We start from the raw sequence: 115,343 nt of genomic DNA on the forward strand, positions 1-115,343 counted from the left end.
CCAAAAAGTTTGGATAAAATAGAAAGATAGCTAAATGGGAATAACCTATTTTATGGTAAATAAGACTCATTATTGTTAAATACGATATGTGGCGAAATCCGGCATTATGGGAGAATAGCACCGAGTTCATTTAAATTTTTCCTGTTAATTCAACAACAACGCCGTCTTTGTCTTTATTAACCCATTTAGGCACCCAAGCATCATGACGGTCATTTAACCAACGTTCAACCAACCGATATTGTGGTAAATTGAATGCTCTGCAGATTTGCCGTAATTCCTGTGGCGTGATTTCTAAGCCATCAGGCGTATAGAGCAAGCCGTTATAGATTCTAAAATCCTCCCAGCCAATTGAGCATGGCATAAAACCAGCCTGAACAACATCAAGCAATCTCTTAGCATGCACAGGAACTTGATCACGCTGCCACCAATCGCGTGCAGTGCGTGGCGGAATACCGAAGAACTCGCCGAGCTCTTTAGCATTAGCGAAATAATTACGAAGAAATTTACCGTTGAAATCAGGGAACCGTTGAGAATTTCTCATAGGGAACGCCTCCTATAAAACGTGACCCAAATCACAAAAAATGAAATATACGAAAAATAATTTATGTACTTTTTAGCTGAAAAGTACGGATTTCTAATTCTTGGGAAAATGAGCCTTAGAAAGGTTAAAACACAATTAACTAACGAGCGGGTAAGAATACAGCCCCGAACCCTTGTAAACTGTGGCCTCGATCATGCGGCAAGATAATTATTCGTAACCTATTGATTTATAAGGATTCACAAATAATCAATTTAACATAATATACATTATGCGAAATTGCATTTTTGAGGATTTGGAGTGTTATGTTTTCGGCGAGTTCAAAGTTTAGAATCTCTTTAGCTTTCAAAATGTTGCCTCTCATAAATTGGGATACCTAATTTCAATTTATGTGATCTATATCACAATTTATTTGAGGTTAAATTATGCCTAAAAGAAACAGAAAGTATAAACCCGGAGCTAAACGCTATGACATTTTCAGAGAGATGATGAAATGTAACTACGGCGGTTTACTAAATGAAGTCACCGATATGATGCTCAAGAATTTATTTGATTCGATGGATGAAGCCGCCCAATATTTTGGTGTGAATAAATCCACGTTGCATCGTTGGCGAACCACTGGCAAGTGGCCGGTAATGGCTCTGCGGTTATTGCTCATTATGCACCGTGGCTATTTACCAACATCCAATGATTGGGCGCGCTGTGTTATCCGCAAAGAACGCGGCACCAATCCCAAACGCGAACCCATCCATTTATTGTATATTCCCGGATTTACTACAGGTTTTCGCCCTGAAGATGTCCGCTGGCACATTATGCTTAAATCGCACTATGAACGATTAGTTGAAGCTGAAAAACAGGCTCTACAAGCCCAAAAAGAAGCTCAGGAACGGCGCGGCAAATTTAACGTGATTCAAGGTGGTAAACTTTGGAAAAAAATAGATTAGCTTAAGACTTCCGATACACCCGGGTGGCTAACTGGGTGTATCTTTCCAAACAATTTTCAACCGACTGATTTGTTTACTACTATAAAAATAGTACTAATGTTCTTTAAGGAAAGGAATAGACATGAATCTACAAAGGAATTTAATCTGTTTATCGTTGGTCATCGGTTTATCAGCTTGTGCCAGTTATCAGGAAAAACCCTATACTCCTGTAATGAGAGACTTTGCAATATCAAGCTCTCCAGCTAAAGCCTACGATAAGGCTGTTGATTGTGCAACTCGCGTGATTTCAGTTCCATCCGTCGGTCAATTTTTTCAATATGAATCAAGTCAAAATCAGCGTTTTATCGTAAATTATAATTTTGATTTTAGCGGCCCTTGGGGTTTAACGTCATATAAAGGCCGGGCTAATTTTCGTGTGAATGTCGATGGCAATCATCTACATTCAGAAATTACAAATCCGCAATATTATATCCCTTCATCTAATCATCCAGAGCAACTTCGCGCTAGCTGGATGATTGATAATGTCACTAAAACATCGACTGAAATGCTTGATATGTTTGGATCTTGTTTTAATAAATAAAAAAGGCCGAACCGGCCTTTTAAAATAGATTTAATAGCTTGCGTTCGGCGCGTTTCGCTTTGCGCTTAAACACTGATAAAGTGCTGGCTTTGCGCTTTTTGGCGGTAGTACGTGATTTCACGATTCTGCCGCCTTTGGCGTACCGATAACCGGGTTTTAATTTCCCTTTGTTTTTGCCACTTTGATAAGTGCCCTGCTTTTTACTTGCCATGCTCAGCCTCTCTGAGTTTGTCTTTAATTTCCAGACGGGTTAACCGCTTGTCCATTTTTGTCGATAGACGCCAGTTCGCCGCGAACAGTGCCATCATAATGACGTCCTGCGGCGTGAATCCGAGCGCGCCTAATGTCCTTAAAATCTCGTCCATGTTGTTAACCCTTAATGACTTTGCCTAACACCAGAACCGCAATGGCCCCAATCACGGCCAAAATAATGAGTTTTGAACCCACATCAATGACCAGGCGAAAGGGTTTGTCAGGGTCAAACGCAATGGTGCTACTGGTGCCTAACATAAGCCCTATTTCCCTTTACTAGCGCCCTGCTCTTTGGCTGCATCCGGTTCGTTGACTTGCGGTTTCGCGGTTTTGTTTTCATCGCGAAACGCATCAAATAAGCCGATGCCAGCCGTCACGATACTTGGAACAAGTGATAAAACGTGGCCGCCTGCCGCAATGGCTGCCGCTGGTGCACCTAAGACACTGGCCGCAGTAAGTGCCAGACCGCGCCAAGTTGACCACTGGTTTAATAGTTCATTGGGTTTGATATTCATCGTTAAACAACTCCTAAAGTTTTGCCTAATGCCAGCGTGATTAAGCCGCTCAGCACTGACAGGATTAATTGAAAAATCATGCGAGTTTCGCTCCTTGCTCAGCCATGGCTAAGCCGTAATAGTCCGCGCCTTGTTCATATTGAGCCATGGCCCAGAGAACGCGCGGCAAGTAATCAACGGCATCATCTGCCGGGCTGATTTGCGCTTTGTCCGCGACAAATTCAATGTATTGGGTTGTCGGGTTTTCACTCGGCGGTGCCCATTCGGTGATCACTTCTTGTAAGGTAATCACGCCGCGTTGGTGATACGCGCCTTTGATAATCCGAGCCGCCGCCCGGAACCCATAAAGCGGCGTCACGAACGTGTTAAAACTGCTATCCAGTTGCACCGGGGCCAAGCCGTTCCAGCTTTGGCCCTTGCGAATATTCAGCGGGTTATTGTTGCGAACCCCGCGCGGTAAACTGCTATAAAGAACAGCGGTTCCCATGGTTAACACTCCCAACCAAAATAATGGTTTCATTAGCTTAAGACCGGGGTCACAACCAACTCAGCGTTCAAGATGGTGGGTTTATCCGTACTATTGACGTAATTCAGCAAGACAAAGCCGGTGCAGTTGTAATTATTTAAATCCGCCGCATTGCTGCCATCGGGCGCGCGGCCTTGTAAATCGGTTTTGTAGTCATTCAATATGCCGGTGAAACTGGCCGTTTCGTTGCTGTTGTTATTGGATAAATCACCGCTGCTGCTCATGGTGAATTGCTCAATCACATTAAATTGGATCATGTCGTCCCGCAGCGTATCCAATCGACCGCTAAACGTGGCATGAATATTCATCGGGTATGAGTCAAATGTGGCGGGTTGGCTTTCCACCGCGGCAAAGTTCGGAGCACCACTCGTTGCCGTTGGCATCGGATAGGTTTCTGTTGGGGTATCATCTTCTTCACCGGGAATAACCATCGTTGGATTAGCAATAATCAGATTATCGAGATAATCCGCCAGATATTCGATTTTGTTTCGGCTGCTGCCACTGGGTAGCATTACATGTTGTCGGCTCATGCGCTGACATCCTCTAAACAATAAATTTTGTCACCATCGGTGCCGGTAAACGAGAGCGCACCGGTGCTGCTTAACGTGATCACTTCGCCTTTGGATAATGGGTAATCGTCCAGTAATACATCGGCGCTATTGCTGGCATCCGCTTTTAAGATCACTTTGCTGCGCTGGGTGTTCTTTTCTAAGGTGCCAGCCCCGTTGGCTAACGTGATCACCGTGCTCAGGTGGTCGCTATTGTCATTGCTCACACTCACCACAAAATCACCGGATTGCTTCACCGCTTGCACGCTTTTCCAGTTGGCAATGCTCACGGTTTGTGAACTGGGCCAATTGGCAATTTTGACCGGTTCATACTGGGTGACTTGTTGAATCGCGGGCCAGTTACCCACAACAACCTGATGGCCACTATTGGAGGGTGAAAACGAGCCATAACCAATTTCAATCACAACCGGGTTCAGTTGGTTACTGGTGTTTTCAACCACCAAGGTTTTCATCGAGTCGCTTTTAATTTGGTCGTACTGGGCCAAGGTAATGGGCAACGCCCCGTCAATCTGCACCTGAATCGGCGCGGAGGCCGTATGCAGATAGACAAATTGCCCCTGCACATTAAATTCTGTGCGTTGGTTGGGCTGTAACGTTTCATAAATTCGCATTGGTTACCCCTTGCGCCATGCCACAACCACTACGGCCACACCAATGACCGCGGCAATGACCATGACCATCTGTTTAATGCTGCTCAATAGTTCGGTGGCACCGCCGCTGCTTTCAGAGCTGGCAAGCTGTGACAAAATTTGCATCTGTTGTGCATTGGTATTGGTTTGCTTGGCCTGCAATGCGCTTAAGGTTTGCAAGTTACTGTTGTAGCCACTGGAAACGGCATTTAACGCCGCGTTCCCAAAATCAAGCGCGCTATCGGTCGCATCTTCGGAGTTATCCAGCGCGGCTTGCGCCAACTGCATGGATTTAGACACGGCATCATGGTCGGTATAGGTCACCGTGTTACCACTGCCCGATACCATCACGCCGTTGTTGTCACCGTCTGCGCCTTGATTGTAGGTATTGGTGGTTTGATTGTTAGTGGTGCTGCTATGGCTACTGCCGCCAAATAATCCCATGCTAGCCCCCTACCCAATTGACAAGCCAATACCCGGCAAGCGCCAGTAATACGGCAGCAATTAACCACCAACCGCTCATGCCTTGGTTGCCAAAGGTTAAGCCGCCCACACTGGTGCCACCGCCATAGATAGCCCCCGAGGTCGTCGGGCCGGTACTGCCGCCCATGGTGCCGGAGTTCGTCAGGCTTTTTAGCGCGGATAATGCACTCATGCGATCACCTTCTGATAAACAAAGAACGCCAATACCCCAATCACAACCAGCCACATGAGCGCATGCGCGAGACTGTCCGCCGTATCACCGGCAAACAGGCCGCCAAAGAATCCAGCAACACCGCCAGAACCCAACATGACTAATGGAATGAGTAATGGCATATCAAAGCACCTTCACGAGAATGACCAAAATCACCAGAATGAATAACGCAATCGCGCCCCACATCAGGTAAGTGGTGGTCGTACTGGATAGAATCGGGGTGCCGTCCGGTTGTTGGGCCGCTGTGGTGCTAGTGCTGTAGTCATCCGGGTTGGCCGAATTTTTTAACCCGGCCCCGGTGGCGTAGGCATCCGCAGCGGTATTGGCGACACTGGTCACTGAATCAATGACTTTGTCCCAAATGGATTCGCCGCTGTCATCAACGGCTGCTGTATTCGCCATGGTGCCCCCTTACGCAGTTGGCAATTGAACGACTTGCACTAGCTGCTGTAATACGGTGATTGGCCCGGCACTGGTTTTGGTCAGTTTAAAATCCAGTGAATTACTGGCGTTCGTGGATAGTTTGCCATCCGCGCCAAAGCCATATTCCAGAAAATCGACCGGGAAAAAGCCGTCCGGGGCTTCTTTCCCCAAGCGCGCCAAGTCAAAGGCGTTGTCATCGCGGTCGAGCTGAAATTCAATTTTGTTATCACGAATGATTTCAAGGCGGGTAATGTCATCGGCATCACAGCTCAACAGCATGCGGCGAATGAACAAATACGGACTGCGCTCTTTGTATTCGTGGGATAACTGGCCGCCCGTTGGGTGGCTCCATGTATCGGTTTTTAAGCGGGGCAAAAAGTAGCGCACCGGTTGTGCGTTGGTCATTTTAGCGCGAGCACTTAAGGTTGGAATATCTGCATCACCATCTTGTTTGCCGTCAAATTCCACATACAGAAACACAATATCGGATGCGGTGGTGACTAACGCACATTCAGCCACGCCAGTTTTAGTGCGCAGTGAAAAGTCAGCGAACGGCAACACCAGTCGGTTGTCTTCGGTGTAAATTTTACGGAGTTTATCCAGTGCATAAATCTGCGCCGGAGTGATGTTAATGATTTCTTCCCCGTTCAGGGTCATGGTCACGCGGCGAATACGTTTGACCGCATTCGATTTGAGCTCAATTTCCTGATAAACCGGGCCGCTGGTGAGCTGTAGGTTGGCTTTTGCGCCGTAGCCTACGCCGTTAAACGGGTTTAACTCCCGAGTTTTGGGGTTAAATAAAGCGGTAATTGTATTGGTAGTGGTTGCCATGGGTACGAGTTCCTTCAATCAGTGAGATAGAAAATCGGTAAAAAGCGCTTAGCCTTTTACAAGATCGCCTAAAGAATCGACGTGATTGACGGCGTAAATTGCAGCGAGTGCCACAACAAACGATAAACCGCCCACAATAGCCAGTGATTTGTAGTCCATGTTGGTTCCTTGTCAGAGTCCAGATAATAAAAAACGCTTGATGGGATGTACCCTAGCTCAAGCGTTTTGGAAACTGTCAAGGTTTTATTTGATATTTTAAGAAGGCTCGATTTCTTTTATTTTTTAAACAATGAGGCAATTTCTGATATAGCATATACAGCACCAACAGTTAAATACCCCAGAGCTAATATTTCGCTTAGTTGCTTCGCTGAAATTTTTCCTATAGCAACTTTAACCATTGTATCTGCTATAAACGAATCGCTATTGTAATAGTCCATGAATGATTGGTCATCAGGAACAGGAAAGCCGTTGTTATGTAGAACGCTGAACATAGCTACAAAAGCGGTGCGCTTATTTGCATCGACAAACGCGTGCCCTCTCGCTATCGCTTCCCCGTAATGCGCGGCAAGTTCAAACGCATTGTCAATTTGGCCGTATAATGTCTGATTATCAACACGACCAACAACGGCTTCTAATTTTTCGAAATGGACTCCAGCGAGGCCTGCGCCATTTGCAAGTATAGAATCATGAATTTCGATAAGATCATCGACATCTAAAAAATATAAGTCACTCATCGATTTTCAAGCTGCTTAAGTGTACCAGCGTGATTTTTCTGAATTAATTTAATACTTTCACGTAGCTTATCTTTGGGAACACGCTTAAATGTAGATTCTTGAGCCTTGCGAATTTCAATTGCTCTTTCTAAAAGTTTTCTAGGATCTTCACTCATGTTCAACCTCCCCTTATAACTAATTCCATTTTATACGAAATCAGCAAAGAATGTTAACAATATGCAACCCCATCAAACCGCCCTGCTCGATTAAATTTCATGGGTTTCCCATTACTGGCCCGGATAAAACGCGGGGTTCCGTCATCCCAAAGTTTTCCTTTGGCCCCTTTAAAGTCTACATGCCCACGAACGACTATTCCCCGATTGGCTGTCCATTGAAAAAACTTAAGCGGTTCGCGTGGGATCTCTTCCATGGGAACACCAAGTTTTTTGGCAATGTAATAGGCGTCATCATCCGTGCCATGTTGGGCTACATGGACAAAGTTAGCACTGTTTAACAAGGACTTGTCAACTTCTTGACCGCGTTGAACGGTTCCTACCACTAACGGGCCAAAGGCCATGGATTGATTAATCAATCGATTCCATGCGCCATCGGCTTTGCCTGCATTGGTTACGCTCGCCAGTTCTTCGCAAATAATCATGGCTTCTTTCTGGTGGTTCCAGTTAAACGCACAGTCACAAAAAAACAAGAAGTCGCTTTTCGAAATCCCCATATAGTTAATTTTTGCCGGGCCGGTTGCTGCTTTGAGCATGTCCAGCAGTTCGCGGCGAGTATTGGCTTGCTCGAACCCTAATTCAAGGTGATATTCGCCTTTAGGGTCGTACACAAGCACACGCGTCCATTTTTCTGAAATGCGTTTAACGGGTACTGATTTTCCTGACCGGGTAATGCCTAAAAATAGGGCCATGTTGCCATTGGTGCGAATACTGCTCATGCGGTTTGCTCCTGTTCGTGATTATCATCGTTGGCGGCGGGTTGTTGTTTCATGCTTTCACGTTGGCTGGCTTTGGCGGTTCGATAGGCAATGGCAAAGCTTGCGGTGGCGGTCACGGCTGCAATTTCAACTTTGTATTTTTCTAACAGGCCAAAAACGCCCATTTCTGGAAAATATTTCAACATTAAATCGGCGTAGGCATCCCCTAACCCATCAAAAACCGGTTCTGGTAGGGTGACTTTCCCCACCATTTGCGTGGCCGCTTTCATGGTGCGAGCAATCGCGGCTTTGGTCAGCAATCGTTTTTGCCCTTCGTCCATCATTGGTTCTGGTTGGTCTTCCAATGGTTCGGGGTCGAACTCGGGTTGCTCGGCTTGGGGTTCGGGTTCGGCGGGTGTCACTTTGTGTTCTTCTTCAATTCGTGCCCATTCACGAGCCACGGTTTCCTCGCTGGTGTCTACTTGGTTTCGCATGATTTCGCCTTTTTGAATACAGAGAATCGGATAACACCGGCTTTTTTAGCCCGTTGTGCCGGGGTTTCTAATGCGCTTGGGGTCGGTACTGGCGAACCGCCGTCATTGGCGGCTTCGCTCGGAAAACTACCGAGCAATTGTGAGAGGTATTTTTGCCCCCGATTGCTTTGCATCTTGTACACGCCCAAAGGCCCGGTCATATACAGCTTGCCCCGGCCATCTTTCCAGATTTGTGCGGGTTCGTGGGTGATTGGGTCTGCCACTTCCTTGAGTAAAACGCCCATGGTTTGCGCTCCTATTGTTCGGCCAGTTCAGCCAACTTTGCGGCCATCACTTCGGTGATTTGGTCTTGCACTTCGAGTAAATCCGAAATAATCCGAGCCATCGGCACAAAATTACTAAAATCACCCGATAACATCAGCCCGGCAATCCCCCCTGATGGCAGTTTGAAATTCGCTTTTAATCGTACAAGCTCGGCGGTTAAGGCGCGTTTTTTAGCTAATAGTTGCGGTAGTTGTTCCATTGTTCAGTCCTTGGTTAAGGTTGGTATGCGTAGTTTTCCCACGCGACCACATCGGCCATGGTTCCGGCATCTAAGGTGATCACTTCGTGGGTGGTATGAAACCAATGAAACCCGGCCCACTCATTGGCTTTGCGCCAGATACGCCGAGCGCGTTTGATCCATTCAATTTTGGCATCGCGGTCGAGGTGACTTTGATACGGGTTTTCAGGTTCAGTGGCACGCCAGCCTCGCCGGGCAATGGCCCACGAAATAAAATTGGTGATTCTGGCTTGCCCTTTCATGGTGATTTGATATTCATCCGCGCGCGCTTGGCGACTGCGAATTTTTTGATAGCCGCTTCTCATCGTTGTGGTGAGTTGTTCCAAGCGCGCTTTTAATTTTTCAGCGGTTTGGAAGCGTCTTTGCTTTTGCGCAATCATGTAAGCGCGTTTTTTCTGGGCGAGTTGGTCTTTCGCATCATGAATTTGTGCCCGAGTCGGGGCATCTTCCCAGCGCCATCGGTCGCGCAGTTCGTTGATGATGGCTGTCATATTGTCGGCGTAAAAGCTGGCGATACATTCCCATTTAGGGGCGCGAGCTGATTTGGATATGCTGTAACGATTGCCACGAATAACCCCTTGGTTATTCTTGCTGTTTTTGCCCTTGGCAATGTAGCCCAACGCTTTGATGAGATATCCAGCGGCGGCCTCGGCACTATGAATGCGTTTCAAATTCGCCATGCCTTGGCCCCATAATCGTTCGATGCGATACGCCCAGGAGTGAAAAAGATATTCGTCTACCGTCCAGCGCAATAAGACATGGCAATGCGGGTTAATCTCGCGTGTTTTCCCTTTGGGGCATTCTGCGCACCAGATGTAATCAAAATCATCTTTGTGGGCGGTTTCTTCTGGGAGGCACTCCGCGCCGTAAATGTCATAGCCATTTTTATGACCAATCACATCATGAGCCATAGCAAACCCGCGTTTATACATCTTTTTGGCATTATCAAAAAATCGCGAGACCTCTTTGCCAATGGTGGTATCACCGGATTGAATGCGCTCGCAAGCATCATTGTCAAACGTCAGGGTTAAAAACGTGGTAAATCCCCCGCGAACGGCTTGCACAAATGCGCCTGATTCCATAATTTTTCGCGCGCCTGCGCTGGAAAGTTCGGAGGTTTCCCGTTCGCCGCTGTTTTCTTCGGGCGGGATAGAAACAGAAGTTTGAGCTTCCACGCGAACCCGGTATTCATCCGACCAATTCCGGTAATACAACCGGGCACGAGCGCCAAGGCTAAATGAGCCAATCTCCCCGGTTTCCTCGTCTACGTTTCGGGGAATATCTCCACGGGCATCGAAATGGGGTGAAAAGGGCTGTGTCTGACTTTTGCGCCTCTGGACTAGCCTACTGTCCTCCGCCTTCGGCGGCGCTGCGCGGCTGTCCCGTTGTAGGCTTCCACGGATGAGCCGTTCCAGCTTCAATTGTTCTGCCCGGGCATCAAAAACCGGGCCTTTTGGTTCGGGAATTTTGGGTAATACTTCGGGGTGATACTCACCACCAAAAAAAGCCGGTTCAAGACCGGCAACTGCTTGGCTAAGGATATGAGGATCAATCATGACTGTCCCTCAGCTAACGAAGAAAACTGATGGGCAACTAACTCCAGTTCATTGATTGTGTTTCGCAATATCGGACGTAATTTGTCATTGAGGTTACTATCAGAGAGTTCATCCGCCTGAGTGTCTAACTCTCTCACTTCTTTTCGGATGACGTCTTCTAAAATAAGAGCACTGGAGCCACTAATTTCTAATATTAACTTAGGCATGGTTTCCCCCTTGAGAGGCCCAACCACCTAATGCGTGTAAATCTTCAAGAAGGCATAACCGGTGCTCAAGACGGGATTGGCTAGCGCGGCCTTCGCACAATTTTTGGCGAAGTGCGGCGCAGTGTTCTAAACCTTTGCGGCGTTGTTCATCGCTTAAGGTATGTTCGCCGGGCAGAATGCCCGACCATGTATGATCTTTTCTAGGAATAGGCGCTAAATTACTGTGCATTTTCATCGCCTCCAACTGCTACTTGAGAAAAGGCTTCAATTGCTTTGTCCAGTCGGTTACTGGCGGCTTTTATGCCGATGATTGCTAATTCAACGTCTTCAACTTCTGCAGCGTGTTCTGGTTGCGCGCGTAACTTTTCCATTTCTACTTTTAACGCTTCCGCTTGTTCTAACGTCTGTAACTGACAATTTGCCAATAAATCTATGAGATTACTTAGTACAGCGAATTGAGCGATTGTAATTTGTTCAGCCATGTTTCTATCCCCTGTTGTTAGTTGTGCGCTGTTAGTGTGCCGAAGCACTGCCGGGAACGGGTTGCGATTGGAGGATGCGACCGCGTCCCGGCCTAACAACAAATCAAGCATAGTCACCTTCAAGGGTGTGCACAACTAGTTAGGTGTTCGTTGTGTATTCAAAAAAACTCGCTAAACTGTCTTTGGAGGGTGCAAAAATGTCTACAACAATTGATTTACTCGAAGATTTAAAGTCAGAGCGGGACTTGGTTAGTGACTATAAAGTTGCTAAATATCTCGATGTTACTCAACAAACCGTCTCTAAGTGGCGAAATGGTGCATCTATGTCTGCTGACATGGCTTTTCGAATTGCAGAGGATCTTGGACTAGATATTGATGCTGTTTATCTGTCTTTGCTTATAGACAAAGCTAAAAGTGATAAAGAAAAAGACGTCCTAAAAAGACTTAGCGCATAAGTGGTTTTATACATGGAATCTTTAACAACAACAGACCTGTTAGATAGATTTAAAAACAGCTTAACGCCTTGTTCTGACTACCATGTGGCGAAATATTTAGGTATCACTCATCAAACTGTTTCTAAATGGCGAGGTGGCAAACAGATGTCTTTTAAATATGCATTACAAATAGCAGATGAACTAAAATTGGATGTCCCTTTTGTTTATATGTCACTGCTAATTGAACGAGCGAAAACAGACAGAGAACGCCAAATTTTAAAAAGTTTTTTGTCGGAGTAAAAATTTATTCCCTAAAAATTTACTCGATTTAGTGGGTTGCATTTTGCAACGTGGCTTAAAAGTCGATTAATCCATTATTTATCAATATGTTAAGGTGGATTTCCCCTATTGACATAAATATACATTATGCGAAATTGTATTTTACGCGATATAAGATAGAATGCTGAAAGCCTTGGTGTGTTATGAATTATCACATGCTGGTACTTCATTTTATGCTTATCGTTTTCTGTTAACTAACAATCGATTAATTCAGCTTCAATAATTGAATCATCGTCGACTTTGCCAGCGCTCGCTAATTCATCACTGAGTTGTTCAAGTTCAGAGTATTGAACTTGCGCTGGAACTTCACTTGATGTTGTACTTTCTTTCTAAACGTAAGAACTCGTGCTCAATGTTACTGATGACATTAGCCGTGCGATGATCGTCGTATTCTTCGATATTTTTTAGCATCGTAAATATCCGTGAGATAATTGCAAACATGACTAATACATCATCGTCTTCTAAATTGTCTGAATCAAGCTGTACAATGGCTTTATGTTTTAAGAACATCAGTTGATCTTTGAGTTGTTCATCCATAACGAAGCCTTGATTTCTCGAGCAATCTTGAACCAGTAAATTCACCCAATTCCCTTTTATAAGCTTAGATGAAAATTATAAGCTTAGATGAAAATCTTAACTTTTAGGGTTCGCTAACCAAAGAAAGACACAAACGAAATAAGCTTTCCAAAGCCAAACCACGTTGGCTAATAATGCAGATCTCATCTTGATATACTCTGCGAGCAGCAACATTATGTAACCAGCTATAGCGCTTAATTAGAAGATCAGCTCAATTGATAGAAATACCAATAAAATCATTAAGAAGTTTATGTGTACTATTTTAATATAAAAACCAAAATAACCTTGTTTTAACTATGGCTATTTAAATACAATTAGTTTACGTTTTTTAACGTTCGTTAGAAGAAATTTGATCACTAACCATTGGATTTATATTTATTGATAGTTTCTATTTATCAATAAATGGTTACGTACTTTAATAAAGTAAAACGACCTCATATTTTATAAAAACGAGATATTTATCACTGTTTTTATTTTTTAATGCGAAAACCGTCATGTACGGGATAAATAACTTTTTTTGGGCAGGTTTTCCTCAGAATAAAAATTATCTTTCTGTTGCTATTTCAACTGGTTATATTTTTGTTCCGTTTTATAATCGAATGAATCAATAGCTCTGTTCAAAATGGATAATATATTGTGTATTTTGAATACATTTCTTGCGAACCTGTTACTTTTTTTTAACTTTTAAAATACTTGCCTCCTCTATTGATTCTCATGTATTGTTCGAGCTCTAGTCGAAATGGGCTCATCTAAAGTTATAAGTAAAATACTTTTTTATCTATGAAAGTAATTTGAAAAATAGTAAACTTGATTTGAGTCAAAACGGATGGTCGAGTTGCTATGAGTGTTAACCACAGACATAACCGAATCCAAACTGGCGGATGTGAAATTCATTGTCAAGAATGCAGCATAGCCCAGTTATGTATCCCATATTCCCTCAATGAAACTGAGTTAGACCGCTTAGATCGAATTATCGAGCGTAAAAAGCCGATTCAAAAAGGTGAAGAGTTGTTCGCAGCTGGCGAACCGATGCGCTGTTTATATGCTATTCGCTCGGGAACAATTAAAACGTACACTATCACTGAGCAAGGTGATGAGCAGATTACTGGTTTTCAATTAGCTGGAGACTTGGTTGGATTTGATGCTATTAATCGCGGAATCCACCCAAGCTTTGCCCAAGCACTGGAAACTTCGATGGTTTGTGAAATTCCTTACGAAGTTTTAGATGACCTGTCATCAGCGATGCCGAAATTGCGCCATCAAATGATGCGCCTGATGAGTAATGAGATTTGCGGCGACCAAAATATGATCTTGCTGCTAAGTAAGAAAAATGCAGAAGAGCGCTTGGCTGCTTTTATTTTTGGTTTATCTAATCGCTTTGCTCAACGCGGATTCTCCCCTCGGGAATTTCGTTTAACCATGACCCGCGGTGATATTGGTAACTACTTAGGACTAACGGTTGAAACGATTAGTCGATTGTTAGGTCGTTTCCAAAAATCAGAATTGATTAACGTTAAAGGTAAATACATTACTATCGTTAATCATGATCAGCTCGCAGAGTTAGCTGGAGCGAAAAAGTAGTCATATTATTGACCTAGTTCTGTTCTTTGAGCTAGGTCGCTTTCATCCCCCCATGTTTTAGCTAACCTGAGAGTATCGTTCATTAAGCCCTTTAATAAGGAGCATATTATGATTCAATACAAAAATATCTTGGTCGTTATTGATCCTACTCAAGATGAACAAGCTGCACTTTCCAGAGCGATTTTCCTTTCTCAACAAAAACAGCAAGCCCCTATTAAAGCTCTTCTGACTATCTATGACTTTTCTTACGAGATGACTTCAATGCTCTCATCTAGCGAACGTGAAACAATGCGTTCAGCCGTGATTGCAGATAGAAAAGAATGGCTTGATAAACTGGTGGCACAATACCAGCACAACGGCATTGAAATCGAAACCAAAGTTCTTTGGAATAACCGCCTTTATGAAGCCATCATTAATGAAGCGAAAGAATTCGGTCATGATTTAATTGTTAAAAGTACTCATAGCCACCCTAAATTGCAGTCGGTTATCTTCACTCCTACTGACTGGCATTTACTGCGTAAAACCCCCTGCCCGTTATTGCTTGTCAAAAATAATAGCTGGCCATCTCATGGGCGAATCCTCGCAGCAGTTCATTTGGGTGCTGAAGATGAGTTGCATCTGAAACTCAATGATATGATCACTTGTTATAGTCGCGACTTAGCAAACTTGGTTGATGGTCAGTTGCATGCTATCAATGCCTACCCGCCGGCGCCTGCTAACATTGCCATTGAGCTGCCTGATTTTGATCCTGAACTATATAATCAGAGTGTTAAAGAGCAGCATGAAGAGTTAGTTAAAGAGTACGTAAAAAAATATGACCTGAATGAAAGCTTCGTGCATCTAGAAGAAGGTTTACCAGACGATGCGATTATCGATAAAGCGTATAATCTTGATGCAGCGGTTGTCGTATTAGGCACATGTGGGCGAAGCGGATTAAGTGGGGCTTTAATTGGCAATACTGCTGAACACGTGATTGATCAGCTCAACTGTGATTTGCTTGCATTACGACCTGAATCGCTTGATTCTAACCAATAAATAACTGAACTCAGTTATACTACTGCTTGCAGTCAGCTAGCGCGCCTTTATAATAGGCGCGCTTTTTATTTTAAAGTGGTCAAGGTCTATGTCTGTAAAACCCAAAACTATCTATAACGCCAATAAACTTCATAAACGTCTGCGCCGTCAAGTTGGCCAAGCCATTGCAGATTACAATATGATCGAAGCTGGTGACAAAGTCATGGTCTGCCTCTCCGGGGGAAAAGATAGCTATGGTCTATTGGCAATCCTGTTACATTTAAGAGCACATGCGCCAATTAACTTTGACATTGTTGCGGTCAACCTTGATCAAAAACAGCCAGGCTTTCCAGAGGATGTATTGCCTCGTTATCTTGATGAGTTAGGGGTCGATTACAAAATCGTTGAAGAAGATACCTATTCTATCGTCAAAGAAAAGATCCCTGAGGGTAAAACAACCTGTTCACTATGTTCAAGATTGCGCCGCGGAATTTTATATCGCACTGCCAAAGAGATTGGTGCTACTAAGATAGCGCTTGGACATCATCGAGATGACATTCTTGAAACTTTATTTTTGAATATGTTTCATGGTGGCAAACTAAAAGCAATGCCACCAAAATTAGTCAGTGACAATGGTGAACACGTTGTGATTCGACCATTAGCATATTGTAAAGAAGCTGACTTAGAGCGATTCGCTCAGATTAAAGAGTTTCCGATTATTCCGTGTAACCTTTGTGGTTCACAGGAAAATTTACAACGGCAAATGATTAAAGAGATGCTCAACGGTTGGGAAAATCGCTACCCTGGACGTATTGAATCGATGTTTAGAGCCATTCAAAATGTCGTCCCATCGCATCTGATGGATGGTGAATTGTTTGACTTTAAAAATGTCGATATCTCCAAAGGCGTGATTGATGGTGGTGATATTGCATTTGATAGGCCAGAACAAAGCGAGGCCAGCTCAGCTGAAATTGAAGAATTTGATGAGCAACGAATTGGCGATCGTCTGAATGTTCAATTTATAGATACTTCTGCAAATTAACTTCGTTTGAGCTAGCAAAAAAACACCATTTAAATGGTGTTTTTTTATTTTAATTTAGTTCAGTTTGAGGAGAATCGGGCCAACGATTTTTGTAGGTCTTCATCAGTGATGTTAACGAATCCACATAATCCATTCCACGAGCTGAATAATTAACTAATCCTTTAACCACCGCACGACCACTAATCTTTTTACCCTGCTGTCGAAGCTGATAACGAATATCCCTGAACTCACTGTAGGCTGGATTTGTGTTGAGGTTACGCATATAAGCAACAACTGATTTGGCAGGAGTTGTGAACTTTTTCACCTCATGCGTCGCATCATCGGCCCTGGCACTTGGTACAATCCCACAGCCTTGTGTGTAACACCACTGACCAAACAGGTTATTGCCTTGACGAGCAAATCGAGAGGTTCCCCAAGCTGATTCATTGGCAGCTTGAGCCAATACTAAGTTAGGAGGAATAACGTCAACTCGTCGCAATAACTGATTAAACACGTTGTCAGAAAGACTGTCTTCGTCATCAATAGGTACTTTATATTCCCGAGCTAAGCGTTTCACAAAATATTTAGCTGAGCGTGATAAAGCACCTTCTTCACGATACTGCGCATATGCCTTTTTAAGCAGCTCTCGTTTTTTTAAGATGACACTATTCATCTTCTTTACCATTGGCAGAAGATATTCAGTAAATTGCTTCTTTTTAGCTGTCGGTGCCTGATCTTTTGTCAGCTTAGGGAGACTTGTTGAAGGCAGCGACAAACTAGGCATTGCCCAGACGTTTCCTGAAGAGCGATAGTCACACCCTTGCAGTATCATCAGCATGAGTAATGCAGTTATATAAAAAAGCCAACGCAAGCGTATCTCCCTTTTCTTTAATCCAAGCGCCTATTTTAACAACTTCATTATATTTTAGCCAATCACCCTATAATTTGATGGCAAAATTCGGGCACAACTTTCGTCGCAGGACCATAGTATTTTTCATCAAATGAGCTTTCAACCTGCGAAGGTGCAAGGTTTAACTCAACTGTTTTAGCGCCCGAGAGCGATGCTTGTCTAACAAAACCCGCCGCTGGATAGACCACTCCAGATGTCCCAATAGCAACGAATAGATCCGCCTCACTGAGGCTTGCCATGATTTCATCCATATATAGAGGCATTTCACCAAACCAGACGACATGTGGACGCAAAGGATTCGCAGGAGTGCAGCAATGGCACGGCTCATCAACCGCGATGTTATGGTCACACGGATAGAGCTTACCTGTTTTAACGCATCGAACTTTCATCAGTTCGCCATGCATGTGGTAAATGTCTTTACTGCCAGCACGTTCATGAAGGTTGTCAATGTTCTGCGTAACTAACGTAAGTTCAACCTCTGGGCGCTCAGCCAATTCTGCTAATGCAATATGGGCTGCATTGGGTTTAATTTTGGGGTCAAGTAACTCTCTGCGTCGTTGATTATAGAATTCTTGCACTTGAGCTGGATTTCGTTGATACCCTTCAGGGGTACAGATATCTTCGACTCGATGGTCTGCCCATAGCCCCGTGTCACCACGAAAGGTTTGAATTCCCGACTCAGCAGAGATCCCTGCGCCTGTTAAAACAACGATTTTCACACCTACTCCTTTGTTACCTATGTACTGTTAACTTTAATAGTAACTCCTAACCCACTTAATTTGGATGAGTTTGAAAAAAATTAACTTCCTGATACAGCTTATTGATTATTCTATTTTTTTATAAAAATTAGATAAATATGTCAGTATGAGTTTTATGATTCTTAAAAAATGAGTTAAATATTTTACAAATGACAATATTTAATCAATAGTTAGAGCAGCTTAGTTGAAAAATAATTCTCGTAATTTGTAACATTGCCGAATATATTACTGTTTTTGCTACCAGAGTAGATAAAAATCTGGTTGACAGAATGGGATATTAAAGTTTAATTTGAAGAGGGCCTAATGGACAAGGCTGTCGAACACCGCTATTAGGCCACATGCAAAACACAATAAAAATGTACAGGGAAGATAATAATGTTCAAAAAGACCAAAGTGTGGACAACCGTTGCAGCGGCCACTCTCATGCTTTCTGCATACGCTAATGCAGATTCAACCCTCCAAAATGTTCAGAAAAAAGGCTATGTTCAATGTGGCGTTAGCGCAGGGCTGCCTGGATTTTCTAACCCTGATGCACAAGGTCATTGGCAAGGCTTAGACGTAGACGTTTGTCGCGCCGTTGCCGCAGCCGTTCTTGGCGATGCTAGCAAAGTTAAATACACTCCTCTGACTGCAAAAGAACGTTTCACTGCACTGCAGTCTGGTGAAATTGACATGCTATCTCGTAATACTACTTGGACCTTAAGTCGTGACGCTTCATTGGGCGTTAACTTTGCTGGTGTGAACTATTACGATGGCCAAGGCTTCTTGGTAAGCAAAAACTTGGGCGTAAAATCAGCCAAAGAACTTGATGGTGCAGCTGTTTGTGTTCAATCAGGTACGACTACTGAACTTAACCTTGCTGACTACTTCCGTAGCCACAATATGAAATACACTCCAGTTGTATTTGATACCTCAGATCAGAGTGTAAAAGGGTTCGAAGCTGGTCGTTGTGATGTTTTAACATCAGACCAATCACAGTTATATGCTCTGCGTATCAAACTGTCTAAACCTGAAAATGCGATTGTTCTGCCAGAAGTTATTTCAAAAGAACCTTTAGGACCTGTTGTTCGTCAGGGTGATGATGCATGGTTCAACGTTGTTAAGTGGTCTCTGTTTGCAATGCTTGATGCTGAAGAACTTGGCGTAAGCTCTCAGAATGTTGATGAAATGCTCAAATCAAACAACCCTTCAGTAAAACGTTTGCTGGGTGTTGATACTGATATGGGCAAAATGTTAGGCGTTAGTAACAAATGGGCTTATAACATCATTAAACAAGTTGGGAACTATGCCGAAGCATTTAAACGCGATGTAGGTGAAGATTCTCCACTTAAAATTAAACGAGGTTTGAATGCTCTGTGGACTGATGGCGGTATTCAATACGCTCCACCAGTACGTTAAGCTTCATTAACTTGATTTAATCTCTGTAGAGCTGGATGAATACCAGCTCTACTTGTAAGTGGACTTATGCTTTTTAGCGTTTAAATTGATTTGTAGGAGTTAATATATGGCTGAACGGCCTTCTCCTAAACCGAAGTTAACACTGCGTAACGTTTGGTTTGACCCAAATGTTCGTTCGTTAGTTTTTCAGGTTATTGTTGTTGCCTTCGTCGCTTGGTTTTTGCATGACATTATTTCAAATGCACTGACCAACTTGGATGAACGAGGCATTAATACCGGGTTTGGTTTTTTACATCAAAGAGCTGGATTCGGGATTATTCAATCTTTAATCCCTTACACCGAAGATAGCACTTATGGTGCGACCTTCGTTGTCGGTTTATTAAACACCTTATTGGTCTCTATTTTAGGGATTATTTTTGCAACCATTATCGGATTTATTGTCGGCATCGCTCGATTATCTGATAACTGGGTGATTTCTAAGTTATCGTCTGTATACGTTGAAATTCTGCGTAACACTCCGTTGTTACTGCAAATATTTTTCTGGTATAACGCGGTGTTAGCACCCCTTCCTCGCCCAAGACAGAGCATTCATATTGGTGAATGGTTCTTCTTAAATAGCCGAGGATTATATGTACCGAAGCCCGTATTCATGGCCGGTTCTGGACTTGTAGTCGCAGCAATTATTGTGGCAATTGTCGCTATCGTCATATTGCGTCATTGGGCCAAACGCCGTCATGTTCAAACAGGCCAAACCTTCCCGATATTTTTGACTTCTTTGGCGATTATTATTGTTCTACCAAGTTTGGGATATTTTGTCTCTGGAGGCCCGGTCTCTTTAGATTTTCCACATCTAGCTGGTTTTAATTTTAGAGGTGGCTGGACAATTATTCCCGAGTTAACGTCGCTGTTATTAGCTTTGGCTTTATACACCTCTGCGTTCATTGCAGAAATCGTGCGTTCTGGGATTGAAGCGGTTAATAAAGGACAAACAGAAGCGGCCCAATCGTTAGCTTTATCTAAATCGCAGACTCTGCGTTTGGTTATTATTCCGCAGGCGATGCGGGTTATTATTCCACCGCTCACCAGTGAATATCTGAACTTAACGAAAAACTCGTCGCTCGCTACTGCAATTGGGTATCCTGAACTCGTTTCTGTGTTCATGGGAACAACGCTCAACCAAACTGGTCAGGCGATTGAAGTCATCGCTATGACAATGGCTGTTTATCTGGTTATAAGTTTAAGTACATCTGTGTTGATGAACTTATATAACCGTAAAGTTGCGCTGGTTGAGAGGTAATTATGAGTGAATATAAATTTAAACCCGATCGCCCAGCCCCATCGATTCAAGTCGGTGTCATTGGCTGGATGCGCAAAAACTTATTCTCAACCTGGTATAACACGATTTTCACATTATTGGTGTTATACCTGTTTGTGCCTCCTATCTATCATTTTATTCAGTGGGCTTTTGTGGATGCTTCCTGGGTTGGCGATAGCCGGGATGCGTGTACCGTCGGCGGCGGTGCTTGTTGGGTCTTTGTGGAAAATCGTTTTACCCAGTTAATTTACGGCTTCTACCCTCAACCTGAACGTTGGCGTCCAGATTTAGTTTATGCCAGCTGTGCTGTTTTGGTTGGTTGGCTTGCTATCCCTAAACTTCCGAAAAAGGTTTGGGTAGGTGCATTTACTATCTTTATCTACCCTTTCATCGCAGTTATTTTACTAAGCGGTGGTCTATTTGGGCTTAAACATATCGAAACAAGCCTTTGGGGCGGATTGTTAGTCACATTGGTTCTGGCGGTTTCTGGCATTGTTATTTCTTTGCCATTTGGGACTGTTCTAGCTTTAGGGCGACGCTCTAAAATGCCTGTTATTCGAGCTGTAAGTACCATCTACATTGAATTCTGGCGAGCTGTTCCACTAATTACCGTGTTGTTTATGGCTTCGGTCATGTTGCCACTGTTCATGAGCTCAGAGGTCAACTTCGATAAATTGCTGCGCGCAATGATCGGTATCACTATGTTTTATTCTGCGTATATGGCAGAAGTGATTCGTGGTGGTCTGCAAGCTATTCCAAAAGGTCAATATGAAGCAGCAGAAGCTTTGGGCTTAAGCTATTGGAAATCGATGATCTTTGTCATTTTGCCTCAGGCATTGAAAATCACCATTCCTTCGATTGTAAATACCTTTATTTCGCTGTTTAAAGATACCAGTTTGGTATTGATTATCGGTATTTTCGATCTGTTGGCTATTGGTCAATCGGCGATGTCAGACCCGAAATGGCTAGGCTTCTCTATTGAGATGTATGTATTCATCGCGTTTGTCTTTTGGTTGTTTTGTTTTGGGATCTCTCGGTATTCCATCTATCTTGAAAACAAACTGCACACCGGCCATAAGAACTAATCAAAAAGGATTTAAGTATGACAGAACAATCTGTAGAGCTCACTAAGCAAGATACCGTGATTGAGCTTAATAAAATGAACAAATGGTACGGTGAATTTCATGTACTCAAAGACATCAATTTAAGTGTCTCTCGAGGTGAGCGAATCGTTATTTGTGGTCCTTCTGGTTCTGGTAAATCAACAATGATTCGCTGCATTAACCGCCTAGAAGAACACCAAGAAGGCGAGATTATCGTCAATGGCACCATACTTAACAATGATATTAAAAATATCGAATATGTACGCCGCGATGTCGGTATGTGTTTCCAACACTTTAATTTATTTCCTCACCTAACGGTGATGCAAAACTGCTGTTTGGCTCCTATTTGGGTTAAACATATGCCACAAAAAGAAGCAGAAGAAACAGCAATGAAATATTTGGAGCGCGTTAAAATTCCAGAACAAGCTAACAAATATCCTGGGCAGTTATCGGGTGGGCAACAGCAGCGTGTCGCAATTGCTCGCAGTTTATGTATGAACCCATCGATTATGCTTTTTGATGAACCAACTTCGGCATTAGACCCTGAAATGGTTCGCGAAGTGTTAGACGTGATGGTGGAACTTGCTGAAGAAGGTATGACGATGCTCTGTGTAACCCATGAAATGGGTTTTGCTAAGCAGGTAGCAGACCGGGTGATCTTTATGGACCGCGGTGAAATTATTGAGCAAAATACACCAAATGAATTCTTTGATTCACCACAATCGGACCGAACCAAATTATTCTTAAGTCAAATTCTTAATCACTAATCTGTTCCAATGGGATAGAGTTTATATCTTAAGATATGGGCTCTATCCCATTATTTTTCATTTCTCTCATCATTCAGTTAATTTCGCCGATAACCTCAAATACCCCAGCTATACTAATTTAAGCTAAATAGACAATGAGGTTGAACATATGAAATTATCGCTCCAAGGGAAACTGATTTCAGTAACCGTAGTCTTTCTGACGATAATTGCAATTTGCTTAGGTTATCTGGCTTATTCCCAGTTAGCAGACTCTCGAGAGCAAGCCATTTCGTCGCAGAGTGATGCTCAAGCACAGGCGTTTACGCAATACCTATCAAGTTGGGCAAAAGACCGCAAAGGGATGATGTCAGCTCTTGGAGGTGAATTAGACGCGCAACTTAAAGCTGACGGAAAACTTAATCACGAAGAAACATTAAAGTTTCTTAATCAGACCAAAAAAGGTGGCGATTTTGCTTTAACCTTTGTCGGCCTTGAAGATGGCACCATGTATCGACATGACCCAAGCCTTGACAAAGCGGGCTATGATCCACGTGTACGTGATTGGTATAAAACTGCCAAAGAACTTCGTGAACCCTACATAACCCTGCCCTATATTGCCTCGACAGGGAATAAATTGGCGATTACTTTTGTTCAGCCCATCATTATTGATGGTACATTTCGCGGGGCCATTGGCGGTCTTTACTATTTAGATGAAATTGTAAAAAGCGTATTAGCACTTAAAATTCAAGGCAATGGTTATGCCATGTTGCTGGATAAACGTGGTGCTATCGCAGCATTTCCGCAAAAAGATTTGATTCTAAAAGATCCGAAAACCTTAAGTAGCCAGTTAGACACGAGCAACTTAGTAGAGTTAGCAAGTAAGCCGTATGCTCATGATCTGTCAATTCAGGGTAAAGACACCCTGCTTTATCTCAATCCTATCCCCAATACCGACTGGATTTTAGGGTTTGTGATGAACAAAGATGTGCTTTACGCATCTATCTATCAGTTACTTACCAAAATTATCATTATTGTAATCGTGCTTTTAATCATCAGTATTATCGCCTCAACGATTATTATTCGCTGGTTGTTTAAAGACCTGCGTGAGGTATCTAAAGGGCTTTCCAATATCGCCAGCGGTGGTGGTGATTTAACAATGCGAATCAAGACCTCATCGCAAGATGAAATTGGTGAACTGGCCCGAAACTTCAATATCTTTATTGAATATCTGCATGGGATTATTTCTCGCCTCAAAGTTGTTGGCGACAATTTAGTATCTGAAGCATCCAACGCGAATCGTATTTCCGATGAAAGTGCTAAGCAAATACATAATCAGCAGCAAGAAGTCACGATGGTGGCAACTGCTGTTCATGAGATGACAGTGGCGACACAGGAAATTGCCAATAATGCAGCAAACACAGCTGCAACTTCAGATAATGCCGTTCATCTAAGCGAGCAAGGCTTGGTGGAAGTGAATAAAAGTCAGGACAGTATTAATCAGCTGGCTGATGAAATTCAAAATACCTCTAAAGCTATTGGTGAATTAGACCAACATGTGCAGGAAATTGGCTCCATTCTTTCGACTATTTCAGCTATCGCTGAGCAAACTAACTTGTTGGCGCTTAATGCAGCGATTGAAGCAGCTCGAGCTGGAGAACAAGGGCGAGGCTTTGCGGTAGTTGCGGACGAAGTTCGCTCGCTTTCTCAGCGAACCCACTCTTCTACCGAAGAGATCCGCAACATGATTAAAGTGTTGCAAGAAGCGACAGATAACGCTGTTACTCGAATGACTAGTAGCCACGCAACAGCACAACAAAGTGTCAACGACAGTGATTTGGCCAAACAAAGCTTTGTTGAAATTCGCTCAGCAATTGAAACGATTAATGAAATGGCAACTCAAATCGCAACTGCAGCTGAAGAACAAACGTCAGTCACAGCTGAGATTAATGAAAATACCAATAACATTAACCAAGTTTCAGAAGAGCTCAATAAGACCGCTCAAAGCAATGCGAAACAGGCAGAAAAATTGTCAGATATTAGTGAGAAAGTCCGAGCAGATATTGGGCAATTCAAACTATAAGCGTTGCTTAATATAATAAAGCTGAAGATGTTCATTCATATAAACCTGTTGATTATGTTCAACAGGTTTATCTTTATAATAAAGACCATAAGAAGTGGGAATAAATCCACGTTTAGCACATAACTGCTGCATTCCTTGGTAAGCTGGAGAGAGTGAAACTCCCATACCAATACGACGTTTACTGCGCAAAGCTTTAGGTTCAATGCGGCTCATTAATGCGGTCGCAACACCTTGGCGACGCATTTCAGGAAGGACAACTAAAGTCGTTATTTCAGGAATATTTGCTTCTTTAAAGACATGAAAGTCAGCGTCCCAGCTCATACAAATAAAACCAATGATTTTTTGATCGCGAAGAGCAATCCAGCTTTCACAGTTTTCAATTAACTGCTGGTGAAAATCATCTATATTGGCAGGCTCTGAAGGATAAAAGGCTGTTGAAAATCGGTCGTAAAGATGCCCGCACCACTCTTGTTCAAGGGGCCTGATACTACAGATCGTTTTACTGGCCGTTTGCAACATATACTAACTCACATCTTCGTTAAAACAATTTATACTAACTTACCGGGTTACATAATGAATTTCTAGTAGCATTACGGAATTAATATAAAGATTTAAGATGAAGCTAGCGTATTTAGCAAATTATTTGGCAAAATAATGGGAATTATGAGTAAAAAATAAAATAAATGGCTTCGCTGACTAGCAACGAAGCCACCTATTCACAATAAACTACATCTAATTTTACTCAGACTTTGGTTCAGCATTTTCAACTCGGCTTTTTAATTTCTGGCCTGGTCGAAAAGTAACAACTCGTCTCGCACTAATAGGAATGTCTTCCCCTGTTTTTGGATTTCGCCCCGGACGTTCATTTTTTTGCCGTAGATCGAAATTGCCAAATCCGGAAATCTTAACTTGTTCCCCAGATTCTAATGCCAGGCGAATTTCCTCGAAAAATGATTCCACTACATCTTTCGATTCTTTCTTACTAAACCCCAACCGATCAAAGAGATTCTCTGCTAGGTCAGCTTTAGTTAATGCCATATCTAATCCCTCAAGGATGCATCGAATTCGGATTTGAGAGCGGCGACAATATCATCAACAATTGCGACAATCTCAGCTTCATCCAAAGTATGGGTCTTATCCTGCAAAGTTAAACTAAGCGCAATGCTTTTTTTACCTTCAGGGACACCTTTACCTTGGTATACATCGAATAAGTTTACGCCAACTAATTGATTTGTGCCATTTTTCTGAACACATTTTATTAAATCTGCGGCATTTACGGAATTATTTACAACAATTGCCAGATCTCGACGGTTTGAAGGGAATTTTGAAACAGGTTCAATCTGTGGAATCTCACCTTCAATTAAAGCAGATTGCAGCAATTCAAACATAAAGACTCGACCACTGAGTGAATATGTTTTTTCTAATTGCGGATGAATAGCGCCTACCCAACCAACATGTTTCCCTGAGCGAAGTATTTGCGCGCTCTGCCCCGGATGAAGCGCTGGATTTTCGGCTTTTACAAACTCGAATTCATCTTCACATCCGCTTGCTGCAATTAATGCTTCAACGTCGCCTTTAATATCAAAAAAGTCGACTTCACGGTGCTCACCATTCCAACTTTCATCAGCAATTGGTCCAACAATAGCTCCGCTAATCATTGGTTCCTGACGCACTTTTAATTGTTCAGATTCCTCGGGAATAAAGCGAAGACCCGTTTCGAAAACACGAATTCTTGGCTGTTGTCGTTTCTGATTATATGAAATAGTATCAAGTAATCCAGTCCATAAACTTAAACGCATTTGCGACATATCTGACGCAATCGGATTAGGTAAATCCATCGCTTCTTGTTGAGGATGTAATTTTTGCTGTTTTTTCGGATCAACGAAACTATAAGTAACCGCTTCTTGATAATCGCGATTAATTAAAATATCTCGGAGTCGGCTCAAAGGTAATTTAGCTTCTGGTGTTAACGCCATTTTTAAATGAGCAATTGGAGCTTCATTAGGAATCTCGTTATAACCGTAGATACGAGCAACTTCTTCAATTAAGTCCTGCTCGATTTCAAGATCGAACCGATAACTTGGTGCAATAGCAGTCCATGTTTCGTCGTTTTGTTCAACCTTAAGGCCTAAACGAGTTAGAATTTCGCTCACTTGTTCCGTTGCAAATTTTTGCCCAACAAATTTTTCTAAGCGCCCGTGGCGCAATGTGATCGGCTGTGGTTTTGGCAATTTGTCGCGATTTTCAACAACCGTCACAGGACCTGCTTGGCCACCACAGATTTGTTGGATCAGAGCGCTTGCACGTTGCAAAGCTTTTTCTTGGAGTTGCCAATCAACACCGCGTTCATAACGGTGAGATGCATCAGTGTGCAGACCATATTGACGAGCCCGACCAGTAATAGCCAAAGGTGCAAAAAAGGCGCTTTCTAAAAAGATAGTCTTACTTTGTTTGGTAACACCACTGTGCAGGCCACCAAAAATCCCAGCAAGCGCAATCGGCCCTTTGTCATCAGCAATAACCAGTGTGTTGTCGCTTAATTTAACTTCTTGTTCATCAAGTGTTGTAAGCAATTCGCCATTATTAGCCATGCGGACATGGATTGAGCCATTAATTTTTTCAGCATCAAATGCATGCAATGGCTGACCCAGTTCAAGCATCACATAGTTAGTAACATCAACAATTGGATCGATAGAGCGAATGCCGCTACGACGGAGTTTTTCTTCCATCCAAATCGGCGTACTCGCGCTTAAGTCGACATTTTCAATGATACGGCCCAAATAACGAGGGCACTCATCTTGTGCTTCGACCGATACACTAAGTGTACGATTAGAATTTTGCGTAACTTCACCGATTTCAACAGGCGCTACATCTAATTGATTTAAAACACCAACTTCACGAGCAATCCCCGCAATGCTTAAACAATCAGCTCGGTTTGGCGTTAAATCAATATCAATCGATTGGTCATTTAAATTAAGATATTCGCGAAAATCCTGCCCTACTGGCGCATCATGAGGTAACTCCATAATGCCTTCGTGATCATCACTTAAAGCTAGTTCTTTAGCACTACACAACATCCCATTGGATGGCTGACCGCGCAATTTCGCTTTCTTAATTTTAAAATTTTCTGGTAAAACAGCGCCAACTGTTGCAACTGCAACTTTAAGCCCTTGACGACAGTTAGGTGCACCACAAACGATTTGCACAGGCTCAGATGCACCAATATTAACTTGAGTGACTCGCAATTTATCAGCATCTGGATGTTGCTGGCATTCCAGCACTTCACCCACAACCACACCTGAAAATTCGCCAGCAACAGGTTCTACTTCATCGACCTCTAAACCGGCCATGGTTACTTGTTCACATAAGGCATTTGAATCGATCTGCGGATTGACCCATTCGCGCAGCCAAGCTTCACTAAATTTCATTATCTACTTATCCCTTAATTGAATTGCTTGAGAAAACGCAGGTCATTTTCGAAAAAGGCCCGCAGGTCGTTCACGCCATAACGCAACATCGTTAAACGCTCAACGCCCATACCAAAAGCAAAACCAGTGTACTGTTCAGGGTCAATATTCACTGACTCGAGGACATTTGGATGCACCATGCCGCATCCAAGAACTTCTAGCCAACCATTTTTACCTAAAATATCAACTTCAGCAGATGTTTCAGTAAATGGAAAATATGAAGGTCGAAAACGAATTTTCAGATCGGTTTCAAAGAAGTTTTGCAAGAAATCATACAAAACACCTTTAAGCTCTGTGAAACTAACATCAGTATCGACCATTAATCCTTCGACCTGATGAAACATTGGGGTGTGAGTCTGATCGTAATCGTTACGATACACTCGCCCTGGAGAGATAATCCGAATCGGAGGTTTCTCGGTTTCCATGGTGCGAATTTGCACCCCGGAGGTCTGAGTACGCAGCACTAATTCTGGATTAAAATAAAACGTATCGTGATCAGCTCGAGCAGGATGGTGTTTCGGGATGTTTAGTGCATCAAAGTTATGAAAATCATCTTCAACTTCAGGCCCGGTGCGTGTGGTAAAACCTAATTGACTAAAATACTGCTCAATACGGCCAATGGTACGAGTGACGGGATGTAATCCTCCCAGAGAATTGGCTCGCCCTGGTAAACTAACGTCAATACTCTCACTGGCTAATTTAGCATTAAGAGCTGCCTGCTGAAGAGCTTCACGCTTGACGTTAATCGCCTGAGTAATAGCTTGTTTGGCCTGGTTAATCGCTTGACCAGCAGCAGGTCTCTCTTGCGGGCTCAGCTTTCCAAGAGTCTGCATCTGCTGAGTCATTAATCCTTTTTTACCTAAAAATTCGACGCGGACTGTGTCCAGCGCTGCCAGATCACCGGCTTCTTCCACTTGAGAAAGAGCTTGGCTTACCAGCGCTTCAAGTTGTTGCATGTGTTCCTCTATCCCGCTCTCAATGGGTTGTGCGAAAAAATATAAGAGCTAAATACTAATCGAAAGTCGCTAAAATGGCTAGGCAATCAGCCTAAAAGTGCCACATTATCAAGGAATTCAGATACGAAAAAGCCCGGCTATTGCCGGGCTCTTCCATATTGTCAAAAATTACAGTGCGCTTTTGGCTTTTTCAACCAAAGCAGCGAATGCAATTTTATCAAATACAGCGATGTCAGCTAAGATCTTACGATCAATTTCGACAGACGCTTTTTTCAGACCGTCGATGAAACGGCTGTATGACAGACCGTTCTGACGAGCAGCGGCGTTAATACGCGCAATCCACAGTTGACGGAATTGACGTTTACGCTGACGGCGGTCACGATAAGCATATTGACCAGCTTTAATTACTGCTTGGAACGCTACGCGATAAACACGTGAACGAGCTCCATAGTAACCTTTCGCCTGATTCAGGACTTTTTTATGACGCGCACGAGCTGTTACGCCACGTTTTACTCTAGCCATCTGTTATCTCCTTTAAACTTAAGCGTAAGGCAACATACGTGCGACGGATGCAAGATCAGATTTTGCAACCATGCTTTTAGCACGCAATTGACGTTTAACTTTCGTACGACGCTTAGTCAGGATATGACGCAGACCAGCTTGTTTACATTTAAAACCACCGGAACCGGTTTTTTTGAAGCGCTTCGCAGCACCTCGGTCAGTTTTCAATTTTGGCATTTACATGCACTCCGCATTGGGATTAGTAAATAGCAGCAAGGCGAACAAAGCCAGCTATTCATACAAATAGCTGGCAATAAGTTACTTGAAAGCCTTAACTACTTCTTCTTAGGAGCAAGTACCATAACAGCTTGACGGCCTTCCATTTTCGGAAATGCTTCAACAACAGCTAATTCTTCCAAGTCGTCTTTAATACGATTTAAAAGATCAAAGCCTAAACGTTGATGGGCCATTTCCCGTCCACGGAACCGCAAAGTTACCTTGGCTTTATTGCCCTCTTCAATGAAGCGAATCAGGTTGCGTAGTTTTACCTGATAGTCGCCTTCGTCAGTTCCAGGCCGGAATTTAACTTCCTTAACCTGAATCTGTTTTTGCTTCTTCTTCTGTTCTTTGGCAGATTTACTTTTTTCGTAGAGGAATTTCCCGTAGTCCATAATACGGCAAACAGGAGGCTCGGCATTTGGGCTAATCTCTACGAGATCAACACCTGCGTTGTGTGCTTTGTCTAAAGCATCCTCAATTGAAACAACCCCTATCTGCTCGCCTTCAGTACCAATTAAGCGGACTTCGGGAACTCGGATCTCACGGTTAATTTTATTTGGTCGAACAACTTTTTGCTGACCTCTTCTTCCACCTTTTATAACTTATTCCTCCGACATTGTTATCACACGGTTGTCGATTTCGGTACGCACTCGATTAATTAAATCAGCGACTTTCATTTTACCCAAATCGACGCCCTTACGAGTACGAACTGCAACTTCTTGCGCTTCTACTTCTTTGTCACCAACGACTAGTAAGTACGGCACTCGTTTTAGCGTATGTTCCCGGATTTTAAAGCCAATTTTTTCATTTCTAAAGTCTGCAGACGCACGAATTCCAGCTTCCTTAAGTGCGGCAACAGTCTGTTTGGCAAAATCAGCCTGATTATCCGTAATATTCATTACAACAACCTGAGTTGGTGCAAGCCATACCGGGAAGAAACCAACAAATTCTTCAGTTAAGATACCGAAGAAACGTTCTAGGGATCCCAATATAGCACGGTGAATCATCACCGGTACCTTACGTTCATTATTTTCAGCAACGTAAGATGCTCCTAAACGCCCAGGCATTGAGAAATCTAATTGAATTGTACCACACTGCCATGCCCTGTCCAAACAATCATATAGGGTAAATTCAATCTTAGGTCCGTAAAAAGCACCTTCTCCGGGTTGAACTTCATATTCAAGCTCATTATGCACTAATGAATCTTTTAGTGCATTCTCAGCTTTATCCCAGATTTCGTCACTACCAACTCGTTTTTCTGGACGGGTTGAAAGTTTAACAGCAATTTTTTCAAACCCAAAGGTACTGTACATGTCGTAAACCATTTTAATACATGATGATACTTCATCTTGTATTTGATCTTCGGTACAGAAAATATGGGCATCATCTTGGGTGAAACCGCGAACTCGCATCAACCCATGCAGAGCGCCTGATGGTTCATTACGGTGACAACTACCAAACTCTGCCATACGCAAAGGTAAATCACGATATGATTTAAGCCCTTGGTTAAAGATTTGAATATGACCTGGGCAGTTCATTGGTTTAACCGCATATTCACGGTTTTCTGAACTTGTGGTAAACATGTTTTCAGCATATTTATCCCAGTGTCCAGAACGTTCCCACAGCACCCGGTCCATGATCATCGGCGCTTTGACTTCCTGATAATCATATTGGCCTAGTTTTTCGCGAACAAATTTTTCCAGTTCACGGAAAATAGTCCAGCCATCGTTATGCCAAAACACCATGCCTGGTGCTTCTTCTTGCCAGTGGAATAGATCCAGAGCTTTACCAATTTTACGGTGATCTCGTTTAGCAGCTTCTTCAAGCTGAGTCAGATAAGCTTTAAGCTGTTTTTTATCTGCCCAAGCAGTACCGTAAATTCGCTGTAACATTTTATTGTTACTATCACCACGCCAGTATGCACCCGCAACTTTCATCAGTTTAAAGTTCTGACAAAAACGCATGTTTGGCACGTGTGGGCCACGGCACATATCCACATATTCCATGTGATGATACAAACCAGGGCGGTCGCTTGGGTCAATTCTATCAATGATATCTAGTTTATACGGCTCATTGCGTTCAGCAAAAACACGTTTTGCTTCATCGACCGAAACTTTTTCTTTGATCACATCGTAGTTGGTTTTAACCAACTCTTTCATGCGTTTTTCTAATGTTTCCAGATCTTCTTGCGTCAGCGAATGATCCATATCGACATCATAATAAAAACCTTTGTCGATAGTTGGTCCAATGGCCATTTTCACATCGGGCCACAGCTGTTTGATGGCGTGCCCTAAAAGGTGCGCGCATGAATGGCGGATAATTTCCAAGCCATCTTCATCTTTAGCTGTAATGATTTCGACTTTCGCATCTTCACTGACGACATCACAAGCATCAACCCGCTGGCCGTTTACGCGACCGGCAATACATGCTTTAGCTAAACCAGCACCAATACTAGATGCGATTTCGGCAATTGAGACGGGTTTATCGAACTGACGCTGGCTTCCATCAGGAAGTGTAATAACTGGCATAATGATTCCTTAATTCACAGTGGTGACGCCTACCAAACATCACATGCAAATATGAATTTATTTATAGGTTTGAAAAGTAATTTTTGTAAGCTTGTCCGTTACCATCGGACAATGAGGCTAATCGTAACGGAACCATCCCTTAAACTCAAATGGAAATGGTGGTTATTTAAGCAAAACAATTTCAGTTTTTAGCGTGCTCTATCAAAGCGTTAAAAACCATGGGCAAAACTTTAGTGAAGCCAAATATTTGAGCCAAACCAAACTGGGTAAATAAAGTCGTATTCTTAGGCAAAAGAAGGTACCCTCTGCTGATTCAAAAGGCCCAAGAAATTACACTATTACGTTGTTATGAAGCGTTTCTATAAAGAAGAAATAGCGCGTTTAGCTAAGCTCGCGTTCCCCACTTTAATTACCCAGCTTATTATGATGGGAATGAGCGTCGTTGATACGCTCATGGCCGGTCAAGTTAGCGCAACTGACTTAGCCGCTGTTGCTTTAGGAAGCAGCCTGGTAATGCCGCTGATATTCTTTTCTCAAGGAACGTTGCTTGCAGCCACCCCTATTATTGCCAACCACTACGGGGCTAAACGATATCGCCATATTCGCCGAACGCTGATGCAATCACTATGGCTAGCTTTGATTATGAGTGTCTTAGCGAAGCTTATTTCAACCCAGCTGTACCACTTAAGTGCACTGATGAGCCATGATCAGCAGTTAATTAACTTAGCCAATGAGTATATTCATTTTCTATCGTGGGGGATCTTTGGCGCTTGTTTTTATCAAGCATGGCGCGGTATTAATGAGGGCGTTGGCAATACACGCATCATTATGGTGTTTGGGGTCATAGGAATTTTACTAAATATTCCCATTAACTACATTTTTATCCATGGCTTATATGGCATGCCTAAATTAGGTGGCGCCGGTTGTGGCGTTGCAACGGCACTGGTTTTCACCTTTATGGCAATTGGATTGGCCAGTTATGTCTATTCTTGTAAGCGATATAAACCGCTAAGACTGTTACATATCCGAATGAAGCCTCGTAAAGACAGAATATTAGCAATCGCAAAACTGGGGATCCCAATTGCATTTTCAATTTTTTTTGAAACGAGTTTATTTTCAGTCATTACCATTCTGATGGCTCCTTTTGGCACCAATACCGTTGCGGCCCACCAAGTCGCTATCAACTTTGTCGGGGTGATCTTTATGGTGCCGTTAAGTATTGGCATGACGATGACTATCCGCATTGGCCATTTACTCGGAGAAAGAGAGTTAGAAAAAGCGCGAAGGGTCGGAATTTTAGGTATCGGTCTATGTCTATTAATAGCTCTTTGCACCGCAACACTGACGGCATTATTGCGCCCTCAAATTGTGGCACTTTATACCGAAAACATCGAAGTGAGAGATATTGCGATTCAACTATTATTGGTTGGAGCAGCATTTCAATTATCTGACGCGCTGCAAGTTGTCGCAGCGGGTGTGTTACGCGGATATCAAGATACCCGCAGTGTTTTATGGATCACACTCATTAGTTATTGGCCCATTGGGCTTGGTAGCGGCTGTATTTTGGGAATGACGGATTGGTTAACATCCAAACCATTAGGTGCCATCGGATTCTGGCTGGCATTTATGTTTGGGCTTAGTTGTGCTGCTGTAATGTTACTCATTCGGTTCTGGCGATTAAGTCACCATTATGAAAAATGGAACACACCTGTCAATGGTAAACTGGCGCGAAACTAACAATTGATACAAACTCTTAAAATAAAAAAACCTACCAAAATGGTAGGTTTTCTATTTTAACTGTAGCGGCGCCTTAGACGGCCCGCGCATACTGCTTTACACTGACAGGCTCAATGATGCGATCCCGCATCACTTTAATCACATCAAATTGATTCATTGATTTAGCACCACTAAGCCAAAGCTCTTTCTCTAAACACATGCACAATGCAGAGGTCGGCTCAGCTTCGAGCACCATAAACCAAGCCAAAGATTTCTGAGTTTGCAGTTGGATCATTTCACCAAATTGGCAGGGCTGCATTTCACTGCCCTGCGCAAAAAACCAACTCTGCGGCATCATGGGTTTATGATAATACTTCAACGTTAACGCATTGAGTGCGGTCTGAACTTTTACCGGATCAGGCCAGTCAACACCTTCTAAAACTTCTAACAAATAAAGATAGTGCTGAGTCTGCTCGCATGTAAACTCACCTGCTTGGGCAGCAGCCGGACTCATCTTGCGTCCCTCAAGCTCACTGACAAACTGCATCTGTTCTCCAAGCAGCAGAGTCATCCGCTGTATTTTGGAGTCAAATAACCAGTGCCAATTTTTATTCGGGTGCAGCAACATATCCCAACCTTTATTAATTGTATGCGTTAGGTATATTTCATTTTAGTTAAATATTCAACAAAAATTTATATAGCTTGGCAAATTTGATGAATTAATTCTGGCCCACGATAAATAAATCCACTATAAATTTGAACTAATTGAGCACCTGCATTTATTTTTTCTTTAGCAGCCATTGCTGAATCAATACCACCCACGCCAATAATTGGAATTTGGTTATTTAAATAACCGTGTAATTTCTTAATAATAACCGTAGAAGGCATTTGTAAAGGTCGGCCACTTAATCCACCTTGCTCATTGCTATAACGCATACCTTCAACCATACTACGGTCAATCGTGGTATTGGTTGCAATGACGCCGTCAATGTTGTGAGCAAGCAGGCTGTCAGCTATTTGCTCAAGCTCTTGATCGGTGAGATCAGGTGCGATCTTAACAACGATAGGTTTGCGTACTCCAGATTGTTTTGCTAATTCTTCACGTTTATTATCAAGACTCGTTAATAAATCATCTAAAGCTTCACCATATTGCAATGTGCGAAGCCCTGGAGTATTAGGACTTGAGATATTAATCGCAATATAAGAAGCATAAGGATAGGCTTTTTCTAAACAAATAAGGTAATCATCTTTACCTTGTTCGACAGGTGTAGTGAAATTTTTACCAATATTAATTCCCAGAACACCTTTATAATTTGATCTTTTGATCTGTTCGATCAAATGATCGATCCCTTTATTATTAAATCCCATTCGATTAATAATACCTTCGGCATCAACTAATCGAAATATACGTGGTTTATCATTACCATCTTGAGGTTTGGGCGTCACAGTCCCTACTTCTAAATGGCCAAATCCCATTGCAGCAAATGCGTCTAAACATTCACCGTTTTTATCAAGTCCAGCAGCAAGCCCGACTGGATTTGGAAAATCAATTCCCATTAAATGAATAGGCGCATGTTCAATCACCTGCCGATACAGATAACTCACAGGGGTACGCCCGGTGGCCTTAAACATAGCCAGAATGACATCATGTGCGCGTTCTGGATTGAGTTGAAATAGTAAACTTTTTGCCAGTGGATAATACATTGGAACTCCCTTAAGGTCATCCCCCGAAGTTGCGGGGCTTCGGGGGGCATAGTTTACCCTAAATCGGCGCAGTTTAAATTCAATAAATTGAGTTCACGCAATAATACTGAAAATTTTGCAAATTCATGGGTGTTAGATGTCTTAAAATCAGCCAACATATGTTGCCAACGCTCAATAAGTTGGGTATGTGCGCTCATCCAATCATCCACGCCGGGATCGGCTTCAAGCTGTTTTTGTTCAAGCCAGCGAATGGTATGTGTTGCCAAAACCCTTTGCTGCCAATCAAGCTCTTCACGAAATGATGCTCTGGCAAGTGCTTGCCAATGGTTGTCTACTGGCAATACTAGAATTTCATTTAAGAACCAATGCAGCCCCATTTTAGCCCCAAGGCTAAAATACAAATCAGCAACATAGAAATCCGAGCTTTGCACTTGTTCACTAATTTCAGCGATATCAAGGCATGCAAAGATGGAACTTAGCTCTGCAACGCGTCTTGCTATCTCTTCTGGAACTCCTTTTGCGTGCCAATCGCTAACAAAATCTTGAATCTCTTTCACCTCGTCTGGAACTAACGCATCATCCATTGATTCGAGCAATGTTTGGTGGACACTGCGATAGCGTGCAATTTGCTCGTTAATCGTTAATTTGCGATTACGTTGGCGCAAGAACCTCCGCACAGAGCGACGCATCAAGCGGCGCACACTGCCCATGAGTAAAAGTTGAAGTTTAGCATCGACCTTATTATCAAGCGCTTCAAGCGCGGCAAATAGTTCGCGAGTTTTAAAGATTTCGCGGCTCATGATGTAGCAAACACAAATCTCTACAGCGCTTGCCCCGGTATCATCTTGCAGCCTTGCGACAAAATTAAAACCCATATCATCGACTAGTTGATTGGCCAATCGCGTCGCTATAATTTCATTGCGCAGCGGATGACTTTCCATCTGAGAAGCGTATTTTTTACCAAGTAATGGTGGAAATGCTTCGATGAGAACTTTTGAAAAATACGGGTCGTCATTAAGCTCGGATGTATTAAGCTGCGCTTTGAGCACCATTTTGGAGTAAGCGACTAAGATGGCCATCTCAGGGCGAGTTAAGCCAACATTAGCCGCGATTCGCTCACTTAGCTCATCATCATTGGGCAGGTATTCTAGTTGGCGGTTCAGCCAGCCATGGCGCTCTAATTCATGAATAAAACGAATGTTTTCTTTGCTAATCCCCTGACCTAACGCATTGGTAATACTAATCGTCTGGCTCTGGCGATACGCATTTTTTAACACAATGCCGGCGACATCATCGGTCATTTTAACTAACATTGAGTTACGTTGTTTTTCGGTGAGATCGCCTTCATTAACCAAAGAGTTAAGCAGAATTTTAATGTTAACTTCATTGTCAGAGCAATCAACGCCGCCTACGTTATCAGTAAAGTCCGTATTAACTCGGCCCCCATTTAGTGCAAATTCGATGCGCCCTAATTGAGTCACCCCAAGGTTACCGCCCTCACCTATAATTTTTGCGCGAACATCTTTACCATTTATTCGCAGCGAATCATTGGTTCTATCGCCAACATCACTATTACTTTCTTTGCCAGATTTAATATAAGTTCCAATTCCGCCATTCCAAAGCAAGTCAACGGGAGCTGTTAAGATGGCTCTAATTAACTCGTTTGGTGTTAACTGTTTACTTTGACACCCGAGTGCCTTCTGTATTTGTGGAGTCAACGTAATAGATTTAGCTGAACGCAAAAATATCGCGCCACCTTTTGAAATTAAGCTGCGATCATAATCATCCCAACTTGAGCGCGGTAAATTAAAGAGTCTTTGGCGCTCAGCAAAGGAACTGGCTGAATCCGGATCAGGGTCGACAAAGATATGCATGTGGTTAAATGCTGCGATTAGTTTGGTTTGCTCAGATAACAACATACCGTTACCAAAAACATCCCCTGCCATATCGCCAATACCCACACAGGTAAATGGCTCATTTTGGCAATCTTTCCCCAACTCGCGAAAATGTCGTTGTACTGACTCCCATGCACCTCTGGCGGTTATTCCCATACCTTTGTGGTCATAACCGTTGCTCCCACCAGAGGCAAAAGCATCACCCATCCAGAAGTTATAACTTAAGCTAATTTCGTTAGCGATATCAGAAAATGTTGCGGTTCCTTTATCAGCTGCAACAACTAAGTATGGGTCTAACTCATCAAGACAGACCACATCTTGAGGGCGAACACTTTCACCAGAAACGATATTATCGGTAATATCTAATAAACCGCGGATAAATATTCGATAACAAGATTTACCTTCGGCAAGCCATGCGTCTCTATCAGAAATTTCTGGCAACTGTTTACAAACAAAACCACCTTTGGCGCCAACTGGGACAATAACCGTGTTTTTCACTTGTTGAGCTTTAACTAAACCTAGTACCTCAGTTCTGAAGTCTTCACGTCTATCGGACCAGCGCAGACCGCCGCGAGCCACCTTGCCGCCACGTAGATGCACACCTTCAACTTTGGGTGAATAAACAAATATCTCAAATTTTGGCCGAGGTTCCGGCATCTCGGTGATTTTATCTGGCAAGAATTTAAAGGAAATATATGGTTTTTGCTGATTATCTTGATAGTAGTTGGTGCGAATTGTCGCTTCAATCAGCTCAAGAAAACGGCGAATGATACGGTCATCATCCAAGTTATCAACTTGCTCTAATGCGCCGATAATCTGCTGATGTAACGTTTTTTCTGTTTCTGCATCAAGACTGTCAGGGCAAAAACGACTATGAAATAGATTAACCAGCATTGCGGCTATCTGTGAGTATCGACCTAGAGTTTCTTCTATATATTGTTGGCTGAAATTAGAGCCAATTTGGCGCATATATTTCGCATAAGTGCGCAATATTGCCACATTCCGACCAGTTAAGCCTGCGCTTAATACCAAGCGGTTAAAGCCATCATTTTCAATATCCCCTGACCAAACGTGTGATAGAGCATCTTGGAAATTATCTCGATATCGTTCTAAATCGAGCTCTTTTTGCCCTGGGTAAAACATTGTGAATTCTAAAATCCAGTAATCTTTATCATCGCTTGTCTGAATTTTATAAGGTGACTCACCAATAATTCGAAGCCCCATATTTTCTAACATTGGCAAAATATCGGATAAGAACAGCGGTGCACCATAATGAAATAATTTTAGGTTCAGTAAGCTACTACTGCGTTTTTGCTCCTGAGCCCGATATAAAATCATCCCCAGTTGCTGTTCCGATTTTAACTGCTCCAATTCAATAATATCGGCAACCGCTGAACCTGGCATCACGGACTCTTTATACGAGCGAGGAAATGCGGATTGATAACGATGAGCTAATCGCTGCGCGTCATCCTCTCCGAAATTAGCACTTAATGACTCAATTAATTTATCATCCCAACTGCGAGCGGCTTCAATCAAGTTTTGCTCCAACTCTGCTTTGTTTACATTTTCTCTTGGTTGCTCAACACGAACCAAGTAATGGGTTCTGGCAAGCGCCCCTTCGGTAAAATAGGTCGAAAATTCAACATCGCCTACACCATTAAAATAATCTTTTAAAATGCTTTGAGTTTTTTGGCGAAATGAGGTGTTAAAGCGATCTTTCGTGGTATACACCAGACACGAATAAAAGCGGCCGTAGATATCTCGACGTACAAAAAGTTTAACTTGGTCGCGTTCCTGGATCTGAAAGACCTCAATCCCTGTTTCAAGTAATTCATCTTCCGTTTCTTGAATAAGTTCATCACGCGGGTAAGTCTCAATAAAATTCACCAGAGCTTTATACGCATGGGAGCCTTGCGCCAGGCCCGATTGATCCATAATCCGAGCCACTTTTTGATTGATCAGCGGAATATCCATCACACTATGGTTGTATATAACCGAGGCATACAGGCCAATAAAGCGGTGTTCACCAATGACGTTGTGGTTTTTATCAAACGCTTTAATGCCAATATGATCAATATAAGCTGGGCGGTGAATACGCGATTTAAAGCGACTCTTATTTAATAGCAACGGATCGTTATTAAGTGCCAAAAATCGAGCTTCTTCAGGAACTGAAGATAAAGATAAAGTGCGAGTTTCTATCTCTCCTCTAAATATCCCATATTTTTCATCACCTGCTGGTTCGAGATGATAATCCCCTTTTACCGGTGTTAAAGAATAAAAACGATATCCAAGAAACGTAAAGTTGTCACGGCTCAGCCATTTTAGAAAATCAATTGGTTGAGTGAAATCGAGCTTTTGCTTTTTGCCCTCTGAGGCTAAGCTGTCACATACTTCTAATAGCTTTTTATGCATTGGCTGCCAATCATCAACGACCAGAGCTATTTCAGTTAATACCTGAGCTATTTCATCTTTAAGACAATTCAGTGCATCAGCAGAAGTTTGCCTATCAATCTCAATTAAAAATGCGGTTTGATGTGGAATATCTTTGCGCTGATGAGTTTTAGCAATTAAATCGATGTCACCAGATTTTTCACGTTCAATGGCCAATGGTTCATGTAAGAACAAATGAACACTTACGCCAAGACGGTTTAGTGCCATACGAATTGAATCGACTAAAAAAGGCCGGTCTTTAACGACAACTTCAATGACGGTGTGTGGTGATTGCCAGCCATGGCGAGATAATTCTGGGTTAAACACATAAATATGGGTTTTATCGACAGGCGTATCTTGTAGCGCATTCCACAGGCTAATGCCCATACCATACAAATCGCTATCGCTATGATGCACTAAATCTTGGGATGACAGCCCATCAAACATTCGAGCCATAAATTGCTGAGCGATCAGCGCTTCTCGCTCATCTAATTTTTGGCCAACGATACGATAAACTTTTTCAAGCAATACAGATGATACATGCATTCTGGTCATCAGAGTGATCCTTACTTCGGCATTCAAACGGCTTTATTAAATATAGAAGTAGATCCACAATATTCATTATGAAAAGCAAATAAAATTCGTAATTTAGGTGGCTGTCACTCAATTATGTAATACGCTCTAGTGACTGAAACTTATTGTTCTCATCCGTTATCAGGCGAAAATATCCTCGAATCCCTAATTGACTAACAAACGGTAAGAAATGACTAGCCTGAATTTTTATCATTAGACCTTCGTCTGTTTCTATCATTAGATAACGCGCACTGCCCTGATAAACTTGTAAAAAGTCTTCGTAACTAACGCTGATATTGAATCGGTAATGTTTCATACGTGTTGGTTGGGTCCATCGCGAAAAGTCAGAGCTACGACTTGGCACAAAAAAGCTTTATGGCTAGCCGAATACTTTGTATTGAGTTTAAAAAATAGCGGTGATGTTGTAACTACAAAATAGTTTTTTTATGAATCGCAATCACGAAAAAGGAGCCAAAGGCTCCTTTTAACATTTTGTATGAGACAATCGGATTAAGCGAACTGACTCAGTGCTTTGTCAATTTTCTCATATAGATCGCGACTAATATTATCAATCTTAGCCAGCGAGGTTAAAACCTCTTTAATTTTGCTTTGATGACTTTGATCCAAACGACCAAACTGGATCAATGGCGTTACTAATCGAGCCGCAACTTGCGGGTTGCTTTCGTTCAGTTTAAGCAAAATATCCCGCAGGAATTCATAACCACTACCATCTTCACGATGAAACGCAACAGGGTTGGCTTCGCAGAAACTTCCAACCAACGAACGGGTGCGGTTTGGATTGCTTAAGCTAAAGCTTGGATGATTTAACAGCGCTTTTACTCTCTGTAGTACGTCACTACCAGGATAGGTTCCTTGCAGCGTAAACCATTTATCCATCACTAAGCCGTCATGCTGCCATTTTTGCTCAAAATCACGCATCAGCTCATCACGACAAGCCAATTGAGCCTGATTCGCGCAGTTAAGATCGGCCAGTGTCATCGTCATAGTGCGAGCTTGTTGGTATTCACGCTCGATTAATGCTTCGTTGCGAAAAGCGGCATATTTGAGAAGTTGCGCTTTTAAACTGCGCCAGCCAATCTGTTCACTCTCTAACTCATCTTTGTCAATACCCGTAGCTTTGGTAATGAGCGCGCTAACTTCGTCTTCAAGCTGCTCAGCAAGATAACTTTGTAACCAGAAACGCACCGCTTCAATGGCATCGATGTCAGCGCAATCGAATAGTTCAATCAGCTCACGAGTACTTGGCAGGTTAAATAATAATGCGGTAAAGGCCGGATCTAACTCTGGGTCAAGAAGTGCCGCGCGCAGCACATCCACAAACGCTTCAGGAACGGTTAATTCCTTGCGCTCCTGATAAGCTACAACATTCAAGCGAACATATTTGTGAACAAGTTGCTGCAGTGCATCCCAACGACAAAATGAGTCAGTTGCCTTTTGGGTGATCAATAACAGTTGCTCATCACTGTAGTCATAAAACAATTTCACAGGTGCTGAGAACTGTTGTAACAGACAAGGTGTGGGTTCACTCGCTACCGATTCAAATACAAAGCTCTGTTCAGTATCCGTTAAATTTAGCACCGAACCATTACGTTGCGACTGTGCACCTTTAAGCTCGATAGGCTTACCATCTTGAGTAAGCAGTTCAATATCAACTGGAATATGCAGCGGTAGTTTTTCACTTTGATCGGCTGTTGCCGGTGTCATTTGAGCAAGTGTCAGTGTATAGCGCTGAGTTGATGCATCATAGCTATCTTTAACGCTCAGATGTGGCGTACCCGATTGTGAGTACCAGCGGCGAAATAACCCTAAATCGATACCGGAAGCATCTTCCATCGCTTGTACGAAGTCATCACAAGTTACCGCTTGGCCATCGTGACGTTCAAAATAAAGCGCCATCCCTGCTTGGAATTTTGCCTCACCCAGCAATGTATGCATCATTCGAATGACTTCAGCGCCTTTTTCATAAACTGTCAGCGTGTAGAAGTTATTCATCTCAATCACTTTTTCAGGGCGAATTGGATGAGCCATTGGGCCTGCGTCTTCGGCAAACTGATGGCTGCGCAGTATTCTGACATTGTTAATTCGTTCAACGGCTCGCGAGTTTAAATCAGAGCTAAATTCTTGATCGCGAAAAACGGTTAAACCTTCTTTAAGCGATAGTTGGAACCAATCGCGGCAGGTTACCCGGTCGCCGGTCCAGTTGTGGAAATATTCGTGTCCGATAACCGACTCAATTCCCATATAATCGCTGTCTGTTGCCGTATCTGGGCTTGCGAGTACATATTTGGAGTTGAAAACGTTTAAGCCTTTATTTTCCATCGCGCCCATATTGAAGAAATCAACGGCGACGACCATGTAAATATCAAGGTCATATTCAAGGCTAAAACGACTTTCGTCCCAAGCCATCGCTTTTTGCAGCGATTCCATCGCATGATGAGCGCGATGCAGATTGCCTTTATCAACAAAAATCTCTAGCGCTACATCGCGGCCGCTGCGAGTTTTGAAGCTGTCGCTAAGTTTGTCAAAATCACCCGCGACCAGAGCAAAGAGATAACTTGGTTTTGGAAATGGGTCTTGCCAGAGGACCCAGTGTCGATCGCCTTCAAGTTCGCCACTTTCTATTTTGTTCCCGTTAGAAAGCAAAAATGGATAATCAGCTTTAGGTGCTTCAACGCGGGTGGTAAATGTCGCTAAGACATCTGGACGGTCCTGATAAAAAGTGATCCGGCGAAAACCTTCAGCTTCACATTGGGTACAAAAAGCATCACCAGATTTATACAGCCCTTCGAGCGCTGTATTATTTTTCGGATCAATTTCGTTAACGATAGTGAGCTGACATGAACCAAGGCCGTTAATACTCAGCCCTTCATCATCACGGCTGTAATCGGTATAAGGTTCACCATCAACCAATAATTCAATCAGTTTTATTGATTTATCACCATCTAAATGAAGTGGCTCGTCTTGGCGAATCTGTTTAATATCAAGCACTGCGGTGACTTTAGTCTGATGGTCATCCAGCACCACATCTAAATCAATATGAGATGTAGTAAATCCAGGGGCAATATAATCTTTACGGTATTTTGCGACAGGGGTAGACATGGATCTTAATCCTTATCAAAAATTCATTCCCCTAGTGTAATAAAACTGCTTAGAGCAGCAACTAAAAATCAACAAAATATCCTACTTTGCTAATCATTCTTAGTTGATGAGACTAAAAAACCGGCATTGCGCCGGTTTTTTAAGCTAAGAGCGAACCGTTAGATAACGCCAATGGCGTTTAAGAACACTAACAAAATCGCAGCGGGTGATACATATTTAAGGCAAGCCACATACGATTTAAAGAAGCGGCGCATTTCAAAACTTTTTGCGGTGCGAAGAGATGGTTTAAGGCGCCATCCCACAAAAATAGCGGTAAATAACCCACCAACCGGCAACATAATATTAGCAGTAATGTAATCGATGATATTAAAGATGCCATCACCAATTGGCGTATGAAAACTTGCCCAACTGACTTTTGCCAGTGCACAAATAGACAATAAGCTCAGCAGCCAAATCAATACCCCGCATAAAATTGATGCTAATACCCGGCTCATCCCTTTGCGTTCAACAAAATAGGCAACTGGCGCTTCAAATAATGACAGTACCGAAGTAAATGCAGCAAAGGTCACCATGATAAAGAACAGCATTGAAATCAATGATCCAAACGGCATGTTACTAAATGCAATCGGTAGGGATTGGAATAACAACCCTGGTCCAGCCCCTGGCGCAATACCGTGAGCAAAAACCACTGGATAAATAGCCAATCCCGCACACAATGCAACGAGCGTATCGGCCAGCGCAACAATGATAGATGTTTTGGCGATTGATGTGCCTTCTGGCAAGTATGCGCCGTACATGATCATAATGCCGAGCGACAAACTTAAGGTAAAAAAGGCATGCCCTAATGCCATAATAAAGCCGTTGAAGGTCAACTTACTGAAATCTGGATAAAACATAAATTTCACAGCACCAGAAAAATCACCTGTTGCACATGAATACACCATTACAATCAGCAATAGAATAAATAAAGCTGGCATCATATAACGAATGGCGGTTTCTAAACCTCGTTTTACCCCTTTGGCTAAAAAGTAAACGGCAGCGACGATAATAATCGAAGTGAATAAAATCAGCTTATCAATGGATCCTAATAATCCTTTAAAAATTTCTTGGATCACTGCTGAATGGCCATCGGCAGCACCAATCGAACCCGTCGCTGAATAATAAATGTAAGCAACAGCCCAACCGGCAATCACAACATAAAAACTTAAAATTAGAAACCCAGCAATAACGCCTAATGCACCGTTATAGGCCCATTTTGGATTTAAGCCATGTTCTCTTGCGACTTTTTCCATCGCATGGGCCGGTGTCGCGCGCCCCTGTTTCCCGATATAAACTTCAGCCATCATAACTGGGATCCCGATAGCGAGAACGCAGAAAAGATAAACCAAAACGAATGCCCCACCACCATTCTCACCCATGATGTATGGAAACTTCCACAGATTACCCAAGCCAACTGCCGATCCTGTAGCGGCAAGAATATAGGTCAGTTTGCTAGACCAACGACTATTTACCGATGTTGTGTTACTCATGCTCTAAAAATATTTCCTATAATTAATATCATTATTATCGGCTATATTTAACCATAAAATGGCATATAATTACACAATCATGGCATCCAAGGTGCTTTATTTGAACGTTTCAACCAACTATATATTCTAAGACAGCATAAAAATTCAGAGATAAAAAAATGGCTAGTTTATCCTTCGATAAATTAGCCATGATGTAGAAAATCTATACAGATTTAATCGCAAAAATGAAATATAAAGTTAGTTAATTGCTCTTCTTATAGTGATTCATTCCAGCGGTTAGCCATTTCGTCTCATTTTCTTTCATGATATCAACAGCACTTTCATCTGAGTCAGAGCTACTCACTTGATTACTCATAATGACGAACGGTACAAGTTGGGCGTGTATTTTGACAAAACCAGCCAAATTAGAGACGCCGTTCATTGAACCAGTTTTGGCAATGACATTTGCTTTTAACGGAGCACTCATAACACTACTTCGATAGCGAAGTGTGCCATCAACCCCTGCAACAGGTAAATTTGCAATTAAAGGACGAAATTGAGAATTATCGCGCCATAACTTCAATACCTTATAAATCGTTTTTGGATAAATTAGGTTTTCTCGCGATAAACCGGAACCATCGTTTAAGACTTGGTTTTCCCGGTTGATGTGATGTTCAGCCAATACTTGCCAAATCACTTTGACGCCAGCTTTAAATGTACCACTTAAGCCAGTTTTTACATAAGCAAGTTGCTTGGTTAGACTATCAGCAATCACATTGTCTGAATGTTTCAACATATGATGCAAAAGCTTCGCAAGTGGTTTAGATGAATGGGTAAATGTATTGGAATATGGGGTAAGCACTTTGGCAAAGGCGATCTTATCTGACAAAGTCATTTTATCGTTCATGATGATTTTACTCACCAATGCTTCAACGTAGGAGCGAACATTTACCACTGAAAATGCCAAAGGCAATACTTTGCGATTTTTGCCAACGCAGCCATAGATACGAAAATGATTGTCGCTATTAACCGCATGCAGTGGCTCGCAATTGTCTTCGTTATTTGTTGTCACAGTCTGATTCGAAAAGCTAACGCCTGCAAAACTTGCGACAAACAAACGCCCGGGTTGACCGATTTGAGTCGGCTTTAAATTACCCAACACACAATTGTGATCAACAATCGCTGCACTGATAGGCGCAGCGAAACAGATCCCATGATCATTCCAAACCTGCCCTAATCCCCATTGATGGCCGCCATAACGGCTATCATCAATTTGAAAATGGCGGATTTTGGTGATCCCTTGGCGTTTAAGCCTACCGATTAACTCGATTAAATTATCTAGCTTTAAAGTCGGGTCGCCACTAAAAATCAATTGAACATCAGCTTGATGAGCCGCTACTTTTTTGAAATGTAATTGTGTTTTAAACACAAATTTTGGCCCAAGAGTCTGCCAGGCTGCAGTTGCGGTTAGCAATTTAGTAATGCTAGCGGGCTTTGCCAGATATTGCTGCTGAGCCTTTGCCTGCCAAGGGGCCATGGTTTGAACCAATGCACCTTGTGGTACATCCATCGCGTAACAGGCAAAAATACTAGATGATGTAATGAATAAAACAATGAGACGGCATATCCAATTCACGAGATTGACCTAGTCGAAAATGATTAGGTCGCTAGCTTAGCAAAGTCCATAAAAAAAGGCAGCCGAAGCTGCCTTTAAACCGAACTACAAATGATGACTATACGCGACGAATTCGCAATTTACGTTGTTTCACATACGCTTTGCCCAGGTCACGGAAGACCGTATCAGGCATGCCTTTTGGCAATTCAACTGTACTGTGATCATCAAACAACTCAATGCGGCCAATAAATTGGCTTTCAATGTTTGCTTCGTTAGCGATGGCACCGACAATATGTTTTGGCTGTGCACCATGATTGCGACCGACTTCCAGACGGAAACGTTCCATCGGCACATCAGCAGTTGGCTGACGGCGACGACTATTATGTCCCTGACTCTGCTGATTACCAGCACTCGGTTTGCGAACACGTGCTTTATCAGCATGAGCTCGTTTAGGCGGCTCAACCACTTTAAGTGGTCGATTGCCCTGTGCAACCATCAGTAATTGAGCGGCTAAATCTTCAAGTGAAGTTTGCTCATCCCCAATCAACTCATCAACTAATTTGCGATAATCCGCAAAGTCTTTTCTTTCTGCTTGTTTAGCCAGTTTTGTTTTAAACTGCTCTAAACGATGTTTTTCAAGCTCTTCGGCACTTGGTAAATCGATTTGATCAACTTTTTGCCGGGTTGCTCTTTCAATGGTATGTAACATGCGTCGTTCACGACGCGCTACAAACAAAACAGCTTCGCCTGAACGACCAGCACGACCAGTACGGCCGATACGGTGAACATACGCTTCACTGTCAAATGGAATATCATAGTTTACTACTAAACCAATCCGCTCAACATCAAGCCCACGGGCAGCAACATCGGTAGCAACAACAACATCAATTGTACCGTCTTTTAATTGCTCAACTGCCCTTTCACGTAAATTTTGGCTCATATCACCATTTAATGCTTGTGAGCGGAATCCACGTGACTCCATTGCACTGGCCAATTCAACAGTCGCCTGTTTGGTGCGTGCAAATACAATAGTTGCGTTATCCTGCATTTCCAGAATACGCGCTAAAGCTTCCTGTTTGCTGTAATGCTCTACTAACCAATACCCTTGTTTGATATTAGAGACCGTTGCAGTTTTCGCTGCAATTTTAATCTCTTTTGGATCATTCATATATTGGCGAGTTAGCTTTTTAATTGCCTGAGGCATAGTTGCCGAAAACAGAGCTGTTTGACGCGTTTTCGGCGTCTGAGCCATGATTTTTTCGACATCATCGATAAAGCCCATGCGTAACATCTCATCAGCTTCATCTAACACCAGTGCGTTAAGGTTCTCTAATTTAAGAGAACCACGCTCAATATGATCGATTACTCGCCCAGGAGTACCGACAATAATTTGAGCACCACGACGCAAACCACGTAATTGATGACCATAATCCTGACCGCCATACAGCGCCAGAATTTTAATCTGTTTTAGTCCTTTGGCATATGTTTCGATTGACTCGGCAACTTGGCCGGCCAATTCACGCGTTGGAGCTAATACCATCAACTGTGGATGTTTCTGCTCAGCATCAACACGAGCCAATAAAGGAAGAGAGAATGCGGCAGTCTTTCCGGTTCCTGTCTGGGCCATACCAAGTACGTCATGACCTTCTAGTAATAACGGAATAGTCTGCGCCTGAATTGGCGATGGCTCAGTATAACCTAGTTCGGCAACTGCCCTTTGGATCTCTGATGGAAGTGAAAATTGAGCAAAGCCTGAACTTTTGTCAGTCATACTTATACAACACCCTTGATTGTTTAAAAGGGGGGCACTATACGCGCTTTTATTACAAATGTCTCCCGATATTTACTATAAACATAAAAACATCGGGAGAACATAAATTATTCGTCTGCGACAGTGTCATCAGCCGGGTGATTTGCCGCAGCTTGCTTGATTAACGGTTGCAATTCGCCTTCGCGGAACATTTCCATAATGATGTCACAGCCACCGACAAGCTCACCTTCAACCCATAACTGTGGGAAGGTTGGCCAGTTAGCATATTTTGGCAATTCAGCGCGAATATCTGGGTTTTGCAAAATATCAACGTAGGCAAAACGTTCACCGCATTGCATTAAAGCTTGCACAGCCTGTGCAGAGAAGCCACAACTTGGAAATTTAGGCGAACCTTTCATGTACAGCAAAATATGATTTTCACTAATTTGCTGTTTAATTCTGTCAACAGTTTCCATTTATTTTCTCTCTTATTCGTTGCGAGCCATAAGTTACTGACTACGACTTAAAATTAATTGGGTATCTTTGCCTTGAAATTAACAAACATTGCACCCATGTTTTCTGGAGACTCAACGTCACCTATAATGAGACAATATTAACAAAAGTTACACGATGTTTCACCCTTGATCAGAATCAATGATTTTTTGTTAAATCTGTTGTAGGTCATCGCGATTTGTTGTTAAACTGAAACGCGAAATTAATCCAAATAACAATATAAGTTATTCATATTCACCTAGTTTGTGCCCGTGAATATCAATGACTTGTCAATCATGGAGATCACTATGGCTTTCGAATTACCTGCACTGCCGTATGCGAAAAACGCATTAGAACCACATATTTCTGCAGAAACACTAGAATATCACCACGGTAAACACCACCAGACCTATGTTACTAAACTGAACGGTTTGGTAGAAGGTACTGAGTTTGAAGGCAAATCTCTAGAAGAGATCGTAACCAGTTCAACTGGCGGTATCTTTAATAACGCAGCTCAGCACTGGAACCACTCTTTCTACTGGAACTGCCTGTCACCTAAAGGCGGCCAACCATCTGGTGCATTAGCTGATGCAATCAACGCTGAATTCGGCTCTTTCGACGCATTTAAAGAACAGTTCAACACTAGCGCTGCTGGTAACTTTGGTTCTGGTTGGACTTGGCTGGTTAAAGCTAAAGATGGCAAACTGGCGATTGTAAACACCAGCAATGCAGCTAACCCAATGACTGACGGTGCAACACCACTGTTAACTTGTGATGTTTGGGAACACGCTTATTACATCGATTACCGCAATTCTCGCCCTAACTACTTGAAAGGTTTCTGGGAATTGGTTAACTGGGATTTTGTTGGCGAAAACTTCGCTAAATAAGATATCTCTCAGAATGTTAAAGCCGCTATTATATAGCGGCTTTTTTATTGCTTGTTTTACCCAATGCTCACAATTATTCACTTTTCGCGGATTTACTATCGCTGTGGCCTAAATCGCGCTCTGGGTCAATGATATCGCGAACTCGCTGCTTAATTTCTTTGGCCTCGGGGAAACGCCCCTGCTCTTTGCGGCTCCAAATTAGCTGTTCATCCACATAGATATCGAAGCCACCTTTGAGCCCGGGACACAGTGCGACTTCAGCTAAGTCATCATCAAATGTAAACAAAAGTTCCTGCGCAAGCCATGAGGCACGCAAAACCCAGCGACATAAATTGCAGTAATGAATCGCGACTCGGGGTTTAGTTTGAATATCTTGACTCATCATAACTCCTTAGTAATTTGCTCAACACGCTGACAAACTCGCTTAGCTGATATGGGGATCGCCGTACCAAGTTGCTGAGCAAATAGACTCACTCGTAGCTCTTCAATCATCCAATGGATTTCACTGAGTATCTGCTCTTTTTCTGGATGATGAAGAAGTTTACTTGCAAGCCCCTGATAGGCATCAATTGCTGGCTTAAGTTGGATCATTGCCAAACGGTCTTTATTTGGATCGATTGGCAATTTTTCTAGGCGACGCTCAACCGCTTTCAAATAGCGCTGCAAATCAGCCATTTTACGCTCACCACTTTGGCAAACAAAGCCTCGATACACCAACGATTCAAGTTGTGATTTGATATCGTTGTAAGCCAGAACTTGATCCAGAGCGACTTTGCCCTTCATCTTTTTCGTAATGGCATAATGAGCCGAAAGCACTTTTTCAACTTCAGCGGCAATCTCTAATGTTGTATCTGCAAGTTCTGCTCTAACTCTTTCTTTGGCAGCAAAAAAATCTTGCTCAGAGCGAATCGAATCAGGTTCGACCAGTTTATCTACCGCAGCGCTAATGCAGTCGTCTAATAGATTTTCTATTTTACCAAACGGGTTAAAATACAATCCAAGTTTGGTTTTATTGGGTAACTTTTGCTGCAGATATTTAATGGGTGATGGCACATTCAGTAGCAATAATCGACGAACGCCCGCGCGATGATTCTGCAGGGCTCTTTCAGGGCGATCAAACATCTGAATATCAACGTGATCTTTTTGATCAACTAATGCGGGATAACTCTTAATCTTCAAGCCACCGAGTTCAGAGGTCACCTCTTTGGGTAGCGTTTTAGAAGGCCAATCTGTGAGACTTTTTTCTTCTAAATCAACTTGTTTGGCTCTTTGATTCAACTGCTTGGTTACTTGAGACTTAAGCTTCACTTTCAACTCGCTTAAATCCCGTCCTTGCTCTATAAGTTTGCCATTATCAGTAATTTTAAAATTCATTCTAAGATGAGCTGGTAGCTGACTTAAATCCCAACTATCAGGCTCCATTCGAACGCCAGTCATCCGTAGCAGTTGATGCGCTAAGGCTTTATGAAGTGGCTCATCGGTCATACTCGGCAATGCTTCAAGCGCAGCTTTGGCATAGTTGGGCGCTGGCACAAAATTACGCCGAAGTGTTTTTGGTAAAGATTTGATCATGGCTATTACCAACTCTTCGCGAAATGCCGGGATCTGCCAATCAAACCCTTTATCATCAACCTGATTAAGCATTGCCAGTGGAATGGTAACCGAAACGCCATCATCCACATGCCCAGGTTCAAATACATAACTTAGAGGTAAACTTAACGCCCCTTGTTGCCACGTATCTGGATATTGTTTTTGTGTGACTTGCTCTGCGTCGTGACGCATCAACATTTGTTTTTCAAAATCCAGCAGATGTGGATCTTTTTGACTTACTTTCTTCCACCAGCGGTTAAAATGACGAATTGAAACAATATCATCAGGCAATCTAGCCGCATAAAACTGATATAAGTCCTCATCGTCAACACGGACGTCCCGACGCCGACTTTTGTGCTCAAGCTCTTCAACTTCATCAAGTAGCGATTGATTTGCTTTTAGAAAATCCGGTTGCTGACGCCACTGCCCTTCAACTAAGGCGCCGCGAATGAAGATTTCACGAGATAGACGCTGATCAACTTGACCATACTGAGACAAGCGGCGCACGACAATTGGCACCCCAAATAAGGTTTTGCTCTGATAGGCTAATACGGCACCTTGTTTAGCGGACCAATGCGGCTCACTATAACTGACTTTCACTAAATGCTCACCAAGCTCTTCTAACCACTGCGGTTTAATCGTTGCTACATCGCGAGCAAACAACCGTGATGTTTCAACAAGTTCGGCGCTGACTATCCATTTAGGTGGCTTTTTCGCCAAAGCTGAACCTGGGAAAATAACAAATCGGGTATTACGCGCACCTAAGAACTCACGCTCTTTATCTCTAAAGCCTATCTGGCTGAGCAAACCACAAGTCATCGCCTGATGAATGTTGTCATAATCGGCTCGCTGCTGATTCACTTTCAGCCCTAATTCCGCGGCGACTTGCCGTAGCTGCTGGTAAATATCTTGCCACTCGCGAATGCGCAAATACGCTAAAAACTCTTTGCGACAGAGTTTGCGAAATTGGTTGTTAGTCAGATCTCGGATTTGCTCTCTAAGATAATCCCAAAGATTCAGATAACTGACAAAATCAGAGCTTTTATCAGCGAAACGTTGATGTTGCTGGTCAGCCGCTTGTTGGGCATCAAGCGGACGCTCGCGTGGGTCTTGTATAGACATAGCGGCACAAATCACCATCACTTCTCGAACGCAACCAAATTGACCACCAGCAATGACCATGCGCGCCATACGCGGATCAACTGGTAAACGTGCTAACTGTTGGCCCATTGACGTTAAAGACACCCGAGCATTATGACCACGCTGAGCTTTGACCGCGCCAAGCTCTTCTAAGAGGTTAATCCCATCATTGATACTGCGCTGCTCTGGTGGATCAATAAAAGGAAAGCTTTGAATGTCGCCAAGACGCAATGCAGCCATTTGCAAAATAACGGACGCTAAGTTAGTTCGGCGAATTTCAGGGTCAGTAAATTCAGGACGAGAGTTAAAATCTTCTTCACTATATAAGCGAATACAAATACCGTCACTGACACGACCACAACGCCCTTTACGTTGATTGGCACTGGCCTGTGAAATAGCCTCAATTGGCAACCGTTGTACTTTAGCGCGAGCACTATAACGGCTAATACGAGCCGTTCCTGGGTCAATCACATAACGAATACCCGGTACGGTCAAACTGGTTTCGGCAACGTTTGTTGCCAGCACAATACGCCGACCCGTATGTGGGGCAAAAATCTTATTTTGCTCAGCATTAGATAAACGCGCATAAAGTGGTAGCACTTCAGTATGTGGCAATTGCCGTCTTCTGAGCCAATCGGCCGTATCCCGAATTTCGCGCTCACCATTCATGAAAATAAGAATGTCACCACGTTTTTCGCGGTACAGCTCATCGACAGCATCATCAATCGCATCGATGAGATCTCTATCTTTACCACCATTGTTTACAGCTCGATAGCGCGTCTCAACAGGGTAAGTTCGCCCTTCGACTAACAACATTGGCGCATCATTGAAATGTTTGGAGAAACGCTCTGGGTCAATGGTTGCCGAGGTAATAATAACTTTTAAATCACGTCTTATAGCGAGGATATGTTTAAGATAGCCAAGGATAAAATCGATATTAAGGCTACGTTCATGCGCTTCGTCGATAATCAGCACTTCGTACTGACTTAAAAATCGATCGCTTTGCAGCTCCGCCAACAAAACCCCATCGGTCATTAATTTTACGAGTGTTTGCTCGCCGACTTGGTCGCTAAAACGGATTTTATAACCAACCTGCTCGCCTTGTTGGACTTTCATCTCATCGCAAAGCCTGGCACAAACGCTACGAGCGGCTAATCGCCGTGGCTGCGTATGGCCAATTAAGCCGCGCTGACCAAGCCCTAGCTCTAAGCAAATCTTGGGTAATTGGGTCGTTTTACCAGAACCGGTCTCACCAGCAACGATCACCACTTGATGGTTTGCGATAGCTTGCGCAATATCGTCTTTAGCACTAACGACGGGTAGCTCAGGTGGATATTCGAGTTCAGGGAAATGGGCGCGTCGCTCTTGCACCTTTGCTTTGGATGCTTCAATTTGCGCAGCTATTTTTTCCAGCGCAGTAACGGATGTAGATTGATTTTGGCGTGCTCTATTGAGCGCCTGAAAAAACCGGTGTCGGTCTTTACATAAGACTTCTGATAATTGATTTTGAAGCTGAGCAATTGACGGTTGCAAGTTCGCACCTCCCTAAGTTAGGCGCAAATGCTACCAATTCTCTACCATTAAACCAACTAGCTATGCATTGTTTAGACTACTTTTTATGAGTAAAACAACTGTCTAATTGAGCTGAAATGGCTTTGAGGACTTCCCGTCTGGTAATAATGCCGAGTAATTTGCCTTGCTCTACAACTGGGTACATTTTCGGTTTTTGACCCGTAATCATCTGCGCAAGTTCAACAATACTCATCTGCGGATCGACGGTGAGCACATCTTCTCGCATCACATCATCAACTAAAGAGACGGACTCACAGTGATAGGTGTCATCAAGCAGGCGACGTACGCAGTCTTGTTCAGATATCCAGCCAACGACATGCAACTGCTCATCACACACCGGCCCGCCAATCTGGTTATGTCGCATGAGTTCATGAACAACCTCAGTGAGAGGTTGATGAGGATGAAAAATAACCGGTTGGGGCAACATATAATCACGCACAAGTATAGATTCCATCATCATGCTCCAATTCAACGTACGTTAAAGTTAGTTTAGTTGGGGTTATAAAAAATGCCTAATATTGTCATCTTTAAAGACGTTTTTATCGTTTAGATAGCAATTTCAAATGAAAAATCTGCATAATGGGGAAAATTCCCTGTGCTTTCATTGACTCCTCAAGAAAATCTCTTACTATAAATAAGCGTTTAGTTACCTTTTTTGCTGTGCTTACAGCTGCTACGCTAAGTAATACCCGCTGCAGTTCTCCCAATTGCAGCGGGCTTTTTGCTTTTAGGGCAATAGGTGCTCAATCAACACAGTTCTGTTAGCATACAACTTTGACTTTTCTCTGCTGGCTACTGTTCATGACTGATACTTTTTTGTTCCATGACTATGAAACATTTGGAACTTCTCCGGCCTTCGATCGCCCTGCTCAATTTGCTGCCATTCGTACCGATAGTGATTTAAATCCGATTGGCGAGCCTATCGTGCTTTATTCGCAAATTGCCAATGATTATGTTCCCGACCCTCAAGCATGCCTCATCACCGCAATTACGCCTCAAATAACCGCGCAGAAGGGAATCTGTGAAGATCAGTTCATTGCCCAAATAAATGCCCATTTTAGCCAGCCACAAACCTGCGGCGTTGGCTATAACAGTATTCGTTTTGATGATGAAGTCACCCGTTATACGCTCTATCGAAATTTTTATGACCCATATTCAAGAGAGTGGCAAAATGGCAACTCACGTTGGGATTTAATTGATGTGACTCGCGCTTTTTATGCGCTACGTCCGCAAGGTATAAATTGGCCAACTGACGAACAAGGATTGCCCTCATTTCGACTAGAAAAACTCACTGCAGCTAACGGCGTTTCCCACGAGAACGCTCATGATGCTCTTAGCGATGTTGAAGCGACCATTGCCCTTGCCAAGCTATTAAAGCAAGCGCAGCCCAAGCTATTTGACTTTGCTCTCTCACTTAGAGATAAACGCCGAGTTGCAACCTTTATGGATTTTGTCAATCACAAGCCTTTGGTGCACGTCTCAGGCATGTTTGGGGCAAAACAAGGCTGCGTCTCATGGGTGTTACCGCTCGCTTGGCATCCAATTAATAAAAATGCCGTGATAGCCATCGATCTTAATAAAGATGTATCGCCGTTGTTAACTCTTAGTGCTGAAGAGATAAAAGAGCGCCTTTATACACCCAAAGCTGATTTAACCGATGAGCAATTACCTATCCCTGTCAAATTAATACATATTAATAAATGCCCGTTTGTCGCCCCGGCTGGCGCGCTTAGCGCAGCAAGAGCCGATGAACTAGGACTTGATAGAAAACAGTGTCGAGTCAGTTTAGAGCAATTAAAAAATGCGCAGCAAGTGCGCGATAAATTAGTGGAAATTTTCAGCCAAGAACGCTCTTTTGATAACGATCAAGACGTAGATGGCGCTCTTTACAGCGGTTTTATTGGTAAAGGTGATAAAGCCTTAATGGAGATGCTTCATAGCAGTGATCCAGCGGCAATCAGCAAAGAAGCTTTTGTATTTGAAGACAAGCGACTCAATCAGCTATTACTGCGATACAAAGCACGCAATTACCCCTATGCGCTAACCGATGCCGAGCAACAACAATGGATGGCTTATCGGCAAAATGCTCTACCACCACAAATTGAAAAACGACTGCTCGATATTGAAACATTAGCGCAAGTTCATCAACATGAACCGACTAAATTAAACATTCTAAAAGCGGTTTATCACTACATCGAAAATCTATAATGATCGGGATCATTATAGATTTGAAATTTTTTAAAATGTGACCCCTGATATAGACAAAAAGGGCATGCGCTATTGACTTATTACAGCTATAATGCAGCCCTATTTAATTGCATTCACTCAACTTAATTTAGACCTAACCTCATGTGGCTCATTCGCTTAGTTCGTGACCTTCTAATCATCTATGGATGTTTGATGGTCGGTCGCGGTATTGCACTGTTATTACCCTTTGAATTTCCTGCCAGTATTATTGGCTTGATTGTTCTGTTTATTCTGCTTTCGTTACGTATTATTCCAGCTCGTTGGGTTGAATTTGGCGCCGAAAAGATTCTTTCTGTTATTGCCCTATTTTTCATCCCACCAGGGGTTTCTGTTATCCAAGATATGGCTGACATTCGCCTGTTTGGATGGCAATTAGTGCTAGCAATGGCTATTGCTTGGCTATCCATGGCCTTAACTATTGTTTATCTTTTCCAATGGATGGAAAAAAAATGAGCCTATTATTTTTACCGCTGACACTAATTATTTATTACGCAGCTGTTCGGTTATACAAACGCTTCCCTCACCCGCTGCTTGCTCCTTTTCTGATTAGCCTCATTATTATTATCGCTATTTTGCTGATTACGGGAATTGGCTACTCAAGTTATCAAAAGGGCACTAAAGCGCTGACGTTTTTCCTAGACCCGGGGATCGTTGCGTTAGCTTACCCACTGTTTACATCGCTCAGTGAAGTCCGTCGCCAATTTATCCCTATTATTACCAGTGTGGTCGTCGGCGCTGTCGTTGGGATTATCGTCAGTATTAGTGTGTTATATCTACTCGGTGGAAATGCACAAATGTTGGCAACCATCGCACCGCGCGCAGTAACCACACCAATTGCAATGGAAGTTTCTCGAATGATTGCAGGTAAGCCAGGTTTGACGGCAAGTTTGGTTATTATTGCCGGGTTATTTGGCTCCGTTGGTGGTTTTAGCTTATTCAAACTGTTAAAAGTTCGCTCAGAAGCTGCGATGGGAATGGCGCTAGGCAGTGCCAGCCATGCTTTGGGTACAGCAAAAGCTGCTGAAATAAACCCAAAAATTGCAGCATTTAGTTCAATCGCTCTAATTTTAAGTGCGATCACTACCGCTTTACTCGCCCCTGTGATTCAATGGTTTATCCATTTATTGACACAGAGCTAAGCAAAATGACCAATCGTTCTCTTGATGCAATTGAACTGCCTTTAAAATTGAAACAAGCTTGGTTAGAAATTATTGGTAAATCAAGTGTCTCGCGGCTAAATAAGCAACAGGTATCAGCACTTAAAGATGCCCTTTGTGTCGATGAACTTGAACTAGCGCAGCAACTACTTCCCATGGCAAGTTCATTTGCCATTACGCCAATATCGGGATTCAATGTTGGCGCAATTTTAATTGATGCCAATGGGCAGATTTTTATGGGCGCAAATTATGAGATGCGCCAGTTACCGCTATCGGTCACTCTTCATGCGGAACAAGCTGCATTTTTTAATGCACTGAACCATGGCTGCGCACCATTAGTTCAGCTCGTCGTCAACGCAGCACCATGTGGCCACTGCCGACAATTTATTCGTGAATATCCACATTGCTTTAATTTAAAAGTTTTTTTCGATGGGCAAAACTTTACATTTGAGCAATTGCTGCCCCATTCATTTGGCCCCGATGACCTTCATGTTGATGTCTTGCTTGAATCTCAAAATGAAGCGTTTAGCAATATCCAAGATCTAGCGCAAAAAAGTTATAGTCCGTACAGTGGTTGTAAAACTGGATTAGTGGCTTATCAAGGCCAAAATGTTATCGCGAGCAGTTGGTATGTTGAGAATGCTGCGTTTAACCCTTCAGCATCACCCTTGAGCTTATTATTATCGCAAGTTGCGCTCAATGGTTACTCATTTGAAGATTTAACCGCGATTCAAGTATGGATTAATCAATCTTCAATCAACTTTAAAAAGCAAATCGATAATTTCTTAAGTTTGCACCCGCAAATCCATCTTATGGAAATTTCTAGTTTAGGAGAAGATTGCTAATCCTCTTGTTAAATTATGTAATTTAGTTGGTTATCGTATAAAAAAAGCAAGTTCAGTTACAATTATTGCTAAATGGGATGTATTATACAAATATGTATGATACACTAATAGGCAGCTGGGAAATCTTATCTCTGTCCCATCCTTGGCTTAATTGCTAGTTTAAATCTATTATTGAGTTAATCCTAGCGGCGATACGTCCAAACAAACAACGACAAATATTACCTTATGTATCAAAACATTGTTTTTTGTGGGCTTCTGTTTAGCCCATTGGTTATTTTTTTACCTGTGGCATTTGCCTTGACGGCTTTGACCCGTTTTATCTTGTTCCGGCTCAATCTACATCAGCGGATTTGGAAAGTAGCATGGTTCGAAGTATCCCTATTCGTTTGTTATCTGGCACTTATTGTATTTTTATCTCATGGAGCAACTAATTAAATGGCGAAGTCTCTACGTATCTCTATTACTGTTTTTTTTGTAGCTGTTGCAATCGCGGCCGGCTGGTGGATATGGAATGACTATATGTATTCGCCATGGACCCGTGATGGGCGCGTACGCGCTGATATCATCACCGTTGCTCCTGATGTATCAGGCTGGGTGACTAAATTAGATATTGCAAACGATCAAAGAGTAAGCAAAAACCAACCTTTGTTTAGCGTCGACAATAAACGTTATTTAGCTGCTGTAGCCCAAGCCAAAGCAACCATGGAAAATAAACAATATTCTTGGGAGCTAGCCAAACATAAATATGAACGCCGCAAAGAACTAACCGATAAAAAAGCAATTAGTGAAGAAGATTTAGAAACCTCGCGAATTAATACCGAGGTTGCTAAAGCAAACTTCGATCTGGCTAAAGCCGAGCTTGATACAGCTCAACTTAACTTAGACAGAACACAAGTCATCGCCCCTGAAGCCGGTGATATTGTAAATTTATCGTTGCATCAAGGTAATTATGTTAAGCAAGGCAGCGCAGTCTTAGCTATTGTCAAAGATCACTCATTTTATGTGACTGGCTATTTTGAAGAAACCAAAGTTCCCCTTATCCATGTAGGTCAAAAAGCAACGATTACGTTGATGAGTGGCGGCAAGCCATTTACTGGACATGTAGAAAGTATCGGAAGAGCGATTTCTAATTCCAATACCAGTGGCGATAGTCAGTTATTACCCCAAATCAACCAGACCTTTAACTGGGTTCGATTAGCGCAACGTATACCTGTTGATATCAAACTTGATCCACTTCCAAAAGATGTTCATTTAAGTGCGGGGATGACCGTCTCAATCGAACTTAAACAGAAGTAGGAGACAGATTTGGGTATAGTCTTGCAAACGATGTTAATGCCCCAAAAGCGTTCTGTTTTATTTGCGCTTAAGGGCGTTATTGCAATGGCGATGGCTCTGACCATCTCTATTTTTCTTCATCTTGACCGTCCATACTGGGCGGTTATTTCAGCCGTTTTTTTACAGATCCGCCCCGAGAGCGGTTTAGTGGCTGAGAAAGCGTTGTGTCAGATTGTTGGAACTATCATTGGGGGCTTAGTCGGGATTTTCATTTTAGCTCATTTTCTCGATTTTCCTTATCTAGGCCTTACCATTCTTGGGATTTGGCTGAGTGTTAACTCTGGTCTATCGGCTCTATTACGACGGACAAACTTTGTTTATGCCTTGGCCATTGCCAGTGTCACATCAGAAGTCATTATTGTTCTTTCAGTAGCCTCGCCATCAAGTGTTTCAAGCTCATATATTTTTAATGTTGCGCAAGCACGAATGAGCGAAATCATTATCGGAGCAATCTGTGCAGGGCTTGTCAGTCATCTGCTTTGGCCTGTGAAAGTAAAAAATATTCTTCAGCAGCAATCGAAAACAGCTATTAATCAAATGCTTCAGTATCTGGCAATCGAACTTGATCCAGAAGGGTCACATGAACAGCGTCATAAGCATATTGATCAGATCATGCAAACAGTTTCAGAGGTCAGTGACGATTCAAGCGCTGTTGCCTACGAAGGACCCGAGGGACCAGGGCGTTCTAGAGCTGCCAATCAAATCTGCCATAAGATTTTATCGTTATTGTCCGTTATCCAGATTTTTGGTCGTTTGCAACGGCGTAATCCGGAGTTAGTCACTCCGACTTTGGCTAATATTCTTAAACAGCAACACGATATATTTGTCGATATTGCCCAGTCGGAAAATTTCCAAGTCAGTTATCAGCGCATTAAAATATTTCGCCGAGAGCTCGCGCAATACCGGATGTCGCATTTTTCGCAAAATCCCCTAGAAGCGCGTCTGTTAAAAGTAGCCTTGGAAATGACTTCCGACCTGATGGTTCTATTACGAGCTTTTCGAGCGTTAGAAAATCGCGATACAACATTACTTCACGCGCCAAGTATGCAGCCTTATCGCGACCCATTAATCGGACTAACTCGCGGTTGTCGCTCAGCCATTATGTTTTTTATTGGCACTTTTATTTGGGTAGAAACTGCTTCATATGCGGCATTAATGATTATGATCTTACCTGTGATCTTTTCGATTATGTTGGATCGCCTGCCATTGATGTTGGTTAGTTTAGTCCTGCGACGAATGTTGGTAGGCGTTACGATTGCAATTCCGGTCTCGATTTTCTTCGCTATTAATCTGCTCGCCCAAAGCTCAGATGAACTTGGACAATTACTGCTGGTTTTAGCGGGCCCATTTTTTGTTGGACTTATTGCGTTGTCCAATCGACCAACCCTGCCCTACGGTTTAGGATTTTTAATCCCATTTACGATTCTGGTGCGTCCGAGTATGGGCTCAAACATGAGCAGAGCATTTCAAATTGATTATACGCTCAGTTCAGCCTTAGGCATTTTTGTCGGCATTACTATGCTTTACTGGCTCTTTCAGCTATTTGAAGGGCCCGGTGTGAAGCTCATGGTGACGAGGGTGTTTAAATCAACTTATCACGACCTTCTACAGCTTGGCCACCAGCATGATCCAACATCTTGGTATAACCGCAGGATGGCAGATCGCTTATTAAGACTGACAGCCTATGACCAACGCTCAAAAACTCGCGTTATTACCGACCTTGGCCTAACAGGATTAAACCTTGGTCATGTTGCTATTCGTTTTCACTCATTTTGTACCTCATTGGCAGGAGTTGAGCTCAAGCATTACGACAACTGGCACAAAGCTCTTGCTGATGCTTACTTATTAGCAACTCAGGGTAGATATTGTGAAAACTTCGATAAAGCATGCGAACTGCTCAATGATGAAATCGCACAACATGTTGATTCAATGTCTGATATTGAAATGGTTCAAGGGATGTTTCAACGCATGAGTATGACATTACAGCGCAGCGCCAAAGCGATGGAAGATACAATCGCCAACGCTAATTAAGCCATTGTGGCACTCGCTAGCTCCTTACGCTTATAATACAGACCATCAAGGTATATTCTTGATGGTTTTTTATTACCCCCATTCTATTTAGGAGCACTGGATACATGAAAATTGGTTCACCATTAACCCCTTCGGCAACCAAAGCATTATTGTTAGGTTCAGGCGAGCTCGGCAAGGAAGTCGCCATCGAATTTCAGCGTTATGGTGTAGAAGTGATTGCGGTTGACCGCTATGCCAATGCCCCAGCAATGCATGTTGCACAGCGTCATTATGTGATAGATATGCTTGATGCGGATGCACTAGAAAAAGTCATTAGAGAGGAACAACCTGATTTTATTGTGCCAGAAATTGAAGCAATCGCGACTGAAAAATTATTAGAGCTTGAAAGTAAAGGCTTTAATGTTGTTCCAACAGCTCGTGCTGCAAGATTAACCATGGACCGAGAAGGTATTCGCCGTCTCGCAGCCGAAACCCTCTCACAACCCACATCCCCTTATCAGTTCGCTAGTAATGAAGCTGAATTTAATCAAGCCGTTGATGCAGTTGGTTATCCGTGCGTTATTAAGCCGGTGATGAGTTCTTCAGGTAAAGGACAATCGGTGATTCGCACTCAAGAAGATAAAGCCGCAGCTTGGGCTTATGCTCAGTCAGGTGGCCGAGCAGGCGCTGGTAAGGTCATTGTCGAAGGCTTTGTTGATTTTGACTATGAAATCACCTTATTAACAGTTCGAGCCGTTGATGGCATTCATTTTTGCGCCCCTATAGGCCACCGCCAAGAAGATGGCGATTATCGTGAGTCTTGGCAGCCTCAGCAGATGAGCGACCAGGCGTTAAAAAATAGCCAGAATATTGCGAAAACGGTAGTCGAAAATTTAGGTGGATATGGCATTTTCGGCGTGGAACTGTTTGTCAAAGGCGATCTAGTTTACTTTAGTGAGATTTCCCCTCGCCCACATGACACGGGAATGGTCACGATGATTTCGCAGAACTTATCAGAATTTGCATTGCATGCACGTGCGATTCTTGGTCTTCCTATTGGCCATATTGAGCAATATGGACCGAGTGCATCAGCCGTATTGTTAGGCAAAGGAACTTCAAAAAATCTATCTTATCAAGGTATTAGCAAAGCTCTTGAAATTCCAGATTGTCAGATACGTTTATTTGGCAAACCAGAAATTGACGGCCAACGCCGCCTCGGGGTCGCTTTAGGGCGTGCGAAAACAGTTGAACAATCAGTAAAAAATGTTAAAAGTGTAATAAGTGAAATCTCTATCAACTATGAATGAGCAATACATCCCATAGACTTTTAGATGAAGAACTCGCTCTGCTACTGACGCCTTTACAAACAAATGGCGTCAGTAGTTTATCGAGAATTATCAGTGCCGGAACATTACTGGATATTCCAATCGATGCGGCGCAGGTTTTGTATTGCCACGAAATTGGTGAATTAGTCACTTATTTACTGAACGATACTGATATTGATGCCATTATTTTAACTGACTATCTACTGAGTGAGAAAAACCTCGAACTTTGTCTGCCCTTGCTAAAACATCTCGAACAAGCTCGTTTGTTTATTCTGGGCGATTTACCAGAGATGATCGAAGATTTTCCTGATTTTTGTTATTGCCCTACGCAAGATGCCCTGCAAGAAGAGCTAAAAATATGGCATCAGCAATTAATGGAACATTACAACCAATGGCTACTGGATGGCAAAGTCGTTATCTCAGAAAATTTGGCGCCAAAAATCACACAATTGGTTCCACCCAGTGCTATTTTGACCACCCAAGATGAATATAAAGCGCATATAAAGCCTTTATTAGGAATTATCTATTGCGTCAATGAAAACTCGGCTCTTCGCCAAGAGCTCATGCAAATAGCGCATTTCTACCCTCACCTTCCATTGCTGTTAGTGAGTGATGCAAACCAGCCAGTTCTTTTGCATAGTTGCCAGCACTTTGCCGGGCAGCTCAAACTGAATGTCTTAGCTAGTTTAGAAAACAGTCAAATCGATCAATCACTCAATGCGATTTTAGTGCGATTTTACCGACGCTATTTACGCTGGTTAAATCATCGCACAATTTATGGGGATCATAATATCGGGTTGGTTTATCAAATGGGAGAGAGCCAACCATTTGGCATCTTTAATTGGCCTCCAAGAAAACTTGACCCTGCCAAACATTATTATGTTGAATGGCAAACGCTTTGTGAACAGATGAAAGATGATGAGCTAGCCAAGGCAGCAGCGTCTGCCATTAAGCTTTATCAGCTTGATAGCTCACAGCTATTTGTTGTCTTTGACGGCAGTCCGCCGAGTCATGAGCAATTAGCCTCTGTCATCGATTTGTTGACGTTATCGATTCGGATCTGTTGGATCCCCCGCTCAGTCGGTCAGTTGCTTAACACTCGAGAACAGGTTGGAATTTCTCAGATACTCATTCCAATCACAGTCTGGCAAGAATTAGTGGCTGATGAACAAATATTTAAGCGCTGGCAATCACGCTTTGAGCATCAGCAAGTGGATATTGGCTTGCTGGGCGGACAACAAGCCATGCTTGAATATACAATCCCATGTGGCTTAACTCTTATGGCCGAAGCAAAAGAGCCTCAGCCATAGCCCCTGACACTAAACTGGATTATCGATATCCACAAAGCATACATCCAACTGATATTTTTCGCTTAACCATTCACCTAATGCCTTCACGCCATAACGCTCGGTTGCATGGTGACCCGCGGCAAAGAAATCAACGCCCATCTCACGAGCTGTATGAGTCGTTTGTTCAGAGATTTCACCACTGATAAAGGCATCCACGCCTTGCTCTGCAGCCAACGGCAAAAAGCTTTGGCCACCACCGGTGCATATCCCAATTTTTTTAATCACCCGCTGATGAGCCTCAATATGTAGCGGTTGACGCCCCAATACTTGCTCAATATGTGCCGCAAATTGAGCGCCCTGCATAGGAGATTTGAGCTCCCCGACCATCGCCACACTATTTTTATCCCATGGCTCTAAACCTCGGCGCAGTTCAATCCCCAACAAAGCAGCTAACTGTGCGTTATTGCCTAATGTTGGATGGATATCCAGTGGTAAGTGATAGGCGAGTAAGTTGATCTGATGAGACAATAAAGATGCAATCCGTCGGCCTTTCATATGGGTTAATACGGGGGATTCACCTTTCCAAAAATAGCCATGATGGACCAAAATTGCATCCGCCTCACGTTCAATTGCAGCATCAATCAATGCCTGGCTTGCGGTAACTCCCGTCACAATTTTTTTGATATGACTTCGCCCCTCGACCTGTAAACCATTTGGGCAATAGTCTTTAATCGCAAAGGCTCTAAGCTCTTCATTTAAAATATTTTGTAATCGAAACGGATCCATGCAAATCACTCATTCATACTGTTGAAAAACAGATGTTATGGTAGGATCTTCAGCATTCGGACGCAATGTTAGACAGGTAAACAGTGCAATTATCTTCTGAGCAAGAACGAGTTAAACAAACTTATCAGTATTGTCTAACGTGTGAACCTATTAGTACGATTCACCCAGCAATCGCAACTGTGCAACAACTCAGCTGGCTGACAAAAACGCTTGCTTCATTACCCGAACAACTCCCCGATTTTAAAAACCGTTTGGGGTTATGGTATGAACAATTATGGCTAAAGCTTATTGATGAGCATCCTGATTTAGAGCTGATTGCCCACAATGTACAAATCAAACAACAGAACCAAACTCTCGGCGCGATTGACCTATTGATAGCGGATCACCGCTCTCGATGTGTGCGTCATATAGAGCTTGCGGTGAAATTCTATATTTATATTCAGCTTGCTCAGAAATGGCAATGGCTAGGGCCAAACCTAAAAGATAGTTTTACTCGTAAACTTTCCAGAATGCTCACCCACCAATTGCCCATTGGGTATCATCCGCAAATACAACAGCTTAGATTACACTATCCCCATTATCGATTTAGCCAACAGATTATTATCCAAGGTCGGCTGTTTCAGCCATTAGATGAGCAGGAACGCCCCAAAGATGGCACGTGGCTTTTTAACCATCAGCTTAAAGCAGCAGAACGCCATCTTTATCAGATAGTTCCACGCCAATATTGGTTAACCCCAGAGATTGCGTTATTCCATCCCCTAAGCAGCGAAATTGACCGCGCAGTAATGCTCTATGGTCAAGGGAAACAGTTTTGGTTATTGCCTGACAGTTATGCCAACAGCTGCTCTTGATAACCAAATAGAATTGGAAAATGGCTTAAAACTTAAAACAAAATCGCCAGCAAGAGCTATCACTCATTGCTGGCGAAGAATTAAAGATGGTATCTGCACAGAGCAGTAATCACCTATTATTTAGTGCTGGGGTGATATTCAGGGTGACCATCCGCTGAGTATTCCTGCATAAAATCACCGACCATATCGACCATCTTCCGGCTACCGCAGACAAACGGCGTACGTTCATGCAGCTCAGTTGGAGTAATATCAAGAATACGCCGATAACCATCGGTAGCTTTACCACCGGCTTGCTCAGCTAAAAACGCCATTGGGTTGCACTCATACAATAAACGTAATTTTCCTTTAGGTGCACTGGCAAAAGATGGATACATATACACGCCACCTTTGATCATATTGCGATGAAAATCAGCTACCAGTGACCCGATATAACGCGAAGTGTATGGACGATGAGTTTCTTCGTCTCGTTCCTGGCAATATTTAATGTATTTTTTGATGCCATCGGGGAATTTAATATAGTTCCCTTCATTAATTGAGTAGATATTACCCTGCTCTGGGATCTGAATATTTTCGTGTGAGAGATAAAATACCCCAAGCGATGGGTCACAGGTAAAGCCATGAACACCAAAACCTGTGGTATAAACCAACATGGTTGAAGAGCCATAAACCACATAACCTGCGGCAACCTGTTTATTACCTGGTTGCAAAAAGTCTTCTTTAACCGCTGGCGTTCCAACGGGTGAGATGCGTCGATAAATCGAGAAAATAGTCCCAACGGTGACATTAACATCAATATTTGATGAGCCATCGAGAGGATCCATCAACACAACATATTTACTCTTGCTCTGTTTTTCACCATTAAAAATAATGAAATCTTCTTCTTCTTCGGTCGTTACACCGCACACTTCGCCGCGGGCTTCCAGTGCTGCTTTAAATTTTTCGTTGGCGTACAGATCAAGTTTTTGCTGCTCTTCACCTTGAACATTCTCTTCCCCAGTCGCCCCAATAATATCGACCAATCCAGCTTTATTAATTTCCCGGTTAACGACTTTAGCGGCGAGCCGGATGGACCCGAGTAGTCGTGTAAATTCCCCGGAAGCTTCTGGGAATTGATGCTGCTTGGCTACAATGTATTCGCCTAATGTAATCATTATAAATCCTTAATTAAATTAAGATTTTTAACTCTAATTAAGTTAAAAAAGAAACGGTTGTACTTATAAAAATGCGAGTTACACAATAATTACAAATATTACATTAATGTAATATTCGCTCTTTTTTGACTTATTTGTCCAGTAGTTAGCGTATTTATCCAGTATTTTTTTTCAAAAGCCATACTTTTTTTCAAAAAACTTAAAGTGATAGCCTTTTTTTACTTATTTTTGATAATCTAATCAGTGATGTAATAACTTCATTACATTAATAAAACACAAACACTCATCTAACACAGGGAACAGTATGTATAACACTATAAAGAAATACGTGCTCTGTCTGCCATTGACTGTGGGTCTTCTCACCTCATCTAGTTGGGCGGCAACATTACCAGCCGTTGAAGCTCAACATGGGATGGTTGTTTCATCACAAAAATTAGCATCACAGGCCGGAATTAAAATTCTGAAAATGGGCGGCAACGCAATCGATGCCGCCGTCGCAGTGGGTTATGCCCAAGCGGTCGTTAATCCATGTTGTGGCAACATTGGCGGCGGCGGATTTATGACCATTCATTTGGCCAATGGTAAAGATACCTTTATCGATTTTCGCGAAAAAGCACCAGCAAAAGCCACTGCCAATATGTATCAGGACAGTAAAGGTAATTTAATTAAAGGCGCCAGCCTGCATGGTTATCTAGCGGTTGGCGTACCCGGAACGGTTCGTGGATTAGAGCTAGCCTTAACTCGTTATGGCAGTGGAAAATTGACCCGCGCACAAATTATGGCACCGGCAATTAAGCTCGCTAAAGATGGGTTTGTGTTAACACGTGCTGATACTGATATTCTCGATCTGAAACTTGAGACTTTTCGCCACTCACCGCAGGCAAAAAAAATCTTTTTAAGAGCGGATGGCTCTCCACTGCAACCGGGCGATCGACTCGTTCAGAAAAATTTAGCCAAAACGCTTGAAGCAATCGCCAAACATGGGCCAAAAGCATTTTATCAAGGCGTCATCCCCAAAGCGGTTGAAAAAGCCTCTGAGCAAGGCGGTGGGATTATTAGCGCAAAAGACTTCGCCAATTATCAAGCCAAAGAACGAAAACCAATTGAATGCCAATATCGAGGCTATTCGTTTGTTTCCGCACCGCCACCAAGCTCTGGTGGTGTCACGATGTGCGAAATTCTAAATATTCTCTCTGGCTACGATATGAAATCGATGGGTTATGGCTCCGCTAAGTCAGTCCACTACATGGTTGAAGCGATGCGCCATGCTTATGTGGATCGCAACACGCTGCTAGGTGACCCCGATTTTGTCAAAATGCCGATCAAAAAATTACTTAGCGATAAATATGCAGCACAAATTCGCCAGCAAATTAAAAAAGACAATGTGGCAAGCTCAGCTAAATTACACGCAGGTGTTTGGCCTCATGAAAAACCAGAGACGACCCACTACTCGATTGTTGATAAAATGGGCAATGCTGTTTCAACGACCTACACCATTAATGGCCGATTTGGTGCTGGCGTAATGGCACCTAAAGCTGGATTCTTCCTCAATGATGAGATGGATGATTTTACCAGTAAGATTGGTGCGAAAAATATGTTTGGCCTAGTTCAAGGCAAAGTCAATGCAATTGCCCCAGGCAAACGCCCATTATCATCAATGTCACCGACTATTGTTACCAAAGATGGCCATGTCTACTTAGTCGTTGGCTCGCCTGGTGGTTCAAGAATCATTACGATTACTCTTGAAACCGTCATGAATATCATTGACTTTGGTATGGGGCCACAAGAAGCGGTTAATGCGCCACGAATCCACCATCAGTGGCTACCTGATAAGGTCTATTATGAAACTCGTGGCCTTTCGCCGGATACATTAGCCATTTTGCAAAAAATGGGATACAACATGGTTGAGCAAACCCCATGGGGGGCAACTGAGCTCATTATGGTTGGATTACCTAAATCGGCGACTGATGTGAATAGCTCAGGGAATGATTCTGCTGTCTCTGGGAAAATTCGTTCAGGATATCTCTATGGAGCAAACGATGCCCGCCGTCCTGCAGGCGCGGCAATCGGCTACTAATTTAAGTTATCTTTAATGGTAAAAAAGCGCCTTTAAGGCGCTTTTCTTTTAGCTATAAATTTGTTTCGCCCAGCGGGTCAAACCTTGTGTTACGCTGCCAAAATTATCGGCGCTAACTTGTTTAATTCCCTGAAAATGCTCGGCTAAAAATGACTTGATTACAGGCGAGTTAGCACTTCCCCCCGTTAAAAATAAAACATCGGGTTGCACGCCAGCTTGAGTAAGTACATCTTGAATCAACTTTGATAACGCTTGAGTGAGTTTTTCACCGGCTTGTTGCAATTGCTGTTGATACAACGACGTTTGGAGCCCAGGTTCAAGATAATCCAGATTACACTGATATTCGCCATTTTGCCCAAGCGCAATTTTACTTTGTTCAGCACTGCGATTAAGGCTTTGAGTTAATTGCTCATGCTTTAAGCGGCGCAAACGCTGCCAGTAATCTTTTTGCATATCATCTTTTAAGTCAGTCAGTAACTTTTCACTTTCGCGACCATAAAAGTGACTTTGAGCAGGTAGATCATTGACGCTAGCAGCATCATAGTAGATTTTATGAGGCATGGGCTGGCCACTTGCTAATGCCTGATTCATCCCCAAATGTGGCATCAGCGTTTGCAGATTCAAAGCGATATCAAAGTCATTACCACCAATTCGCTCACCTGAATAACCTAATACTAAGCGCTGGTGATCAAATTTGTGGTCAAAATCAGGCCCCATCTCCATCATCGAAATATCAGTCGTTCCACCGCCAATATCGACCACCAAAACTCGTTTCGGTTCGCTTAGCGTTGCCTGATATGTCAATCCAGCAGCTAACGGCTCGTATAAAAATTCAATTTGCGAAAATCCGGCAAATTTAGCGGCTTGCGTTAAAATGGCGATCGCCTGTTGGTTACTTTGTTCGCTATTTAAACCTTGAAAATTTACCGGCCGACCAATCACCACTTTATCGGGATAACAATCAGTTGATTGCGCGACCTGTGAGCGAATATGCCACATCGTTGCTGCAACGATATCTTCAAACTGCTGGCAATGGCGCTCAGATAAGCCACTGGCGCCCAGGAAAGACTTCGGCGATTTCACATAGTAGCAGTCAAATGGGTCTTCCATATAGGCGTCAAATGCCTGTTGACCAAACTGCAACTCGCTATCATAACCATCAAGTTGCGCTTCACGAAGAGCCTTCAAACTCATCTCAATATGCGCCCGTCGGGCATGTTGATAGGCATCCGCCATATTGTTTTGTTTTAGTTTCTGATACAGCCAGCCACTAATAACATCTCGCGTCGGAGCAAATAATGTCGATGACATATAAGAGCCATGCTCGGGTAAGCGAGCTAATACAGGTTGGCCGTCTTGGTATAACCCAACAGCGCAATTAGAAGTGCCAAAATCAAATCCGGCAAAAGAAGAGAAAGTCATGGTTTCGCGGCTCATGTATTTTTCATCAAGCCGCGAAGCTTAAACCAAAAGAGGGCTTTTCAGCAAGTACAACCCTTAACTGCGCCGCCAATGACGAATGGCGTAACAAATAAGACCTGCAATCATCGCAGCCGCAAGCCAACGAAATCCACTCATTCGCAGAATATCCATTGGTTGTTGTGTATGACCTAAAGCCTGACCGGCAAATAACGTTGCTGTTGCTGAAAGCATTAATCGATTCATGTGGTCTCCTACATCATTCTCACATAACGCAACAATAAAATTCCATGTCGCTACGACATGCTTAATAAGGGCGGAATTTTATCAGCTTGCTTGCTTTTGCACCAGTAGTAACCCTAAACAAACACAAAATTGTTGAAAAAAACTTCAAAAATACTTGCAATACAGCTCTTTTAGAAATACTGTATATCCATACACTGTATATTTAAACAGTATTTATATGAGGTGAGTGATGAATGCTTCTTTAACGTCAATGATGGATCAACAATTAGTTTGGCAAGGGAAAAACTGGCACCCCAGTCATCACCCGCTAACGACTACCGGTTATGAACAGTTGGATCAAAAATTAGCTGAACATGGCTGGGCCAAAGCTAGTGTGAATGAAATCTATGTTTGTGCACCGGGACAGGGTGAATTGCAATTACTGGCCCCTGCTCTGTCGGCATTGAGTAAGCAAAAACGTTGGATTATCTGGATTGCACCACCGGCTATGCCCAATGCTCCTGCCCTGCGTCAACTTGATATTGATATTAGCCGAATCTTAGTCGTGCATCCTAAAACCGTTAATGACCAATTTTGGGCCATCGAACAAGCTCTGCAAAGCGGTTCTTGTAGTGCAGTTTTAGGATGGACTCAGGGACTAACTGCTCTGCAATTACGGCGTTTAAAACTTGCTGCAAAACGGGGAAACTGTATGGCGTTTTTATTCAGACCACAACAAGAACGCTCGCTATCATCACCCGCAAATAACCGCATTGAAGTGCAAGCCAATCAGCCAAGTGGAACCTTTTCATTGGATCTATTTAAACGAGATGGTGGCTGGCCGACAACGATTGCAACCTGCCCGTATCAAGATGGCTTTCACTGCTAACAACCCAATAGACATAGTGATTGATATTTATTAGTGGATGCATGGCATGTATTGGCTTTATCTCGACCTTAGTGACTTGGCGCTTTACATCGATACACCAGAACCAAGCGCCCAGCCACTGGTCATTATTGAACAACAAAAAATAACGCACGCCAATCAAAGTGCAAAAATGTTAGGGGTTCACTCTGGGCAAAGCTTAAGTGTGGCGTTGCAACTAGCGCCCTCATTAAAAATAGCGACTTTTGATAGCAACAAAATAACTCAAAAGCTCCAGCAATTAGCCACAAAATTGTTGGAGCTGACTCCCAAGGTCTGTGTCATCTCAAATGATGGATTACTCGTCTGTTCTGAAGGAATGGAACCGATATATCCGACAATTCAGCAGCATCTACGAGCACTTTTAACAACGATTCGTCAACAGCAAATTCCAGTGGATGGTGTTGCTGCATTAAGTGCCCCACTAGCAATATGGTTAGCTCGCCAACGCCATAATCAAAAAGATTTACCACGCATTTTACTACGTGTCGATCAATGCGCCTTAGCACTAGCGTACAGTGAACTCCCCGAAGAAATGGTGACAGAACTTGCTGATATGGGACTTAACACCCTTAGCGAGTTACTCAAATTGCCTCGTGCGCAATTGCGGGCTCGATTCGGCCAACTACTTCTAGATTATCTGGATCAATGCCTTGGTAAACACCCTGTCACGTATCAGTGGCAAAAACCGATTGCGCAATTCACCCGAAAAACCATCCTCAATTATGAAGCGACGCAAAGCAGCCAACTAAGCCATAGCATCCGCCAACTTGTTCATGCACTGGCACATTATCTTCGAGTCAATCAACTTGCATGTCAGAGGTTAACGCTGCAATTACACTATCGCCAACGACCAGCTGAAACACTGACCATCGACAGCGTGCAACTGCAACATCAGGCTGAAGCATGGCAGACATTAATCGATTTGCAATTAGACTATTTACAATTACCAGAGCCAGTTATTGCCATAACGTTAAAAAGCGGTCCTTGCCAAGCCTTACAAAGCCACTGGTATGATTTATGGCATAATGAATATAGCCATGCCGATGCAACGCTTCTCGATAAACTCAGTCAACGGCTTGGCCAAGAGAATATTTTCTATTTAAACCATCATGATACTCACCTGCCAGAACAGGCCACTACGCTCACAGCATTAAACTCACCCGATAATCCCGCTGAGCCACCATTAAAACTGCCGCAAAGACCTCGTCCTTTATGGCTGTTAGCAGCTCCTCAGCCAATATCAGCTGATGCTTTTATCTGCCTTGATAAGCCAGAGCTCGTGGAACTTGAGCAATCTGGCATACGCATTATCCGCAGTTATCAACGCGTTGTATTTAATCACTCGAGGGCACAAGGATGGGCTTTTTACGATCCACACGCAACGCCGGCGGGATGGTGGCTTCATGGCTGGTTTGCCTAAGCAGACAAATGATTTTGCTGAGTTAAATGCGCTCAGTTGGTATAGTTTTTTATCCAGTGTTGTTAGTCCGGAAGAGCTCGTACTTGGTGCTTATCATCGAGGTTATCAAGCTATTGCAATTACTGATGAGTGTTCACTTGCCGGAGCTGTTAGGGCTTGGCAGCAAAGTCTAATTACGCCAATAAATATTATCTATGGTGCCTCGTTCATCACGACCGAAGGGCTTTATCTCGTAGCGTTAGTTAAAGATATAATTGGCTATCAGCAGCTATGTCGAGCCATTAGCCATGCCCGACAAATACATCAGAAAAAGGGATACCGAATCAGTGTCAATCAACTGATTAACTGCACACATTGTTTTATTTTATGGCGACCAACCTCACCTGAAACCTATCAGGAGCAATTACATCTACTCAAAATAAGTAATTGGCAAGACAACTACGCTTTAATTACTGATGAATTAATTGCCCCAAATCAGCAGTTGATCAACCTACGTCAGCAGTTGGCGGTTGATCAATTAACAGCTGTAGCCTCATGCTGGCCACGGCTTTTACACCGCAACCAGAAATCGCACCTTGATCTGATAGACTCGATTCGCTCGCTAACACCTATTTCTAAAATGGGGCAGACACTTGCCCAAAATACAGAGCGCCGACTACATAAGCTCGAAAGCATTCATAATCGCTACCTATTAGGTGAACTGCAAGCTGGGTTAGAAATAGCCAAGCAATGTCAGTTTTGTTTAAGTAGTTTGCGCTATCAGTATCCTGATGATCACGCACCTAAGGGAATCGATGCCGATCAATACCTGCGCCAGCTCGCTGAACAAGGAAGCCGTGAACGATTTCCAAATGGAATGAAAGACAATCATCGCAAGCAACTTAAAAAGGAACTGACTCTTATCGCGGAGCTAAAATATGCTAATTACTTTTTGACGATTCATGACATCGTGACATTTGCTCGCTCACAAAACATTCTCTATCAAGGGCGAGGTTCTGCTGCTAACTCAATCGTCTGTTATCTATTGCATATTACTGAGGTCGACCCAGAACAGGTCAACTTACTGTTTGAGCGATTTATTTCAAAAGAACGCCGAGAGCCACCTGATATCGATGTTGATTTTGAGCATCAACGTCGTGAAGAAATCATTCAATATATTTACCAAAAATATGGCACAAATCGAGCTGCACTCACGGCAACCGTTATTACTTATCGAACCCGTAGTGCATTACGCGATGCTGGTAAAGCGCTAGGGATCAGTGAATGGATTATCAGTCAACTTACTCGCTTACCTGACTGGCGAGATAAAACGTTAGAGACACTCACCCAACTATCTTCATGCCAATTGCTACCAACTGAGCAATGCCGACAACTTGCAACAGCTGTCGATAACTTACGAGGGCAACCACGACATCTGTCTCAACATGTGGGAGGTTTTGTCATTGCACGGGATCAACTTGTTGATTTAGTACCCATTGAAGCCGCTTCAATGAAGGGGCGTTCCATAATTCAATGGGATAAAGACGACCTTGAAGCACTTGGAATGATGAAAGTCGATATCCTTGCACTTGGTATGCTTAGTGCGATTCGAAAAACATTGGATTTTATCCGAGATCTACCTGATGCACCTCGCACCTTAAGAGACATTCCCAAGGAAGACCCTAAAATTTATGCCATGATCAGCCAAGCTGACACGATAGGCGTCTTTCAAATAGAATCACGTGCACAAATGAATATGCTGCCACGTTTGAGGCCGCAGTCTTATTACGATTTAGTTATTGAAGTCGCAATTGTCAGACCGGGCCCCATTCAAGGAGAGATGGTTCATCCTTATCTTTTGCGCCGTCAACATAAACAGGTTGTCGATTATCCTAATGAAGCCGTACAAAAAGTCCTGCAACGCACTCTTGGTGTCCCTATTTTTCAAGAACAGGTGATCCAGTTAGCGATGGTGGCCGCAGGCTTTAGCGCAGGCCAAGCTGACCAGCTTCGGCGCGCGATCACCGGCTGGAAACGGCATCAGGACTTCACTCGCTTTGAGCAGCAGCTACAAAGTGGATTAACGGCAAATAACTATTCTCTAGATTTTGCCAAACGATTGATCCAACAGATCAGAGGTTTTGGTGGTTATGGATTCCCTGAATCGCATGCGGCAAGTTTTGCATTATTAGTTTATTTTTCTGCTTGGCTTAAATACTACTATCCAGCCCAATTTTGTGCCGCGTTACTGAACAGTCAGCCGATGGGTTTTTACTCGCCAGCCCAGTTAATTCAAGATGCTCAGCGCCACAATGTGGATGTACTACCCATCGATATTTGCTATAGCCAATGGCAACATAGCATAGAATCCGGTCAGTTACGTCTTGGACTATGCTTGGTCAAAGATTTAAATCATCGAGCCTGCGAAAAATTTTTGACCAAGCGAAATAGCACAATCAATAGCGATGACCTGCCTATTTATTTTGATTTAACCAGTCAACAAGCATTAGCCAAGGCCGGAGCATTACGCTCATTATTTGGTCACAGATATCAAGCCCACTGGGAGATGAAAAATCTTTTGCCACCTTTGGCTCTGTTTAAGGATTTACCCAAAGAACCATCGATTCAACTGCCCGGACCTGATGAATACCAAAATGTCATTCAAGATTATCGCTACACGCGTGTAAGTTTAGGCAACCATCCCATGGCAATTTTGCGCCAACGTGGCATTCTTCCTAATATGCTGGACAGTCATAAATTGCAGCAATGTCATCACGGGCAGCTTATTCGTATTTGTGGATTAGTCACAGGTCGTCAGCGTCCAGGAAGTGCCGCAGATGTCACCTTTGTCACTCTTGAAGATGAGTTTGGGCAAGTGAATGTCATTGTTTGGTCTGCAACAGCAAAATCCCAGCGCCGTGCCTTAATTAAAGCACAGCTACTTGCGGTGCATGGCATTGTAGAACGGGAAGAACATGTTATTCATGTCATTGCTGGAAAGCTTGTTGACGAAACTGCAAAGCTAGCCGACTTACCGATTAAGTCCCACGATTTTCACTAGAGACTATTGACCTTTTGTGATTAGTTTTGCAGTAACTGAGAGTTATTTAGACAAGGCAAACGTTGCGTTGTGTAATAATTCTTCACAAAGAACGCCTCGCTAGATAATCTCTCTCAGATACTTTCCTTCGGATTCATCTGAACTTCTGTGCCCTATTTGCTTAACTCATTAAGCCGCTCAGGCCGCATTTCATTCAAATTGAGATTTATTTAAACCAAATTCAACCGCTAAAGGTCAGCAGCCCTTCATCGTAATTAACGGATTTGCCCGATAATTTGCTCAGCTGTAACCGCTTGACCCTCGTCAACTTGTTGCTCTAACGTACCATCGCATGATGCAAAAACTTGCAGCTCCATTTTCATCGCTTCCATAATTGCTATCGTTTGTCCTTTGCTCACGGCTTCGCCATTTACCACTTTCCATTTATATAAACTCCCGGTAATCGGCGCTCTGAGAAGTGACGAGTCAATATCACTTTGTTCATGCTTTGGCTTTTCTAGTCTAACTGAACCTTGATTAAATCCAGCCAACAAGGATTGAGGTAAACCAATCTGACAACGTTTGCCATCGATTTCAATCATAAAACGATGTATTGAATTATCGTTTACCTCTGGTCTTGGACTCGAGGCAAAGGTTATTTTATTCTGGGTTTCAATCCAACGCGTATGAACAGCAAAGTCTTTCATAAAGTCATCACACTCAACCACTGCGCGATGAAAATCCAATACACTACTCACGCCTTCGATGGTAAATTCACTTAAGGCTCGACGGGCTCTTTGCAATGCTTGAGAGCGATCTTGCCCGTAGACAATTAACTTTGCCATTAATGAATCAAATTCACCGGGAACTGATGAACCCGAGCGAACGCCGGTATCAATACGCACACCAGCGCCCGTAGGCATCTTAAATTGTATAATTGTCCCCGGTGTTGGCAAAAAGCCCTTACCAGGGTCTTCAGCATTAATGCGAAACTCGAACGCATGTCCTTGAACATTTAAGTTTTCATCACACTCTAACTTAAGGCCGCTAGCAATACGCAGTTGCTCGACAACAATATCGATGCCCGTCACCATCTCCGTGACAGGATGCTCTACCTGCAAGCGCGTATTCACCTCCAAGAAGGCGACAGTTCCATCGCGACTTAATAAAAACTCAACCGTAGCCGCACCAACATAATGGGCCGCTAGGCAAATATCCCGAGCCGCGTTATGAATTTTTTGACGCTGTTCATCACTTAAATAAGGTGCAGGAGCTTCTTCAACTAACTTTTGGTTACGCCGCTGTAAAGAGCAATCTCGCGTTCCTAAGACAATAACCTTCCCAAACTGATCGCACAAAACCTGGGCTTCAATATGTCGGGGACTTTCCAAAAATTGCTCGACAAAACATTCACCGCGACCAAAAGCGACCTGCGCTTCACGTACAGCTGATTCATACAGTTCAGCCACATCTTTCATTTCTCGAGCAACTTTTAATCCGCGACCACCGCCACCAAATGCAGCTTTAATCGCAATTGGCAAACCATACTGTTTTGCAAATGCCACAACTTCCTGCGCATTCTCAACAGGTTTGTCGGTTCCTTTTGCAAGTGGCGCCCCTACTTCTTGCGCTAGACGCCGAGCTGACACTTTATTGCCAAGGAGATCGATAGTTTCAGCGCTTGGCCCAACCCAGATTAATCCAGCATCGCTCACGGCTTTGGCAAATTCACTGCGTTCAGATAAAAAACCATATCCTGGATGGACCATGGTTGCCTGAGCTCGCTTCGCTATTTTGAGCAGTTTTTCAATATTAAGATAACTGTCTTTGGCGCTAGCGCCTTCTAAAGCATAAGCTTCATCCGCCATCTCAACGTGCAATGCTTGGCTGTCAGCATCTGCGTATACCGCCACAGCCAAAGCGCCAACATCGTGACAGGCTTGAATGATACGAACCGCAATTTCACCTCGGTTTGCGATTAAAACTTTAGGTTGGTGATTTGAATCAAAATAAAAAGGCATAGCTAAATCTCCGCAAACGATGAGATTGGATGAAATTGAATGGATGTGCCCACCGGCAATTGCGCGGCTAAATCGAGATGATAATCAGCAATACAGGCGATCACTGGATAACCACCAGTGAGTGGATGATCGCGCATAAAAATAAGGGGCTGACCATTAGCTGGAACCTGAATAGAACCCGCAACGACTCCTTCACTGGGCAGTTCATGAGTGATTTTGCGCTCAATGCAATGACTCGATTCTAAACGAATGCCTATACGATCAGCTTGTTGTCCGACAACCCATTCGCTAGAAGTTAAAACCTCAAGAGCATCATCTTTAAACCAGTCGCAATGCGGCCCTAAGACAACATCTAACTGCACGCAAGAGCGAGAAGTTGGATAACGTCCCGATGGCTCACAAAATTCGCTCTGGACCGCATTTTTGGGCGAAGATAAGCTTGCAAAAATATGCTCACCGGCATGCAATGGCGAAGGTCCTAATTTAGCAAGTGAGTCAAAGCTGGCACTTTCTAGTACTTTGTCACATTGCCAGCCTCCGCGAACAGCCAAATAACTGCGAACGCCCGCTTTAGTCGAACCTATCAACAATTTATCACCTTCGCACAGTGCAACGGGTTGGTTAAACTTGCATGGAACGGGATGTCCATTTTTATCTTCGATGCTCACCGGACACGGCGCTCCAGTCAAAGCCACGACTAAATCGCCCATAACATTAGCTGAAAAGTTCCCATGCGTTAGCTCAAGTACAGCCGCATCTGCGCCATTTCCAACCAACTGATTGGCAATACGATACGCATATTTATCCATCGCTCCTGAAGGAGAAACACCTTGAGACGCTTTATTTATGCGCCCCATATCTTGGAAGGTAGTCAGTAGTCCAGGACTGATAATAGTCAATCCATTTGTCTGATTTGACGAAGGTGTTGATGGCGGCGTTGGCAGCATGCTTTGGGACACTGCCACAGAAGTTTTTTTAACATTAACAAATTGCACACGGTCACCGGGTTCAAGCAAAGCAGGTTGTGCTCGATTGAGATCCCACATTGCTTGCGAAGTTTGACCAATTAGCTGCCAGCCACCAGGGCTGTCTTTGGGATAAACGCCAGTAAATTCGCCAGCCAAGGCAACAGAACCGGTTGGAATTTTAGCTCGCGGAGAACTGCGCCGAGGCACTACGAGCGATGAACCAAGCGCTTTTAAATAGGCAAATCCAGGCGCAAATCCTGTAAAAGCAACTTGAAAAGTCGTTTGAGTATGCCAATCAATGACGGCTTTTATCGGCAATTTTAAATAATTTGCGACCTCACAAAGATCAGAGCCGTTATATTCAACATTGATTTTAACCAATTTTCCCAGCGACAATGAACTTTGTTGATAAGAGCGCTGCGCAATTTGCTTAGCTAGCAGCTCTTTGGAAATAGATAACGGATCGTATTCAATGAGCACTGTTCGTGCCGCTGGCAGCATCTGAGTAATACCTTCGATAGGCTTATCAATTAAACCTCGATGCAATGCAATAGCTTGTTCTAGAGTTGTTAATTCGACTAATAGTGCAGTTAAATTAACGGGTAAAAAACGCAACGGAATATTCCTTGTTAACAATGATCCATAAACACCAATTATGAGAATGCCTGAAGCTCAATCCCAGCTTGACTAAGCGCATCCCGAAGTAAACTTGCAATCGCTACAGCACCAGGGTTATCACCGTGGACACAGATAGAATCGGCTTCAATAGTTGCATAGCCACCATCGATAGTCGGAATTTGGGATGTTTGGATCAAGGTGATCATTCGCTGGCAAATCAGCTTAGGATCGTGAATAACAGCGCCTTGTTCGCGGCGCGATACCAACTGCCCATCAGCATGATAAGCTCGGTCGGCAAAGGCTTCTTGTATCACTCGAATACCTTGCTGCTGGGCCATTGCAACCAGTGGACTTCCAGCAAGAACCGCCAGTGAAAGTGAACGATTAAACGCTTTTAGCGCATCAATAACCGCTTGAGCCTGAGAAAAATCTTGAGCAATCGTGTTGTACAAAGCCCCATGAGGCTTTACATAGCTGACCTGAGTCCCGACACTTTGCGCTAAACCACTAAGAGCACTGATTTGGTATAAACTATCTGAGAAAAGCTCATCGTAGCTTAAATCCATTTTGCGTCGGCCAAAGCCACCTTTATCGGGATAACTGATATGGGCACCAACTGCTACTTTGGCATGTTTTGCATGGCGCAACGTCGTTAATATCGTTGCCGGATCACCTGCATGAAAACCGCAGGCTATATTGGCACTGGTAACAATATTAAGCATGGCTTGATCATCACCCATCTGCCACGCCCCATAACTCTCACCCAGGTCGCTATTTAGATCAATTGAAGCCATATGTATCCCACTATGATTAAATCAATATTGTTATAAGAGGTGCGCGAGAGCTCATCATCGAATATTCTTGAGCAATTCACTATGATCACAAACAGTCAGAGTCTACATGATCACAAACAGTCAGAGTCTACAAATATCAAAGGTTGATTAAATTTTTCTATCTAAATAAAACATCTTTTTAAAAACTGTGAACTTAGCCTAGCCGTCACTTGCTCTAACGCCTCATTATTTGCAAGATACCAGCAAATAACGCGCCAAAATCAGGGTTTTATAGAAATCACGCTAATATTCAATAAATATTGTTGAACAATAAAGGCTTGCGAGACGATCAAAATATTCGATTTTTGGCCTTATTTTTAGATATTCATTCCTATTAAATCAACCAATGCACACATTTAGTGCCACACAGCACACTTTTAGTGCTTTTGATTTTCTTGTCTGATACAACGGTCTGTGCAATGCTGAGCCCATCAAGGGCTAAGACTCAAGAGTCAATATGAAAGGGAAATTAGGTCAACAAAGTCTAAGTCAGCGAGTCTATCAACAGATCCGTGAGCTCATTACTGAAGGAAAACTCTTGCCACAGCAACGCTTAAGTGAAGCTAATTTAAGCGAGCAACTCGAAGTATCGCGCAATACACTACGCGAAGGGTTTCGGCTACTGACCCAAGAAGGGCTAATTGTTTATCAACCGCACCGCGGTGTATGTGTCGCTTGCCCACAAGTTCAAGACATTATCGATATTTATCGGGTCAGACGACTTATTGAAATTGATGCCATTAAACAATCTTATCCATTTCACCCAGCATTACAAACTATGCGAAAAGCCATTCAAAATGCTCAACAATGGCGTAATGAAGGGGATTGGCAAGGTGTTGGCACCGCCAATATGGAATTTCACCGGGCCTTAGTTTCGCTCTCAGATAGCGAGCGACTGCAGCATTTGTATTACAACATTGCGGCGGAGCTTAGGCTTGCATTTAATTATCTGGGTTCTCCCGAGCGACTGCATGCACCATATATCGAGAAAAATGACCAACTATTGGTACTTCTTAGCGCAGGCAAAGTGACTCAGGCAGTGACTTTGCTGCACGATTATCTGGTTGCATCAGAACGATTGCTATTAACCGCATATTCGCGGCATAACTAGAGTGACTTAAGCCTAACGCAGACAAATTTCAGCGCGATATCATCACAGTGTCACATATCAGCGGCTTAAATAATAGAACGTACTCATTTAAGGAAATTTTATGCGTTGGACTAAATTGCTAGCCTTAACCTCGGCTCTTTCTGCAAGTTTATTTATGCCTTTGACATGGGCCAAAAATGTCTCGGTGGATATTTTTGCCCTGCCCTCGGAATCAATTCAGAACTTGGTGAAAGAAAACAGCCAAACGCTGTCCCATTTAGGAATGACAACTTTTTATGCTAAAGGCAAGCAGCCCCATATCACGCTGTATTTAACCGAATATCCAGAGCAAGCTCTACCGAAGGTAAAAAAAGTCGTTCACCAATTGGCTAACCAAACAGCTGTTTTTAACCTAAGTGCTCAAGGGATATCAGTTACCAAAGGAAACTGGGTATTTATCGATATTAGCTGGTCTAAACAGTTACAAAACTTAGCAGATAAAACAACATTGGCGCTCGAAGACTATCGGGCGAAAACGCCTAACCTACCTGATTGGGTCAAAAATTATCCGAATAAACTTGCCGCATTTAACCGTTATGGCAGCCCAAATGTGTTTCAGAATTTTCAGCCTCATATGACATTGCTCGCAAATGAGCAAAACGCCAGTCTTGAAACCTTTAAACGTCAGGTTGCAAAACAGCTTCCTCACGCACAGGGAAAAGTAAGTGGAATCGGCATCGCCATTGTTGACCCACTAGGTCAGCCAACGAAGATTATTGCAACCTATCCACTTCGACATTAGTTTTTAAATAGATAATGCGGCTGGCAAAGGTCATTACTAACGCTCAGCCGTTTTAAAAACTTATCCCCATCAAATAATGTTAGTATCGCTTGGTTTGTGTTTTCATCCCAATGCCCGGAAGCATGTCTTGTTTGCCCATTTGCCAATTGCATTTGGAGGGCTTTGAGGTTTAACTCATCAGAGGTGAACTCAGCCCGGCCATTGAACTGTTTCAGCTCGCTGTTGCCTTTGCCTGCCAATGTCGAAACATTCACGCCAGCAAACACGCCATCGGCTAAGTTAACTTGCACGTTTCCTTTAACATGATGAAAAGACTGAATAGGCAAAGTCCCTTGCAATTGGGTACTCAAACGTAATGTTCCTGTGACAGGAGCCGCTTGGCACCAACTTTTAAATAACGCATTGGCATCAACACCTGCAATATCGCCAGTGACATCAAATGTTGCAGGACTCTGGCTTAAATCAAGTTCAGTATTAGCACTAAGATTACCTTTGTAAAAATCAGCGGTTAGCTGCTGAAACTTAATTGCACCCTTTTTAACCACGACTTTTGATAACAGATGATCCAGCGTAATCTGCCCCACTTTTAATTGATCTAATTTCAGTTGTCCTTGTGCATTCATCAAATCAATGCCCTGAATATGTTGATGAGCGAATCGATTAAGTAAGGTCTTCGCATCAGGAACTTGAAGCTCGCTTCCGGTTACATTAAACGTCACATTATACGGAGCATGGCTGCCATCAAAATCTAACTCACCATCCATTGATGGCTGTTTGTTAAAGCTAAACGACAACGGACGCATCACCAATTGCTTTGATTGCGAATCAAAATGTGCTGCGCCAGAAAGTGTCAGGCTATCGACTCCCTGCTGGTTAAATTGCCCATTAAATTGAGTCGTTTGCGTAAAATCAGTTAGCGTCCAATTAGTCCAATTATTCGTCACCCGAACCGATGCCTGAAGATGGCTTTGCAACTGATGAATACCATCATCAAAATGCAGCGACACATCTAAAGGACGCGATTGATCAGCCCCTTTTGAGCCGAGTGAAATATTCAGAGGCGAAACTTGAATGTGCTGGTGATTTAACTGGTCGGTAAAATCCAAGGTTACATCGTGAATTTCAACGCCTTGAGCAGAAATCTGCCACGAAGATGGCGTATCAACAAGGTGAGCCCCCGAGGCACGCCGCACATCATCTAATAATGACTGAAGATTAGTTTGACCTTGCGCATTACGCAGCCAAGACATTGAAACTTTAGAAAGCTCAATTTTACCCAATTCGAGGTGTTTTTCGACCAATCCCCATGGCGACACAGCAACTTTCATCTGGCCTATGGACAGTAATTTACCAGAGCGAAAATTAGGATCATCACTGAGCGACATATTACTGGCCGAGAGCGTTAACGGCCAAAATTGCCAGTGCATGTCACCAGCAATCGTAAAGGTGCGTCCAGTTTTAGCCTTTACTTCTTGGCTGATTACCGATTTAAAATCATTCGGATTAATCTGCAATACAACCGTCAGAAATGCTGCACAAGCCACAGCGATTAATGCGACCAGTACAATCACCCACTTACGCATACTCTAAATCCTCAGGACGCTTGTTCATCTTCATCAATGCGGCTTGCAACTGCGCCCTGTTGATTGCGATATTTCGCATTAGCGCGTTTATTATACGGTTTTGCCGAATGCCCTGATAATGTCTCAAAATTCAGTGCCCCGATTGCCATTTTTGGACGCAATGCCAATGGCAATTTACCCGAGTTATAAAACTCAAGAACGATTTTACCGGACCATCCAGGGTCAATTCGATGTGCCGTCACATGGACCATTAGCCCAAGGCGAGCCAGTGACGAGCGCCCATCAAGCCAACCGACTAAATCATCGGGCAACGTAACAGATTCGTAAGTTGCAGCCAGCGCTAACTCCCCAGGATGGAGAAAAAATGCGTCGCCATCAGGGATATAAATTTCATCGCTCATTACTTTATGCAACTGTTCTGTGACCTCAGCTTTTGGGCCACTTAAATCGATATAAGGTGCGGTGTGATCGTTAAACACCCGAAATTCATGGCCAAGGCGAATATCAACCGTTACCCCGCTTATCATCCCCTCGGAAGGGGCTGGGTCAATCACAATGCGACCATCGGCTAGGCACTGCTCAATATCTACATCACATAATCGCATTAGTGTTTCTCCTCTGATTGGGCTAATAAGTGCCGAATTCTGGTTTTAATAATATCAATGGCAATGCGGTTTTTACCGCCACGGGGAATAATGACATCAGCATATTGTTTGGAAGGTTCAATAAACTGCTTAAACATAGGGCGAACAGTTAAATGGTACTGGGCTAAGACCGATTCCAATGTTCTGCCGCGCTCTCGAACATCTCTTTCAATACGCCTCGCTAAACAGATATCTAGCGGAGTATCCATGAAGATACTCGCATCCATCTGAGCACGAATAGCTTCATCGGTGAACAATAAAATTCCCTCTAATAAAATCACTTTCGTTGGACCAAAGTGTTTAGTGGTCGGTAAGCGAGTATGTTCAGTATAAGAATATTGTGGCATCTCAATTGGTGTGCCAGCTTTAAGTAATTTAAGGTGCTCAACAAGCAGTGCGTGATCCATCGATTGCGGATGATCATAATTAGTACGAACTCGCTGCGCCATCGACATATTTGATTGATCTTTATAATAGCTATCTTCGGAAACAACGCTAATGCAGCCCGAACCGAGTTCATCACTGACCTCTTGATAGACGCTTTTAGCAAACAGACTTTTGCCTGATGCTGAAGCTCCGGCTATCCCGATCACCACACACTTAGACGATTTAGACATATGTTTATATTTATACGAAAGCAGTTAATTGGAAATAATTTACATTACATATAACAAAACCCCGCGCGTTCACAACGTACGGGGTTAACAGTTTGTTAATCAGTGCTCTAGCTTAATCAGTCTCAACTTAGAGTACTTCAACAGCAATGGGCTCAGCTCGTTCACCTGAATTAAAATACAACCGTGTTGATAGTTGTTCGGCCAATGAGAGATAGATTCCAGCACTTGGGCAATCGAGTTGCTGAAGGTCATTCCCTTTTTCATTGCATAAGTTAACATTCTGATCAAATGGCAATTTAGCAAGCAATGGCAGTTTAGTTGCCTCTGACAACATTTCTGCCCCTTGTTCACCAAATAACCGATGTCTGTGCCCACAAGACGAACAGATATAATAACTCATATTCTCGATAATTCCGAGCACTGGAACGTCGACATGATAAAACATTGAAATGCCTTTATGTGCATCGCGAAGTGACAGTGCTTGAGGCGTTGTGACGACAAGACTTGCCGTGACCGGCATCTGCTGAGCCATCGTCAGTTGGATGTCGCCAGTCCCTGGGGGCATATCAATCAACAAGTAGTCAAGATCAGGCCAATTAGTCTCCGCTAAAAGTTGCATCAGCGCTTTACTCGCCATTGGCCCACGCCAAATAGCGGCTTCTTCGGGAGGCTGTAAAAAACCAATGCTGTTAGCATAAACATTATGGGCAACCAGTGGCTCCATCGTTTTGCCATCATTTGAGTCTGGTTGACGCCCTTCAAGGCCTAATAACAAGGGAATGGAAGGGCCATAGATATCAGCATCAAGAATGCCGACCTTCGCCCCTGCTTTAGCTAAGGCTGTTGCTAAATTAACAGTTACTGATGATTTACCGACACCACCCTTAGCAGAACTAACCGCCAGCATATTTTTAACACCTTTAATAGGCGTTTGATTTTTGCCCTTTAAAGCTCGCGCACTGACTTTTGGCTCATAGCGCACTGTCTTTAACTGCTGGTGAATATATTCAAAGACATTTGGGCAGAAAAAAGGGGGTGCAAAAACCCACTCATCGAGATTGCTTTTATCGCGAGTTAACCAACCGGATTGTTCTATTGTCATTGACCAATATTCGGGTTGGTGTTGAAAAACCTGATTTCCCATAATGTTACCCTTTTACATTCGCTTGAACGTATTATACGCATTTACGTCATTCACGCGATGGGGTGGCTAGGAAAAGTTGCCTCAATCAGGTAGGATGTCAGATCAGATATTTTCGTCATGATATACAGGTCATCCCAAGGGTATCACCCGATTTTAAGATATCGAACGGTCTAATCCGCAGATGACACCCGTCAAAAATTATTGATGGGAGGCTTTGCCTATGACTCACGTGAATATTGACCAAATAGCGTAACTTTCTTTTTAATTACAGTAGTTAAACCAGCATGACAACGACAAAACGACAAATACTTGTGACTAGTGCTCTGCCATATGCAAATGGCGCCATTCACTTAGGTCACCTGCTCGAACACATTCAAACTGATATTTGGGTTCGTTTCCAACGTCTGCGAGGGCACAGCTGTTATCATATCTGTGCCGATGACGCTCACGGCACCCCAATTATGCTTAAAGCCCAACAACTTGGGATCACACCAGAAGAACTCATCAAACAAGTCCGTCAAGAACATATGGCTGACTTTTCTGGTTTTCGCATTGGCTTTGATAACTATTATTCAACCCATAGCGAAGAAAACCGAATTTACTCTGAACACATTTATAAAATGTTGCGCGATAACGGGTACATTAAAACTCGTACAATTTCGCAGCTTTATGATCCAGAAAAACAGATGTTTTTGCCGGACCGATTTGTTAAGGGAACATGCCCTAAATGTGGTTCACAAGACCAATATGGCGATAACTGTGATGCTTGCGGTGCAACATATAGCCCTACAGAACTAGTTAATCCTCATTCTGTTGTTTCGGGCGCGACACCAATTCTGCGTGAATCAGAGCATTATTTCTTTGATTTGCCAGCATTTGAAACAATGCTCAAAGAGTGGATTGATTCAGGTTCATTGCAAGCAGGAATTGCGAACAAACTGCGTGAATGGTTTGAACAAGGCCTCCAGCAATGGGATATAAGCCGTGATTCGCCCTACTTTGGCTTTGAAATTCCAGATGCTCCGGGTAAATACTTTTATGTCTGGCTAGATGCTCCAATTGGCTACATGGGCGCATTTAAAAATTATTGTGATCAACATAATGTCGATTTCGACCAATTCTGGAATAAAGACTCAACGGCTGAGGTTTATCACTTTATTGGTAAAGACATTATCTATTTCCATGGTTTGTTCTGGCCGGCAATGCTTGATGGTGCAGGATATCGTAAACCAACCAATATCTTTGCCCATGGTTATGTCACCGTGAACGGTGAAAAAATGTCTAAATCTAAAGGGACATTTATTCAAGCATCCACTTATTTGAAACATCTCGATCCGGCATATCTGCGTTATTATTATGCAGCCAAACTAAATAGCCGTATTGATGACTTAGACTTGAACTTGGAAGATTTTGCCCAGCGTGTTAACGCGGACTTAGTCGGTAAAGTCATTAACATTGCAAGTCGCACAGCTGGATTTATTAAAAAACGCTTCGATGGCAAACTTTGTGACAAGAACATCAACCCTGAACTTCTTGGCCAGTTTGTAGCAGCCGAAGAAGCAATTGCCCAATTTTATGAAGCGCGAGAATTTGGCAAAGCCATTCGCGAAATCATGGCTCTTGCTGATAAAGCAAACCAGTTTATCGCTGAGCAGGCACCATGGCAGTTGGTCAAAAGTGATGAGACTTTAGAGCAAGCTCATCAAGTTTGTTCACTAGCTATTGAGCTATTTAGAATTCTGATTACATATCTCAAACCGGTCTTGCCTGATTTAGCTGAACACACCGAAGAGCTGCTAAATACCAAGTTAACTTGGGAAGGCATTCATCAGCCTATCTTTGGTCAAGCGATTAATCCATTTAAAGCACTGATGCAACGTGTCGAAATGGATAAAATCAACGCGATGATTGAAAGTTCTAAAGAAGACTTGGCTAAAATGCAGCAGCCTAAAGCAACTGGCCCGTTAATCGATGAGCCGATTAGTGAAACGATTGACTACGATACATTTGCTAAAGTCGATCTGCGTGTGGCTCGAATAGTTAAAGCCGAACATGTGCCAGATGCTAATAAATTGCTCAAATTGCAGCTCGATTTAGGCGGTGAAACCCGCCAGGTTTTTGCAGGTATCAAATCTGCTTATGCTCCAGAAGATCTCGAAGGTCGCTTAACGGTGATGGTAGCTAATTTAGCACCTCGGAAAATGCGCTTTGGCGTCTCGGAAGGGATGATCGCAGCAGCAGGCCCTGGTGGAAAAGATATTTGGTTGCTTTCACCTGATGATGGTGCCGAACCAGGCATGCGAGTGAAATAAATGATAAGGCCCATTTTGGGCCTTTTTTATAAAAGAATTTTCATATTCTATATTCCACCTATAAGCATATTAAAAATATAATAGAAGTGATTGCATTAGCTATTTATATTTAATTAAAACAGCTCTTATTTTAATTAAATATAAATGTAATAAGATTTATTATTTGATGAAAAACACTTTATTAAAGTTTAAGTTTTTCTTATTTAACCTCTCAATACATACGTGCATATTAAAATCGCTGACTTGTTTTATTTATCGATTCGCGTTATGTTTATAATAGTTCTAATGATTGGAGAGCTGTTATATGCAAAATAAATTGCCTGAATTGATATTAAATCAATCTGCAATATTTTTAGATTTTGACGGCACATTAGTAGATCTGCAGCCGACACCAGACGCCGTTGTTGTGACTGAACAACTTCGCCAAATGTTGACGCAGCTTGACTTTCAAACACAGCACGCTCTTGCCATTGTCAGTGGTAGAAGTATCGAATCACTTGATGCCCTGCTCTGTTTACCCTCGCTGCTGATGGGGGGAAGCCACGGAATGCAGTTTAGAAAGGAGCCTCTGGGTGAAATTGTGATTCATCCTGATGTGACTCCTCTGCCTGAGGAACTCATTCGTCAATGCAAGCAATTCTGTGACAAATATCAGTTGCTATGGGAAGCGAAGCCATTATCTGCAGCCATCCATTATCGGAATAAACCCGAGTTGGAAATACAGGTTGACCAATATTTAAATACGCTTATTCACCAATACAGTGGTTTAAATATTCAACATGGGAAATACATCAGAGAATTAAAGCCACAAGGAGTGAACAAAGCATCTGCCCTTGAATTTTTTATGCAAGGCCTCAATTTTATAAATAAAACACCTTGGTACTTTGGTGATGATATTACCGATGAAGATGCTTTTTTATGGGTTAAACAACACAACGGTATTGCAGTTAAAGTTGGTGAAGGCGAAACCATCGCTGATTATCGTCTACAATCTCCCGAAGACGTTTTTTCATTTCTAAATTCAAGCTTACACCGCGAGGAATAATATGCCCGATAACAATCTGGAATTAGCCCTAATAGGTAACTGTACGATTAGCGCATTAGTGAATGAAGTTGGCGAAATTGTCTGGTCGTGTATGCCTCGCTTTGATAGTGATCCAGTGTTTGCATCACTGCTTAAAGTTGGTGATAAAGCATCTTTAACTGGTACCTATGGGATTGATATAGCTGATTTTTCATACAGCGAACAAGAATATATTAAAAATACCGCGATATTAAAAACAACATTGTACGACCAACGAGGGAACGGGCTGACCATTACCGATTTTGCGCCGCGATTTTGGTTATATGGTCGCACGCATCGCCCGATCACCCTCATGCGAATTTTAACGCCAATTGGTTCGCCCAAAATTAGAGTTCGGCTACGCCCAGCGGATAATGAGCAAAATAAACCATACCAGCGCATTGAAGGCAGCAACCACATCAGTTTCATCGGCGAGACTCAGTCGTTACGGTTAACAACCGATGTATCGATTACCAGCATTCATGATGAAAAGTGGTTTATCCTCGACCAAGAGCGTTATCTTATCTTTGGTAGTGATGAAAGTATTGAAGAGCCGATTAAACAGCTAACGCAGCGTTTTTTAAACGAAACGATGACTAACTGGCAGGACTGGGTTAGAAACCTTGCGATTCCGTTCGAGTGGCAAGATGCAGTGATCCGCTCAGCCATTACCTTAAAACTAAGTGCCTTTGAGGATACCGGAGCGATTGTTGCGGCAATGACAACCTCCATTCCAGAGGCAAGAAATACCCAGAGAAACTGGGATTATCGCTTCTGCTGGCTGCGCGACAGCTATTTTACGGTACATGCGCTCAATCGGCTTGGGATTACTGCCACTATGGAGCAGTACCTGCAATACTTGGTGAATCTGGCGGCAACTCTTGATGAAGAATATCTACAACCGGTGTTTTGCATCAATGGTGATAAACATATGCAAGAGCGCATTATCGATGCACTGGATGGTTATCAAGGAATGGGCCCGGTTCGCTTCGGTAATCAGGCAGCGGATCAAATTCAGCACGATGTTTACGGTGCAATCGTATTATCAGCAACTCAAATGTTTTTTGATGAGCGAATTCGAAGACCAGGCGATCAACGCTTATTTCAGCTGCTTGAAGCCGTCGGTGAAAAAGCGGTGCAATTTTATAATCAACCTGATGCCGGTCTTTGGGAGCTGCGAGGTAGCCAACATATTCATACCTTTTCGAGCATGATGTGCTGGGCCGCTGCAGACCGATTAATGCAAATTGCGCGTAAACTTCAGTTGCCACAACGCGAACAATACTGGCAGCAACACGCGCAAACGATGCGCAAAGATATCGATGACAATGCCTTTAATAAAAAATTAAATAGCTACACCGCCACTTGGGGCGGCGATAGCATGGATGCCAGCTTACTTCTGGCTTGCACATTGGGCTATGTTCAAGGTGATGACCCGCGCTTTGTCGGCACAGTTGAAGCGATAGAGCAGCAACTTCGACCTTCAGGCAGTAAATATATATTTCGCTACGTCATTGAAGATGACTTTGGCGCACCAGAAAACGCCTTCACTATCTGCTCTTTTTGGTATATCGAGGCATTGGCATCGATTGGCCGCCATGAACAAGCCCGAGAATTATTTGAAGATCTGCTACAAAGACGAAACCACGTTGGGCTCCTATCCGAAGATATTGAACCTGACAGCGGCGAACTCTGGGGGAATTTCCCGCAGACCTATAGCATGGTTGGAATCATCAACTGTGCCCGAATGTTAAGTAAACGTTGGGAGGATGAACTATGAGTCGACTTGTCGTTGTATCCAATCGAGTCGCAAGGCCAGATTCTCTGAGCAAAGGTGCTCAGGGAGGATTGGCTGTTGGAGTACTCGCAGCAATGGCTGAAGCCGGCGGGCTTTGGTTTGGCTGGAACGGGCGAATTGAAAACCGTCCTGTTTCAGAAATAAGAGAGGAAAGACGAAAAAACATCGATTTTGTCACTATTGGACTGCGCCAAAATGAATACAACAATTTTTATCGAGGCTATGCTAATAGTGTTTTGTGGCCGCTGTTTCATCAGCGTCCAGATTTGATGAATTATCGTCATCACTTTCGGATGGGCTATTTAGGCGTTAACCGCAAATACGTTGACCACTTGCTTCCCTATCTGAAAGATGATGACGTGATCTGGATCCACGATTATCAGTTAATTCCAATGGGAAGAATGTTAAGAGAAGCGGGCGTAAAATGCCCTATTGGATTTTTCTTGCATACGCCATTTCCACCATTAGATTTGCTGCGCGCACTTCCTGATCACCATGATCTATTATTGGAAATGCTCCATTATGACTTGCTCGGCTTTCATACATTAACTGATGAGCGCGATTTTCATGAATCAATAAAACATACCTTTAAAGGCGATATTTCACCTTCAGGACTCATTGATTGCTTGGGACATCAAGTTCAAACTGGAGTTTACCCCATTGGGATTGAAACAGATGAGATGCCTCAGCTAGTTAAAAGTGGTCAGCGTTCCCAAGAATACCGGCAATTGAAAAAAGAATTAGCTGAGCGAAAATTGTTAATCGGCGTAGATAGGCTTGATTACAGCAAAGGCATATTCCATCGCTTTAAAGCCTATGAGCAACTGTTAAAAAATCATAACGAACTGCATCGAGGCGTTGTCTACATGCAGGTAGCGCCAACCTCTCGGGGAGATGTGAATGCCTATGGCCAATTAGCGCAGCAAATTGATCAAGCTGCTGGACATGTCAACGGCACTTATGCTGATTTTGACTGGACCCCTTTGCGTTATCTAAATCGAGGATTCAGACGAAATACAGTCTTAGCTCTTTACAACTTATCGCATGTTGGCTTTGTAACTCCTTTACGAGATGGTATGAATCTTGTGGCCAAAGAGTTTGTTGCCGCTCAAGATGCGGATGACCCGGGCGTTTTAGTACTATCGAAGATGGCAGGCGCGGCTGCCGAGCTTGATTCTGCGGTTATTGTGAATCCATATGATACTGAAGCTGTGGCGCAAAGTTTAGCTGATGCACTAGAAATGCCATTAGATGAGCGAATTGATCGCTGGAAACAGATGATGATAGTTCTAGAGCGCAATAACATTCATGCATGGCAGAAAAATTTCCGCGCTGATTTAATCGCTCGGCCGCATGATTTAAGTAAAGCTTAAAACAGTGCTTATATCCCGGCCAAAAGATGGCCGGGGGCTTCGTAAATGTCATTGTGTTGTCGTAGGTTAGCTATTATAGTGCTCAAATTTAGCGGCAAGCTTACCCGATGAGCGACAAGAACTTCGACACCCTTTCTAACAAATTTACCCGCAACATTTATGGTACAGTCAAAGGACAAATTCGTGTTGCAGTTTTAATGCGTGATTTAGAAAAGTACTGTGCAATAAAACAGCGTAAATTACGTATTCTTGATGCTGGCGGTGGCTTTGGTTATCTCAGTCAACAATTAGCCCATATGGGGCATGATGTTGTTTTGTGTGATATCTCAGAACAATTACTAGAAAAAGCCCGCAGCGATATTCGCTCAAGTTCCAAACCCCTTTCAATGCAATTACTTCATTGTGCTATTCAAGATTTGCCTGATGATTTAGGCCAATTCGATTTGGTATTATGTCACGCAGTTCTTGAGTGGTTAGATAACGGACAAGAAACTCTTAACTACCTCAACCGATTTATTCGCCCCGGCGGATACTTATCCTTGATGTTCTATAATATAGAAGCACAGCGCTTCCATGCACTGGTTTGTGGCAATTTTAGCTACATTAACAATGGGCTCAAAGCCAAAAAAACAGTCCGCCTTACCCCGCAACATGCCTATGCCCTGCCAACAATTAAACAGTGGTTCGAGCAATGGCAGCTCAACACAACCCATGTCAGTGGCGTGCGAGTCATCCACGACTACTTAAAAGCGGGTGCTAAAGAGCAATTTAGTGATTCGGAATTAATGGATATGGAACTAAGATATTCGACATATCCAACTTATATTGAATTAGGCCGTTATATACATATCATTGGGAAAAATAGTAAATAAATTGATCTAAATCATACTTATATCTGTTCATTTATAGATGAAGTATTATAAATGTATGTTTATGGTTAATGATTGTATTAATATTAATTAAAACTGAGATTTACTATATTTAGTTGATTTAGATCAATATTAAAAAGTTTAGGATTTTTTAATTTTTATTTTCATTTTTATGCTTAATTATCAACATTAAGATACACAGAAAATACGACATAAATACACTATAAAAACATTTTTGAAACATTTTGTATTTAGTCTGTAACATTATCAAATAATTGATGAAAAATGCGTGTTTTAACTCTTAATTAAGATCAATTAATGGCATAATATTGTCGTGGTTATTGAGTATTTAATGTTAAGAAGTTGATGCTCAAAACCAAACAACCAAACTGCGGTGACGTCGCCACGCCTACCGCCTTTATCTCAGGGCATTTACATTGCTGAGCAAAGGTGTATATCTGCCCCGGGATTTCAACAAAACAATAATTCGTTACTTAAGGAGCAGATAATGATTTCAGAAACGGTGGTCGAGCTTTCACGCTGGCAGTTCGCCCTAACCGCGCTTTATCACTTCCTGTTTGTTCCCCTAACACTGGGTTTAACTTTCCTCTTGGCAATTATGGAAACAACTTATGTGATCACAGGGAAACAAGTTTATAAGGATATGACGCGCTTTTGGGGCAAGCTCTTCGGTATTAACTTTGCGCTCGGCGTTTCAACTGGTTTAACAATGGAGTTCCAGTTTGGTACTAACTGGTCTTACTTCTCGCATTATGTAGGCGACATCTTCGGTGCCCCGCTTGCAATTGAAGGCTTGATGGCTTTCTTCCTTGAATCAACTTTGGTCGGCTTATTCTTCTTTGGTTGGGATAGAATGAGTAAGGTCAAACACTGTGCGGTAACATGGTTTGTAGCTTTAGGCTCAAATTTATCTGCATTGTGGATTCTTATTGCTAACGGCTGGATGCAAAACCCAGTTGCATCGCACTTTAACTATCAAACCATGCGTATGGAACTGACTAGTTTCAGTGCATTGGTATTTAACCCGGTTGCCCAGGTTAAATTTGTTCATACCGTTTCGGCAGGCTATTGTACTGGTGCAATTTTTGTTTTAGTTATTTCTGCATACTATTTGCTCAAAGGCCGTGATCTTCCTTTTGCTCGCCGTTCATTTGCAATTGCAGCAGCTTTTGGTTTGGCTTCGTCTTTAAGTGTTATCGTACTCGGGGATGCATCCGGTTACGAAATGGGCGACGTTCAAAAAACTAAACTTGCCGCAATTGAAGGTGAATGGGAAACAGCCCCTGCTCCGGCAGCCTGGACTGTAATTGGTTTCCCAAATCAGAAACTAAAAGAAACCGAATACTCGATCAAAATTCCAGGTGTTTTAGGTTTAATCGCGACCCGTTCTCTTGATGAGAAAGTTACCGGCCTTGATGATCTGATGAAATATCATCGTCAACGGATTATTAATGGTATCTATGCTTACCAGTTGTTGCAAAAACTCAAAGCTGGCACCGCGACAGACGAAGAAAAAGTTAACTTTGACAAGGTTAAAAACGATCTCGGTTACGGATTGTTAGTTAAACCTTTCGCCAAAGATATGAATAACGTCAGCAAAGCTGCTATTGATAGAGCTGTCAAAGACAGTATTCCAGAAGTGGCACCGTTATTCTGGGCGTTCCGCTTAATGGTCGCTGCTGGTGGCTTAATGTTGTTAGTATTCTTAGCTGCATTCTACCAAAACGCTCGACGCAAAATTGGCCAGAACAAACTCTTCCTTAAAATCTGTATTCTCGCATTACCTTTGCCATGGATTGGGGTTGAATGTGGGTGGTTTGTTGCCGAATTTGGCCGTCAGCCTTGGGCTATTGGGGAAATTCTCCCAACTAGCTTAGCGACATCCAGTCTAAGTCCAAGCCAGATCTGGACAACCATGATTGGGATGATTGTTCTTTACACTATCTTCCTTATCGCAGAGATGTATCTGATGATTCGGTTCTCTAAACAGGGCCCTTCTAGTTTGCATACCGGTCGATATGCGCTAGAACAGGAAGTAAAATCTGCGACAGCTAAGGAGATTTAATCGATGGATTATCAAACTCTTAGATTCATTTGGTGGGTGCTGGTTGGCGTATTGCTGATCGGGTATAGCATCACAGATGGTTTTGATATGGGTGTTGGCACACTGCTTCGCATCCTAGGTAAAACTGATGCTGAACGCCGTGTTATGATTAACTCAATGGCTCCACATTGGGACGGTAACCAAGTTTGGTTGATTACCGCAGGTGGTGCACTGTTTGCTGCATGGCCAGTTGTTTATGCAACATCATTCTCTGGCTTTTATATCGCAGTGTTAATTGCGTTAGCAGCATTGTGGTTCCGCCCTGTTAGTTTTGATTATCGTTCTAAACTAGAAAACAGCAAATGGCGTAATGCATGGGACTGGGGTATTACCTTTGGTTCTGTCGTTCCTGCGCTGATTTTTGGGGTAGCGTTCGGTAATATTCTGCAGGGTGTACCATTTCACTTTGATGAGTACATGCGCTCTTTCTACACTGGTTCTTTCTTTGGCTTGCTTAATCCGTTTGGTATTTTGGCAGGTCTTATCAGTGTACTGATGGTCGTGACTCAAGGCGGCGCTTGGTTACAGATGAAAACCACTGATACCTTGCATGCCCGCTCTAGAAAATCAACAGCTCTGACTGGCCTTCTGTGCGCCGTCCTATTCGCCCTTGCTGGTGTTTGGATTGCATATGGTATCGATGGTTATGTTGTAACGAGTACAATTGATGGCAATGCGGTATTAAACCCATTAATGAAAACAGCCCAACGTCAACCTGGCGCATGGCTTGCTAACTACAGCAAATATCCAATTTTGGTTGTAGCGCCAATCTTAGGGATTGCGGGTATGCTGTTAGCGGCTCTTGCATCACTTAAAGACAAAGGCTGGTTGGCATTTTTATGTTCATCGCTTGGGATTGCGGGCATCATCTTAACTGCTGGTGGTTCAATGTTCCCATTCTTGATGCCATCATCAACTCATCCTAGCATGAGCCTGACTATGTGGGATGTCACAGCTAGTCATACTACTCTGCTCGTGATGTTTGTCGTTGCATGTATCTTTGTGCCAATTATTTTGCTCTATACCCTTTGGAACTACTGGGTTATGCGTGGCCGTTTGGATACACAACATATTGAAGACAACAATCACTCATTGTATTAAGGAGTACGATTATGTGGTATTTTGCCTGGGTTTTAGGTGTACTTTTAGCCAGCGCGTTCGGCATTATCAATGCGATTTGGCTAGAATTCTACGGTTATAAAGGTGAAGATGTTGAGCAAGAAGGTTCCGGAGAATAAGTCCAAAGACCTGCTCAAAAATCTGCAAGCGCAGCAACGGCAACCGTTCGTTGCTGCGCTTTTTGCAGGTGGTGTGATTACGGTTACTGTCATCATACAAGCAGCATTATTGGCAACAATCATTAGTCAGTTAGTTCTGACCCATCATTTCCCCATTTATTTAGTCTATTGGTTAATGGTCACCATTCTGGTTCGCGCAGCAGCCGGATTTATCAAAGACCAGTTTAGTGCCAAAGCAAGTATTCATATTCGCGCTTCTCTTCGCGAGCGTTTGATTAAACACTTAGCTCAGTTGGGCCCGGCCCGACATATCATTGATCAGGATGGCGGGCTATCGACCACCGTTTATGAACAAGTCGATGCGCTAGACGATTATTTTAGTCGCTATCAGCTTCAGGCAATGATGTGTGTATTCATTCCATTGGCAATCTTAATCTGCGCCTCTGTCGTCTCTTGGTTTGCATTTGCAGTGTTTATCTTTACTGCCCCGCTCGTCATTTATTTTATGATTTTAGTGGGACAAAAAGCGGCTAACGCGAACCGCAAACAATTTGCTGTGTTATCGGTGTTATCCAACCAGTTTGTCGACTTAACACGAGGGCTTTTTCAGCTGCGCTTACTAAGCCGCGAAAAACAAGCTGAAAAACGGCTGAAAGACAGCGCTGAAGCGTATCAGAATACAACGATGAAGGTACTTGGCTTAGCCTTCTTATCAACAGCGACGCTTGAACTTTTTGCCTCCATTTCAATTGCTATCGTAGCGTTGATCCTTGGCCTAGGTTTAATTAAACAAGTTCCGGGCTTTAAAGGCGAAATCTTTCTAAACTTGCATGACTCATTGTTTATGTTGCTGCTAGCACCAGAGTTTTATCTGCCGCTACGTCAACTCGGCGGCGATTATCATGCCAAACAAAAAGCACTCGCAGCTGCTGAAAAAGTTTTAGAAATTTTAGATGTCGAACTTGTCCAACCAGTTGAAGATAAATCATTAGCGCAAGCGCAATCTAACCAGCCCGTTGTTTTTGAAAAACTACGCTGGACGATTGATGGACGCAATCTGCTGAGTAATGTCAACTTAACCATTCAACCTAACGAGCGAATTTGGCTAAGTGGTGAGTCAGGTGCGGGTAAATCTTCTTTGCTTAATATTTTGCTTGGATTTCATCTTGATTACCAAGGCCAGCTCTTAATTGGTGAGCACGAACTCAAACATTTAGCATTGGATAGTTGGCGTAAAAAATTAGCATGGATCCCACAGATGCCTGAATGGGTCAGCGGCACATTAGCTCAAAACCTCATCTTAGGATTGGGAACGGTTAACGATACTGATGTCGCCAATGCATTGGTTCAAGCCGAAGCTGCCGATTTTATCAAAGCCTTGCCATTAGGCTTAGACACGCCAATTTCGGAGTTAGGCTCTGGATTGTCTGGCGGCCAATTGCAACGGTTATCAATTGCCAGAGCTATTTTAACCGATGCGCCAATCTGGTTACTGGACGAGCCAGCATCGCATCTCGATAGCGAAACGGGTCAAGCACTTTATAAAACGCTTGAAAAGGTCACCCGCAATAAAACGACTCTTTTGATTAGCCATGACACCCACCCTGTAGATTGGTGTGACAGAGCATTAGTAATGCATCACGGTGAAATCGTTGAGCAAGGGGGTAACAATGAAAGCTAACCAGAAGTTAACGATTCGCTCGCTGACTAAAAATCAAAGCGGTATGCTCTGGCTCGCGTTATTACTCGGGCTAATCTCAACTTTATCGGCCGTCTTTCTGCTGGCCATATCGGGATGGTTTATTACTGCCGCAGGTCTTGCCGGGGTAATGGGAATTACCATCTCATTTAATTATTTTACGCCGGGCGCATTGATTCGTTTAATGGCTATTTTACGAACCAGTGGTCGCTATTTTGAGCAGCTTAGCGCTCACCACCATCTGCTTAGCTTACTAAAAGAGCTGCGCCTTTGGATCTGGCAACAATTAACCGCGCATCCATTTGTGCAACATCTAAAAATTGGCTCTTTATTACAGCGTGTCGTCAATGACGTTGATCTCATCAACAGCTGGCCGCTTAAAGTATGGATGCCAAGAATATACGCTTATGTCTGCTGCGCAGCTTATCTGGTCGTCATTTATTTTGGGGCACCTGTCACTCTTATCCCAATGGCGTCAGGCTTAATTATTAATGCGATTATTTTGCCTTGGTTAAGTTATCGCTTAGGACGCAAGCTAGTTTGGCAACTACAGATGATTGGCGTTTACCGGCGGACCCGTTTTATAAACCTGTTTGGCGCACTAGTAACACTGTTGATTCGCGGACGCTGGCAAAATTATGCGCAGCGCCTATTTCGCCTCGATGAAAAGCAATTTGCCTGCGAATACCGTATGCAATTAATCGCTGCTGGCACGCGCCATATGATGCTCGCTATCATCGCTCTAACTATTATGAGTAGCAGCTTATTGGCGGCAAGCGCTCTGGAAAGCGGGCAGATAAACGGCTCAGTTTTTGCTGGATTGTTATTTGCACTGCTAGGTCTTAATGAAGTGCTATCTAATCTTGCGACATCTTTCATTGGCACAGCACAAGCTCAAGTTGGTATTAAACGACTTAACCAGCTCCAGCCGAGAGAAAGTATCACTCCACCCGATAGCAATATGCCATCTGAACCACTGACTAAAATCTGTATAGAGAACGCATCGATTCGAAAAGCAGGCGCGGTCAATGGATTGGAAGAAATTACACTTCATATCGAATCTGGGACCCAGCTATGGCTCAAAGGCCCAAGTGGGATTGGTAAAAGTACTCTGTTAGATGCATTGGCAAATCAACTCAGCCCAGAGCAAGGGCAAATTATCTACAATGACATGCCTGTGAGTTTAGAGCAGCGGATGGGTTATCAAGCTCAAATTGGCTATCTATCACAAACGCCTTATATCTTTAATCAGACATTAGCTAACAACTTGCGATTAGGTCAGCCTAAAGCAAGTGAAGATGAGCTTTGGGATGTGCTTAAGGCTGTTGCATTAGATAGTTGGGTTAAGAGCCTGCCAAAAGGAATTGATACTTTATTAGGTTCACAAGGCAGCGATATCTCAGGCGGACAAGCAAGACGCTTATCACTCGCCCGAGTGTTACTGCAGCGCCCTACGTTAATGCTGTTAGACGAACCTTTTGAAGGGCTCGACAAACAGACCATTGAAACTGTATCTAAAGCACTGAATGAAACATACTCACCCGCGATGCTAGTCATTGCGAGCCATTTAGAAACACCTTTGCTGAATTCGTTCGAAGTAATTGAGTTAGCTAAATCAGCTTAAATAAAATTGGCCTCTACAAAAAAACCACCGACTTGCGGTGGTTTTTCTTTATATATCAACTATCAATTGACTAACAATAATCTTTAAATGGATTATCGGTTGGCAATGGAATCGCTTTATCAAAGTTGGTTAAACGAATTTGCGAATCACTTAATCTCACATGGGATTCATCCATCACTGACTCACCAAAGTGATATAGCATCGGTTCATGTCCCTGACATGCCCCTTGATCATATTGAGAGCTCTTAAGCACAACCTGCTCATTTTTGTGCTGATAAGCGCTGAGTTGTTCAGGACTATATTTTTTGCTCAACATTGCCATGGTTTTTTCTGGCGATAAAACCAGTGCCGAAGCATTGTTACCACCAAAACCTTTGGCGTTGATAATCACTGCCTGACAATCTTTGCCATGATCACCGACGAAGTGATGATCTTTCAAGATATTCAGATTCGAACGATGCACATCGTCAGCAATATGGTCAATCGTTTTAATTCCAGGAATGTAGCCATAACGCCAAACTCCCAGAGAAGCGACTAATTGATCGCCGCCAGCAACCCCCATTGAATGACCGACATATGATTTAATTGCCGTGACTGGCCAATTTTTAATGCCAAATGTTTTAGCAACTTCGTTAAGGATATGACTCTCTGTGACGCGGTTTTGTGGTGTTCCAGTTCCGTGAGCTTGCACATATGTTTGCTGCAAACCTTCATCACCCAGAATAGCTTTAGCCAGAGCCGTTGCTTTGGCCATCGTGACATAGTTACCAACGCCAGGTGCTGAAATAGATTTTTTGTTCGCATCAGCATTCACAAAGACATCTGCCACGCTACCATAAATGGTTGCACCCAGCTCTACCGCTAACTCGTCATCCATCAGGGCAATAAACTGCGCTGATTCACCCATGGTAAATCCAGCATTTTCTGAAAATGGCCGACAAGCTCGGCGATTATCTGGTGTATCGGAGCCATCTAGCGCACACAATTGGCGATCTTCTGCCAGAGCGCCCATGACGCGATACCCTTCCATTAATTCAGCTATCACTGGGGCTTCGGCGTTACCAATAATCGCAACGCGGGCAGAACCATTTTGAATATCCATAATGCCTTGACGCACGTTATATAAAAACGTCGCGCAGGCTCCCATGTTAGTGCCAGTATTACCAATGGAGTTCAAAACATAGCTATTGATGAAATCAGCTGGCATCTGAGCAAACGACATAGCCATCATTTTTGAGCTGACACGACCACCTGTTAATGGTGCGCCCATCATCCCTTGCATCGACTGGTCATCAATCTGTCCCATCGAGCTGCCCGCATATACGCTCACCTGATCAGGTGTAATACACGAGAGAATGGTTTCCCATTCGATGCCAAGAGAATTGATTAAGTCTGACGCACCGTAGATGCTGAGCTTAATACCGCGCGGATGAAAACGTGCATTATAAAGAGCGCCGGGATCAAATCCTCGCGGAATATTCGCGCCGCTGCTAACTGGAAACGAGACTTCTTCTGGTAAAAGCGCCTCTAAATTTCCTGACACAGTCACTTTAACTTTGCTGCCCTGCTCCTCAAGATGCCAACTCTCAGGAATACTTGCTGGCAATTTGCTTTTACGAATAGTGAAATGGATTTCACCATCATTACTCGCTAATGTCGCTTTGGACTGATAAAGCAAATGATCAGGGTCGAAGGTTTCAACCCGGCGAACTAACGTTCCCTGTTTAATTGCTTCAATGACATCATTATCGATATGTTCACCATCAAGCCCCATTCGCAAGGCGAGGTCCTGCCAGGTGGACGCCATTTGTTGAGTGCTTAACACATCGGCAATCATACGTTTATAACTATGAAAACCAGAACTGCGCCCTGCGGCGTTCATACCACCGAAACCAACAATTACAGGAATTTTTGTCATACTACTGCCTGAACCAAATAAATATGACGCTAAGGTTACCAACTTATGTTACGCTGTAACCTATAATTCATGCCAAAAAATACAAAATTTAGGCCAAACATGAATGTAGCGTTCGTACTCTACCCTAGAGCTCTTGTTACGGGGATATCGCTACCCGTTGAAATGTTAACTAGTGCTGCTGTTTTGCGCGATAGAAAACTTCAAAAGGAAGATCCGTTACAAATTAGACTAGTCGCAGCAACCCATCAGAGCCAACCTTTGACTGGTGGACTGACACTGCAACCAGATATCACTTTTGCTGATGATTTTAATGCTGACATTATTGTGCTCCCGCCAATGTGGGGAAATCCCCTTTCAGCGCTTAAGCAAACCCCTGGCTTAACTCAGTGGCTCGTTAATAACTATCAGCGAAGCTGTCAGATCATTGCTACGGGAACAGGGGTAGTTTGGCCTGCTCAAGCCGGGTTACTTGATAATCAAGTGGCTACGACACATTGGTACTATTATGAAAAATTTACGGCGCGCTATCCAAAGGTAAAGCTCAACCGGCAAGCATCGATTACCGCTGCCGATGGCATCTACTGTACGGCCAGTATCAACTCACAGGCTGAAATGTTGCTTTATCTCATTACCGAAAATTTTGGCCAACGCATCGCAAGTATTATCGAAACCCAATACGGCCATGAAGTTTCACGCACATCTCAACAACCGTTTTATCAAATTGGCGGGCAGCTGCAGTTTGATGAGTCCATTGCGCTGGCTCAAGACTGGATGAAACGTAACTTAGCGTTAAGCATGACTTCCCAAACCATTGCTAATCAATGCGGGCTGCCACTTCGCACTTTTAATCGTAAGTTTAAAGAGCAAGTTGGACAAACACCGCATCAATATTTACAGCAACAGCGCATCAATACCGCACAGCAGCTGTTAAGGGACTTTAGTATGTCGATTCAAGATGTAGCAGAGCAAGTAGGTTATAAAGATAGTTACCAGTTTTCAATTCGGTTTAAACAGATTTGCCAAATTACGCCCAGTGAATATCGGCATATGGTAAAAGCAAAAATCTATAACGCCAACGCCTAAGGCTCATGATTGGTAATGCCACAGCAAAGGCGTTAAGATAAATTTACTTAAAGATGAGGGGCTAAACAGTATGAATATATTCGATCAGATGGCAGAAGGATATATCTCAAAAGCGCTCGCTCAAGGTGATCTGGATAACCTGCCAGGAAAAGGCAAACCATTGCAATTAGACGATGACAGCCAAGTTCCAGAGTCATTACGAGCAGGATATCGAGTATTAAAAAATGCCGGTTATATACCACCCGAGTTACAACAGCGTCAAGACGCGTTACAGCTATGCGATCTGCTCCAATCAGTGGGGTTTAAATCAAAAGAGCAACTTATTGAGCACCCTGACTATAGAAAGCTGCAGCAGCTTGAACTAAAAATGCGCATTAAAGGGATAAACACCGCATTTATCCACCGTTACCTGCGCTCTTTGCCCGTTAATTACTGATCACTGCCTAATATCTTAGAGATTACCTGTTCAGCTTGAGGTAAAGAGGTAACGCCTTCTCTTGCAACAAAGTGGCCATGGCCTTTCACTTCAATCAAATGCATATCCAAATCTTTCGCTAGTTGTTTGCTATGTGATGGTGGCACCACCTTGTCATTATCACTTAAAATCATCACCCGATGCGCTATCTGTTTTTTCAGTTTTGCATAAGGCAATTCAACACTCACAAAAGGATCGAGCTCTTTTAAATGCGCAACTGACTTGGCAAACCCAGAGACCAATACCAAGGCTTTCACATGAGCTTGGCTGTGCGCTAAATAACGCAGTAACGTAATGCATCCTAAACTATGGCCAACTAGAATCGTTGACTCATCGCATTTTAGTGTCTGATTTAATTTATAAAGCCAGCTATCGACTTCAGGAGCATTCGAATTTGGCATCGCTATTCGAGAAAATTGAACTTGAGGGTATTCTTTGATTAAGGTGTTCTCAAGCCAAGCAAACCAGTGAGAATCAATCGATGCCGTGTAGCCGTGCACTAAATAGATGTGTGTCATAAAATATAAATCGACTCCAGATAAGCCTTGCTAATGATGAATCCCATTAAACGCCTATCTGGCATGAAGAACCAATAAAAATTAGTTGTATCTTATATGAAAAAGATGCCGTAAAGGCACCTTCTTATCACTAAATCTCATATTAATTTTAAGATAAATTAAAGCTTAGTGATGATGACCACCGACGCCATGAACGTGGCCGTGTTGCAACTCTTCTTCGGTGGCATCGCGAACTTCTTCGATACGCACATTAAAGAATAAATCCATTCCAGCAAGTGGATGGTTGCCGTCGATAACAACCTCTTCATCTTGCACTTCTAAAACCATAACAGTCTGTTCGCCAGTGTCAGTTGTTGCACGAAACTGCATTCCAGGTTCAACATCCATGCCTTCAAACATATTTTTAGGGACCGCCTGCATTAAGTGGTCGTCACGCTGACCGTATGCTTTATCAGCAGGAACTTCGACATCGAGTGTCTCACCGGCTTCGTGTCCCATCAATGCTTCTTCTAAACCAGGGACCAAAAAGCCCTGTCCGGCAATAAAAGCCAGCGGCTCTTTACCTTCAGAACTATCGAGCTCGGTACCTTGGGCTGATACGGTATAGTGGATGAGCGCTACTTTGTTTTCAGCAATTTTCATAATTGACTCTCGGGCTTGATACGTAAATGTAAATCATTGAGTGTAGCGTTATATAATGCCTATCGCTAGAATAGATGGCAAATTTAACGATTTATGCCCTACTTTTTGTATAAACTTCGAGATTATCAACGCCACGCAGTCGATGCCGTCATTCGCCATTTTCAAAAGAGTGATGAATCAGCACTAATTATTCTACCCACTGGCGCTGGGAAAAGTCTGGTGATTGCCGAGCTTGCAAGGCTTGCGCATTATCCAATTTTAGTTTTGGCGCATGTGAGCGAATTAGTTGAGCAAAATGCAGCAAAATATAGCCAGATTGGTGAGCCTTGTTCGATTTTTGCCGCTGGGTTAAATCAAAAAGATACCAGCCAAAAAGTCTGCTTTGCTAGTATCCAGTCTGCCTCTCGAAACTTAAGCGAATTCAATCGCTATTATTCGCTGGTCATCATTGATGAATGTCATCGAGTCAGCAGCGATAAAGATAGCCAATATCACGCGTTATTAGCTCACCTAAAAGCATTTAACCCTCATCTTAAAGTTCTAGGATTAACTGCCACACCTTATCGTCTTAATCAAGGATGGTGCTATCAATATGATTATCGAGGCTTTGTAAGGCCAGCTAAACAACCAGCATTTATCCACGCGATTTATGAACTGCCACTGGCAACCTTGATTCGAAGAGGTTATTTAACTAAACCCGAAATAATCGATGCCCCCATCGCCCAGTATCCATTCGATGAGTGTCGTAACTCAAACGGACTATTTCCTGAAGCTGCGGTGAATAAATTACTGGTTCGCTCGAAAAGGGTAACAGAGGCCATCATAGGCCAAGTGATTGAGCTTTCACAAAATCGCAAAGGCGTCATGATCTTTGCTGCAACCGTTGAGCACGCCAAAGAAATTATGGGGTATCTACATGATTTAAGTGCAGCGCTTGTTATCGCCGAAACATCCGCGAGCGAGCGCAGTCAAATTATTGATAGATTTAAACAGCAAAAGATTAAATATTTAGTCAATGTATCCGTATTAACAACGGGCTTTGATGCGCCACATGTTGATATGATTGCCCTGCTTCGCCCCACTGAATCGGTGAGTTTATTCCAACAAATTATTGGTCGAGGGCTAAGACTGGCACCCAATAAAGCAGATTGCTTAGTCATTGATTATGCCGGTAACGGGTTTAACCTCTATCAACCAGAAATTGGCCAACCCAAACCGGACTCAGACAGTGTCCCTGTGATGGTCCCATGCCCTGAGTGTGGATTTGCTAATACTTTTTGGGGAAAAATAGATGCTGATGGTGAGCTAATTGAGCATTATGGACGCCGCTGCCAAGGCTTAGTTGAAAACGATAATGGTCAAAAACACCAGTGCAATTATCGTTTTCGCTATAAACAATGCCCTCACTGTTTAGGTGAAAATGACATCGCAGCAAGGCGCTGCCAACATTGCGGTGAAACATTAATTGACCCCGATGAGCAATTAAAAAAAGCGCTGTCACTTAAAGATGCCAAGGTGATTCGCTGCGCAGGAATGCGTTTTTTTAATCAGCAAGGCCAGTTACAAGTAACCTACTATGACGAGGATGGACTTGAGCTGAGCGAAAAATTTGATTTAAAAAAAGCTGCAGCACAAAAGCGCTTTAATCTTATATTTGAAAAGCGCCAGTGGCTTGAACCTAAAGCTGTAAAAAATCTCGAACAAGCTATTGAGAACGAGAGAAACTACCGACATCCAGACTTTGTTATCGCTCGTAAAAAAGGAAATTTTCTCAAAATTCAAGCTCGAATATTTGATTACCAAGGCGCCTACCGTTTAGCAAATCACGAGCATTAACTTTTGACAAATGATGAACAATTCACCACAGTAAACAGATGAATGAGCTAAACAGTAATCCTCTTAATAGCGATATATTAAAGATCCTCTCTGAACAGATGGTTCCAATGAGCGAGTATCAGCTGCTCAAAAAACTACAAGCGCACTCTTTTTTAAATCAATTTAATCCAGAAAATTCGGACTTAAAGTTATTTCAACGCCATTTTGTAGTTATGAATGCTTTATATCAATTACGAGATATGTTGTTTAATTCAGGCTATACCATTGCAATTGGTGCACTGAACATCGAGTTATTAAAACATCATCAAGCAGAAGATTTCGGCAAAATAACCAAGCATGATGCATTGCGAGCGTATTATTTAGATTGGCAGCAATTAAAGCAAACTCAAATAGCTGATGTTGAAAAATTGCTCAATGACTTTTGGAATGGTTTTAATGCCAACCATGCTGATGCCTTAACTATTTTGCAACTCCCCGATGGAGCGAATCAAAGCCAGATCAAACAACGATACAAAGAAATGGCTTTGAAACATCACCCCGACAGAGGTGGAGATGCAAAACAGTTTGAGAAAATCACTCAGGCTTATCAGCAACTAAAGCACTAATCCATACATGTTTTTCACTGCGATTGCGACGTCATCTGTCACTTTTCGTGCTTTTTCAGTACCTGCTTTCAGCACGCTTAGCAAGTATTCGCGATCAGAAATTAGTTTTTGACGTTCTTCACGAATCGGTCGAATTAGCTCTTGCAAACACTCTTCAAGAATAGCTTTGATTTTAGTATCCCCTAAACCGCCAGCTTTATAGTGTTCTTTTAGCTCGTTGACATAATCTTGGTCAGGGTAGAAAGCGTCTAAATAAGTGAAAACAACGTTTCCTTCTACTTGGCCCGGATCAGCTACGCGAAGATGATTCGGGTCGGTATACATTGATTTCACAGCTTTACGAATCGAATCTTCATCGCTGCCCAGCATAATAGTATTGCCCAGCGATTTAGACATTTTATTCTTACCATCAACAGAAGGTAGACGGGAAACATTAGAGAGCAGCGGCTTACATTCTACCAAAATTTGTTTATTTGCTAGACGATTTACCTTGCGAACAATCTCGTTAGTCTGCTCAAGCATCGGTAACTGATCATCCCCCACAGGAACCAATGTCGCATTAAATGCCGTAATATCTGCCGCTTGGCTAATTGGATAAGTTAAAAAGCCCGCAGGGATAGAATCGCCAAACTGTTTTGACGCAATTTCAGCTTTCACGGTTGGATTACGCTCTAAACGGGAAACGCTCACCAAATTTGCATAAAACATCGTCAACTCAGCTAAAGCAGGTAATGCAGATTGCTGGCAAATGGTAGTTTTAGTTGGGTCAATACCAACGGCTAAATAATCAGCCATCACTTCAACGATATTTTGTGATGCTTTTTTTAAATCGGTGCCGTTATCTGTCAACGCCTGCATATCGGCAATTAAGATTGTTTGCGGATATTGTGACTGCAGAGCAACACGTTGCTTTAGCGAACCGACAAAGTGACCAAGATGTAAAGCCCCCGTTGGGCGATCACCGGTAAGAATAGAATCTTGCATGAATGACTTTCCTTTGTAGCTGACCTACCAAGGCAGTCTATAAACAGATCCGCCAGGTAAGGCGGCAATAACACAAGTTAACGCCGCTTAGAATAAGCGCGCCAACCTATTAAAACAGACAAGTTAAAATTGATAAAGCTTAACATGAGAATGTACTGTCAATAGTATAAAAAACCAGCCATAAAGGCTGGTTTTTCAATTCAAGCAACTAAGCTATTAACTTAGAAGTTGTACTGTGCAGAAACTGCAAATTCGTTTGCTGCATAACCGTTAGCAGTGTCAGAAGCACCGTTGTTATGACGGTATTCAACCCAGCTCAGGAAGTTTGATGTGAAGTTATATTCAACACCAGCTTTGAATGAGTTAACTGCTGTTCCATCATGTGATGCACCATCATCAGACTGACGTTGGAAACCCCAACCTGAATACAGGCGAGTCTGACCAATAGTGTAAGCACCAACTAAGTCATATGAATTAACAGTTAGGTCATCAGAACCATCGTTTTTAACTTTGGCACCTTCATATACGAATGCAGCATATAAGTTGTCATTAGTATAATCGAAACCGAAACCATAGTTATCTTTTTTAGAGTCGCCTTCAAAGTTCTGACGAGCATATGCAGCGCGCAGTTTCAGACCCATACCTGTATCATAAACAGCTGCAATGTTATATGCATTATCTTGGTCAGGAGTAGCTGTTGCATCTGCAGAACTACCAGTGTCAGCATCAAATACATATCCATCAGATACTGTTGCTACACCTAAAGTATCTTCTGCACTTGTTTTAAACTGATAACTAGCCTGTAAAGTTACAGGGCCGAAATCATTTGAGTAAATAACCTGGCTTGACTGACGGCTATAACCATACAGACCAGACTGAGCTTCCATACCCCACTGGTCGAAGATATCGATAGTGCTATCTAAGCTAGTGTAGAAAGGAGTATCAGTTTGGCCAAATTTAACATTACCTGCAGTGCCAGCATCCAAACCTAAATAGATATGACGAGCATTGAATTTGCTTCCGTCGCCATTTTCACCAGCAACCTGCCATTCGCCACGAGCAAATGCGCTCAGGCCATCAGTCAGTTTAGTGGTACCTTTAATGCCTAAACGAGCAGCAGTGTCTAAGTCAGTTGATTTTTCCTGGCTTTTATCGCCACCAGCATTAGTTAAGTCGGCTTCAACACGGCCGTAAACGTCCATAGACTGGGAGTCAGTTTTATAAACGTTAGCAGCGGTTGCTGCTGCAGAGGCTGCCAGAAGAGCTGGTACAGCCAGAGCTAGAATAGTTTTTTTCATTGTCCTGTGCCTTTATAAGCAATTAAACACATAATCCTTAGTATTCGCAGTCTGACAGTTAAATTAACTAACTGTCGCTATTGAGCCTACCATCGGTTTTTAAATTCCGCAATAAAAAATTGAACTTTTTACAAATAGTGTAAATACACGATTTTTCGGAGATTTTTGAATAGTCATTCAGTTTAAATGTGTGATGGAGTTCAAAGTTTAATAACATAAAGAATCTATTAAACTTAAATCAACTTGGCTTGAGAGAAACAATGGCTCTCATTTAACAGAGAGTTTTTTATATATGTATAATAAAAGCATACGCCCTAAAACAAATAGGTCTTTTCTGAGCTATCAGAATACCCATGTAGTTTCTAATAATTAATCGAACTTTACAATCTAAATAATTTAAAACTAAACACTGATATTAAAAATGCACTTTAAAAAAACATTTGCACCCAATTCGCGCACAAAGAAGCTGCACATTTATTGTTTTTATTTTTTCTTATCAACGAACTGGTCCTAAATTTCAGCTATTTACTTCAGCAGTTCTGTTTACTTTTTAGCCGAGCTAATTTTGGTTAATTTTCCCCCGTTCACGATAACCCTAAATTTACTGATGTGAACTAGAACATTGCAAATCAATCGTGCCAAAAAGAGACTTCCCATAATTAAAATCTTTCTTAAAGTGGCCTGTTTTTGTCAACCAAAGCCGTTATCATGATGACTCTATCGTAGAATGATGACATTTATGTTAAGTGCGCAACACAAAAAGCTAATTCGAAAAACCTATCAAACACTAAGAGAACAAAACCCAGACTTCTCTCCAAGGGCTGCGCAAAACAAACTCATCGCAACAATATCTCAAGCTATCGCAGGCGAAATTAATCCAAAACAGCGAATTCTCTTGGTTGAATCCGGCACAGGTACGGGTAAATCACTCGCTTATTTACTGTCGGCAATTCCATTAGCTCTGCAATTTAGGCGAAAACTGGTAATTTCAACGGCGACGGTTGCTTTGCAGCAGCAGCTCATTACTCAAGAACTGCCAAAAGTCCATCGCGCATTAGAGGGGAAGTTTTCATTTCACTTAGCCAAAGGGCGACAGCGCTATTGTTGCGCTCATAAATTAAAACGATTGTCGCTCTCGCCGAAATTACATCAAGATGCCGTAGTGATAAATGAGCTCTGGCAAGCACTTAAAAACAACCGATGGCAAGGTGATAGAGATAGTTGGCCAACGACAATATCTGATTCTATCTGGCAACAAATTCAAAGTGATGGGTTTAGTTGTAATAACACAATGCCGCGACATCGACAGTGTCCTTTTGCCAAAGCGCGCCAAGCACTACAAAAAGCTGACGTCATCGTAACCAATCATAGTTTGTTGATAGCCGACCTTGAACGCGGCGGTGGCATTGTCCTACCCGAGCCAGAGGAATGCATCTATATATTAGATGAAGCGCATCTCATCGCGGATATAACCCGTGATGCAAGCCTTTGTCAGTTACCTATCAAACATTCATTAAGCCAAGTAGAACAGATTCGTCTGTGGATTAGCCAAGTTAACGAAAAACTTAACAGCGGCGGATTTATCCAATCACGATTAACAGCTCTTGATGCACTTTCTGACATCACTCAATTACTAAATCGTCTTAGTGACTATCAATACAAAAATGAAAGCCATTTTGAAAACGATATTTGGCGTTTTTCGCCAGGAAAACTGCCTAAGACAATTAAAGATTTGGCACATAATTATCACGCTAGCGCGCAGAAACTGCAGCGAACACTTGAACAATTTGCCGGACAAGTTCAAGAAGCGGCCAGCGATGGTCTATTGGCTCAAGGCATTGCTGAGACAAAGCTGTCGCAATTAGGGCCTTTTCAAGTATTAGCCGAAAACATTCTAAACACGCTTTATCACTGCCAAAGAGAATCAGACCAGGCGCCGTTTGCCTACTGGTATGAGCGCACCAAAAACGATTGCTCTTTGTCACTTTCCCCATTAGAGGTCGGAAGTAAATTACAAGCCATTTTGTGGCAGCGCGCCTTTTCTGTCGTAGCCCTTTCTGCCACGCTTTCAGCACTTGGCCGATTTGACTATTTTTTAATTCAAACTGGTTTATATCAGTGTTTGGATAATAGTCAGCAGCTCATTAATCCCTCACCATTTAATTACCGCCAGGTTACACTTCGTTTAAGCAAAAATTTTCCAGCGCCAACTGAGCAAAATTACGTTACTAACTTAGCTTCATATATCATCAACAATTATTCCATTGATACGGCCATGGTGGTGCTTTGCACCTCTTATCAACTGGTCGATGACTTAGCAGATAATGTAAATAAGGCTCAATTAAAAGGCGTTTTTATTCAGGGGACCCAATCCAACGAGGCCTTGCTAAAATCATATCGAAAACATATCGATACCTATAAACAAGGACTACTGATTGCAACCACAGGTTTTGGCGAAGGCATCGACTTGCCCGGACATTACCTCACGCATTTGGTGATTCCTCGTCTGCCCTTCGCGGTACCAACCGATCCTGTCACGCAAAGTCATTCTGAGTTGTTAGAAAGCAAGGGACTTAATCCATTTTTACAACTGACGCTGCCCCAGACGAGTCGAAAATTAATTCAATGTTGTGGCAGATTAATGAGAAAAGAATCAGATTCAGGTATCATCGCCATTCTTGATTCACGGATGGTCACTCGTCGCTATGGGCAGCAACTATTAAATGCACTCCCTGGTTATCAACTATCTTATATAAATGATTGACTCAATTAATATATTTCTAATTATCGGCACTGGCCTTGTTGCTGGATTTATTGACGCAATTGCTGGCGGTGGCGGTTTATTAACGATTCCAGCGCTATTAGGTATTGGGCTTCCACCTCACCTTGCCTTAGGGACGAATAAATTGGCAGCGAGCTTTGGCTCCAGCACCGCAACGATTACGTTTTATCGGCAAAGGTTGTTTCATCCCAAACTTTGGTGGCGCAGTTTTCTAGCAACGACTATTGGTGCAATCAGCGGTGTATGTATTGTGAACTTGGTCAGCCGCTACTGGTTAGAAAAATTATTGCCCGTTATCATTATTGCCAGCGCAATTTATACGATATGGCAACACCGACAACGGCATCAGCCACAAATACAACCACCGCCTCATTTTCATCAAAAGCAATGGTTACAAGGTATTTTATTAGGATTTTATGATGGATTTGCAGGCCCAGGAATTGGAGCCTTTTGGTTAGTCTCCTCTCTGGCCCTCTATCGCTTTCGCATGTTATTGTGTGCCGCAATTGCCAAGGCAATGAACTTCACCAGTAATTTTGTCTCACTGCTTACGTTCGTCTACCTTGGCCATATAAATTGGTCAATTGGCTTAGTGTTAGGTTGCAGTATTATGGTGGGCGCATTGATTGGTGCCCATTCAGCCATTCGATTTGGCGAAAATTTTATTCGTCCAGTGTTTGTTTTAATTGTGGTTATCTTAGCAGGGAAATTAGCATGGCAGGCCTGGTTCTAGAGCAAATATCAAAACTGGAAAAACAGTTAAACATCTTACGAGAACAAGCTAGACTTGCTGATCAACAAGGCCGGCGAGCTTATAAAGTATTGGCTCGTAAAGATGAGCGTTTTCACTGTCTATCCGATCTATTCTGCGATTATGCAGACGAGCTTTTTGATGATTTAGCCCGGCTACAGCGCCTTAGCCAAAAAACTGCAGATTTAGACTTGTTGCAACTTTATTGTGACCGATTATGTGGTAAATTTATCATGCTTCAAGAGGTGCTAAATCGACGACCTAATCAGCAAACCAAGGATAAAGCAAAAGTCGATGCTTGGCGCTCCAAAGTAAAAAAGGTTGTGGATTCAGGTAACTTAACCCAGCTTTATGCTAAATTAGAGCAGCAGCATATATTTGAGCACCGTTTAAAAGAAGAAATCGATAAGAAAATTCTGCAGTTAAACCGGTCAGGCAGTATTGAGCAAAGTGCTGTATTGCAAAAAAGCATTCTTGATTTAAAAACACGCTATGGACGGTGCCAACGCACAACCTGGCAATTAGAACAACTTATTAAACAAAAACAATCGCGCTAGTTAGGAGTTATGTATATGCGCTTTAACCATAAAGCTATTTTATTCAGTTCTGTCATGTTAGGAAGCGTTGCTTTACCAGCAGTTGCTGCAACATTTCAGGTACCGACATCTTTTGAAATTATGTATGTTGACTTGCAACCAGCGACTAAATTTGGCGGTGATTTTAAAGTTGATGTGAAAGCTGGCCACCACCAATTTGTAGTTCGCTATAATAAAACGATTCGTCATGGTAAAGACAGCAGCAATTTCCAATCACAACCCATTATTATCGAAACCAAAGTTAGTAAAGATGCGGTATTGACGCTTAAAGCGCCTCATATTTACTACCAGCGTAAAGCGCAAGGTTTTGCTGATAAACCTGATTTTACCATTGTCACAGCAGATGGAAAAAAAGCAGATTACCATCAGCAAATGTTGCCGTTAAAACCAGGATTTCAGCCAACTCGTGACTATGTTAAAGAAATCCGCCATTTCCAAGGCGATACCACTGACGGTTATGATGCACCAGCGCCTGCTCCAAAAGAGATTGCAGAATCAAATGAATTCACAATGATGAAATTCTGGTATAACAAATCAGATGATCAAACTCGTAAAGACATCCGGATTTGGATGATTGACCATTCACACAAACCTGCTAATGCTAAAAACCAACCATTTGATATGCTCAAATTCTGGTATAACAAAGCAAGTAAAGCTGAACGTAAAGCATTTCAAGTCTGGTTACTGCAGTAATCGCCAACATCTAGCATTTGTTTGAGTTAACTCAACTGCAACTTACCGTTTAATTGTGTTATAATTAAGCGGTAAGTTTCACTAGTGCGGATTTTATGTCTCTCGATAACGCTCCTCCAGAAATCAAACTGGCAGTCGATTTGATCCAGTTGTTAGAAGAAAATCAGGTCGAATATGAGTTAGTCTTAAAAGCGCTGGAAATCGTTAAGACCGA

General features: G+C 42.9%; 111 protein-coding genes (1 of these 111 running past the window's edge). 49 read left to right on the forward strand and 62 right to left on the reverse strand.

What is annotated here, in order from left to right; genetic code table 11:
• Window positions 1-130: 130 nt before the first annotated feature.
• Window positions 131-541 (reverse strand): DUF3653 domain-containing protein, encoded by a 411-nt coding sequence (locus ABTQ23_RS05395; protein WP_408614629.1) that lies wholly within the window; start codon window positions 539-541, stop codon window positions 131-133.
• Window positions 542-963: 422 nt separating this feature from the next.
• Here ABTQ23_RS05395 and ABTQ23_RS05400 point away from each other — a divergent pair, with 422 nt between their 5' ends.
• The gene (locus tag ABTQ23_RS05400) at window positions 964-1,482 is read left to right on the forward strand and encodes a hypothetical protein (protein WP_408614630.1); all 519 of its coding nucleotides are present in this window, start codon (window positions 964-966) and stop codon (window positions 1,480-1,482) included.
• 121 nt (window positions 1,483-1,603) lie between these two features.
• The gene (locus ABTQ23_RS05405; RefSeq protein WP_408614631.1) at window positions 1,604-2,062 is read left to right on the forward strand and encodes a hypothetical protein; all 459 of its coding nucleotides are present in this window, start codon (window positions 1,604-1,606) and stop codon (window positions 2,060-2,062) included.
• Between the two features lie 19 nt (window positions 2,063-2,081).
• Here ABTQ23_RS05405 and ABTQ23_RS05410 read toward each other — a convergent pair whose 3' ends face one another.
• From ABTQ23_RS05410 to ABTQ23_RS05515, 22 genes are all read right to left on the reverse strand, one after another.
• On the reverse strand, window positions 2,082-2,273 hold the full coding sequence (locus ABTQ23_RS05410; protein ID WP_408614632.1) for a hypothetical protein: 192 nt from the start codon (window positions 2,271-2,273) through the stop codon (window positions 2,082-2,084).
• Entirely contained in the window at window positions 2,263-2,427 is a 165-nt protein-coding gene (locus tag ABTQ23_RS05415; RefSeq protein ID WP_408614633.1) for a hypothetical protein, read from the reverse strand. Before ABTQ23_RS05415 ends, ABTQ23_RS05410 begins: the two co-directional genes overlap by 11 nt.
• Window positions 2,428-2,431: 4 nt before the next feature.
• Window positions 2,432-2,572 carry a hypothetical protein gene (locus ABTQ23_RS05420; protein ID WP_408614634.1) on the reverse strand — a complete coding sequence of 47 codons (141 nt, stop codon included), beginning with the start codon at window positions 2,570-2,572 and terminating at the stop codon, window positions 2,432-2,434.
• A gap of 5 nt (window positions 2,573-2,577) precedes the next feature.
• Window positions 2,578-2,829 carry a hypothetical protein gene (locus ABTQ23_RS05425; protein WP_408614635.1) on the reverse strand — a complete coding sequence of 84 codons (252 nt, stop codon included), beginning with the start codon at window positions 2,827-2,829 and terminating at the stop codon, window positions 2,578-2,580.
• Between the two features lie 76 nt (window positions 2,830-2,905).
• A complete protein-coding gene (locus tag ABTQ23_RS05430; RefSeq protein WP_408614636.1) occupies window positions 2,906-3,316 on the reverse strand; it encodes a hypothetical protein in 411 nt (136 codons plus the stop codon).
• A gap of 32 nt (window positions 3,317-3,348) precedes the next feature.
• Window positions 3,349-3,885 (reverse strand): hypothetical protein, encoded by a 537-nt coding sequence (locus tag ABTQ23_RS05435; protein WP_408614637.1) that lies wholly within the window; start codon window positions 3,883-3,885, stop codon window positions 3,349-3,351.
• A complete protein-coding gene (locus ABTQ23_RS05440) occupies window positions 3,882-4,535 on the reverse strand; it encodes a hypothetical protein (protein WP_408614638.1) in 654 nt (217 codons plus the stop codon). Before ABTQ23_RS05440 ends, ABTQ23_RS05435 begins: the two co-directional genes overlap by 4 nt.
• A gap of 3 nt (window positions 4,536-4,538) precedes the next feature.
• Window positions 4,539-4,997 carry a hypothetical protein gene (locus ABTQ23_RS05445; RefSeq protein ID WP_408614639.1) on the reverse strand — a complete coding sequence of 153 codons (459 nt, stop codon included), beginning with the start codon at window positions 4,995-4,997 and terminating at the stop codon, window positions 4,539-4,541.
• A 1-nt stretch (window position 4,998) separates the two neighbouring features.
• A complete protein-coding gene (locus ABTQ23_RS05450; protein ID WP_408614640.1) occupies window positions 4,999-5,208 on the reverse strand; it encodes a hypothetical protein in 210 nt (69 codons plus the stop codon).
• Complete coding sequence (locus ABTQ23_RS05455; protein ID WP_408614641.1) at window positions 5,205-5,369, reverse strand: hypothetical protein; 165 nt, start codon at window positions 5,367-5,369, stop codon at window positions 5,205-5,207. Before ABTQ23_RS05455 ends, ABTQ23_RS05450 begins: the two co-directional genes overlap by 4 nt.
• 1 nt (window position 5,370) lies before the next feature.
• A complete protein-coding gene (locus ABTQ23_RS05460) occupies window positions 5,371-5,649 on the reverse strand; it encodes a hypothetical protein (RefSeq protein WP_408614642.1) in 279 nt (92 codons plus the stop codon).
• Window positions 5,650-5,658: 9 nt separating this feature from the next.
• The gene (locus ABTQ23_RS05465; RefSeq protein ID WP_408614643.1) at window positions 5,659-6,501 is read right to left on the reverse strand and encodes a major capsid protein P2; all 843 of its coding nucleotides are present in this window, start codon (window positions 6,499-6,501) and stop codon (window positions 5,659-5,661) included.
• 275 nt (window positions 6,502-6,776) lie between these two features.
• A complete protein-coding gene (locus ABTQ23_RS05470) occupies window positions 6,777-7,235 on the reverse strand; it encodes a type II toxin-antitoxin system death-on-curing family toxin (protein WP_408614644.1) in 459 nt (152 codons plus the stop codon).
• Window positions 7,232-7,390 carry a hypothetical protein gene (locus tag ABTQ23_RS05475; protein WP_408614645.1) on the reverse strand — a complete coding sequence of 53 codons (159 nt, stop codon included), beginning with the start codon at window positions 7,388-7,390 and terminating at the stop codon, window positions 7,232-7,234. Before ABTQ23_RS05475 ends, ABTQ23_RS05470 begins: the two co-directional genes overlap by 4 nt.
• Before the next feature lie 53 nt (window positions 7,391-7,443).
• Window positions 7,444-8,166, reverse strand: coding sequence for an ATP-binding protein (locus tag ABTQ23_RS05480; protein WP_408614646.1), 723 nt, complete (start codon window positions 8,164-8,166; stop codon window positions 7,444-7,446).
• Window positions 8,163-8,639 (reverse strand): hypothetical protein, encoded by a 477-nt coding sequence (locus tag ABTQ23_RS05485; RefSeq protein WP_408614647.1) that lies wholly within the window; start codon window positions 8,637-8,639, stop codon window positions 8,163-8,165. The genes ABTQ23_RS05480 and ABTQ23_RS05485 overlap by 4 nt, the downstream gene beginning before the upstream one ends.
• Window positions 8,624-8,923, reverse strand: coding sequence for a hypothetical protein (locus tag ABTQ23_RS05490; RefSeq protein ID WP_408614648.1), 300 nt, complete (start codon window positions 8,921-8,923; stop codon window positions 8,624-8,626). Before ABTQ23_RS05490 ends, ABTQ23_RS05485 begins: the two co-directional genes overlap by 16 nt.
• An 11-nt stretch (window positions 8,924-8,934) precedes the next feature.
• Window positions 8,935-9,162 (reverse strand): hypothetical protein, encoded by a 228-nt coding sequence (locus ABTQ23_RS05495; RefSeq protein WP_408614649.1) that lies wholly within the window; start codon window positions 9,160-9,162, stop codon window positions 8,935-8,937.
• A 14-nt stretch (window positions 9,163-9,176) separates the two neighbouring features.
• Window positions 9,177-10,757, reverse strand: coding sequence for a rolling circle replication-associated protein (locus ABTQ23_RS05500; protein WP_408614650.1), 1,581 nt, complete (start codon window positions 10,755-10,757; stop codon window positions 9,177-9,179).
• Entirely contained in the window at window positions 10,754-10,963 is a 210-nt protein-coding gene (locus ABTQ23_RS05505) for a hypothetical protein (RefSeq protein WP_408614652.1), read from the reverse strand. Before ABTQ23_RS05505 ends, ABTQ23_RS05500 begins: the two co-directional genes overlap by 4 nt.
• A complete protein-coding gene (locus ABTQ23_RS05510; protein WP_408614653.1) occupies window positions 10,956-11,192 on the reverse strand; it encodes a hypothetical protein in 237 nt (78 codons plus the stop codon). Before ABTQ23_RS05510 ends, ABTQ23_RS05505 begins: the two co-directional genes overlap by 8 nt.
• Window positions 11,182-11,445 (reverse strand): hypothetical protein, encoded by a 264-nt coding sequence (locus ABTQ23_RS05515; protein ID WP_408614654.1) that lies wholly within the window; start codon window positions 11,443-11,445, stop codon window positions 11,182-11,184. Before ABTQ23_RS05515 ends, ABTQ23_RS05510 begins: the two co-directional genes overlap by 11 nt.
• A gap of 197 nt (window positions 11,446-11,642) precedes the next feature.
• Here ABTQ23_RS05515 and ABTQ23_RS05520 point away from each other — a divergent pair, with 197 nt between their 5' ends.
• A complete protein-coding gene (locus ABTQ23_RS05520) occupies window positions 11,643-11,900 on the forward strand; it encodes a helix-turn-helix domain-containing protein (protein WP_408614656.1) in 258 nt (85 codons plus the stop codon).
• A gap of 12 nt (window positions 11,901-11,912) precedes the next feature.
• Complete coding sequence (locus ABTQ23_RS05525) at window positions 11,913-12,179, forward strand: hypothetical protein (RefSeq protein WP_408614657.1); 267 nt, start codon at window positions 11,913-11,915, stop codon at window positions 12,177-12,179.
• Window positions 12,180-12,524: 345 nt separating this feature from the next.
• Here the strand turns inward: ABTQ23_RS05525 and ABTQ23_RS05530 are convergent, their stop codons facing one another.
• A complete protein-coding gene (locus ABTQ23_RS05530) occupies window positions 12,525-12,755 on the reverse strand; it encodes a hypothetical protein (RefSeq protein WP_408614659.1) in 231 nt (76 codons plus the stop codon).
• Window positions 12,756-13,634: 879 nt separating this feature from the next.
• Here ABTQ23_RS05530 and fnr point away from each other — a divergent pair.
• From fnr to ttcA, 3 genes are all read left to right on the forward strand, one after another.
• On the forward strand, window positions 13,635-14,375 hold the full coding sequence (fnr, locus tag ABTQ23_RS05535) for a fumarate/nitrate reduction transcriptional regulator Fnr (RefSeq protein WP_408614660.1): 741 nt from the start codon (window positions 13,635-13,637) through the stop codon (window positions 14,373-14,375).
• Between the two features lie 108 nt (window positions 14,376-14,483).
• Window positions 14,484-15,410, forward strand: a complete 927-nt coding sequence (gene uspE, locus ABTQ23_RS05540) for a universal stress protein UspE (RefSeq protein ID WP_408614662.1) — start codon at window positions 14,484-14,486, stop codon at window positions 15,408-15,410.
• Window positions 15,411-15,498: 88 nt separating this feature from the next.
• Window positions 15,499-16,431 carry a tRNA 2-thiocytidine(32) synthetase TtcA gene (ttcA, locus tag ABTQ23_RS05545; RefSeq protein WP_408614663.1) on the forward strand — a complete coding sequence of 311 codons (933 nt, stop codon included), beginning with the start codon at window positions 15,499-15,501 and terminating at the stop codon, window positions 16,429-16,431.
• A 49-nt stretch (window positions 16,432-16,480) separates the two neighbouring features.
• Here the strand turns inward: ttcA and ABTQ23_RS05550 are convergent, their stop codons facing one another.
• Together ABTQ23_RS05550 and cobB are read right to left on the reverse strand one after the other, a co-directional pair.
• Window positions 16,481-17,281 (reverse strand): glucosaminidase domain-containing protein, encoded by an 801-nt coding sequence (locus ABTQ23_RS05550; protein ID WP_408614665.1) that lies wholly within the window; start codon window positions 17,279-17,281, stop codon window positions 16,481-16,483.
• Between the two features lie 62 nt (window positions 17,282-17,343).
• Entirely contained in the window at window positions 17,344-18,039 is a 696-nt protein-coding gene (cobB, locus tag ABTQ23_RS05555; protein WP_408614667.1) for a Sir2 family NAD+-dependent deacetylase, read from the reverse strand.
• Window positions 18,040-18,453: 414 nt separating this feature from the next.
• On the opposite strand from cobB, the gene ABTQ23_RS05560 reads away from it, so the two are divergent.
• From ABTQ23_RS05560 to ABTQ23_RS05580, 5 genes are all read left to right on the forward strand, one after another.
• Window positions 18,454-19,476, forward strand: a complete 1,023-nt coding sequence (locus tag ABTQ23_RS05560) for an amino acid ABC transporter substrate-binding protein (protein WP_408614668.1) — start codon at window positions 18,454-18,456, stop codon at window positions 19,474-19,476.
• Between the two features lie 106 nt (window positions 19,477-19,582).
• Window positions 19,583-20,773 carry an amino acid ABC transporter permease gene (locus ABTQ23_RS05565; protein WP_408614669.1) on the forward strand — a complete coding sequence of 397 codons (1,191 nt, stop codon included), beginning with the start codon at window positions 19,583-19,585 and terminating at the stop codon, window positions 20,771-20,773.
• Between the two features lie 2 nt (window positions 20,774-20,775).
• Complete coding sequence (locus ABTQ23_RS05570; protein ID WP_408614670.1) at window positions 20,776-21,876, forward strand: amino acid ABC transporter permease; 1,101 nt, start codon at window positions 20,776-20,778, stop codon at window positions 21,874-21,876.
• A 17-nt stretch (window positions 21,877-21,893) separates the two neighbouring features.
• On the forward strand, window positions 21,894-22,661 hold the full coding sequence (locus ABTQ23_RS05575) for an amino acid ABC transporter ATP-binding protein (RefSeq protein ID WP_408614672.1): 768 nt from the start codon (window positions 21,894-21,896) through the stop codon (window positions 22,659-22,661).
• 148 nt (window positions 22,662-22,809) lie between these two features.
• Window positions 22,810-24,720, forward strand: a complete 1,911-nt coding sequence (locus ABTQ23_RS05580) for a methyl-accepting chemotaxis protein (RefSeq protein ID WP_408614673.1) — start codon at window positions 22,810-22,812, stop codon at window positions 24,718-24,720.
• Here ABTQ23_RS05580 and ABTQ23_RS05585 read toward each other — a convergent pair.
• From ABTQ23_RS05585 to thrS, 8 genes are all read right to left on the reverse strand, one after another.
• Window positions 24,715-25,239: a GNAT family N-acetyltransferase gene (locus ABTQ23_RS05585; RefSeq protein ID WP_408614674.1), complete on the reverse strand. Its 525-nt coding sequence runs from the start codon at window positions 25,237-25,239 to the stop codon at window positions 24,715-24,717. The genes ABTQ23_RS05580 and ABTQ23_RS05585 overlap by 6 nt on opposite strands.
• A gap of 219 nt (window positions 25,240-25,458) precedes the next feature.
• A complete protein-coding gene (locus ABTQ23_RS05590) occupies window positions 25,459-25,758 on the reverse strand; it encodes an integration host factor subunit alpha (RefSeq protein ID WP_408614676.1) in 300 nt (99 codons plus the stop codon).
• A 2-nt stretch (window positions 25,759-25,760) separates the two neighbouring features.
• Complete coding sequence (gene pheT, locus ABTQ23_RS05595) at window positions 25,761-28,148, reverse strand: phenylalanine--tRNA ligase subunit beta (RefSeq protein WP_408614677.1); 2,388 nt, start codon at window positions 28,146-28,148, stop codon at window positions 25,761-25,763.
• A 14-nt stretch (window positions 28,149-28,162) separates the two neighbouring features.
• Window positions 28,163-29,143: a phenylalanine--tRNA ligase subunit alpha gene (gene pheS / locus ABTQ23_RS05600; RefSeq protein ID WP_408614678.1), complete on the reverse strand. Its 981-nt coding sequence runs from the start codon at window positions 29,141-29,143 to the stop codon at window positions 28,163-28,165.
• 168 nt (window positions 29,144-29,311) lie between these two features.
• Window positions 29,312-29,665 carry a 50S ribosomal protein L20 gene (gene rplT, locus ABTQ23_RS05605; protein ID WP_408614679.1) on the reverse strand — a complete coding sequence of 118 codons (354 nt, stop codon included), beginning with the start codon at window positions 29,663-29,665 and terminating at the stop codon, window positions 29,312-29,314.
• Window positions 29,666-29,683: 18 nt separating this feature from the next.
• Complete coding sequence (gene rpmI / locus ABTQ23_RS05610) at window positions 29,684-29,881, reverse strand: 50S ribosomal protein L35 (protein WP_408614680.1); 198 nt, start codon at window positions 29,879-29,881, stop codon at window positions 29,684-29,686.
• 98 nt (window positions 29,882-29,979) lie between these two features.
• Window positions 29,980-30,522 (reverse strand): translation initiation factor IF-3, encoded by a 543-nt coding sequence (gene infC, locus ABTQ23_RS05615; protein WP_408614828.1) that lies wholly within the window; start codon window positions 30,520-30,522, stop codon window positions 29,980-29,982.
• A 3-nt stretch (window positions 30,523-30,525) separates the two neighbouring features.
• On the reverse strand, window positions 30,526-32,451 hold the full coding sequence (thrS, locus tag ABTQ23_RS05620) for a threonine--tRNA ligase (RefSeq protein WP_408614681.1): 1,926 nt from the start codon (window positions 32,449-32,451) through the stop codon (window positions 30,526-30,528).
• A 348-nt stretch (window positions 32,452-32,799) separates the two neighbouring features.
• Between thrS and ABTQ23_RS05625 the strand changes: the two genes are divergently transcribed.
• Window positions 32,800-34,188: an MATE family efflux transporter gene (locus ABTQ23_RS05625; RefSeq protein ID WP_408614682.1), complete on the forward strand. Its 1,389-nt coding sequence runs from the start codon at window positions 32,800-32,802 to the stop codon at window positions 34,186-34,188.
• Window positions 34,189-34,261: 73 nt separating this feature from the next.
• Here ABTQ23_RS05625 and ABTQ23_RS05630 read toward each other — a convergent pair whose 3' ends face one another.
• From ABTQ23_RS05630 to ABTQ23_RS05670, 9 genes are all read right to left on the reverse strand, one after another.
• A complete protein-coding gene (locus tag ABTQ23_RS05630) occupies window positions 34,262-34,795 on the reverse strand; it encodes a cell division protein ZapC domain-containing protein (RefSeq protein ID WP_408614683.1) in 534 nt (177 codons plus the stop codon).
• Between the two features lie 65 nt (window positions 34,796-34,860).
• Window positions 34,861-35,871, reverse strand: coding sequence for a quinone-dependent dihydroorotate dehydrogenase (gene pyrD, locus ABTQ23_RS05635; protein WP_408614684.1), 1,011 nt, complete (start codon window positions 35,869-35,871; stop codon window positions 34,861-34,863).
• 53 nt (window positions 35,872-35,924) lie between these two features.
• Complete coding sequence (locus tag ABTQ23_RS05640) at window positions 35,925-40,751, reverse strand: NAD-glutamate dehydrogenase (protein ID WP_408614685.1); 4,827 nt, start codon at window positions 40,749-40,751, stop codon at window positions 35,925-35,927.
• A gap of 112 nt (window positions 40,752-40,863) precedes the next feature.
• Window positions 40,864-41,085, reverse strand: coding sequence for a DUF2835 domain-containing protein (locus tag ABTQ23_RS05645; protein WP_408614686.1), 222 nt, complete (start codon window positions 41,083-41,085; stop codon window positions 40,864-40,866).
• A 194-nt stretch (window positions 41,086-41,279) separates the two neighbouring features.
• Window positions 41,280-43,889, reverse strand: a complete 2,610-nt coding sequence (gene pepN, locus ABTQ23_RS05650; RefSeq protein ID WP_408614687.1) for an aminopeptidase N — start codon at window positions 43,887-43,889, stop codon at window positions 41,280-41,282.
• Between the two features lie 158 nt (window positions 43,890-44,047).
• A complete protein-coding gene (locus ABTQ23_RS05655) occupies window positions 44,048-45,418 on the reverse strand; it encodes a sodium-dependent transporter (protein WP_408614688.1) in 1,371 nt (456 codons plus the stop codon).
• Between the two features lie 241 nt (window positions 45,419-45,659).
• A complete protein-coding gene (gene dacB / locus ABTQ23_RS05660) occupies window positions 45,660-47,033 on the reverse strand; it encodes a D-alanyl-D-alanine carboxypeptidase/D-alanyl-D-alanine endopeptidase (RefSeq protein ID WP_408614689.1) in 1,374 nt (457 codons plus the stop codon).
• A gap of 97 nt (window positions 47,034-47,130) precedes the next feature.
• Complete coding sequence (locus ABTQ23_RS05665) at window positions 47,131-48,783, reverse strand: DEAD/DEAH box helicase (RefSeq protein WP_408614690.1); 1,653 nt, start codon at window positions 48,781-48,783, stop codon at window positions 47,131-47,133.
• Between the two features lie 107 nt (window positions 48,784-48,890).
• Window positions 48,891-49,238 carry a Grx4 family monothiol glutaredoxin gene (locus ABTQ23_RS05670; RefSeq protein ID WP_408614691.1) on the reverse strand — a complete coding sequence of 116 codons (348 nt, stop codon included), beginning with the start codon at window positions 49,236-49,238 and terminating at the stop codon, window positions 48,891-48,893.
• Window positions 49,239-49,562: 324 nt separating this feature from the next.
• On the opposite strand from ABTQ23_RS05670, the gene ABTQ23_RS05675 reads away from it, so the two are divergent.
• Entirely contained in the window at window positions 49,563-50,141 is a 579-nt protein-coding gene (locus ABTQ23_RS05675) for a superoxide dismutase (RefSeq protein ID WP_408614692.1), read from the forward strand.
• Between the two features lie 73 nt (window positions 50,142-50,214).
• On the opposite strand, the gene ABTQ23_RS05680 is transcribed toward ABTQ23_RS05675, so the two are convergent.
• The 3 genes from ABTQ23_RS05680 to ABTQ23_RS05690 all read right to left on the reverse strand — a co-directional run bounded on the left by ABTQ23_RS05680 (window position 50,215) and on the right by ABTQ23_RS05690 (window position 54,882).
• Entirely contained in the window at window positions 50,215-50,526 is a 312-nt protein-coding gene (locus ABTQ23_RS05680) for an Rdx family protein (RefSeq protein ID WP_408614693.1), read from the reverse strand.
• A complete protein-coding gene (hrpA, locus tag ABTQ23_RS05685; RefSeq protein ID WP_408614694.1) occupies window positions 50,523-54,404 on the reverse strand; it encodes an ATP-dependent RNA helicase HrpA in 3,882 nt (1,293 codons plus the stop codon). The genes ABTQ23_RS05680 and hrpA overlap by 4 nt, the downstream gene beginning before the upstream one ends.
• 76 nt (window positions 54,405-54,480) lie before the next feature.
• Entirely contained in the window at window positions 54,481-54,882 is a 402-nt protein-coding gene (locus ABTQ23_RS05690) for a CBS domain-containing protein (RefSeq protein ID WP_408614695.1), read from the reverse strand.
• Between the two features lie 362 nt (window positions 54,883-55,244).
• On the opposite strand from ABTQ23_RS05690, the gene sbcB reads away from it, so the two are divergent.
• The 9 genes from sbcB (at window position 55,245) to ABTQ23_RS05735 (ending at window position 64,672) form a co-directional block, all read left to right on the forward strand.
• Window positions 55,245-56,651, forward strand: a complete 1,407-nt coding sequence (sbcB, locus tag ABTQ23_RS05695; RefSeq protein ID WP_408614696.1) for an exodeoxyribonuclease I — start codon at window positions 55,245-55,247, stop codon at window positions 56,649-56,651.
• A gap of 141 nt (window positions 56,652-56,792) precedes the next feature.
• Window positions 56,793-57,143 carry a CidA/LrgA family protein gene (locus ABTQ23_RS05700; RefSeq protein ID WP_408614697.1) on the forward strand — a complete coding sequence of 117 codons (351 nt, stop codon included), beginning with the start codon at window positions 56,793-56,795 and terminating at the stop codon, window positions 57,141-57,143.
• Window positions 57,140-57,829: an LrgB family protein gene (locus ABTQ23_RS05705; protein WP_408614698.1), complete on the forward strand. Its 690-nt coding sequence runs from the start codon at window positions 57,140-57,142 to the stop codon at window positions 57,827-57,829. Before ABTQ23_RS05700 ends, ABTQ23_RS05705 begins: the two co-directional genes overlap by 4 nt.
• A gap of 5 nt (window positions 57,830-57,834) precedes the next feature.
• On the forward strand, window positions 57,835-58,692 hold the full coding sequence (gene cdd / locus ABTQ23_RS05710) for a cytidine deaminase (RefSeq protein ID WP_408614699.1): 858 nt from the start codon (window positions 57,835-57,837) through the stop codon (window positions 58,690-58,692).
• 225 nt (window positions 58,693-58,917) lie between these two features.
• Window positions 58,918-59,127: a DUF1656 domain-containing protein gene (locus tag ABTQ23_RS05715; RefSeq protein WP_408614700.1), complete on the forward strand. Its 210-nt coding sequence runs from the start codon at window positions 58,918-58,920 to the stop codon at window positions 59,125-59,127.
• On the forward strand, window positions 59,128-59,988 hold the full coding sequence (locus ABTQ23_RS05720; RefSeq protein WP_408614701.1) for an efflux RND transporter periplasmic adaptor subunit: 861 nt from the start codon (window positions 59,128-59,130) through the stop codon (window positions 59,986-59,988).
• 9 nt (window positions 59,989-59,997) lie between these two features.
• Window positions 59,998-62,058 carry an FUSC family protein gene (locus ABTQ23_RS05725; RefSeq protein ID WP_408614702.1) on the forward strand — a complete coding sequence of 687 codons (2,061 nt, stop codon included), beginning with the start codon at window positions 59,998-60,000 and terminating at the stop codon, window positions 62,056-62,058.
• Between the two features lie 104 nt (window positions 62,059-62,162).
• Window positions 62,163-63,344 (forward strand): formate-dependent phosphoribosylglycinamide formyltransferase, encoded by a 1,182-nt coding sequence (gene purT / locus ABTQ23_RS05730; protein WP_408614703.1) that lies wholly within the window; start codon window positions 62,163-62,165, stop codon window positions 63,342-63,344.
• A complete protein-coding gene (locus ABTQ23_RS05735) occupies window positions 63,341-64,672 on the forward strand; it encodes a hypothetical protein (RefSeq protein WP_408614704.1) in 1,332 nt (443 codons plus the stop codon). The genes purT and ABTQ23_RS05735 overlap by 4 nt, the downstream gene beginning before the upstream one ends.
• A 9-nt stretch (window positions 64,673-64,681) precedes the next feature.
• On the opposite strand, the gene ABTQ23_RS05740 is transcribed toward ABTQ23_RS05735, so the two are convergent.
• Window positions 64,682-65,437 (reverse strand): Nif3-like dinuclear metal center hexameric protein, encoded by a 756-nt coding sequence (locus tag ABTQ23_RS05740; protein WP_408614705.1) that lies wholly within the window; start codon window positions 65,435-65,437, stop codon window positions 64,682-64,684.
• A gap of 83 nt (window positions 65,438-65,520) precedes the next feature.
• Here ABTQ23_RS05740 and ABTQ23_RS05745 point away from each other — a divergent pair, with 83 nt between their 5' ends.
• On the forward strand, window positions 65,521-66,288 hold the full coding sequence (locus ABTQ23_RS05745) for a DUF1853 family protein (RefSeq protein ID WP_408614706.1): 768 nt from the start codon (window positions 65,521-65,523) through the stop codon (window positions 66,286-66,288).
• 116 nt (window positions 66,289-66,404) lie between these two features.
• Here ABTQ23_RS05745 and fbp read toward each other — a convergent pair whose 3' ends face one another.
• Window positions 66,405-67,439: a class 1 fructose-bisphosphatase gene (gene fbp, locus ABTQ23_RS05750; RefSeq protein WP_408614707.1), complete on the reverse strand. Its 1,035-nt coding sequence runs from the start codon at window positions 67,437-67,439 to the stop codon at window positions 66,405-66,407.
• Between the two features lie 304 nt (window positions 67,440-67,743).
• Between fbp and ggt the strand changes: the two genes are divergently transcribed.
• Window positions 67,744-69,516, forward strand: coding sequence for a gamma-glutamyltransferase (gene ggt, locus ABTQ23_RS05755; protein ID WP_408614708.1), 1,773 nt, complete (start codon window positions 67,744-67,746; stop codon window positions 69,514-69,516).
• A gap of 48 nt (window positions 69,517-69,564) precedes the next feature.
• On the opposite strand, the gene yegD is transcribed toward ggt, so the two are convergent.
• Together yegD and ABTQ23_RS05765 are read right to left on the reverse strand one after the other, a co-directional pair.
• Window positions 69,565-70,953 (reverse strand): molecular chaperone, encoded by a 1,389-nt coding sequence (gene yegD / locus ABTQ23_RS05760; RefSeq protein WP_408614709.1) that lies wholly within the window; start codon window positions 70,951-70,953, stop codon window positions 69,565-69,567.
• 60 nt (window positions 70,954-71,013) lie between these two features.
• Window positions 71,014-71,181, reverse strand: a complete 168-nt coding sequence (locus ABTQ23_RS05765) for a hypothetical protein (RefSeq protein ID WP_408614710.1) — start codon at window positions 71,179-71,181, stop codon at window positions 71,014-71,016.
• Window positions 71,182-71,410: 229 nt separating this feature from the next.
• On the opposite strand from ABTQ23_RS05765, the gene imuA reads away from it, so the two are divergent.
• From imuA to ABTQ23_RS05780, 3 genes are read left to right on the forward strand one after another with little or no spacing between them, the layout of a single operon-like run.
• A complete protein-coding gene (gene imuA, locus ABTQ23_RS05770) occupies window positions 71,411-72,049 on the forward strand; it encodes a translesion DNA synthesis-associated protein ImuA (protein WP_408614711.1) in 639 nt (212 codons plus the stop codon).
• A 46-nt stretch (window positions 72,050-72,095) separates the two neighbouring features.
• Window positions 72,096-73,508, forward strand: a complete 1,413-nt coding sequence (locus ABTQ23_RS05775) for a Y-family DNA polymerase (RefSeq protein ID WP_408614712.1) — start codon at window positions 72,096-72,098, stop codon at window positions 73,506-73,508.
• Window positions 73,492-76,548 (forward strand): error-prone DNA polymerase, encoded by a 3,057-nt coding sequence (locus ABTQ23_RS05780; RefSeq protein ID WP_408614713.1) that lies wholly within the window; start codon window positions 73,492-73,494, stop codon window positions 76,546-76,548. The genes ABTQ23_RS05775 and ABTQ23_RS05780 overlap by 17 nt, the downstream gene beginning before the upstream one ends.
• A gap of 254 nt (window positions 76,549-76,802) precedes the next feature.
• Here ABTQ23_RS05780 and ABTQ23_RS05785 read toward each other — a convergent pair whose 3' ends face one another.
• From ABTQ23_RS05785 to ABTQ23_RS05795, 3 genes are read right to left on the reverse strand one after another with little or no spacing between them, the layout of a single operon-like run.
• A complete protein-coding gene (locus ABTQ23_RS05785; protein WP_408614714.1) occupies window positions 76,803-78,548 on the reverse strand; it encodes an acetyl/propionyl/methylcrotonyl-CoA carboxylase subunit alpha in 1,746 nt (581 codons plus the stop codon).
• A 2-nt stretch (window positions 78,549-78,550) separates the two neighbouring features.
• Window positions 78,551-80,131, reverse strand: coding sequence for a 5-oxoprolinase subunit B/C family protein (locus ABTQ23_RS05790; RefSeq protein WP_408614715.1), 1,581 nt, complete (start codon window positions 80,129-80,131; stop codon window positions 78,551-78,553).
• Window positions 80,132-80,169: 38 nt separating this feature from the next.
• Complete coding sequence (locus tag ABTQ23_RS05795; protein ID WP_408614716.1) at window positions 80,170-80,928, reverse strand: LamB/YcsF family protein; 759 nt, start codon at window positions 80,926-80,928, stop codon at window positions 80,170-80,172.
• Between the two features lie 496 nt (window positions 80,929-81,424).
• Between ABTQ23_RS05795 and ABTQ23_RS05800 the strand changes: the two genes are divergently transcribed.
• Both ABTQ23_RS05800 and ABTQ23_RS05805 read left to right on the forward strand, forming a co-directional pair.
• Complete coding sequence (locus ABTQ23_RS05800) at window positions 81,425-82,078, forward strand: GntR family transcriptional regulator (protein WP_408614717.1); 654 nt, start codon at window positions 81,425-81,427, stop codon at window positions 82,076-82,078.
• 100 nt (window positions 82,079-82,178) lie between these two features.
• Complete coding sequence (locus tag ABTQ23_RS05805) at window positions 82,179-82,859, forward strand: 2'-5' RNA ligase family protein (RefSeq protein ID WP_408614718.1); 681 nt, start codon at window positions 82,179-82,181, stop codon at window positions 82,857-82,859.
• Here the strand turns inward: ABTQ23_RS05805 and ABTQ23_RS05810 are convergent.
• From ABTQ23_RS05810 to apbC, 4 genes are all read right to left on the reverse strand, one after another.
• On the reverse strand, window positions 82,856-84,442 hold the full coding sequence (locus ABTQ23_RS05810) for an AsmA family protein (protein ID WP_408614719.1): 1,587 nt from the start codon (window positions 84,440-84,442) through the stop codon (window positions 82,856-82,858). The genes ABTQ23_RS05805 and ABTQ23_RS05810 overlap by 4 nt on opposite strands.
• Window positions 84,443-84,453: 11 nt before the next feature.
• A complete protein-coding gene (gene dcd / locus ABTQ23_RS05815; protein WP_408614720.1) occupies window positions 84,454-85,047 on the reverse strand; it encodes a dCTP deaminase in 594 nt (197 codons plus the stop codon).
• Entirely contained in the window at window positions 85,047-85,703 is a 657-nt protein-coding gene (udk, locus tag ABTQ23_RS05820; RefSeq protein ID WP_408614721.1) for a uridine kinase, read from the reverse strand. The genes dcd and udk overlap by 1 nt, the downstream gene beginning before the upstream one ends.
• 127 nt (window positions 85,704-85,830) lie before the next feature.
• Window positions 85,831-86,847, reverse strand: coding sequence for an iron-sulfur cluster carrier protein ApbC (gene apbC, locus ABTQ23_RS05825; protein ID WP_408614722.1), 1,017 nt, complete (start codon window positions 86,845-86,847; stop codon window positions 85,831-85,833).
• A 284-nt stretch (window positions 86,848-87,131) separates the two neighbouring features.
• Here apbC and metG point away from each other — a divergent pair, with 284 nt between their 5' ends.
• From metG to cydC, 10 genes are all read left to right on the forward strand, one after another.
• Window positions 87,132-89,159 carry a methionine--tRNA ligase gene (gene metG, locus ABTQ23_RS05830; RefSeq protein ID WP_408614723.1) on the forward strand — a complete coding sequence of 676 codons (2,028 nt, stop codon included), beginning with the start codon at window positions 87,132-87,134 and terminating at the stop codon, window positions 89,157-89,159.
• 304 nt (window positions 89,160-89,463) lie between these two features.
• Complete coding sequence (gene otsB, locus ABTQ23_RS05835) at window positions 89,464-90,204, forward strand: trehalose-phosphatase (protein WP_408614724.1); 741 nt, start codon at window positions 89,464-89,466, stop codon at window positions 90,202-90,204.
• 1 nt (window position 90,205) lies between these two features.
• The gene (locus tag ABTQ23_RS05840; protein ID WP_408614725.1) at window positions 90,206-92,002 is read left to right on the forward strand and encodes a glycoside hydrolase family 15 protein; all 1,797 of its coding nucleotides are present in this window, start codon (window positions 90,206-90,208) and stop codon (window positions 92,000-92,002) included.
• Window positions 91,999-93,393: an alpha,alpha-trehalose-phosphate synthase (UDP-forming) gene (locus ABTQ23_RS05845; protein WP_408614726.1), complete on the forward strand. Its 1,395-nt coding sequence runs from the start codon at window positions 91,999-92,001 to the stop codon at window positions 93,391-93,393. The genes ABTQ23_RS05840 and ABTQ23_RS05845 overlap by 4 nt, the downstream gene beginning before the upstream one ends.
• Before the next feature lie 107 nt (window positions 93,394-93,500).
• Complete coding sequence (locus ABTQ23_RS05850) at window positions 93,501-94,265, forward strand: methyltransferase domain-containing protein (protein WP_408614727.1); 765 nt, start codon at window positions 93,501-93,503, stop codon at window positions 94,263-94,265.
• 505 nt (window positions 94,266-94,770) lie between these two features.
• Window positions 94,771-96,348, forward strand: coding sequence for a cytochrome ubiquinol oxidase subunit I (locus ABTQ23_RS05855; protein ID WP_408614728.1), 1,578 nt, complete (start codon window positions 94,771-94,773; stop codon window positions 96,346-96,348).
• A 3-nt stretch (window positions 96,349-96,351) separates the two neighbouring features.
• On the forward strand, window positions 96,352-97,488 hold the full coding sequence (gene cydB / locus ABTQ23_RS05860; RefSeq protein ID WP_408614729.1) for a cytochrome d ubiquinol oxidase subunit II: 1,137 nt from the start codon (window positions 96,352-96,354) through the stop codon (window positions 97,486-97,488).
• An 11-nt stretch (window positions 97,489-97,499) separates the two neighbouring features.
• Window positions 97,500-97,625 (forward strand): cytochrome bd-I oxidase subunit CydX, encoded by a 126-nt coding sequence (gene cydX / locus ABTQ23_RS05865; RefSeq protein WP_408614730.1) that lies wholly within the window; start codon window positions 97,500-97,502, stop codon window positions 97,623-97,625.
• Window positions 97,597-99,306 (forward strand): thiol reductant ABC exporter subunit CydD, encoded by a 1,710-nt coding sequence (gene cydD, locus ABTQ23_RS05870; RefSeq protein ID WP_408614731.1) that lies wholly within the window; start codon window positions 97,597-97,599, stop codon window positions 99,304-99,306. Before cydX ends, cydD begins: the two co-directional genes overlap by 29 nt.
• Window positions 99,296-100,948 (forward strand): thiol reductant ABC exporter subunit CydC, encoded by a 1,653-nt coding sequence (gene cydC, locus ABTQ23_RS05875; protein ID WP_408614732.1) that lies wholly within the window; start codon window positions 99,296-99,298, stop codon window positions 100,946-100,948. The genes cydD and cydC overlap by 11 nt, the downstream gene beginning before the upstream one ends.
• 70 nt (window positions 100,949-101,018) lie before the next feature.
• Here cydC and ABTQ23_RS05880 read toward each other — a convergent pair whose 3' ends face one another.
• The gene (locus ABTQ23_RS05880) at window positions 101,019-102,866 is read right to left on the reverse strand and encodes a beta-ketoacyl synthase (protein ID WP_408614733.1); all 1,848 of its coding nucleotides are present in this window, start codon (window positions 102,864-102,866) and stop codon (window positions 101,019-101,021) included.
• Between the two features lie 99 nt (window positions 102,867-102,965).
• On the opposite strand from ABTQ23_RS05880, the gene ABTQ23_RS05885 reads away from it, so the two are divergent.
• Both ABTQ23_RS05885 and ABTQ23_RS05890 read left to right on the forward strand, forming a co-directional pair.
• Window positions 102,966-103,949, forward strand: coding sequence for a GlxA family transcriptional regulator (locus ABTQ23_RS05885; RefSeq protein ID WP_408614734.1), 984 nt, complete (start codon window positions 102,966-102,968; stop codon window positions 103,947-103,949).
• Window positions 103,950-104,019: 70 nt separating this feature from the next.
• Window positions 104,020-104,385: a DnaJ family domain-containing protein gene (locus ABTQ23_RS05890; RefSeq protein WP_408614735.1), complete on the forward strand. Its 366-nt coding sequence runs from the start codon at window positions 104,020-104,022 to the stop codon at window positions 104,383-104,385.
• Here the strand turns inward: ABTQ23_RS05890 and ABTQ23_RS05895 are convergent.
• Both ABTQ23_RS05895 and ABTQ23_RS05900 read right to left on the reverse strand, forming a co-directional pair.
• Window positions 104,379-104,942 (reverse strand): RBBP9/YdeN family alpha/beta hydrolase, encoded by a 564-nt coding sequence (locus ABTQ23_RS05895; RefSeq protein WP_408614736.1) that lies wholly within the window; start codon window positions 104,940-104,942, stop codon window positions 104,379-104,381. The genes ABTQ23_RS05890 and ABTQ23_RS05895 overlap by 7 nt on opposite strands.
• A 165-nt stretch (window positions 104,943-105,107) precedes the next feature.
• A complete protein-coding gene (locus ABTQ23_RS05900; RefSeq protein ID WP_408614737.1) occupies window positions 105,108-105,584 on the reverse strand; it encodes an FKBP-type peptidyl-prolyl cis-trans isomerase in 477 nt (158 codons plus the stop codon).
• Between the two features lie 93 nt (window positions 105,585-105,677).
• On the opposite strand from ABTQ23_RS05900, the gene radD reads away from it, so the two are divergent.
• Window positions 105,678-107,420, forward strand: coding sequence for a DNA repair helicase RadD (gene radD / locus ABTQ23_RS05905; protein WP_408614738.1), 1,743 nt, complete (start codon window positions 105,678-105,680; stop codon window positions 107,418-107,420).
• 38 nt (window positions 107,421-107,458) lie between these two features.
• Complete coding sequence (locus ABTQ23_RS05910) at window positions 107,459-108,025, forward strand: DNA-J related domain-containing protein (protein ID WP_408614739.1); 567 nt, start codon at window positions 107,459-107,461, stop codon at window positions 108,023-108,025.
• Here the strand turns inward: ABTQ23_RS05910 and trpS are convergent.
• Both trpS and ABTQ23_RS05920 read right to left on the reverse strand, forming a co-directional pair.
• Window positions 108,014-109,009: a tryptophan--tRNA ligase gene (gene trpS / locus ABTQ23_RS05915; protein WP_408614740.1), complete on the reverse strand. Its 996-nt coding sequence runs from the start codon at window positions 109,007-109,009 to the stop codon at window positions 108,014-108,016. The genes ABTQ23_RS05910 and trpS overlap by 12 nt on opposite strands.
• 221 nt (window positions 109,010-109,230) lie before the next feature.
• Window positions 109,231-110,307, reverse strand: a complete 1,077-nt coding sequence (locus ABTQ23_RS05920; RefSeq protein ID WP_408614741.1) for a porin — start codon at window positions 110,305-110,307, stop codon at window positions 109,231-109,233.
• Window positions 110,308-111,046: 739 nt separating this feature from the next.
• On the opposite strand from ABTQ23_RS05920, the gene dinG reads away from it, so the two are divergent.
• From dinG to rsmS, 5 genes are all read left to right on the forward strand, one after another.
• Window positions 111,047-113,071, forward strand: coding sequence for an ATP-dependent DNA helicase DinG (gene dinG, locus ABTQ23_RS05925; protein ID WP_408614742.1), 2,025 nt, complete (start codon window positions 111,047-111,049; stop codon window positions 113,069-113,071).
• Window positions 113,064-113,822 carry a sulfite exporter TauE/SafE family protein gene (locus tag ABTQ23_RS05930; RefSeq protein ID WP_408614743.1) on the forward strand — a complete coding sequence of 253 codons (759 nt, stop codon included), beginning with the start codon at window positions 113,064-113,066 and terminating at the stop codon, window positions 113,820-113,822. The genes dinG and ABTQ23_RS05930 overlap by 8 nt, the downstream gene beginning before the upstream one ends.
• A complete protein-coding gene (gene priC, locus ABTQ23_RS05935; RefSeq protein ID WP_408614744.1) occupies window positions 113,804-114,397 on the forward strand; it encodes a primosomal replication protein PriC in 594 nt (197 codons plus the stop codon). The genes ABTQ23_RS05930 and priC overlap by 19 nt, the downstream gene beginning before the upstream one ends.
• 15 nt (window positions 114,398-114,412) lie before the next feature.
• Window positions 114,413-115,129 carry a YccT family protein gene (locus ABTQ23_RS05940; protein ID WP_408614745.1) on the forward strand — a complete coding sequence of 239 codons (717 nt, stop codon included), beginning with the start codon at window positions 114,413-114,415 and terminating at the stop codon, window positions 115,127-115,129.
• Window positions 115,130-115,224: 95 nt separating this feature from the next.
• Window positions 115,225-115,343, forward strand: the 5' portion of a protein-coding gene (gene rsmS / locus ABTQ23_RS05945) for a pleiotropic regulatory protein RsmS (RefSeq protein ID WP_408614746.1). It continues 46 nt past the right edge of the window; only the first 119 of its 165 coding nucleotides appear in the window; it begins with the start codon at window positions 115,225-115,227; its stop codon lies beyond the right edge, outside the window.

This window comes from Celerinatantimonas sediminis, assembly GCF_046054195.1.
In the GTDB taxonomy this organism is placed as follows: Bacteria; Pseudomonadota; Gammaproteobacteria; order Enterobacterales; family Celerinatantimonadaceae; genus Celerinatantimonas.

Excerpts from the sequence above, each read along its gene's own strand:
- ABTQ23_RS05590 (WP_408614676.1), bottom strand. The coding sequence starts at position 25,758 with ATGGCATTAACTAAAGCTGACCTAGCAGAGAATCTCTTTGATCGGTTG.
- ABTQ23_RS05665 (WP_408614690.1), bottom strand. The coding sequence starts at position 48,783 with ATGACTGACAAAAGTTCAGGCTTTGCTCAATTTTCACTTCCATCAGAG.
- pyrD (WP_408614684.1), bottom strand. The coding sequence starts at position 35,871 with ATGTATTATCCACTGGCAAAAAGTTTACTATTTCAACTCAATCCAGAA.
- ABTQ23_RS05675 (WP_408614692.1), top strand. The coding sequence starts at position 49,563 with ATGGCTTTCGAATTACCTGCACTGCCGTATGCGAAAAACGCATTAGAA.
- ABTQ23_RS05940 (WP_408614745.1), top strand. The coding sequence starts at position 114,413 with ATGCGCTTTAACCATAAAGCTATTTTATTCAGTTCTGTCATGTTAGGA.
- ABTQ23_RS05410 (WP_408614632.1), bottom strand. The coding sequence starts at position 2,273 with ATGGCAAGTAAAAAGCAGGGCACTTATCAAAGTGGCAAAAACAAAGGG.
- ABTQ23_RS05430 (WP_408614636.1), bottom strand. The coding sequence starts at position 3,316 with ATGGGAACCGCTGTTCTTTATAGCAGTTTACCGCGCGGGGTTCGCAAC.
- ABTQ23_RS05775 (WP_408614712.1), top strand. The coding sequence starts at position 72,096 with ATGTATTGGCTTTATCTCGACCTTAGTGACTTGGCGCTTTACATCGAT.
- purT (WP_408614703.1), top strand. The coding sequence starts at position 62,163 with ATGAAAATTGGTTCACCATTAACCCCTTCGGCAACCAAAGCATTATTG.
- otsB (WP_408614724.1), top strand. The coding sequence starts at position 89,464 with ATGCAAAATAAATTGCCTGAATTGATATTAAATCAATCTGCAATATTT.
- ABTQ23_RS05460 (WP_408614642.1), bottom strand. The coding sequence starts at position 5,649 with ATGGCGAATACAGCAGCCGTTGATGACAGCGGCGAATCCATTTGGGAC.
- ABTQ23_RS05520 (WP_408614656.1), top strand. The coding sequence starts at position 11,643 with ATGTCTACAACAATTGATTTACTCGAAGATTTAAAGTCAGAGCGGGAC.
- ABTQ23_RS05585 (WP_408614674.1), bottom strand. The coding sequence starts at position 25,239 with ATGTTGCAAACGGCCAGTAAAACGATCTGTAGTATCAGGCCCCTTGAA.
- ABTQ23_RS05895 (WP_408614736.1), bottom strand. The coding sequence starts at position 104,942 with ATGACACACATCTATTTAGTGCACGGCTACACGGCATCGATTGATTCT.
- cydX (WP_408614730.1), top strand. The coding sequence starts at position 97,500 with ATGTGGTATTTTGCCTGGGTTTTAGGTGTACTTTTAGCCAGCGCGTTC.
- ABTQ23_RS05490 (WP_408614648.1), bottom strand. The coding sequence starts at position 8,923 with ATGGGCGTTTTACTCAAGGAAGTGGCAGACCCAATCACCCACGAACCC.
- ABTQ23_RS05400 (WP_408614630.1), top strand. The coding sequence starts at position 964 with ATGCCTAAAAGAAACAGAAAGTATAAACCCGGAGCTAAACGCTATGAC.
- ABTQ23_RS05805 (WP_408614718.1), top strand. The coding sequence starts at position 82,179 with ATGCGTTGGACTAAATTGCTAGCCTTAACCTCGGCTCTTTCTGCAAGT.
- pheT (WP_408614677.1), bottom strand. The coding sequence starts at position 28,148 with ATGAAATTTAGTGAAGCTTGGCTGCGCGAATGGGTCAATCCGCAGATC.
- rplT (WP_408614679.1), bottom strand. The coding sequence starts at position 29,665 with ATGGCTAGAGTAAAACGTGGCGTAACAGCTCGTGCGCGTCATAAAAAA.
- ABTQ23_RS05910 (WP_408614739.1), top strand. The coding sequence starts at position 107,459 with ATGAATGAGCTAAACAGTAATCCTCTTAATAGCGATATATTAAAGATC.
- yegD (WP_408614709.1), bottom strand. The coding sequence starts at position 70,953 with ATGAGCCGCGAAACCATGACTTTCTCTTCTTTTGCCGGATTTGATTTT.
- fbp (WP_408614707.1), bottom strand. The coding sequence starts at position 67,439 with ATGATTACATTAGGCGAATACATTGTAGCCAAGCAGCATCAATTCCCA.
- rpmI (WP_408614680.1), bottom strand. The coding sequence starts at position 29,881 with ATGCCAAAATTGAAAACTGACCGAGGTGCTGCGAAGCGCTTCAAAAAA.
- ABTQ23_RS05445 (WP_408614639.1), bottom strand. The coding sequence starts at position 4,997 with ATGGGATTATTTGGCGGCAGTAGCCATAGCAGCACCACTAACAATCAA.
- ABTQ23_RS05850 (WP_408614727.1), top strand. The coding sequence starts at position 93,501 with ATGAGCGACAAGAACTTCGACACCCTTTCTAACAAATTTACCCGCAAC.
- ABTQ23_RS05560 (WP_408614668.1), top strand. The coding sequence starts at position 18,454 with ATGTTCAAAAAGACCAAAGTGTGGACAACCGTTGCAGCGGCCACTCTC.
- ABTQ23_RS05435 (WP_408614637.1), bottom strand. The coding sequence starts at position 3,885 with ATGAGCCGACAACATGTAATGCTACCCAGTGGCAGCAGCCGAAACAAA.
- trpS (WP_408614740.1), bottom strand. The coding sequence starts at position 109,009 with ATGCAAGATTCTATTCTTACCGGTGATCGCCCAACGGGGGCTTTACAT.
- ABTQ23_RS05735 (WP_408614704.1), top strand. The coding sequence starts at position 63,341 with ATGAGCAATACATCCCATAGACTTTTAGATGAAGAACTCGCTCTGCTA.
- cydD (WP_408614731.1), top strand. The coding sequence starts at position 97,597 with ATGTTGAGCAAGAAGGTTCCGGAGAATAAGTCCAAAGACCTGCTCAAA.
- ABTQ23_RS05525 (WP_408614657.1), top strand. The coding sequence starts at position 11,913 with ATGGAATCTTTAACAACAACAGACCTGTTAGATAGATTTAAAAACAGC.
- udk (WP_408614721.1), bottom strand. The coding sequence starts at position 85,703 with ATGTCTAAATCGTCTAAGTGTGTGGTGATCGGGATAGCCGGAGCTTCA.
- dcd (WP_408614720.1), bottom strand. The coding sequence starts at position 85,047 with ATGCGATTATGTGATGTAGATATTGAGCAGTGCCTAGCCGATGGTCGC.
- ABTQ23_RS05395 (WP_408614629.1), bottom strand. The coding sequence starts at position 541 with ATGAGAAATTCTCAACGGTTCCCTGATTTCAACGGTAAATTTCTTCGT.
- ggt (WP_408614708.1), top strand. The coding sequence starts at position 67,744 with ATGTATAACACTATAAAGAAATACGTGCTCTGTCTGCCATTGACTGTG.
- ABTQ23_RS05500 (WP_408614650.1), bottom strand. The coding sequence starts at position 10,757 with ATGATTGATCCTCATATCCTTAGCCAAGCAGTTGCCGGTCTTGAACCG.
- ABTQ23_RS05840 (WP_408614725.1), top strand. The coding sequence starts at position 90,206 with ATGCCCGATAACAATCTGGAATTAGCCCTAATAGGTAACTGTACGATT.
- ABTQ23_RS05900 (WP_408614737.1), bottom strand. The coding sequence starts at position 105,584 with ATGAAAATTGCTGAAAACAAAGTAGCGCTCATCCACTATACCGTATCA.
- ABTQ23_RS05655 (WP_408614688.1), bottom strand. The coding sequence starts at position 45,418 with ATGAGTAACACAACATCGGTAAATAGTCGTTGGTCTAGCAAACTGACC.
- ABTQ23_RS05800 (WP_408614717.1), top strand. The coding sequence starts at position 81,425 with ATGAAAGGGAAATTAGGTCAACAAAGTCTAAGTCAGCGAGTCTATCAA.
- ABTQ23_RS05715 (WP_408614700.1), top strand. The coding sequence starts at position 58,918 with ATGTATCAAAACATTGTTTTTTGTGGGCTTCTGTTTAGCCCATTGGTT.
- ABTQ23_RS05450 (WP_408614640.1), bottom strand. The coding sequence starts at position 5,208 with ATGAGTGCATTATCCGCGCTAAAAAGCCTGACGAACTCCGGCACCATG.
- ABTQ23_RS05670 (WP_408614691.1), bottom strand. The coding sequence starts at position 49,238 with ATGGAAACTGTTGACAGAATTAAACAGCAAATTAGTGAAAATCATATT.
- ABTQ23_RS05720 (WP_408614701.1), top strand. The coding sequence starts at position 59,128 with ATGGCGAAGTCTCTACGTATCTCTATTACTGTTTTTTTTGTAGCTGTT.
- ABTQ23_RS05480 (WP_408614646.1), bottom strand. The coding sequence starts at position 8,166 with ATGAGCAGTATTCGCACCAATGGCAACATGGCCCTATTTTTAGGCATT.
- cydC (WP_408614732.1), top strand. The coding sequence starts at position 99,296 with ATGAAAGCTAACCAGAAGTTAACGATTCGCTCGCTGACTAAAAATCAA.
- sbcB (WP_408614696.1), top strand. The coding sequence starts at position 55,245 with ATGACTGATACTTTTTTGTTCCATGACTATGAAACATTTGGAACTTCT.
- ABTQ23_RS05420 (WP_408614634.1), bottom strand. The coding sequence starts at position 2,572 with ATGTTAGGCACCAGTAGCACCATTGCGTTTGACCCTGACAAACCCTTT.
- ABTQ23_RS05470 (WP_408614644.1), bottom strand. The coding sequence starts at position 7,235 with ATGAGTGACTTATATTTTTTAGATGTCGATGATCTTATCGAAATTCAT.
- ABTQ23_RS05440 (WP_408614638.1), bottom strand. The coding sequence starts at position 4,535 with ATGCGAATTTATGAAACGTTACAGCCCAACCAACGCACAGAATTTAAT.
- pepN (WP_408614687.1), bottom strand. The coding sequence starts at position 43,889 with ATGTCTACCCCTGTCGCAAAATACCGTAAAGATTATATTGCCCCTGGA.
- ABTQ23_RS05530 (WP_408614659.1), bottom strand. The coding sequence starts at position 12,755 with ATGGATGAACAACTCAAAGATCAACTGATGTTCTTAAAACATAAAGCC.
- ABTQ23_RS05680 (WP_408614693.1), bottom strand. The coding sequence starts at position 50,526 with ATGATGAGTCAAGATATTCAAACTAAACCCCGAGTCGCGATTCATTAC.
- ABTQ23_RS05785 (WP_408614714.1), bottom strand. The coding sequence starts at position 78,548 with ATGCCTTTTTATTTTGATTCAAATCACCAACCTAAAGTTTTAATCGCA.
- pheS (WP_408614678.1), bottom strand. The coding sequence starts at position 29,143 with ATGCAACAACTTGAAGCGCTGGTAAGCCAAGCTCTTTCTCAAGTGGAA.
- cdd (WP_408614699.1), top strand. The coding sequence starts at position 57,835 with ATGACCAATCGTTCTCTTGATGCAATTGAACTGCCTTTAAAATTGAAA.
- ABTQ23_RS05455 (WP_408614641.1), bottom strand. The coding sequence starts at position 5,369 with ATGCCATTACTCATTCCATTAGTCATGTTGGGTTCTGGCGGTGTTGCT.
- ABTQ23_RS05780 (WP_408614713.1), top strand. The coding sequence starts at position 73,492 with ATGGCTGGTTTGCCTAAGCAGACAAATGATTTTGCTGAGTTAAATGCG.
- ABTQ23_RS05855 (WP_408614728.1), top strand. The coding sequence starts at position 94,771 with ATGATTTCAGAAACGGTGGTCGAGCTTTCACGCTGGCAGTTCGCCCTA.
- ABTQ23_RS05485 (WP_408614647.1), bottom strand. The coding sequence starts at position 8,639 with ATGCGAAACCAAGTAGACACCAGCGAGGAAACCGTGGCTCGTGAATGG.
- ABTQ23_RS05475 (WP_408614645.1), bottom strand. The coding sequence starts at position 7,390 with ATGAGTGAAGATCCTAGAAAACTTTTAGAAAGAGCAATTGAAATTCGC.
- ABTQ23_RS05505 (WP_408614652.1), bottom strand. The coding sequence starts at position 10,963 with ATGCCTAAGTTAATATTAGAAATTAGTGGCTCCAGTGCTCTTATTTTA.
- ABTQ23_RS05415 (WP_408614633.1), bottom strand. The coding sequence starts at position 2,427 with ATGGACGAGATTTTAAGGACATTAGGCGCGCTCGGATTCACGCCGCAG.
- ABTQ23_RS05890 (WP_408614735.1), top strand. The coding sequence starts at position 104,020 with ATGAATATATTCGATCAGATGGCAGAAGGATATATCTCAAAAGCGCTC.
- priC (WP_408614744.1), top strand. The coding sequence starts at position 113,804 with ATGGCAGGCCTGGTTCTAGAGCAAATATCAAAACTGGAAAAACAGTTA.
- ABTQ23_RS05465 (WP_408614643.1), bottom strand. The coding sequence starts at position 6,501 with ATGGCAACCACTACCAATACAATTACCGCTTTATTTAACCCCAAAACT.
- ABTQ23_RS05700 (WP_408614697.1), top strand. The coding sequence starts at position 56,793 with ATGTGGCTCATTCGCTTAGTTCGTGACCTTCTAATCATCTATGGATGT.
- ABTQ23_RS05580 (WP_408614673.1), top strand. The coding sequence starts at position 22,810 with ATGAAATTATCGCTCCAAGGGAAACTGATTTCAGTAACCGTAGTCTTT.
- ABTQ23_RS05740 (WP_408614705.1), bottom strand. The coding sequence starts at position 65,437 with ATGGATCCGTTTCGATTACAAAATATTTTAAATGAAGAGCTTAGAGCC.
- ABTQ23_RS05570 (WP_408614670.1), top strand. The coding sequence starts at position 20,776 with ATGAGTGAATATAAATTTAAACCCGATCGCCCAGCCCCATCGATTCAA.
- ABTQ23_RS05705 (WP_408614698.1), top strand. The coding sequence starts at position 57,140 with ATGAGCCTATTATTTTTACCGCTGACACTAATTATTTATTACGCAGCT.
- apbC (WP_408614722.1), bottom strand. The coding sequence starts at position 86,847 with ATGGGAAATCAGGTTTTTCAACACCAACCCGAATATTGGTCAATGACA.
- ABTQ23_RS05405 (WP_408614631.1), top strand. The coding sequence starts at position 1,604 with ATGAATCTACAAAGGAATTTAATCTGTTTATCGTTGGTCATCGGTTTA.
- ABTQ23_RS05425 (WP_408614635.1), bottom strand. The coding sequence starts at position 2,829 with ATGAATATCAAACCCAATGAACTATTAAACCAGTGGTCAACTTGGCGC.
- ABTQ23_RS05515 (WP_408614654.1), bottom strand. The coding sequence starts at position 11,445 with ATGGCTGAACAAATTACAATCGCTCAATTCGCTGTACTAAGTAATCTC.
- ttcA (WP_408614663.1), top strand. The coding sequence starts at position 15,499 with ATGTCTGTAAAACCCAAAACTATCTATAACGCCAATAAACTTCATAAA.
- ABTQ23_RS05920 (WP_408614741.1), bottom strand. The coding sequence starts at position 110,307 with ATGAAAAAAACTATTCTAGCTCTGGCTGTACCAGCTCTTCTGGCAGCC.
- ABTQ23_RS05930 (WP_408614743.1), top strand. The coding sequence starts at position 113,064 with ATGATTGACTCAATTAATATATTTCTAATTATCGGCACTGGCCTTGTT.
- dinG (WP_408614742.1), top strand. The coding sequence starts at position 111,047 with ATGTTAAGTGCGCAACACAAAAAGCTAATTCGAAAAACCTATCAAACA.
- ABTQ23_RS05625 (WP_408614682.1), top strand. The coding sequence starts at position 32,800 with ATGAAGCGTTTCTATAAAGAAGAAATAGCGCGTTTAGCTAAGCTCGCG.
- uspE (WP_408614662.1), top strand. The coding sequence starts at position 14,484 with ATGATTCAATACAAAAATATCTTGGTCGTTATTGATCCTACTCAAGAT.
- ABTQ23_RS05510 (WP_408614653.1), bottom strand. The coding sequence starts at position 11,192 with ATGCACAGTAATTTAGCGCCTATTCCTAGAAAAGATCATACATGGTCG.
- ABTQ23_RS05645 (WP_408614686.1), bottom strand. The coding sequence starts at position 41,085 with ATGAAACATTACCGATTCAATATCAGCGTTAGTTACGAAGACTTTTTA.
- fnr (WP_408614660.1), top strand. The coding sequence starts at position 13,635 with ATGAGTGTTAACCACAGACATAACCGAATCCAAACTGGCGGATGTGAA.
- radD (WP_408614738.1), top strand. The coding sequence starts at position 105,678 with ATGCCCTACTTTTTGTATAAACTTCGAGATTATCAACGCCACGCAGTC.
- imuA (WP_408614711.1), top strand. The coding sequence starts at position 71,411 with ATGAATGCTTCTTTAACGTCAATGATGGATCAACAATTAGTTTGGCAA.
- thrS (WP_408614681.1), bottom strand. The coding sequence starts at position 32,451 with ATGCCAGTTATTACACTTCCTGATGGAAGCCAGCGTCAGTTCGATAAA.
- ABTQ23_RS05765 (WP_408614710.1), bottom strand. The coding sequence starts at position 71,181 with ATGAATCGATTAATGCTTTCAGCAACAGCAACGTTATTTGCCGGTCAG.
- ABTQ23_RS05630 (WP_408614683.1), bottom strand. The coding sequence starts at position 34,795 with ATGTTGCTGCACCCGAATAAAAATTGGCACTGGTTATTTGACTCCAAA.
- ABTQ23_RS05575 (WP_408614672.1), top strand. The coding sequence starts at position 21,894 with ATGACAGAACAATCTGTAGAGCTCACTAAGCAAGATACCGTGATTGAG.
- ABTQ23_RS05495 (WP_408614649.1), bottom strand. The coding sequence starts at position 9,162 with ATGGAACAACTACCGCAACTATTAGCTAAAAAACGCGCCTTAACCGCC.
- ABTQ23_RS05565 (WP_408614669.1), top strand. The coding sequence starts at position 19,583 with ATGGCTGAACGGCCTTCTCCTAAACCGAAGTTAACACTGCGTAACGTT.
- ABTQ23_RS05885 (WP_408614734.1), top strand. The coding sequence starts at position 102,966 with ATGAATGTAGCGTTCGTACTCTACCCTAGAGCTCTTGTTACGGGGATA.
- cydB (WP_408614729.1), top strand. The coding sequence starts at position 96,352 with ATGGATTATCAAACTCTTAGATTCATTTGGTGGGTGCTGGTTGGCGTA.
- ABTQ23_RS05845 (WP_408614726.1), top strand. The coding sequence starts at position 91,999 with ATGAGTCGACTTGTCGTTGTATCCAATCGAGTCGCAAGGCCAGATTCT.
- ABTQ23_RS05795 (WP_408614716.1), bottom strand. The coding sequence starts at position 80,928 with ATGGCTTCAATTGATCTAAATAGCGACCTGGGTGAGAGTTATGGGGCG.
- ABTQ23_RS05640 (WP_408614685.1), bottom strand. The coding sequence starts at position 40,751 with ATGACCAGAATGCATGTATCATCTGTATTGCTTGAAAAAGTTTATCGT.
- ABTQ23_RS05880 (WP_408614733.1), bottom strand. The coding sequence starts at position 102,866 with ATGACAAAAATTCCTGTAATTGTTGGTTTCGGTGGTATGAACGCCGCA.
- ABTQ23_RS05810 (WP_408614719.1), bottom strand. The coding sequence starts at position 84,442 with ATGCGTAAGTGGGTGATTGTACTGGTCGCATTAATCGCTGTGGCTTGT.
- metG (WP_408614723.1), top strand. The coding sequence starts at position 87,132 with ATGACAACGACAAAACGACAAATACTTGTGACTAGTGCTCTGCCATAT.